Source organism: Streptomyces sp. ME19-01-6 (assembly GCF_033793745.1).
GTDB lineage: Bacteria > Actinomycetota > Actinomycetes > Streptomycetales > Streptomycetaceae > Streptomyces.
Genome location: NZ_JARAXF010000005.1, coordinates 1 through 112,203, shown reverse-complemented (window position 1 = coordinate 112,203; position 112,203 = coordinate 1). Strand labels below are relative to the sequence as shown.

At 69.5% G+C, this 112,203-nt stretch carries 106 protein-coding genes, 1 tRNA gene and 8 pseudogenes (1 of these 115 only partly in view); 63 read left to right on the top strand and 52 right to left on the bottom strand.

Annotation, left to right across the window (positions count from 1 at the left end; genetic code table 11):
• Window positions 1-5 carry the final stretch of a BlaI/MecI/CopY family transcriptional regulator gene (locus tag PV419_RS13860; protein WP_415925300.1) on the top strand. Its footprint begins 412 nt before the window's first position, so the window shows 5 of its 417 coding nt (coding positions 413-417); its start codon lies off the left edge, out of view; it ends in the stop codon at window positions 3-5.
• Between the two features lie 3 nt (window positions 6-8).
• Window positions 9-956, top strand: a complete 948-nt coding sequence (locus PV419_RS13855; protein WP_319688411.1) for a M56 family metallopeptidase — start codon at window positions 9-11, stop codon at window positions 954-956.
• A 41-nt stretch (window positions 957-997) separates the two neighbouring features.
• Here the strand turns inward: PV419_RS13855 and PV419_RS13850 are convergent, their stop codons facing one another.
• A complete protein-coding gene (locus tag PV419_RS13850) occupies window positions 998-1,453 on the bottom strand; it encodes a TerB family tellurite resistance protein (RefSeq protein WP_319688409.1) in 456 nt (151 codons plus the stop codon).
• 238 nt (window positions 1,454-1,691) lie between these two features.
• Here PV419_RS13850 and PV419_RS13845 point away from each other — a divergent pair, with 238 nt between their 5' ends.
• The 3 genes from PV419_RS13845 (at window position 1,692) to PV419_RS13835 (ending at window position 4,934) form a co-directional block, all read left to right on the top strand.
• Window positions 1,692-3,035, top strand: coding sequence for a hemolysin family protein (locus tag PV419_RS13845; RefSeq protein ID WP_319688407.1), 1,344 nt, complete (start codon window positions 1,692-1,694; stop codon window positions 3,033-3,035).
• Complete coding sequence (locus PV419_RS13840) at window positions 3,032-4,057, top strand: hemolysin family protein (RefSeq protein ID WP_319688405.1); 1,026 nt, start codon at window positions 3,032-3,034, stop codon at window positions 4,055-4,057. Before PV419_RS13845 ends, PV419_RS13840 begins: the two co-directional genes overlap by 4 nt.
• Window positions 4,058-4,154: 97 nt before the next feature.
• Window positions 4,155-4,934 carry a sulfite exporter TauE/SafE family protein gene (locus PV419_RS13835; RefSeq protein WP_319688403.1) on the top strand — a complete coding sequence of 260 codons (780 nt, stop codon included), beginning with the start codon at window positions 4,155-4,157 and terminating at the stop codon, window positions 4,932-4,934.
• Window positions 4,935-4,988: 54 nt separating this feature from the next.
• Here the strand turns inward: PV419_RS13835 and PV419_RS13830 are convergent, their stop codons facing one another.
• Together PV419_RS13830 and PV419_RS13825 are read right to left on the bottom strand one after the other, a co-directional pair.
• The gene (locus PV419_RS13830) at window positions 4,989-7,181 is read right to left on the bottom strand and encodes a serine/threonine-protein kinase (protein ID WP_319688401.1); all 2,193 of its coding nucleotides are present in this window, start codon (window positions 7,179-7,181) and stop codon (window positions 4,989-4,991) included.
• A gap of 203 nt (window positions 7,182-7,384) precedes the next feature.
• A complete protein-coding gene (locus PV419_RS13825) occupies window positions 7,385-8,245 on the bottom strand; it encodes a LysR family transcriptional regulator (protein ID WP_319688400.1) in 861 nt (286 codons plus the stop codon).
• Between the two features lie 145 nt (window positions 8,246-8,390).
• Here PV419_RS13825 and PV419_RS13820 point away from each other — a divergent pair, with 145 nt between their 5' ends.
• On the top strand, window positions 8,391-9,788 hold the full coding sequence (locus tag PV419_RS13820) for an MFS transporter (RefSeq protein ID WP_319688398.1): 1,398 nt from the start codon (window positions 8,391-8,393) through the stop codon (window positions 9,786-9,788).
• Here PV419_RS13820 and PV419_RS13815 read toward each other — a convergent pair.
• Window positions 9,763-10,194, bottom strand: a complete 432-nt coding sequence (locus tag PV419_RS13815) for a DUF2000 domain-containing protein (RefSeq protein ID WP_319688395.1) — start codon at window positions 10,192-10,194, stop codon at window positions 9,763-9,765. The two genes, PV419_RS13820 and PV419_RS13815, sit on opposite strands and share 26 nt — an antisense overlap.
• A 49-nt stretch (window positions 10,195-10,243) precedes the next feature.
• Between PV419_RS13815 and PV419_RS13810 the strand changes: the two genes are divergently transcribed.
• The 3 genes from PV419_RS13810 (at window position 10,244) to PV419_RS13800 (ending at window position 12,387) form a co-directional block, all read left to right on the top strand.
• Window positions 10,244-11,044 carry an AraC family transcriptional regulator gene (locus PV419_RS13810; protein WP_319688393.1) on the top strand — a complete coding sequence of 267 codons (801 nt, stop codon included), beginning with the start codon at window positions 10,244-10,246 and terminating at the stop codon, window positions 11,042-11,044.
• A gap of 135 nt (window positions 11,045-11,179) precedes the next feature.
• A complete protein-coding gene (locus PV419_RS13805) occupies window positions 11,180-11,851 on the top strand; it encodes an enoyl-CoA hydratase-related protein (protein WP_319688391.1) in 672 nt (223 codons plus the stop codon).
• Window positions 11,852-11,925: 74 nt separating this feature from the next.
• Window positions 11,926-12,387 (top strand): PaaI family thioesterase, encoded by a 462-nt coding sequence (locus tag PV419_RS13800; RefSeq protein ID WP_319688389.1) that lies wholly within the window; start codon window positions 11,926-11,928, stop codon window positions 12,385-12,387.
• Window positions 12,388-12,408: 21 nt separating this feature from the next.
• Here the strand turns inward: PV419_RS13800 and PV419_RS13795 are convergent, their stop codons facing one another.
• From PV419_RS13795 to PV419_RS13780, 4 genes are all read right to left on the bottom strand, one after another.
• Entirely contained in the window at window positions 12,409-13,116 is a 708-nt protein-coding gene (locus tag PV419_RS13795) for an aminoglycoside 3'-phosphotransferase (protein WP_319688387.1), read from the bottom strand.
• Between the two features lie 94 nt (window positions 13,117-13,210).
• Window positions 13,211-13,900: a glycoside hydrolase family 11 protein gene (locus PV419_RS13790; RefSeq protein WP_319688385.1), complete on the bottom strand. Its 690-nt coding sequence runs from the start codon at window positions 13,898-13,900 to the stop codon at window positions 13,211-13,213.
• 652 nt (window positions 13,901-14,552) lie between these two features.
• Complete coding sequence (locus PV419_RS13785) at window positions 14,553-14,966, bottom strand: hypothetical protein (RefSeq protein ID WP_319688383.1); 414 nt, start codon at window positions 14,964-14,966, stop codon at window positions 14,553-14,555.
• A 155-nt stretch (window positions 14,967-15,121) separates the two neighbouring features.
• A complete protein-coding gene (locus tag PV419_RS13780) occupies window positions 15,122-16,333 on the bottom strand; it encodes an MFS transporter (protein ID WP_319688381.1) in 1,212 nt (403 codons plus the stop codon).
• Between the two features lie 101 nt (window positions 16,334-16,434).
• Here PV419_RS13780 and PV419_RS13775 point away from each other — a divergent pair, with 101 nt between their 5' ends.
• Window positions 16,435-17,454: an ArsR/SmtB family transcription factor gene (locus PV419_RS13775; protein ID WP_319688379.1), complete on the top strand. Its 1,020-nt coding sequence runs from the start codon at window positions 16,435-16,437 to the stop codon at window positions 17,452-17,454.
• 33 nt (window positions 17,455-17,487) lie between these two features.
• Here the strand turns inward: PV419_RS13775 and PV419_RS13770 are convergent, their stop codons facing one another.
• Window positions 17,488-19,938, bottom strand: coding sequence for a SpoIIE family protein phosphatase (locus PV419_RS13770; protein WP_319688377.1), 2,451 nt, complete (start codon window positions 19,936-19,938; stop codon window positions 17,488-17,490).
• Between the two features lie 222 nt (window positions 19,939-20,160).
• On the opposite strand from PV419_RS13770, the gene PV419_RS13765 reads away from it, so the two are divergent.
• Window positions 20,161-21,429 (top strand): hypothetical protein, encoded by a 1,269-nt coding sequence (locus PV419_RS13765; RefSeq protein ID WP_319688375.1) that lies wholly within the window; start codon window positions 20,161-20,163, stop codon window positions 21,427-21,429.
• A 7-nt stretch (window positions 21,430-21,436) separates the two neighbouring features.
• On the opposite strand, the gene PV419_RS13760 is transcribed toward PV419_RS13765, so the two are convergent.
• Window positions 21,437-23,224 carry a serine/threonine-protein kinase gene (locus PV419_RS13760; RefSeq protein WP_319688373.1) on the bottom strand — a complete coding sequence of 596 codons (1,788 nt, stop codon included), beginning with the start codon at window positions 23,222-23,224 and terminating at the stop codon, window positions 21,437-21,439.
• A 197-nt stretch (window positions 23,225-23,421) separates the two neighbouring features.
• On the opposite strand from PV419_RS13760, the gene PV419_RS13755 reads away from it, so the two are divergent.
• Window positions 23,422-24,483, top strand: coding sequence for a winged helix-turn-helix domain-containing protein (locus PV419_RS13755; protein WP_319688371.1), 1,062 nt, complete (start codon window positions 23,422-23,424; stop codon window positions 24,481-24,483).
• A gap of 44 nt (window positions 24,484-24,527) precedes the next feature.
• Window positions 24,528-25,994 (top strand): M23 family metallopeptidase, encoded by a 1,467-nt coding sequence (locus tag PV419_RS13750; protein ID WP_319688370.1) that lies wholly within the window; start codon window positions 24,528-24,530, stop codon window positions 25,992-25,994.
• Window positions 25,995-26,151: 157 nt separating this feature from the next.
• Here the strand turns inward: PV419_RS13750 and PV419_RS13745 are convergent, their stop codons facing one another.
• The 3 genes from PV419_RS13745 to PV419_RS13735 all read right to left on the bottom strand — a co-directional run bounded on the left by PV419_RS13745 (window position 26,152) and on the right by PV419_RS13735 (window position 29,063).
• A complete protein-coding gene (locus PV419_RS13745; protein ID WP_319688368.1) occupies window positions 26,152-26,898 on the bottom strand; it encodes a VCBS repeat-containing protein in 747 nt (248 codons plus the stop codon).
• 43 nt (window positions 26,899-26,941) lie between these two features.
• Entirely contained in the window at window positions 26,942-27,634 is a 693-nt protein-coding gene (locus tag PV419_RS13740; RefSeq protein ID WP_319688366.1) for a DUF4232 domain-containing protein, read from the bottom strand.
• Between the two features lie 214 nt (window positions 27,635-27,848).
• On the bottom strand, window positions 27,849-29,063 hold the full coding sequence (locus PV419_RS13735; RefSeq protein ID WP_319688364.1) for an ROK family transcriptional regulator: 1,215 nt from the start codon (window positions 29,061-29,063) through the stop codon (window positions 27,849-27,851).
• Window positions 29,064-29,273: 210 nt separating this feature from the next.
• Between PV419_RS13735 and PV419_RS13730 the strand changes: the two genes are divergently transcribed.
• Together PV419_RS13730 and PV419_RS13725 are read left to right on the top strand one after the other, a co-directional pair.
• Entirely contained in the window at window positions 29,274-30,803 is a 1,530-nt protein-coding gene (locus PV419_RS13730; protein ID WP_319688362.1) for a glycosyl hydrolase family 28 protein, read from the top strand.
• Between the two features lie 125 nt (window positions 30,804-30,928).
• Complete coding sequence (locus PV419_RS13725; RefSeq protein ID WP_319688360.1) at window positions 30,929-34,405, top strand: putative Ig domain-containing protein; 3,477 nt, start codon at window positions 30,929-30,931, stop codon at window positions 34,403-34,405.
• Between the two features lie 90 nt (window positions 34,406-34,495).
• Here the strand turns inward: PV419_RS13725 and PV419_RS13720 are convergent, their stop codons facing one another.
• Window positions 34,496-36,247: a serine/threonine-protein kinase gene (locus PV419_RS13720; protein WP_319688358.1), complete on the bottom strand. Its 1,752-nt coding sequence runs from the start codon at window positions 36,245-36,247 to the stop codon at window positions 34,496-34,498.
• Window positions 36,248-36,713: 466 nt separating this feature from the next.
• Window positions 36,714-37,511 carry an SDR family NAD(P)-dependent oxidoreductase gene (locus PV419_RS13715; RefSeq protein ID WP_319688356.1) on the bottom strand — a complete coding sequence of 266 codons (798 nt, stop codon included), beginning with the start codon at window positions 37,509-37,511 and terminating at the stop codon, window positions 36,714-36,716.
• 58 nt (window positions 37,512-37,569) lie between these two features.
• Here PV419_RS13715 and PV419_RS13710 point away from each other — a divergent pair, with 58 nt between their 5' ends.
• Both PV419_RS13710 and PV419_RS13705 read left to right on the top strand, forming a co-directional pair.
• Window positions 37,570-37,950, top strand: a complete 381-nt coding sequence (locus tag PV419_RS13710; RefSeq protein ID WP_319688355.1) for a MerR family transcriptional regulator — start codon at window positions 37,570-37,572, stop codon at window positions 37,948-37,950.
• 5 nt (window positions 37,951-37,955) lie between these two features.
• Window positions 37,956-38,139: pseudogene (locus PV419_RS13705) on the top strand (site-specific integrase); the annotation flags it as partial.
• A gap of 151 nt (window positions 38,140-38,290) precedes the next feature.
• On the opposite strand, the gene PV419_RS13700 reads toward PV419_RS13705, so the two are convergent.
• Window positions 38,291-38,551 carry a hypothetical protein gene (locus tag PV419_RS13700; RefSeq protein WP_319688353.1) on the bottom strand — a complete coding sequence of 87 codons (261 nt, stop codon included), beginning with the start codon at window positions 38,549-38,551 and terminating at the stop codon, window positions 38,291-38,293.
• Window positions 38,552-39,115: 564 nt separating this feature from the next.
• On the opposite strand from PV419_RS13700, the gene PV419_RS13695 reads away from it, so the two are divergent.
• Complete coding sequence (locus PV419_RS13695) at window positions 39,116-39,502, top strand: DUF5655 domain-containing protein (RefSeq protein WP_319688351.1); 387 nt, start codon at window positions 39,116-39,118, stop codon at window positions 39,500-39,502.
• 444 nt (window positions 39,503-39,946) lie between these two features.
• On the opposite strand, the gene PV419_RS13690 is transcribed toward PV419_RS13695, so the two are convergent.
• Both PV419_RS13690 and PV419_RS13685 read right to left on the bottom strand, forming a co-directional pair.
• The gene (locus PV419_RS13690; protein WP_319688349.1) at window positions 39,947-40,312 is read right to left on the bottom strand and encodes a hypothetical protein; all 366 of its coding nucleotides are present in this window, start codon (window positions 40,310-40,312) and stop codon (window positions 39,947-39,949) included.
• Window positions 40,313-40,326: 14 nt separating this feature from the next.
• On the bottom strand, window positions 40,327-41,199 hold the full coding sequence (locus tag PV419_RS13685; RefSeq protein WP_319689049.1) for a transcriptional regulator: 873 nt from the start codon (window positions 41,197-41,199) through the stop codon (window positions 40,327-40,329).
• Between PV419_RS13685 and PV419_RS13680 the strand changes: the two genes are divergently transcribed.
• Window positions 41,188-41,457, top strand: a complete 270-nt coding sequence (locus PV419_RS13680; protein WP_319689105.1) for a hypothetical protein — start codon at window positions 41,188-41,190, stop codon at window positions 41,455-41,457. The genes PV419_RS13685 and PV419_RS13680 overlap by 12 nt on opposite strands.
• A 6-nt stretch (window positions 41,458-41,463) precedes the next feature.
• Here the strand turns inward: PV419_RS13680 and PV419_RS13675 are convergent.
• Window positions 41,464-41,655 (bottom strand): annotated as a pseudogene (locus PV419_RS13675) (helix-turn-helix transcriptional regulator); the annotation flags it as partial.
• 157 nt (window positions 41,656-41,812) lie between these two features.
• Between PV419_RS13675 and PV419_RS13670 the strand changes: the two are divergent.
• The 4 genes from PV419_RS13670 to PV419_RS13655 all read left to right on the top strand — a co-directional run bounded on the left by PV419_RS13670 (window position 41,813) and on the right by PV419_RS13655 (window position 43,837).
• Window positions 41,813-42,220, top strand: coding sequence for an ATP-binding protein (locus PV419_RS13670; protein WP_319688347.1), 408 nt, complete (start codon window positions 41,813-41,815; stop codon window positions 42,218-42,220).
• A gap of 472 nt (window positions 42,221-42,692) precedes the next feature.
• Window positions 42,693-42,974, top strand: a complete 282-nt coding sequence (locus PV419_RS13665) for a hypothetical protein (RefSeq protein WP_319688345.1) — start codon at window positions 42,693-42,695, stop codon at window positions 42,972-42,974.
• Window positions 42,971-43,369, top strand: coding sequence for a PIN domain-containing protein (locus tag PV419_RS13660; RefSeq protein ID WP_319688343.1), 399 nt, complete (start codon window positions 42,971-42,973; stop codon window positions 43,367-43,369). Before PV419_RS13665 ends, PV419_RS13660 begins: the two co-directional genes overlap by 4 nt.
• Window positions 43,370-43,618: 249 nt before the next feature.
• Window positions 43,619-43,837, top strand: a complete 219-nt coding sequence (locus PV419_RS13655; RefSeq protein WP_319688341.1) for a hypothetical protein — start codon at window positions 43,619-43,621, stop codon at window positions 43,835-43,837.
• A 19-nt stretch (window positions 43,838-43,856) separates the two neighbouring features.
• Here the strand turns inward: PV419_RS13655 and PV419_RS13650 are convergent, their stop codons facing one another.
• The 7 genes and pseudogenes from PV419_RS13650 to PV419_RS13625 form a co-directional block, all read right to left on the bottom strand.
• Entirely contained in the window at window positions 43,857-44,672 is an 816-nt protein-coding gene (locus PV419_RS13650) for a DUF6805 domain-containing protein (RefSeq protein ID WP_415925309.1), read from the bottom strand.
• A gap of 51 nt (window positions 44,673-44,723) precedes the next feature.
• Window positions 44,724-44,846, bottom strand: a pseudogene (locus tag PV419_RS53265) (hypothetical protein); the annotation flags it as partial.
• A gap of 169 nt (window positions 44,847-45,015) precedes the next feature.
• Window positions 45,016-45,282 (bottom strand): annotated as a pseudogene (locus PV419_RS13645) (beta-L-arabinofuranosidase domain-containing protein); the annotation flags it as partial.
• A 15-nt stretch (window positions 45,283-45,297) separates the two neighbouring features.
• Entirely contained in the window at window positions 45,298-46,155 is an 858-nt protein-coding gene (locus tag PV419_RS13640; RefSeq protein WP_319688337.1) for a glycoside hydrolase family 43 protein, read from the bottom strand.
• Between the two features lie 171 nt (window positions 46,156-46,326).
• Window positions 46,327-47,232 carry a carbohydrate ABC transporter permease gene (locus PV419_RS13635; RefSeq protein ID WP_319688336.1) on the bottom strand — a complete coding sequence of 302 codons (906 nt, stop codon included), beginning with the start codon at window positions 47,230-47,232 and terminating at the stop codon, window positions 46,327-46,329.
• A 15-nt stretch (window positions 47,233-47,247) separates the two neighbouring features.
• Window positions 47,248-48,120 (bottom strand): sugar ABC transporter permease, encoded by an 873-nt coding sequence (locus PV419_RS13630; protein ID WP_319688334.1) that lies wholly within the window; start codon window positions 48,118-48,120, stop codon window positions 47,248-47,250.
• A 90-nt stretch (window positions 48,121-48,210) separates the two neighbouring features.
• Window positions 48,211-49,470 carry an ABC transporter substrate-binding protein gene (locus tag PV419_RS13625; protein ID WP_319688332.1) on the bottom strand — a complete coding sequence of 420 codons (1,260 nt, stop codon included), beginning with the start codon at window positions 49,468-49,470 and terminating at the stop codon, window positions 48,211-48,213.
• Window positions 49,471-49,964: 494 nt separating this feature from the next.
• Here PV419_RS13625 and PV419_RS13620 point away from each other — a divergent pair, with 494 nt between their 5' ends.
• The 3 genes and pseudogenes from PV419_RS13620 to PV419_RS13605 all read left to right on the top strand — a co-directional run bounded on the left by PV419_RS13620 (window position 49,965) and on the right by PV419_RS13605 (window position 52,435).
• Window positions 49,965-50,987, top strand: a complete 1,023-nt coding sequence (locus tag PV419_RS13620; protein ID WP_319688330.1) for a LacI family DNA-binding transcriptional regulator — start codon at window positions 49,965-49,967, stop codon at window positions 50,985-50,987.
• A 458-nt stretch (window positions 50,988-51,445) separates the two neighbouring features.
• Window positions 51,446-52,284, top strand: a pseudogene (locus tag PV419_RS13610) (beta-galactosidase trimerization domain-containing protein); the annotation flags it as partial.
• Window positions 52,184-52,435: a Beta-galactosidase C-terminal domain gene (locus tag PV419_RS13605; RefSeq protein WP_319688329.1), complete on the top strand. Its 252-nt coding sequence runs from the start codon at window positions 52,184-52,186 to the stop codon at window positions 52,433-52,435. The pseudogene PV419_RS13610 and the gene PV419_RS13605, both read left to right, overlap by 101 nt.
• 222 nt (window positions 52,436-52,657) lie before the next feature.
• Here PV419_RS13605 and PV419_RS13600 read toward each other — a convergent pair whose 3' ends face one another.
• Window positions 52,658-54,211, bottom strand: a complete 1,554-nt coding sequence (locus PV419_RS13600; protein WP_319688328.1) for a glycoside hydrolase family 31 protein — start codon at window positions 54,209-54,211, stop codon at window positions 52,658-52,660.
• A 242-nt stretch (window positions 54,212-54,453) separates the two neighbouring features.
• Here PV419_RS13600 and PV419_RS13595 point away from each other — a divergent pair, with 242 nt between their 5' ends.
• From PV419_RS13595 to PV419_RS13555, 9 genes and pseudogenes are all read left to right on the top strand, one after another.
• The gene (locus PV419_RS13595; protein WP_319688327.1) at window positions 54,454-55,518 is read left to right on the top strand and encodes a LacI family DNA-binding transcriptional regulator; all 1,065 of its coding nucleotides are present in this window, start codon (window positions 54,454-54,456) and stop codon (window positions 55,516-55,518) included.
• A gap of 721 nt (window positions 55,519-56,239) precedes the next feature.
• A pseudogene (locus tag PV419_RS53260) lies at window positions 56,240-56,776 on the top strand (galactosylceramidase); the annotation flags it as partial.
• A 101-nt stretch (window positions 56,777-56,877) separates the two neighbouring features.
• Window positions 56,878-57,423 (top strand): RICIN domain-containing protein, encoded by a 546-nt coding sequence (locus PV419_RS13585; RefSeq protein WP_319688321.1) that lies wholly within the window; start codon window positions 56,878-56,880, stop codon window positions 57,421-57,423.
• Window positions 57,424-57,832: 409 nt separating this feature from the next.
• A complete protein-coding gene (locus PV419_RS13580) occupies window positions 57,833-58,750 on the top strand; it encodes an ATP-binding cassette domain-containing protein (RefSeq protein WP_319688315.1) in 918 nt (305 codons plus the stop codon).
• 29 nt (window positions 58,751-58,779) lie between these two features.
• Window positions 58,780-59,472 carry an ABC transporter permease subunit gene (locus PV419_RS13575; protein WP_319688309.1) on the top strand — a complete coding sequence of 231 codons (693 nt, stop codon included), beginning with the start codon at window positions 58,780-58,782 and terminating at the stop codon, window positions 59,470-59,472.
• The gene (locus PV419_RS13570) at window positions 59,472-60,659 is read left to right on the top strand and encodes a sensor histidine kinase (RefSeq protein WP_319688303.1); all 1,188 of its coding nucleotides are present in this window, start codon (window positions 59,472-59,474) and stop codon (window positions 60,657-60,659) included. The genes PV419_RS13575 and PV419_RS13570 overlap by 1 nt, the downstream gene beginning before the upstream one ends.
• Window positions 60,656-61,303 carry a response regulator transcription factor gene (locus PV419_RS13565; protein ID WP_319688298.1) on the top strand — a complete coding sequence of 216 codons (648 nt, stop codon included), beginning with the start codon at window positions 60,656-60,658 and terminating at the stop codon, window positions 61,301-61,303. The genes PV419_RS13570 and PV419_RS13565 overlap by 4 nt, the downstream gene beginning before the upstream one ends.
• A 145-nt stretch (window positions 61,304-61,448) precedes the next feature.
• Window positions 61,449-62,465, top strand: a complete 1,017-nt coding sequence (locus PV419_RS13560; protein ID WP_319688293.1) for a YdcF family protein — start codon at window positions 61,449-61,451, stop codon at window positions 62,463-62,465.
• 210 nt (window positions 62,466-62,675) lie between these two features.
• Window positions 62,676-63,899, top strand: coding sequence for a sensor histidine kinase (locus tag PV419_RS13555; RefSeq protein ID WP_319688289.1), 1,224 nt, complete (start codon window positions 62,676-62,678; stop codon window positions 63,897-63,899).
• Between the two features lie 14 nt (window positions 63,900-63,913).
• On the opposite strand, the gene PV419_RS13550 is transcribed toward PV419_RS13555, so the two are convergent.
• The gene (locus PV419_RS13550) at window positions 63,914-64,156 is read right to left on the bottom strand and encodes a PLDc N-terminal domain-containing protein (protein ID WP_319688284.1); all 243 of its coding nucleotides are present in this window, start codon (window positions 64,154-64,156) and stop codon (window positions 63,914-63,916) included.
• Here PV419_RS13550 and PV419_RS13545 point away from each other — a divergent pair.
• Window positions 64,157-65,029: pseudogene (locus PV419_RS13545) on the top strand (aldehyde dehydrogenase family protein); the annotation flags it as partial. It lies immediately after the preceding gene.
• An 18-nt stretch (window positions 65,030-65,047) separates the two neighbouring features.
• Here PV419_RS13545 and PV419_RS13540 read toward each other — a convergent pair.
• Complete coding sequence (locus tag PV419_RS13540; protein ID WP_319689045.1) at window positions 65,048-65,185, bottom strand: SDR family NAD(P)-dependent oxidoreductase; 138 nt, start codon at window positions 65,183-65,185, stop codon at window positions 65,048-65,050.
• Window positions 65,186-65,497: 312 nt separating this feature from the next.
• Window positions 65,498-66,079 (bottom strand): TetR/AcrR family transcriptional regulator, encoded by a 582-nt coding sequence (locus tag PV419_RS13535; RefSeq protein WP_319688279.1) that lies wholly within the window; start codon window positions 66,077-66,079, stop codon window positions 65,498-65,500.
• 88 nt (window positions 66,080-66,167) lie between these two features.
• On the opposite strand from PV419_RS13535, the gene PV419_RS13530 reads away from it, so the two are divergent.
• Together PV419_RS13530 and PV419_RS13525 are read left to right on the top strand one after the other, a co-directional pair.
• On the top strand, window positions 66,168-67,091 hold the full coding sequence (locus PV419_RS13530) for an SDR family oxidoreductase (protein ID WP_319688273.1): 924 nt from the start codon (window positions 66,168-66,170) through the stop codon (window positions 67,089-67,091).
• Between the two features lie 201 nt (window positions 67,092-67,292).
• On the top strand, window positions 67,293-68,234 hold the full coding sequence (locus PV419_RS13525; RefSeq protein ID WP_319688268.1) for a TIGR03564 family F420-dependent LLM class oxidoreductase: 942 nt from the start codon (window positions 67,293-67,295) through the stop codon (window positions 68,232-68,234).
• A gap of 421 nt (window positions 68,235-68,655) precedes the next feature.
• Here the strand turns inward: PV419_RS13525 and PV419_RS13520 are convergent.
• The 6 genes and pseudogenes from PV419_RS13520 to PV419_RS13495 all read right to left on the bottom strand — a co-directional run.
• Window positions 68,656-69,094 (bottom strand): annotated as a pseudogene (locus PV419_RS13520) (serine hydrolase domain-containing protein); the annotation flags it as partial.
• Between the two features lie 530 nt (window positions 69,095-69,624).
• On the bottom strand, window positions 69,625-70,266 hold the full coding sequence (locus tag PV419_RS13515) for a nucleotidyl transferase AbiEii/AbiGii toxin family protein (RefSeq protein WP_319688263.1): 642 nt from the start codon (window positions 70,264-70,266) through the stop codon (window positions 69,625-69,627).
• A complete protein-coding gene (locus PV419_RS13510) occupies window positions 70,266-70,595 on the bottom strand; it encodes a hypothetical protein (protein WP_319688258.1) in 330 nt (109 codons plus the stop codon). Before PV419_RS13510 ends, PV419_RS13515 begins: the two co-directional genes overlap by 1 nt.
• 417 nt (window positions 70,596-71,012) lie before the next feature.
• The gene (locus PV419_RS13505; RefSeq protein ID WP_319688253.1) at window positions 71,013-71,303 is read right to left on the bottom strand and encodes a hypothetical protein; all 291 of its coding nucleotides are present in this window, start codon (window positions 71,301-71,303) and stop codon (window positions 71,013-71,015) included.
• Window positions 71,300-71,701 carry a DUF6247 family protein gene (locus tag PV419_RS13500; protein WP_319688246.1) on the bottom strand — a complete coding sequence of 134 codons (402 nt, stop codon included), beginning with the start codon at window positions 71,699-71,701 and terminating at the stop codon, window positions 71,300-71,302. The genes PV419_RS13505 and PV419_RS13500 overlap by 4 nt, the downstream gene beginning before the upstream one ends.
• A 200-nt stretch (window positions 71,702-71,901) precedes the next feature.
• The gene (locus PV419_RS13495) at window positions 71,902-72,210 is read right to left on the bottom strand and encodes a hypothetical protein (protein WP_319688243.1); all 309 of its coding nucleotides are present in this window, start codon (window positions 72,208-72,210) and stop codon (window positions 71,902-71,904) included.
• 295 nt (window positions 72,211-72,505) lie between these two features.
• On the opposite strand from PV419_RS13495, the gene PV419_RS13490 reads away from it, so the two are divergent.
• Window positions 72,506-73,069, top strand: a complete 564-nt coding sequence (locus PV419_RS13490; RefSeq protein ID WP_319688239.1) for a hypothetical protein — start codon at window positions 72,506-72,508, stop codon at window positions 73,067-73,069.
• A gap of 93 nt (window positions 73,070-73,162) precedes the next feature.
• Here PV419_RS13490 and PV419_RS13485 read toward each other — a convergent pair whose 3' ends face one another.
• From PV419_RS13485 to PV419_RS13475, 3 genes are all read right to left on the bottom strand, one after another.
• The gene (locus PV419_RS13485) at window positions 73,163-73,366 is read right to left on the bottom strand and encodes a hypothetical protein (RefSeq protein WP_319688234.1); all 204 of its coding nucleotides are present in this window, start codon (window positions 73,364-73,366) and stop codon (window positions 73,163-73,165) included.
• 536 nt (window positions 73,367-73,902) lie between these two features.
• The gene (locus tag PV419_RS13480) at window positions 73,903-74,166 is read right to left on the bottom strand and encodes a hypothetical protein (protein WP_046088645.1); all 264 of its coding nucleotides are present in this window, start codon (window positions 74,164-74,166) and stop codon (window positions 73,903-73,905) included.
• Window positions 74,163-74,516, bottom strand: a complete 354-nt coding sequence (locus tag PV419_RS13475; RefSeq protein ID WP_319688223.1) for a DUF6247 family protein — start codon at window positions 74,514-74,516, stop codon at window positions 74,163-74,165. The genes PV419_RS13480 and PV419_RS13475 overlap by 4 nt, the downstream gene beginning before the upstream one ends.
• 1,686 nt (window positions 74,517-76,202) lie before the next feature.
• Between PV419_RS13475 and PV419_RS13470 the strand changes: the two genes are divergently transcribed.
• Window positions 76,203-77,021, top strand: coding sequence for a hypothetical protein (locus tag PV419_RS13470; RefSeq protein WP_319688222.1), 819 nt, complete (start codon window positions 76,203-76,205; stop codon window positions 77,019-77,021).
• Between the two features lie 348 nt (window positions 77,022-77,369).
• On the opposite strand, the gene PV419_RS13465 is transcribed toward PV419_RS13470, so the two are convergent.
• From PV419_RS13465 to PV419_RS13455, 3 genes are read right to left on the bottom strand one after another with little or no spacing between them, the layout of a single operon-like run.
• Window positions 77,370-77,663 (bottom strand): hypothetical protein, encoded by a 294-nt coding sequence (locus PV419_RS13465; protein ID WP_319688221.1) that lies wholly within the window; start codon window positions 77,661-77,663, stop codon window positions 77,370-77,372.
• Window positions 77,660-78,094: an ATP-binding protein gene (locus tag PV419_RS13460; protein WP_319688220.1), complete on the bottom strand. Its 435-nt coding sequence runs from the start codon at window positions 78,092-78,094 to the stop codon at window positions 77,660-77,662. Before PV419_RS13460 ends, PV419_RS13465 begins: the two co-directional genes overlap by 4 nt.
• A gap of 46 nt (window positions 78,095-78,140) precedes the next feature.
• Window positions 78,141-78,548, bottom strand: a complete 408-nt coding sequence (locus PV419_RS13455; RefSeq protein ID WP_319689043.1) for an NUDIX hydrolase — start codon at window positions 78,546-78,548, stop codon at window positions 78,141-78,143.
• A 112-nt stretch (window positions 78,549-78,660) separates the two neighbouring features.
• Here PV419_RS13455 and PV419_RS13450 point away from each other — a divergent pair, with 112 nt between their 5' ends.
• The 10 genes from PV419_RS13450 (at window position 78,661) to PV419_RS13405 (ending at window position 85,604) form a co-directional block, all read left to right on the top strand.
• Window positions 78,661-79,446, top strand: coding sequence for a GntR family transcriptional regulator (locus PV419_RS13450; RefSeq protein ID WP_319688219.1), 786 nt, complete (start codon window positions 78,661-78,663; stop codon window positions 79,444-79,446).
• A gap of 194 nt (window positions 79,447-79,640) precedes the next feature.
• Window positions 79,641-79,991 (top strand): hypothetical protein, encoded by a 351-nt coding sequence (locus PV419_RS13445; RefSeq protein WP_319688218.1) that lies wholly within the window; start codon window positions 79,641-79,643, stop codon window positions 79,989-79,991.
• A 5-nt stretch (window positions 79,992-79,996) separates the two neighbouring features.
• Window positions 79,997-81,373 (top strand): FtsK/SpoIIIE domain-containing protein, encoded by a 1,377-nt coding sequence (locus PV419_RS13440; protein WP_319688217.1) that lies wholly within the window; start codon window positions 79,997-79,999, stop codon window positions 81,371-81,373.
• A gap of 80 nt (window positions 81,374-81,453) precedes the next feature.
• Window positions 81,454-82,050: a DUF2637 domain-containing protein gene (locus tag PV419_RS13435; RefSeq protein ID WP_319688216.1), complete on the top strand. Its 597-nt coding sequence runs from the start codon at window positions 81,454-81,456 to the stop codon at window positions 82,048-82,050.
• Between the two features lie 16 nt (window positions 82,051-82,066).
• A complete protein-coding gene (locus PV419_RS13430) occupies window positions 82,067-82,252 on the top strand; it encodes a mobile element transfer protein (protein WP_065962461.1) in 186 nt (61 codons plus the stop codon).
• Window positions 82,253-82,265: 13 nt separating this feature from the next.
• A complete protein-coding gene (locus PV419_RS13425; RefSeq protein WP_065962463.1) occupies window positions 82,266-82,451 on the top strand; it encodes a hypothetical protein in 186 nt (61 codons plus the stop codon).
• 39 nt (window positions 82,452-82,490) lie between these two features.
• A complete protein-coding gene (locus PV419_RS13420) occupies window positions 82,491-82,787 on the top strand; it encodes a hypothetical protein (RefSeq protein WP_319688215.1) in 297 nt (98 codons plus the stop codon).
• 162 nt (window positions 82,788-82,949) lie between these two features.
• The gene (locus tag PV419_RS13415) at window positions 82,950-84,242 is read left to right on the top strand and encodes a replication initiator (protein WP_319688214.1); all 1,293 of its coding nucleotides are present in this window, start codon (window positions 82,950-82,952) and stop codon (window positions 84,240-84,242) included.
• On the top strand, window positions 84,235-84,447 hold the full coding sequence (locus tag PV419_RS13410; protein ID WP_065962465.1) for an excisionase family DNA-binding protein: 213 nt from the start codon (window positions 84,235-84,237) through the stop codon (window positions 84,445-84,447). The genes PV419_RS13415 and PV419_RS13410 overlap by 8 nt, the downstream gene beginning before the upstream one ends.
• Window positions 84,447-85,604 carry a tyrosine-type recombinase/integrase gene (locus PV419_RS13405; RefSeq protein ID WP_319688213.1) on the top strand — a complete coding sequence of 386 codons (1,158 nt, stop codon included), beginning with the start codon at window positions 84,447-84,449 and terminating at the stop codon, window positions 85,602-85,604. The genes PV419_RS13410 and PV419_RS13405 overlap by 1 nt, the downstream gene beginning before the upstream one ends.
• A 51-nt stretch (window positions 85,605-85,655) precedes the next feature.
• Here the strand turns inward: PV419_RS13405 and PV419_RS13400 are convergent.
• Window positions 85,656-85,729 (bottom strand) — tRNA-Gly (locus PV419_RS13400).
• 509 nt (window positions 85,730-86,238) lie between these two features.
• On the opposite strand from PV419_RS13400, the gene dcd reads away from it, so the two are divergent.
• Complete coding sequence (dcd, locus tag PV419_RS13395) at window positions 86,239-86,814, top strand: dCTP deaminase (protein ID WP_319688212.1); 576 nt, start codon at window positions 86,239-86,241, stop codon at window positions 86,812-86,814.
• 6 nt (window positions 86,815-86,820) lie between these two features.
• On the top strand, window positions 86,821-87,333 hold the full coding sequence (locus PV419_RS13390; RefSeq protein WP_319688211.1) for a phosphoribosyltransferase: 513 nt from the start codon (window positions 86,821-86,823) through the stop codon (window positions 87,331-87,333).
• Between the two features lie 289 nt (window positions 87,334-87,622).
• On the opposite strand, the gene PV419_RS13385 is transcribed toward PV419_RS13390, so the two are convergent.
• The 3 genes from PV419_RS13385 to PV419_RS53255 form a co-directional block, all read right to left on the bottom strand.
• Entirely contained in the window at window positions 87,623-87,751 is a 129-nt protein-coding gene (locus PV419_RS13385) for a hypothetical protein (protein ID WP_319688210.1), read from the bottom strand.
• 62 nt (window positions 87,752-87,813) lie between these two features.
• The gene (locus PV419_RS13380; protein WP_319688209.1) at window positions 87,814-89,028 is read right to left on the bottom strand and encodes a helix-turn-helix transcriptional regulator; all 1,215 of its coding nucleotides are present in this window, start codon (window positions 89,026-89,028) and stop codon (window positions 87,814-87,816) included.
• 371 nt (window positions 89,029-89,399) lie between these two features.
• On the bottom strand, window positions 89,400-89,660 hold the full coding sequence (locus PV419_RS53255) for a hypothetical protein (RefSeq protein ID WP_415925299.1): 261 nt from the start codon (window positions 89,658-89,660) through the stop codon (window positions 89,400-89,402).
• Window positions 89,661-89,696: 36 nt separating this feature from the next.
• On the opposite strand from PV419_RS53255, the gene PV419_RS13375 reads away from it, so the two are divergent.
• On the top strand, window positions 89,697-90,089 hold the full coding sequence (locus tag PV419_RS13375; protein ID WP_415925298.1) for a transposase: 393 nt from the start codon (window positions 89,697-89,699) through the stop codon (window positions 90,087-90,089).
• A gap of 116 nt (window positions 90,090-90,205) precedes the next feature.
• Here the strand turns inward: PV419_RS13375 and PV419_RS13370 are convergent, their stop codons facing one another.
• From PV419_RS13370 to PV419_RS13360, 3 genes are all read right to left on the bottom strand, one after another.
• The gene (locus PV419_RS13370; RefSeq protein ID WP_319689041.1) at window positions 90,206-91,150 is read right to left on the bottom strand and encodes a Yip1 family protein; all 945 of its coding nucleotides are present in this window, start codon (window positions 91,148-91,150) and stop codon (window positions 90,206-90,208) included.
• Window positions 91,151-91,280: 130 nt separating this feature from the next.
• Window positions 91,281-92,693, bottom strand: a complete 1,413-nt coding sequence (locus PV419_RS13365; RefSeq protein WP_319688208.1) for an FG-GAP repeat protein — start codon at window positions 92,691-92,693, stop codon at window positions 91,281-91,283.
• A gap of 224 nt (window positions 92,694-92,917) precedes the next feature.
• The gene (locus PV419_RS13360) at window positions 92,918-94,474 is read right to left on the bottom strand and encodes an FG-GAP repeat protein (protein WP_319688207.1); all 1,557 of its coding nucleotides are present in this window, start codon (window positions 94,472-94,474) and stop codon (window positions 92,918-92,920) included.
• A 577-nt stretch (window positions 94,475-95,051) separates the two neighbouring features.
• Here PV419_RS13360 and PV419_RS13355 point away from each other — a divergent pair.
• Window positions 95,052-98,369: a SpoIIE family protein phosphatase gene (locus tag PV419_RS13355; protein WP_319688206.1), complete on the top strand. Its 3,318-nt coding sequence runs from the start codon at window positions 95,052-95,054 to the stop codon at window positions 98,367-98,369.
• A gap of 121 nt (window positions 98,370-98,490) precedes the next feature.
• Here PV419_RS13355 and PV419_RS13350 read toward each other — a convergent pair whose 3' ends face one another.
• Window positions 98,491-100,755 carry a (Fe-S)-binding protein gene (locus tag PV419_RS13350; RefSeq protein ID WP_319688205.1) on the bottom strand — a complete coding sequence of 755 codons (2,265 nt, stop codon included), beginning with the start codon at window positions 100,753-100,755 and terminating at the stop codon, window positions 98,491-98,493.
• Between the two features lie 291 nt (window positions 100,756-101,046).
• On the opposite strand from PV419_RS13350, the gene dnaK reads away from it, so the two are divergent.
• From dnaK to PV419_RS13315, 7 genes are all read left to right on the top strand, one after another.
• Window positions 101,047-102,912, top strand: a complete 1,866-nt coding sequence (dnaK, locus tag PV419_RS13345; protein ID WP_319688204.1) for a molecular chaperone DnaK — start codon at window positions 101,047-101,049, stop codon at window positions 102,910-102,912.
• Complete coding sequence (grpE, locus tag PV419_RS13340; protein WP_319688203.1) at window positions 102,909-103,556, top strand: nucleotide exchange factor GrpE; 648 nt, start codon at window positions 102,909-102,911, stop codon at window positions 103,554-103,556. Before dnaK ends, grpE begins: the two co-directional genes overlap by 4 nt.
• 36 nt (window positions 103,557-103,592) lie before the next feature.
• Complete coding sequence (gene dnaJ, locus PV419_RS13335) at window positions 103,593-104,768, top strand: molecular chaperone DnaJ (RefSeq protein ID WP_319688202.1); 1,176 nt, start codon at window positions 103,593-103,595, stop codon at window positions 104,766-104,768.
• A 10-nt stretch (window positions 104,769-104,778) separates the two neighbouring features.
• Window positions 104,779-105,282 carry a heat shock protein transcriptional repressor HspR gene (locus PV419_RS13330; protein WP_319689039.1) on the top strand — a complete coding sequence of 168 codons (504 nt, stop codon included), beginning with the start codon at window positions 104,779-104,781 and terminating at the stop codon, window positions 105,280-105,282.
• A 143-nt stretch (window positions 105,283-105,425) separates the two neighbouring features.
• Entirely contained in the window at window positions 105,426-106,073 is a 648-nt protein-coding gene (locus PV419_RS13325; protein ID WP_319688201.1) for a Uma2 family endonuclease, read from the top strand.
• A gap of 73 nt (window positions 106,074-106,146) precedes the next feature.
• Entirely contained in the window at window positions 106,147-109,014 is a 2,868-nt protein-coding gene (locus PV419_RS13320) for a BTAD domain-containing putative transcriptional regulator (RefSeq protein ID WP_319688200.1), read from the top strand.
• A gap of 35 nt (window positions 109,015-109,049) precedes the next feature.
• Window positions 109,050-110,264, top strand: coding sequence for an FAD-dependent monooxygenase (locus tag PV419_RS13315; RefSeq protein ID WP_319688199.1), 1,215 nt, complete (start codon window positions 109,050-109,052; stop codon window positions 110,262-110,264).
• A 14-nt stretch (window positions 110,265-110,278) separates the two neighbouring features.
• On the opposite strand, the gene PV419_RS13310 is transcribed toward PV419_RS13315, so the two are convergent.
• Window positions 110,279-111,034 carry an alpha/beta fold hydrolase gene (locus PV419_RS13310; RefSeq protein WP_319688198.1) on the bottom strand — a complete coding sequence of 252 codons (756 nt, stop codon included), beginning with the start codon at window positions 111,032-111,034 and terminating at the stop codon, window positions 110,279-110,281.
• A gap of 85 nt (window positions 111,035-111,119) precedes the next feature.
• Here PV419_RS13310 and PV419_RS13305 point away from each other — a divergent pair, with 85 nt between their 5' ends.
• Together PV419_RS13305 and PV419_RS13300 are read left to right on the top strand one after the other, a co-directional pair.
• Window positions 111,120-111,551, top strand: a complete 432-nt coding sequence (locus tag PV419_RS13305; protein WP_319688197.1) for a helix-turn-helix domain-containing protein — start codon at window positions 111,120-111,122, stop codon at window positions 111,549-111,551.
• A 66-nt stretch (window positions 111,552-111,617) separates the two neighbouring features.
• The gene (locus PV419_RS13300) at window positions 111,618-111,893 is read left to right on the top strand and encodes a hypothetical protein (RefSeq protein ID WP_319688196.1); all 276 of its coding nucleotides are present in this window, start codon (window positions 111,618-111,620) and stop codon (window positions 111,891-111,893) included.
• Window positions 111,894-111,899: 6 nt separating this feature from the next.
• On the opposite strand, the gene PV419_RS13295 is transcribed toward PV419_RS13300, so the two are convergent.
• Window positions 111,900-112,100 carry a hypothetical protein gene (locus PV419_RS13295; RefSeq protein WP_319688195.1) on the bottom strand — a complete coding sequence of 67 codons (201 nt, stop codon included), beginning with the start codon at window positions 112,098-112,100 and terminating at the stop codon, window positions 111,900-111,902.
• Window positions 112,101-112,203: the final 103 nt, after the last annotated feature.

Genomic DNA, 112,203 nt, shown 5'->3' with positions numbered 1-112,203 from the left:
ACTGACCCATGGGCATGTTCGTCTTCCTCCCTCTGGTGCTGCCGCTGACGGCGCTGCCGATCGCGCGCCTGGCCGAGCAGCATCTGCATCCGCGCGCCGCCACCCGCCTGCTGTCGCTCGTCGGGGGCGTGCTCGCACTGTGCTCGACGCTGTGCCTGGTCCTGCTGGTCGTCGTCGGCACGGCCCAACTGCCGGGCAATCCGCTCCCGGACGGCTGGTCCGACCCCGAGGTGCGGGCGGCGGTGCCGTACGACGAGGTGGCCGGGAAGGCCGCGATCGGCGCGCTGGCCGTGGTGGCCACCGGCTGTACGGCCACCCTGGTGCGGCATGTGACGGTGCGGCGGCGGGCCCAGGCGGCGCTGGTCGGCATGCCGGAGTCGCCGGTCGCGGTGCTGCCCGACGGCAAGGCGTACGCCTACGCCCTGCCCGGCGGGCCCGGTGCGTGCCGCAGGCGGGGGCGGATCGTCGTCTCCACCGCGATGCTGGACTGTCTGACCGCGCGCGAACGGCAGGCGCTGATCGCCCATGAGAGGGCCCACCTGGCCGGACGGCATCATCGCTACCTTCTGGTGGCCCAGTTGGCGGCGCGGGCGAACCCGCTGCTGTACGCGCTCCGGGGCGCGGTGGCCTACTGCGCCGAGCGGTGGGCGGACGAGGAGGCGGCCGGGGTGGTGGGGGACCGCAGGGTGACGGCGCGTGCGGTCGGCAAGGCGGCGCTGGTCTCGCGGGGCACACCCGCCCCCACGCTGGCCGGATTCGCCACCCCCGGGCCCGTGCCGCGGCGGGTGGCCGCGCTGCTGGGACCGGTGCCGCCCACGCGCTGGTGGCCGCCCGCGGCCACGGCGGCCGGCCTCGCCGCCTGGATAGCGGCCGCCGGCACCGCCGCGTCCGCGCTGTCCTCGGCGAACGCGGCGGTGGCGCTGTTTCTCGTCCTGCAGGCGGCCACCCCGCTGTGACGGGCGGGCCGTCCTGGGGCGCGCCCTTGCAGGTCGCGTCCTTACAGGTCGAACTCGGCCGGCGGCAGCTCCAGGGCGAAGCACGCCTCGCGCACGATGCCCTGCTCGGTCTTGTCGAAGTTGCCGTCGGCGCCGCCGATGACGATGCCGATCTGGATGACGGCCCGCGCCTCGGCGGGCTTCTTCTTCGCCTTGGCGACCTCCTGCAACAGGCTGACCTTGCCGAACTCGAAGTCGGCGGTGATCTTGTTGAGGTAGTCGTTGAAACGGCGCTGCAGGTCGTCCGCGGCGAAGTTCTGCAGCACCTCGTTGGTGGCGATGAGCTGGGCGACGCGCTGCCGCTCGGCCGGGTCGACGCTGCCGTCCGCCGCCGCGACCAGGGCGCACATCGCCATGCTCGCGTCGCGGAACGCACCGCTCTTCAGGTCGTTCTTCTTCGCGACGAGCTGGGTCTGCATCGTCTGGGCGGAATCCTTGATGCGATCCCACAGGGCCATGAGAACTCCGTATGTGTGTTGTTTCTACAGTGGTGTAAAAATTAGCAGGGTGCGGTCGGGCTGAGTCTGCGTGATGGCCACCGTAGTCCCGGGAGGGAATGCTTTACTATCTTTTTACGTTGAATGAGCGATGAACCCGAGTGAAGAAAAGGAGCGGCGGACCCGCCATGGGTGAACCTCCCAGTACCAGCCGTGCCATCCCCCGTCGGCAGCCGAGCGGTGAATGGGGGGTGGCGCGGTGACCGAGGTCCTGCTGCTCCTGCTGGCGCTGCTCCTCACCCTGGCCTGCGCGGTCTTCGTGGCCGCCGAGTTCTCGCTCACCACGGTCGAGCGCGGTGAGCTGGAGCGCGCGGTCGAGGCGGGCGAGCGCGGCGCCGAGGGCGCCCTGGCGGCCGTGCGCCGGCTGACCTTCCAGCTGTCCGGCGCCCAACTGGGCATCACCGTCACCTCTCTGGTGATCGGCATGCTCGCCGAGCCCTCCCTGGCCGTGCTGTTGCGAGGCCCCCTGCGGGCCGTCGGCCTGGGCTCGGCCGCCTCCTCGGTGGCCACCGTGCTGGGCGTGGCCCTGTCCACCGTGGTGCTGATGGTGGTCGGCGAGCTGGTGCCCAAGAACTGGGCCATCTCCCGTCCACTGGCCGTGGCCAAGGTCGTGGCGGGCCCGCAGCGCGGCTTCACCGCCGCCTTCTCGCCCTTCATCCGCCACCTCAACAACACCGCCAACCGCTTCGTACGCCGCCTCGGCCTGGAGCCCGCCGAGGAGCTGGCCGGCGCCCGCACCCCCGAGGAGCTGGTGGCCCTCGCCCGCCACTCCGCCGCCCAGGGGGCCATCGAGCCGGACTCGGCCGAGCTGTTCGTCCGCACCCTCCAGCTGGGCGAGCTGACCGCCGAGAACGTGATGACCCCGCGCGTGGACGTCCAGGCCCTGGAGGCGCACGCCACGGCCACCGACGCCGCCAACCTCACCTTCGCCACCGGCCTGTCCCGCTTCCCCGTCTACCGCGACAGCCTGGACGAGGTCATCGGCACCGTCCACATCCGCGACATCCTCGCCCTGGACGCCGCCAAGCGCGCCGCCACCCCCGTCACCGACCTGATCACACCGCCCCTGCTGGTGCCCGACACCCTGCCCGTCGGCACCCTGCTGCAGCGGCTGCGCGCCGAGCGCGTCATGGCCGTGGTCATCGACGAGTACGGCGGCACCGCCGGAGTCGCCACCGTCGAGGACATCGTCGAGGAGGTCATCGGCGAGGTCCGCGACGAACACGACCCCCTCGACCCCCCCGACCTGCTGCCCGCGCCCGCCGCCGACGACGGCCGCGCCGTCTGGGAGGCCGACGGCGGCGTCCGCCTCGACCACCTCGCCGGCATCGGCCTCGCCGCGCCCGACGGCCCGTACGAGACCCTGGCCGGGCTGCTCGCCACCCGCCTGGGGCGCATCCCCGCCGAAGGCGACACCGTCCACCTCGACGGCTGGGAGCTGACCGTCCTCGACATCGACCACCACCGCGCCGACCGCGTCACCATCACCGCCCCGGCGCAGCCCGCGACCGAGCCCGCCACCTCACAGGAAGATGCCCGATGACCGTCCTGCAGCTGGCCATCGGCGCCTTCACCCTGCTCACCAACGCCTTCTTCGTCGGCGCCGAATTCGCCCTGATCTCGGTGCGCCGCAGCCAGATCGAACCCGCCGCCCAGGCCGGCGGGCGGCGCGCCCGCACCGTGCTGTGGGCGCTGGAGCACCTGTCCGCCCTGCTGGCCACCGCCCAGCTGGGCATCACCATCTCCTCGCTGGTCCTGGGCGCGGTCGCCGAACCGGCCATCGCGCACCTGCTGGAGCCCGGCTTCGACGCGGTGCACGTCCCGCACGCCCTGGTGCACCCGATCGCCTTCGTCCTGGCCCTCACCGCGGCCACGTATCTGCACATGCTCATCGGCGAAATGGTCCCCAAGAACATCGCCCTCGCCGCCCCCGAGCGCACCGCGCTGCTCCTCGGCCCGCCCCTGGTGGCCGTCACCCGCGCGCTGCGCCCCGTCGTCTTCGGCATCAACGCCTTCGCCAACGCGCTCCTGCGGCTGCTGAAGGTCGAGCCCAAGGACGAGGTCGAGTCGGTCTTCACCGACGACGAGCTCATCCGGCTGGTCCGGGACTCCAGCGCCGCGGGGCTGCTGGACCCCACGGGCAGCGAGCGGCTGCGCGACGCCCTGGAGCTGGGCACCCGGCGGGTCGGCGACATCCTGGTGCCGCTGGAGGAGATGGTCACCGTCGGCCCCGAGGTCACCCCCGACCAGCTGGAGCGCGCCGCGGCCGCCTCCGGCTACTCCCGTCTGCCGGTGATCGGCCCGGCCGGGGCGGTGCTCGGCTATCTGCACATCAAGGACACGCTCGGGGCGACCGACCGGGACAAGCCCTTCCCACGCACCGCCCTGCACGCCGTCACCCGCGTACGCGCCGACACCCCGCTCGACGACACCCTCACCGCGATGCGCGGCGCGGGCACCCACCTGGCGGCGGTGACCGGCGACGACGTCGGCACGGTGCTCGGCTTCGTCACCATGACGGATGTCCTGGACGAACTCGTGGGTCCTGAGCGCATGGCCGTCTAAGTATGTGGACACTGTCTTGCATACGAGACAGGAAATCTGGAGGATGAATCGACGGCGGACACAGGCACACGCACGGCAAAGCGGCAGGAGTGGGGCATTGGGTATCGGCTCCTCGGCACTGCTGGTGTCGGCCGGCGTGGCCTCGGGGCTCGCCGGCTCGATCGCCGGTCTGGCCTCGCTGTTCAGCTATCCGGCCCTGCTCGCGGCCGGGCTGCCGCCCGTGGCCGCCAATGTGACCAACACGGTGGCGCTGTTCTCCAACACGGTGGGCACCGCGGCCGGATCCCGGACCGAACTGCGCGGTCAGCGCGACCGCCTGCTGCGTCTTGGCGTCCTCGCCGCGCTCGGCGGCGCGGCCGGGGCCGCGCTGCTGCTCGGCACCCCCTCATCGGCCTTCGAGGCGGTCGTCCCGTGGCTCATCGCGCTCGGCTCGGTGCTGATCCTCGTCCGTGACCCGCTGCGCCGCCTGGTGGAGTCCAAGGCGCGCCCGATCGACCATGCCGCCGCCGCCCGACCCACGCTCCCCATGGCCTGCGCGGTCCTGCTGGTCGGCCTGTACGGCGGCTACTTCGGCGCGGCCTCCGGCGTGCTGATGCTGGCGGTGCTCTCGCTCTCCGCCGCCGCCGGCGAACCGCTTCCGGTCACCAACGCCGTCAAGAACATCGCCACCGGCGCGGCGAACGTGACCGCCGCGGTCGCCTATGTCTTCGTCGCGCCGGTGCACTGGGGCGCCGCCGTGGCGCTGGGCCTCGGCGCCTTCGCCGGCAGCTGGCTGGGGCCCGTGATCGTACGGCGGCTGCCCGAGACACCCCTGCGGATCGCCATCGCCCTGGCCGGTCTCGGCCTCGCCGTCAGCCTGTGGCACCAGGGGACGTGACCTGCCCGGTCGGCGCCGCTCCCAGCCAGGTACCGCCGGTGCCTGGGCGGCGGCTCACCCCGCGCCGGACGCGGACGGCCGGGCCGAGGACCAGGCCGAGGGCCGGTCCGGGCGCAAGGAGAACGCCGTGTACCCGGCCGTGGCCACGATCGCGTCCTTGACGAGCGTCACGCTCGGCGGGACGGTCACCGCCCCGACCCCCACGTCGTTCAGCGCGGTGATGCGCCACGCCTCCGCCCCGGTCCTGGAGTTCAGCGCCAGCATCCGGCCGAAGCGGTTGCAGAAGTACAGCCGTCCGTACTTCTTTGACCCCACCGGCGCGGACAGGCTCTCCATGTCCGTCGCCCTCCGCCACAGCCGCCGGCCGGTGTCCGCGGACACGGCGCTGACCGTCCCGTTGGTCCGGACGAAGTAGACGACGTCGTTCAGCAGGGTGGCCGTGCCGTACATGGTGTGGGACAACGCGGTCCGCTCGGTCTCGCCGGTGCGCGGGTCCACCCGGATCAGGGCGTTGTACGGCCGCTCGTACCCCCCGTCGTACACCTCCTTCGCGGTCTGCGGCACGACGAACAGGGGCTGCCCGCCGAAGGCGCCGAGGAGCAGCGACTTCTTGGGAAGGGTGGCGAGTTCGCGCTGGGTGCCGTTGTCGGGGTCGAGACGCAGCAGGGTGTACGGGCCCTCGGTGGCCAGGTTGTTCTTGTCGAGGGGCGCGCACAGGACGTACGGGACGCCACCCAGTGCGGACGGTTCGCAGTACTTCCCCGCGAGCGCCGGCGACCGCCACAGCAGCTGGCCCGACGCTCCGTAGGCGATGAGTTCCTGGGCGTCGGCCGACTGCGTCAGCACCCCGCCGGAGAACAGGTCCGCCGTCGCGGACCCGCTGATCTGCTGCTCCCACCGCTGTTCCTTGGTGTCGGTGTCCAGCGCCACCACCCGTCGGCCCGCCGCCGCCGAGTCCTGGTAGACATACACGACCCCGTCGCGCACCCCGATCGGCCGCGACTGCTGGGGGGAGTCGCCCCACCGCCACCGGACGCGACCGGTGGCGGCGTCCACCGCGGCGACGGTGAATCCCGTTCCGCCGCAGTACAGGGTGGTGGCGGCGGCCACACACCCGGACTGCTGGTAGACCACCGGGGGGCCCGGCGTGGTGACGCGCAGCGACGTATGCCAGGGGCGCCAGCCCTCGGGCAGCCCCGCGGCCGGCACGGACGCGGTGGCCTGGGGCGAGGGCGAGTCCGTCGCGAACATCACCGCCGCGACGGTCAGCCCGGTGAGGGCCAGGGCCGCGCCGACGGCGGTGAGGATCAGCCGCCTGCGGCGCCGCCGCCCGGCGGCGGGCTCGCCGGAGGGCTGGGGCGGCAGGGCTTCGGGGGCTCCTTCGGCGTTCGGCCCTTCGGTGGTCGGTCGTTCGGCGGTCGAGGCGGCCGCCGCGGCGAAGTCCGGCAGCGCGTCGAGCATGCGATGCAGCTCGGCCAGGTCGGGCCGCTTGGCGGGCTCCTTGTCCAGGCAGCGTTCGACGATCGCCGCGAGCGGCTCCGGGACATCGTCCAGCGTCGGCTGCTCGTACATCACCTGATAGCCCGATACATACGGGCTGTCGGACTCGAACGGCGCCGTGCCCGTCGTCGCGTACACCAGCAGCGATCCCAGCGAGAACACGTCCGAGGCCGCGGTGACCCCCCGGGGGCTGCGCAGTTGCTCCGGCGACATGAAGGGCGGGGTGCCCAGCACCCGCCCGACGGTCACGGTGAGCGTCTGGTTGCCGGCGGCGCGCGAGATGCCGAAGTCGATGACGCGCGGCCCGTCCTCGGCCATCAGGATGTTGGAGGGTTTCAGATCCCGGTGCACCACCCCGACCTGGTGGATGTCGCGCAGCGCCTCGACGAGACCGAGCCCCAGCGTCCGCAAGCCCCGCCCGTCCAGCGGGCCTTGCTTGCGTACGACCTCGCTCAGGGTGGGCCCGGGCACGTACAGCGTGGCCATCCAGGGCCGTTCGGCATCCGGATCGGCGTCCACCACGGGAGCGGTGAACGCCCCGCTCACCTTGCGCGCCGCCGCGACCTCCTGCCGGAAGCGGGCCCGGAACTCCTCGTCCTGCGCGTACTGCTGGTGCACGAGCTTGACCGCGACATACCGTCCCGAGGCCGAGCGCCCGCGATAGACCACGCCCATGCCGCCCGCGCCGAGCCGGTCGACCAGGGCGTAGCCGCCTATGGATTCAGGATCCCCGGTGCCTAGGGGCATTGCCCATCCTCTTTCGCATCACTCGAACGCCCGTGCCCGCACTAGAGTAGGTTCGACGGCTGGGTGAGTGGCCCACCACGCGCGGGCGGCACTCGCACATGCACCGACCCTCCACACTTCTATGGTCCTGACCCGCCGCCGCCGAATGGCACGGTACGGGGCGCCCGGGCCGGCCCGTACCGTGGGCAGGCGCCGGCGGGACGCTAAGGGGTCGCGCGGGGCAGCGCGCTCGCCGCGTACAGCAGCTCACGCACCTCGGGCACCTCTTCGGCCGAGGCGCTCCACACCAGCCGCAGCCGCAGGTCGCGGGTGGGCAGGCCGAGCCGGACGAGACGGCCGGCCCGCACCCCGTCCGCCACGGCGAACCGGGGGAGCAGCGCGATCCCCAGCCCCTGTTCCGCCCAGGCCCGCATCACCGCGACACCGCCGGCGTCGAGCCGCTCGACGTCGGGTCCGAGGAGTTGGTCGGCGGCCATCCGGAAGGAGCACTGGGCCACGTTGACCAGGAGCTTCTCCCCGGCGAGGTCGGCCGGGCGCAGGGCCTGGCCGGCCAGCCGGTGGCCCGGGGCGGCGACCAGGTCCAGGGGGACGGTGTCGACGTCCAGGCTGGTCAGCGGGGCCTGGGGCACGGGGAAGCCCAGGCCGCCGAGCGTGCTGCCGTGGTCGAGCAGCAGGGCGGCGGTCAGCTTCCCGGCCAGGACTTCTTCGAGGAGCAGATCGCGGCTGGTGGCGACCCGTACGTCCACCGCGAGACCGGGGTGGCGCCGGGCGAGCCGCTGGAGCACGGCCGGTACGCAGGCGGCGGCGATGGTCTCCAGCGCGCCGAGCCGCAGCCCGGGGCCGGCCCCGCTGACCTCCCTGACCGCCTGCTCGGCCTGGTCCAGCAGGCGCCGCGCCCAGGTGACCATGCGCTCCCCGGACGCCGTGGGGCGCATCCCGCTCGCCGTGCGGTGGAACAGGGCGACGCCCACCGCGCGCTCCAGCTCCCGGATCTGCGCGGAGACCGACGACGGCGCGAGGTCGAGGGCGTTGGCGGCCTCGGTGACCGTGCCGTGCTTCACCACGGCCTCAAATGTCCGGAGTTGTTTCAACTCCACGGCTGTTCTGCTCTCTTCTGGCGTCCGCCCGGCCAACCATGCGGGATTTCCGAACGGAGTGTACGGCCGGGCCGGTGGAGCGGGTCGGCCGCCCGGACGCACAGTGCCGGGCATGACGCTCGACAAAGCCACCCGGCCCGCCCCTGCCCCCCACGCAGGCAACGCGGCACCGCGCCGCCACCCCGCCCCCCTGGCCCTCCTGGGCATCTCGCTCGGCTATTTCATGGTGCTCCTCGATACCACCGTGCTGTCCGTCGCCGAGCCGGATCTCGCCGCCTCGCTGCACACCTCGGTGGCCGGCCTCCAGTGGGCGACCACCGGCTACACGGTCGTCTTCGCCGCGCTCCTGCTGTCCGCGGGAGCGGTGTCCGACCGGCTGGGCGCCCACCGCGTCTTCCGCGCCGGCATCGGGCTGTTCGCGGCGGGGTCCGCGCTGTGCGCCCTCGCCCCGACCGTGGGCGCCCTGGTCGCCGTACGGGCGGTCCTCGGGGCGGCGGCCGCCGCCTGCGTACCGTCGTCGCTGGCGCTGATCGGCCGCCTGTACCCGGACCCGGCCGGGCGCGCCCGGGCCGTCGCCACCTGGGCGGCGATCAGCGGCGCCGCCGTCGCCGCGGGCCCTCTGGCGGGCGGGGCGCTGGTGGGCGTCGCGGGCTGGCGTGCGGTCTTCCTCATCAACGTCCCCCTCGGCGCCGTGGTCCTCGCCCTGACCGCGACCCGGCGGCTGCGCTGCCCGCGCGGCGACCGCGACATCGACTGGCCGGCCCAGCTCGCCGCCTGCGCATGCCTGGCGCTGGCCACGGACGGCCTCATCGCGGCGGGCGCACAGGCGTGGGGCCACACCGCCGCCGCGCTGACCGGCGCCGCCGCGGCGGCCGTCGTCTTCGCCCGGCTCGAACGCCGCAGCCTCGCCCCCGTGCTCACCCCGGCACTGCTGCGCTCAGGCGCGGTCCGCGCCGGCCTCGCCGCCGGTGCTGCGGTCAACTTCACGCTCACCGGCACCCTCTTCGTCCTCCCGCTGCTCCTCCAGGCACGCGGCCTGGGGCCCGTGGCCACCGGGCTCGCCTTTCTTCCCCTCACCGTGCCGTTCGCCCTGAACCCGCCGCTGACGGGGCGAATCGTCGCGAAGTCCGGCCCGCGGCCCCCCGTACTCGCCGGGCTGGCGCTCCTCGCCTCCGGCACCGCCACCCTCGCCCTCACGACCGGCACCGACGCCCCGTACGCCTGGCTGGCCGCGGGCCTGTTCCTGACCGGCCTCGGCGTCTCCTTCGCGCTCCCCGCCCTGGTCACCGCCGTGGTCGGCGCCGCCCCCCAGAGCGCGGCCGGATCAGCCGGCGGCCTCCTCAACGCCGCCCGCCAGGCGGGCGCGAGCCTCGGCGTCGCCATCATGGGCGCGCCCCTCATGGCAGGGGGGACGACCGGGGCGTTCTGGGGCTTTCTGATGGCGGCCGTCGCCTGCGCCGCCACGGGCTTGTGGTTCGTGGCGTTCAGGGGTGCATACAAGCGCCCTTGACCACCTTGTCGACCGCGTTGCGCGGCCCGTACACGGCGAGCCCCACCAGGTCCAGCTGGTCCTTCGGCACGGCTCGTACGGCCGCGCGGTTGTCCCGGTCGTTGCCGGTGGCGAAGAGGTCGGAGGTGAACACCGCCCGGGGCAGCGAGCGGGACAGGGCACGGGTGTGCGCCGCGGTCAGCGTCTCCTTCGTCCCCTCGAAGACCAGGACGGGCTGGCGGAACATCGGCAGGTACGGGGTGCCGTCGGCGTCGGCGTACGGTTCGCCGATCACTTCCGGCAGCTCCGAGCCGAGGCCGCTGACCAGGAACGCGGTCACATTCAGCCGCTGCCAGGGCTGGAGGTCCTCCCGCAGCACCACGGCGATCTTCGTATCGAAACGTACGGGGAAGGTCTCAGTCGTCATGCTCCGAGGCTGCCGACCGCCCCGCCGTACCGTCTTGTACGTTTCTTGCATGGTGTCCCGGCAGCACGACGTACGCGCGTGGCGCCCGCGGGTCCCGGGCGTCGCCGAGGTCTTCCACGCCCATTTCACCGAGCACGCGTACCCGATGCACGTCCACGACGAGTGGACCCTGCTGATCGTCGACAACGGCGCGGTCCGCTACGACCTCAACCGCCGCGAGTGCGGCACCCCCCACGACACGGTGTCCCTCCTCCCTCCACAGGTGCCGCACAACGGCTCACCCGCCACCCCGCACGGTTTCCGCAAGCGCGTGCTCTACCTGGACCTGTCCCAGCTGGACGAGGACCTCATCGGCCCGGCGGTGGACCACCCCGACATGGTCGATCCCCTCCTGCGCCGGCGCATCGCACAGCTGCACGCGGTGCTGGAGCGGCGCGGCGACGAGCTGGAAGCCGAGAGCCGTCTCGCCCTGATCGGCGAGCGGCTGCGCGGACACCTGCGGCCCCGGCTCGCCGTCTCCCCGCCCGCGCCGGGCCCCGGAGTGGCCCACAGCCTGCGGGAACTCCTCGACGAGCGGCTGCTCCACGGCGTGACCCTGGACGATGCCGCCAAACAGGTGCACGCCCACCCCACCCACCTGGTGCGGGCGTTCAGCGCGGCCTTCGGCATCGCCCCGCACCGGTACCTGATGTCCCGACGGGTCGACCGCGCCCGCCGGCTGCTCCTCGACGGCCGGCCGCCCGCGGATGTGGCGACCGAGGTCGGCTTCTACGACCAGTCGCATCTGACCCGGCACTTCAAACGGTTCGTGGGCGTCACCCCGGGGCGCTACGCCCGGCCTGTTCGCTGATGTGCGTTGGCTTCACCCTGAAGGCGCTCCTGGCGAGGCCGACACCCCTCTCCTGAGCTGCGTGCGCCCTTGCACGTCCTGTGCCGCACGGCATAAGTTACCGCCAGGTAGTAAGTGCTGCGTGAAGGAGTGCCCATGCCCACGCTGGACCGCCAGGACGATGTCTTCGTACTCGACCTCGGGGACGGCGAGAACCGCTTCCACCCCGACTGGCTCGCCTCCGTCAGCGCTGCGCTGGACGAGGTCCAGGAGGCGGACGGGCCCCGCGCGCTGGTGACCGCGGCCACGGGCAAGTTCTACTCCAACGGCCTGGACCTGGACTGGCTGTTCGCCCACGGCGACCAGCACCACGCCTATGTCGTCTCCGTACACGACCTCCTGGCCCGGATGCTGTCCTTGCCGCTCGTGACCGTGGCCGCGCTGCAGGGGCACACCTTCGCGGCGGGCGCGATGTTCTCCCTGGCCCATGACGTCCGTGTGATGCGCGCCGACCGCGGCTACTGGTGCCTGCCCGAGGCGGACATCAACATCACCTTCACCCCGGGCATGTCCGCTCTCATCCAGGGACGGCTGACCCCGCAGACCGCCCATGAGGCCATGGTCACCGCCCGCCGCTACGGCGGCCACGACGCGCTCGCCGCGGGCATCGTCGACCGTGCGGTGGCCGAGGCCGCCGTCCGGTCGACCGCCATCGAGTTCGCCGCGACGCAGGTGGGCAAGGCCGGAGAGACCCTCGGCACCATCAAGGCCCGTATGTACGCCCCCGCCCTGGCCGCTCTGCGCGACAAGGACATCCCCCTCGGCTGACGCCGACGAGGAGAATCCGACGACGGCCGAGGCCACCAGGCCCGACCGCCAGCACCCCGAAGGAAACCCGCTCCATGCCGACCACAGACCTCACCGCCCTGTCCGGCCTCGACCTCATGCGCTGGATACAGTCCGAGCGCCCCACCGACATCCCCTCCATCGGCCGCCTGCTCGGCATGCGCTTCGAGGAAGTCGAACACGGGCGCATGGTCGTCTCCCTCGACACCCGCCCCGACTTCGCCAACCCCCTCGGCATCGTCCACGGCGGCATCGCCGCCACCCTCCTCGACTCGGCCATGGCCTGCGCCGTCCACACCACCCTCCCCGCCGGGGTCGGCTACACCACCCTGGAACTGAAGGTGAACTACATCCGCGCCGCCCGCACCGAAGGACAGACCCTCACCGCCGAAGGCACCGTCATCCACGCCGGCCGCCGGACGGCGACGGCCGAAGGCAAGGTGCTGGACGAGCAGGGGAAGCTGATCGCCCACGCCACGACCACCTGTCTGATCATCGGAGCCGGGCAGGAAGCGTAAAGCCGAGAGTCCCTGAACGGCTCAGGTCGCGTTCCACAGACGTCGGTAGAAGTCGATCCGTTCCGGGTCGGGAGCGACGCCGTAGGCGTCGAGCAGGGCATCCTCCCAGCCGGGCCCGTAGTTCCATTCGGTGCTCCACGTGGCGACGGCCAGGTCCGCCCACCGGTCGGCGAGGCCGAGGGTGCCCATGTCCACATGGGCGGACCAGGATCCGTCCGCGTGTAGGAGCGTGTTGGGGGCGCAGGGGTCGCCATGGCACACGACCAGGCGGTCGATCGGCGGCGGCGCGGGCAGGTCCGCCGGCGCCTCGACGCCCGCGCGCCGGGCCACTTCCAGCCGGTGGTCGACCGACCAACTGAACGGGCAGTCGGCCACCGGCAGCCGCTCATGCAGCGCCCGGAGCGCCGTCCCCAGCGCCCGGACGGCCGTACCCGGGTCCGCCTTCCACCGTGGGCTGACGGCACTCTCGCCCGGCAGCCCCCGGGTGATCATCCAGGACCCGTCCCCGTCGGCTCCGAGGTCCAGAACATGAGGCACGGGCGTGAAGCGGCCGGCCCAGCGAAGGCGGGTGGACTCAGCGGCCAGATCCGCCCCTGAGTCCTTCGGATCCCACTTGGCGAACAGCCGGTCGTCCCCGCTGCCGAGTTGGAAGGTCAAGCCGCCCAATTCGTTCTGCCATACGGGGAGCACCGGCCGGTCTCCGGCCAGAGCGGTGATCGGAGCAGGCACTCGCACATCGCGAGACGGCGGTCCGGAGATACGCATGTGCGTATGCTCCCCCTCGCGCGGCGCTGGAAGCGAGTGTTTTTCGCGGAAGGGACGTTCAGCCGCTCACGGTGAGACTGGAGTTCCCACTGCTCCGGTACCCCTCCGTCGCGAGGATCATGTAGTACTTGAAACTGCCGAGATTCATGCCGGAACGGGCCCAGGCATCAAAGTGGTTGCCCGTGGTGATGGTTCCGCCCGTCTTCTTCGACTGCCGGACACTCCAGTACTGATTGAACGTGCGCGTGCCTTCGACGGAGGGGGCGTTGTAGCGCGTCGTCTGGTAGATGTCGTACGTACCGCCGTCGCTGGTGACCGCGCCCTTGTACGTTCCGGTGGGCCGGTAGGTGCCCCAGTTGTCGACGATGTAGTACTCCACGAGCGGGTTCGAGGTCCACCCGTAGAGAGCCAGATATCCATTCCCGGACGGGTTGAAGCTGCCCGAGTACTTCACACTCCTGCGTCCGCCGTTGCTCCAGCCCTTACCGCAGACGAAATTGCCGCAGTTGGTCCACGACGTCCGGTAACTGCCGCCTGCGGCCAGGGTCATGGAGACCGACCCGCCACCATCGGTCCAGAACGAGTAGTAGAAGCCGTTGTTGGTGCCGGTTTGGTTCGTGGTGATGGTCGTGTCGGCGTAGGCGGTGCCGGGCAGCATCAGCCCGGACGTGACCAGCGCCAGGGCGCCGGCGCGGCCGATGAAGTCTCTGCGGTTGACCGGGCGGGCGGGGGCGTTGTCCTCGTGCATGCTTTCCTCCTCATGGAGACCGGCGGGAGGCCAGGCAGCGTGATTCGACCTGTCGGGCTCTGGCGTGGGCTCTGACAGGCCTGTTGTCGGCCAGGGTGACGCCGACCGCGCGTCGGCGTCGTGCAACGCGGCGGGGCTGGGTCGGTCGATGCCGACAGTGTTGGACCGGCTCCGTTGAGTGTCAACAGTTTCCGCAAGGATTACGGAAGCCCTGCCCTGGCCTGAGATCTCAAGAGAAAGCATCGTACCTGGTCAATGGCCATGCTCAGCCGGTGGCGTTCTGGCTGGTTGATGAATCTCCGGCCCAGAGATCAGAATCTTGGGTGTCGTTCGCCGAAAAGTTCCGGAAGTTTTTCGGCTCCGCCGCGACGTGGCGGCCTGCCCCGGCGGGCGGGTGGCCGCCGGGACAGGCCGACGCGCGCTCCAGGCCCTGGTCATCGTCACCGTCGCGCCTTCGGCCGTGGTAACTGTGTTATCGCCGAGGCCGAAGTAGCCTCGCACCGTGATCGCCACCTGGCACGGGAATTCTCCCCTCCGGGGCATGTCACGTGCCAATGGGTCGGTGACTCCACTGACGCCCCGTAGCCATCGTGCTCGGCGAAAAGGCAGCAGGCCAGAGCTGCCGGCCCCGACGGCGTAATCGTTCCTCGGATCACCTGGGGGTCGTGCTCGTGCACCCGACGTTGAGGGTGGAGCCGGGCTTGTTCTTCTTCGTCTCCTCGTCCATGAGCTTTCCGTCGACGAATATCTGGCAGCCGATTTCCGTCTTCGGATCCACGGAACCCGCTTGCAGCGTCAGCGATCTTCCCGGCTTCACCTTGAACTTCTTCGACCACGGCGTCTTGACCTTGTCGAGATCCAGATCCGTGTCGCCGCCGCTGTTCTTGGTGTCGGTATAGAGGTTCGAATTGATGCCGGGGATGTATACGCTCGCCGGTGAATCCCCCGTCACCTTGAATTCGACGGTCGCCATGCCGTCGTCGGCGCCCTTGTCGCCGTCGTCGGAGCAGCCTGCCAGCAGGGCTCCCGTGATGACCAGACAGGCCGCAGCCTTATGTGTACGCATTGTTCCCCAACGGTCTTTTCGCGCAGCCGGTTATCGATTCTGTGCAACCGGCCGCGAGTAATCCTCACATGCGTTCTGCCGGGGAACCAGCGTTTCCTGCCGGGTTCCTGGATCAGTTCCGCTGCACCGGAGATAAGTTGGCGCGCTCACCGGGATCAGGCGGCCAGGTCGTGTTCCATGCGCTGACTGACCCGGGAACGGAGCGCCAGGGTCAGGGCCGAGGTCAGGAGGCCGGCGAGGAGAGCGCTCCACCACAGGACGGCGGGGCCCAGGGACGTGTAGGCGGTGACGCCCAGGGTGAGGGCGCCGAACCGGGCCACTCCCCAGGTCCATTGGAAGGCGCCCTGGTAGCGGCCGCGGGCATGCGCCGGAGCGAGGCCGGCGACCATCGACGCGGCGATCCCCGCGACCATCACCTCGCCCAGCGACCAGACGGCCACGGACACGGTGTACATGGCGATGCTGTCGGCCACGCCGGTCAGTGCCACGCCCGCGGCGATCAGTACGCTGCCCGCCGCCTGTACCGGCAGCTGCGGAAGCCGGGCCAGACCGGCCGTGGCGACCGGCTGGAGTACGACCACAAGGACCGCGTTGACCGCGGCCATCGTGCCGTAGACGGCAGGTGAGAGCCCGCTGTCACGGATGGCCAGGGGCAGGGCCACCTCGGTCAGCGAGTAGACGAAGAGCTGGACTCCGAACAGCGGGAGCAGGGCGAGCAGCAGACGGTCGCGCAGGACGACGCCGTATCCCATGCCGTCCGCAGCCGCGTCCGCGTCCGCACCCGAGTCCTTGTCCTGCCGGGCGGGGCGGGTCTCCCGCAGACGGGTGGCGACGATCACCGCGTAGATCAGCATGGTGGCCACGTCGATCGCGAACAGGAGCCAGAAGCCGTGCGCGGCGAGGAAACCGCCGAGAACGCCGGCCGCGGCGGTGCCGATGTTGACACCCCAGCCGAAGAGCGCGTACGCGCGCTGCCGGCGGCCCGCGTCCACGGAGTCGGCCATCAGCGCGTACGCGGCCGGGCTGATCATCGCGCCCGTGGCGCTGATCAGCAAGGCCGCGGCCGCCATCGTCAGCACTCCCGGCGCCGCGAACAGGGCACCCTGCGCGGCGGATGCGCCCAGGAGGCCGATCAGCATCGTGGAGCGGCGGCCGATCCGGTCGGCGAGCAGGCCGCCGAGCGCCGGGCCGAGCAGGTTGCCCGCGCCCAGGGCGCCCAGGACATAGGTGGACTCGGCCCCGGTGACGCCGCGCGCCGCCAGAAAGAAGACCAGGAACGGGGTGACGAGGTAGCCGAGCCGGTTGACGATCGTGCCGGCGAAGACGGTCCAGACGACGGGTGGCAGGCCGCGGAAAGTGGAGATCATGCCTGGAGGGTGCGTGGCGCCCCGGCCCTCTTGCCATTGATTAAGGTGAGACCGAATCCATGGATGGCGGCGGGCGCCGTCGGCAGGGGACGGGGGATGGCATGGAAGCCGGGCTCAGCTTCTCCGCCGCGGACTTGGCGCAGACGCGCTTCGCGGTCTCTCCGATGTGGGAGGTCGTCACCAGCTTCCGGCTGCTGCGCGGCACCGAGGGCGAGCCGCCACCGCACCGGCGGTGGTCGTCGCAGGTCCGGCCGCGGCTGAGGGAAGCGGGGCTCGACCGTGGCTGGCTGGCCACGCTGATCCCTGCGGGCCGTTATCTCGCGGACTTCCTCAACCCGACCCCGGCCGCCCCCTTCCCCACGCTCGCCGCCGAACTCGACGCGATCCGGCGAACCCCGGCGGACCGCGTACGCACAGAGCTGGACATGCTCTGCGCCGAGCGGGACGTGGGCCGTTCGCCACGGGTGAGGCTGCTCAGGGAGGCCCCTGAAGCGGCGCTGCGCAAGGTTACTGCCGAGATCGAGGCCTACTGGGAGCTGGCGCTCGCTCCCTATTGGGGCCGCGTCCGGCAGCTGCTCGAGGCAGATGTGTTCCACCGGGCCCGGCAGGTGGCCGAGCACGGCGCCGGCCAGGTCCTCAGCGAGCTGCACGAAACGGTGCGTTGGGACGACGGCACGCTGCGCCTGGTGCGCCGACACTGCGGGCTGAGCCGCGCGGAGGCCGGGGCGGGGCTGCTGCTGGTGCCGTCCGCCTTCGCCTGGCCACGGGTGCTCACCCGGTCCGTGGCGCCGGATCCTCCGCAACTCGCCTATCCCGCACGGGGCATCGGCACGCTGTGGGAGCGGCGGAACACGGGGGCGGTCGACGCGGTCGCGGCGGTACTGGGCCGGTCTCGCACACTGCTGCTCGCGGAGCTGGACACACCCGCGTCGACGACGCAGCTCGCGGCGTCCTTCGGGATGTCGGCGGCGGGGGTGTCGCAGCATCTCACCGCGCTGCGCGGGGCGGGTCTGGTGTCGGCGCACCGGGCGGGACGTTCCGTGCTGTACGCGCGTACGGCGGTGGCCGACGCGCTCTTGACGCCCGCCGAGGCCGAAGGGCACCCGTCCGCGCGGCGCTGACCTGGTCCTTCGTCGTGGGGTGCATGTGCATGCTCAGGGGATCTCAAGAAGCTCGGAGGCCAGCGGCTGTTCGGCCCAGATGGTCTTGCCGGTCGGAGTCTGACGGCTGCCCCAGCGCTCGGAGACCTGGGCGACGAGCAGCAGCCCGCGCCCGCCCTCGTCGAAGACGCGAGCCCGGCGCATATGGGGGGCGGTGGCGCTGCCGTCGGAGACCTCGCAGATCAGCGCGGTGTCGCGGATGAGCCGCAGCTGGATGGGCGCGTCGCCGTAACGGATGGCGTTGGTGACCAGCTCGCTGACGATGAGCTCGGTGGCGAATGCCGTCGCTCCCAGACCCCAGGCAGCCACCTGTTCGCCCGCCACCTTGCGTGCGCGGGCGACGGCCGCGGGGTCCTGCGGCAGCTGCCAGGTGCGTACCTCTCCGGCGTCGAGTGCGGATGTACGGGCCAGGATCAGGACGATGTCGTCGTCGGGGCGGCCGGTCAGCACGGTGTCCAGCACCTGGTCGCAGGTCTCCTCCAGCGTGTCGGCCAGGCTGCTCAGCGCCTCGCGCAGCAGACCGAGCCCGATCTCGATGTCCCGGTCGGCGGTCTCGATCAGGCCGTCGGTGTAGAGGGCGAGCACGCTGCCCTCGGGCAGTTCGATCTCGGTGGCCTCGAACGGCAGGCCGCCGAGGCCGAGCGGCGGCCCGGCGGGCAGTTCCAGGAACCGTACGGTGCCGTCGGGGGTGACCAGGGCGGGCGGTGGGTGTCCGGCGCGGGCCAGGGTGCACCGGCGGGAGACCGGGTCGTACACGGCGTACAGGCAGGTGGCCCCGACCTCCCCCGACGCCTCCTCCACCCGCCCGCGCACCTCCGGGCCCTCCTCGCGGTCGAGCCTGATGACAAGGTCGTCCAGCTGGGTGAGCAGTTCGTCGGGGGCGAGGTCGACGTCCGCGAGGGTCCGTACGGCGGTCCGCAGGCGGCCCATCGTGGCCGACGCGTGAATGCCGTGCCCCACCACGTCGCCCACGACCAGGGCGGTCCGCGCGCCGGACAGCGGGATCGCGTCGAACCAGTCCCCGCCGACGTCCACTCCGGCACCGGCCGGGAGGTAGCGGTAGGCGACCTCCATCGCCGTGAGCCCCGGCGGCCGCTCGGGCAGGAGGCTGCGCTGGAGCGCCAGTGCGGTCCGGCGTTCACGGGTGTAACGGCGGGCGTTGTCCACGCTCACCGCCGCCCTGGCGACGATCTCCTCCGCGAGCAGCAGGTCGTCCTCGCTGAAGGACTCCGCCGTCCGGTGCCGCAGGAGGTGCACCAGGCCCAGGGTCACCCCCCGGGCGCGCAGCGGTACCAACATCACCGAGTGGATCATGTGCCGCTCCACGGTCTCGGCGCGGGCCGGAGAGGACTCGACCCACTCCCGCAGCCCCGGATCGCCCGGTCGGGTCCGGGCGCCCCGGCCGGTGGCCAGCGCGCGCACGGGCAGCGAACCCGCCGGGTAACGGCTCGTCCCGCCCGAGGCGACCACCGACTCCGGGCAGCCCTCCAGCACCGAGCGCTGCGCGGTGCGGCGGACGGTGACCGGCTCGCCGGGCGGTAGCGGTTCCGGCTCGTCGCCCTGGGCGACGGTCTCCAACAGGTCCACGGTGACGAAGTCCGCGAACCCGGTCACGGCCACCTCGGCCAGTTCGTCGGCCGTCCGGGTCACGTCCAAGGTGGTGCCGATGCGAAGGCTCGCGTCGTTGAGCACCGCCAGGCGGCGGCGGGCCCAGTACTGCTCGGTGGTGTCGAACACGGCCGCCGACATCCCGTGCACCGTGCCGTTCTCGTCCTTCAGCGGCGAGAAGAAGATCGCCCAGGCATGCTCCCGGGTCTCGCCGGGAGCATGGGCGTGCGCCTCGTGGAACACCGTCTTGCCGGTGCGCAGGACCTGCCGCTGGATGCGGTCGAATTCCTCGTACGGCCGATTGGGCTCGATCTGCCGCAGGGTCAGGCCCCGCATTTCCTCCTCCGGCTTGCCCATCACCCGGGTCATGCTCTCGTTGGCGGCCACGAACCGCGCCTCGCGGTCGTAGACCGCCACGGGCAGCGGGAGCTGGGCGAGCGTACGGTCCCACAACGCCGCCGCCGCCGGGTCGGACGGCCCGGCGGGGTTCGTCAGCGCAGCGGCGCCGGTCACCAGCCAGAGCCACCTGCCGCCCGCGTCCGCCAGCGGCGTTCCCCGCAGCCGCACCACGACACGGCCTCCCTCCCGGTGCCGAAGGGCCACCTCACTGGCCCACTGACGCCCCTCGGCCATGTGGCGCCGCGCGGATACGGGCAGGTCGGCGGCGAGCAGATCGGTCGCGGGCCGGCCCACGATCTCCTCGGGTTCGTATCCGAGCAGCTCCCGGGCACCGGCGCTCCACACCATGATCGCGCCACCGGCGCCGATGACGACCGCCAAGTCCTCCGGAACACGTCCTGGCGTCGTTCCGCCGGACCCGCCGTACTCGCTGTCCATGGGTCTCTTGCCCTCGTTCCCACCTCGACCAGAGCCCGGCAGAGCGCCTGAGGGAACCTCGGCGAACACCGCGGGCACCCTCTCCAGCGTCCCGCCGCACCGCTCCCCGTTCAACCCAGGACGCGACGATCTCCAGGATGGCGCCGCTGCCCCCAGACCCTGGTGGACCATCCGAGAGGTTGCCCTGTTTGTTCGCATTTAGGGTGTGTTGTTGTGATGCGCATGCACAAGATCATCCCGTTACTGACGGTCGTCGTCTTCGTGCTGCTGCACGTCTTCGCCTATCCAGGCACGCGCTTCTCCAATGACTCCTACCGCTACGCGCGCTCAGCGTATGAGTTCTTGGGCGACCCCTACCGGAAAGCCCAGGACAAAGCGCTACGGGCCTACTGCGCGGACACGGCGGCCATGCTTCAGCGAAACCGCATGCTCCATCAGATCGAGTTCCGGGCCCCGGTGCGCCCCCATGAGTTCCAGGACTGCCTGGCTCAGCATGCGGATGGCCTCAACCCCGGCAATCCGCGGTACGAGGCGCTCTTTCACGCTCGCCCCGCCTATCCACTGATGGCCGCGCCGTTCGTCCGGCTCCTGGGGGCCAAGGCGGGGCTGACGGCCGTTGCCCTGGGTTTCACCGCGCTCGGAGGGCTGTTGGTCCTGGTGCTCCTGCGCGCGCTGCGTGCACCGCCTCCGGTGGCATGGCTCGGTCAGTGCCTGTACTACGTCACACCCATAGGGCTGTGGGGCAGTCGGCCCATGACCGAAGGTCCGATGCTCGCCCTCATGGTGGCCATGCTGCTCGGTGCGGTGTGGCTGTGCCAGGGGCGCCGGGTGGCGGGGGCACTGCTGTCCACGGGCGCCTTCGCGCTGGGTTTCGCGGTCAAGTACTCAAGCTTCGCCCTGGTGGGGCCGTGCCTGGTGGCGGCGAGTGCCATGGCGCTGATGTTCGTCCCCCAGGCCCGGCACAAGGGCACGCGCTGCCTGCTCATCGTCTCGCTCTTCCAGTCCCTGGTCGCCTTTGCGGTGAGCAGGGCGCTCCGGTTGCCCGGATTGGAGACGTCGCTCCAGGACACCTTCTCCCTCCATTGGACGTATGCCGAAGTCGCCGACCCATGGCGCCGGCTGGTCCGGCTTGATGCCAACTACTGGTGGCAGTGGCTACAGGGAGAGGCATTGGCCCCCTCGCTGCTCTTCCTCCTGGTGCTGGGCGCCTGGGGCGCGATGAGCCGCTCGGTGCCCATCGCGCTCTGCCTGCTCGCCGTGGGCGGCACGGGCCTGCTGACGTCCGCGGCCCACCCGGTGGCGTTGGAGGGCGACAGGCTCTACGTGCAGGTGTGGTTGGTCGTCGTCGTCGGGCTGCCCCTCCTGGTCGAGCGGCTGCGCATGCGCGGCGCGGCCTCCGACGCGGCGGTGGTCGCATCGTCCCAGCTCAGGGAGGCAGTTCCGGGTTTTCGCCGGGGCGGCCGCCGTACCCGGACGAAACAGCGAGGCTAGGGCAAGGCTAGGGAAGCTTCAGAGTCCAGATCGCGACGGCGTAGCTCTTGTGCTCCACGTCGAGGACCCCGGAGCCCGCGGGCACGCTGTATGCGAAATCGCCGGTCAGGGAGTCGCCCGGCCGCAGAGTGCGATGGAGGCTCGCCCGGAACTTGATGCCGGACAACGAGCTGGCCTTGACGCCGTTCCTGCCGGCCGTGACGTCGGGGCTGAACGAGGCGTTGACGCTGTCCTTGCCCAGGTTCTTCACGGTGACCGTGAATCGGTACGCCGCAGTGCCGGGTTCGAGGCTGCGCGGCGCCTCACTGCTGGGGAGCACCGCGGCCGGCGACACCGTGACCTGCAGGCCGCTCGTGTACTTGGCGGTCTCGCCGCCGCTGAAGGTACGGGTGTTGTCCGCCCCGTTCGGGGCCGACTGCTGGTCGTCGAGCAGCCCGTTGGCGTTGTTCTTCGGCGAGCCGCTGCTGGAGCCGTCGTTGACGTCCCCGGCGCTGGGATCCTTCCCGCCCCCGTCGTCGGAGCCGCCCTGATTGCTGATGACGATCACGAGCAGCAGGACCAGCGCGGCGCTGCACGCGGCGATGATCCAGGCCCGGGGCGAGCGCCGGCCGGCCGGATGCGGGGCGGGCGTCGGCGGGAGGGAACCGTAGCCTGCGCCGGGGCGGGAGCCGGGGCCTCCAGGCCGCGGGGGCGGCCCCCCGAACGCGGTCGGCGCGTACGGCGAGACCCCGTCGGCGGTCGGCGGCGCCCCGAAGCCGGCAGCCGGGGCGGTCGGCGGTGCGCCGAAGGACGGCGGGGCCGCCCCGAAGGACGACGGGGCACCCGGGGCCACGGCGGTCGGCGTCGGGGCGGCCGCGGGCTCCTCGGAGTCCAGCAGGCCCACGACCCGGCGGCCGAGTCCGGCGATGAGCCCCGCGGGCAGCCATGGCTCGGCACCCTCCTTCGCGAACGGGCTGCCGCTTTGGCCGTGATGCCAGAGATCGCCGTCGGCGGTGAGCCTCAGCAGCTCCTCCAGACCGGGCCGGTCCGCCGGGGCGGGGGCGAGGCAGGCGGCGATCAGGCCCCGCAGCCGGTCGGGGAGGCCGCTGAGATCCTTCTCGTCCTGAATGATGCGCAGCATGAGGACGGGCATCGCGCTGTACGGATCACCGAACGGGCTGCGTCTCGTCGCCGCGAAGGCCAGCACCGAGCCGAGACAGAAGATGTCGGAGGCGGCGGTCAGCTGCTCTCCCCGGCACTGCTCGGGCGACATGAACCCCGGCGAGCCCACCAGCGCCCCGGTACGGGTGAGCGCGGTCCCACTGTCCACCACCGCACGGGCGATGCCGAAGTCGATGACGCGCGGGCCGTCGATGGTGACCAGGACGTTCGACGGCTTGAGGTCACGGTGGATGAGGCCGCTGCCGTGGATGTCGCGCAGGGCGTGGGTCAGGCCGTTGGCGAGGGCGACCACCGACCGCTCCGGCAACGCTCCGTGGTCGCCTGCGACGACCTCGTGGAGGGAGGGCCCGGCGACGTAGCCGGTGGCTACCCAGGGCGTCGCCGCGTCGAGATCGGCGTCGAGCACAGGGGCGGTCCACTCGCCACCGATCCGGCGGGCGGCCTCCACCTCGTTCCGGAAACGCTGCCGGAACTCGGGCTGCCGGGCGAGCTCCGGCAGCACCAGCTTGAGGGCGACGGTCCTGCCACGAGCGGACCGCGCCATATACACCTGGCCCATGCCGCCCACGCCGAGCTTCCCCACCAGCCGATACCCGCCTATCGACGGTGGGTCCTGCGGACCGAGCGCCTTCATCCCCCTGGATCCCCCCTACCACGCCGCTACATCGTGTGAGCATAGGAGAGAACGCCAACTGGCCTGCCCCCGACGCCGTACGAGACGGTACCCGACTGTATTCGGTTCCTGACCGCGATCGTCCGCATCCATCGGTCGTTTATCGGCGCCACTTACGGTGACAGCCCTCACTCACGTAACCATGGTCGGGGGACGGCATGGCGCTGCGTATTCATTTCACGGCGGAGGACTTGGCGCGTACGACGGTCGCGGCGCGCCCGGACATCATGTGGGAGCTGACGCTCAGCCTCCACCGGCTCCAGGTGCCGCGGCCCGCCGCCCGCTGCAGACCCTGGCTCGGACACGTACGTGACCGGATGCGCGTGCGCGATCTGCGGGGCGTACTGCACCAGCTGACGACACTCGTGCCGCCGCGCGGCGACTTTCCCGACTTCCTCACGCCACCGGGTCAGTTGGACTTCGCCGAGGCGCTCGGCCTGATCGGCGGTGGTGGGCGGCGGCTGTTCGCCAACGATCTCGCGACGGTGCTCCGGGCGCGCGAACGCCCTTTGTGGATACGTCAGTTGGCGGACGGTGACCGTGAGCGGCGGCGGGAGCTGGTGGACGCACTCGCCGTGTACCACCGCGAACTGCTGCGCCCTTGCCTGCCCGAGCTGGACGAGACGGTGTTCGCGGAGCGCGCCGCGTGCGGGCGGCGCGTCCTGGACGGCGGGGTCGGAAAGCTGCTCGGCGCCCTGTCGCCGTCGGTCCGGTGGGCGTGGCCCGTGCTCACCGCCGAGTATCCGGTCGACCGGGACCTGCGTCTCGGAGGTCGTGGCATCACGCTCATCCCGTCCTTCTTCTGCGCGACGCCGGTGACGCTCATCGACCCCGAGCTGCCGCCGGTGCTTGTCTATCCGGTCCCCGACAGGGATCCGGGTCCGCGCGCCGCCGCGTCCACCGGAGCGGGCGCGGACGGCCTCGCCACGGTCCTCGGGCGCACACGCGCTTTGGCGATGCGGGCGCTGGCCCACCCCTGCTCCACCAGTGAACTGGCGCTGCGTATCGGGGTGTCCGTGGCGAGCGCCAGCAGGCATGCGGCGGCGCTGCGGCAGGCGGGTCTGGCCACCAGCACCCGGCAGGGCAGCGAGGTGCTGCATGTCGCGACGCGGCTGGGCGGGGAACTGGCCCGGGGCGGACGGGTTCATTCGGAGGTAAAGATTCCGTTTGCGTCAGAACGCAATCCCCTGGTCAATGCGGTGCCGCCAGCCCTCCAATAGTCATGGCCACACCAAGTGGCGCATTGCAACGGGGAGGAAATGCAGTGAAGAGACGCCTAGCCGTGGTCCTGGGAGGGGCCTTGGTGGCCTGTGCGCTGAGCATGCCGACCGCGTCGGCGGCGGAGCCGCCCATCGACTTCCAACTTCCGTTCACCTGCGGGCAGAAGTGGCAGATCAACTCCTACGACACAGACCACGCTCCTGCCCTTGACTTGGTGCGTGAGCCCGACCAGGTGGGGACCGAGGGGGCGCTGCTCACCGCGCCGGCGGACGGGGTCGTCAACCAGTCCTTCGAGCACGAGAACGCCGGCAACATGATCCAGATCGACCACGGCGATGACTACTTCACCACCTACATCCACCTGCAGTCGCGCTCGGTGAAGGTGGGCGACACGGTCAAGCAGGGGCAGGAGATCGGACGCGTCGGAAAGACGGGAGAGACCTCGAACGGCCATCCCCACCTGCACTTCGAGATGGCCATCGATGCCGACCACGACGGCCGGGCCACCTGGGGCCAAGCCGGTTCCGAGCGGGTCAACGCCTGGTTCGACGGAGTCGAGTACGGCGGCGTCGGCGAAACCTGGCGCAACGTCGCCAGCAAGAACTGCGACGGCGATCCGGGCCCCGGCCCGGACCCCGAGCCGGAGCCGGAGCCGGCGGCCACCACCCTCGCCTACACCGGCGACAAAAGCATCTCCAACGGCTCGGACGCCAAGCTCTCGGCCGTGCTGAAGACGAAGGATCCCGACGAGCCGGTCGAGGGCCGCGAGGTGACCTTCGCACTCGGTTCCGGTGACACGGCCCAGACCTGCGACGGGAAGACGGACGCCAAGGGCACGGCGACCTGCACCGTCGAGGTGGCGGACCAGGCCCTCACGGACGACGCCACCGTGCCGCTCGCCGCGGCCTTCGCGGGCGACGACGAGTACAAGGAATCCGAGGACACCGAGAAGCTGAAGCTCCAGCACGTGGAAGGCCGGTCCTACGGCCTCACCGCCAAGGTGCCGCTCCCGCTCCTTCCGGTGGGCATCGACCCGACCCCGGACACCGGGACCGTACGGACGGCGGAGGCGGAGACGAAGTCTCCCGCGTGCGCGCAGGACGTCAGCGCGGTCATCCTGACCGCCGACGCGCTCTGCGCCGAGGTCGTCACCTCGGTCGGCCCGAGCGGCGCCAAGGCGACCGCCACCGTGGCCGACGTGTCCATCGGACTCCCCGGACTGCCGGTCATCGGGGTCTCCGGGGTCACGTCGGAGTCGTCGAGCAGCTGCTCATCGGCGAAGGGCAGCGTCAGCCTGGAACTGACCGTCGCCGGCCAGCCGGTCAGCATCCCGGACACGCCGGGATACGAGGTCGACCTCGGGGTGGCGGGCAAGCTCGTGGTCAACGAACAGATCCCGGTGGCCGACGCGGACCACGGCCTGACGGTCAACGCCGTCCACCTGACCACGCCGACCGGCGCGGATGTGGTGATCGGCTCCAGCACCAGCAGCGCGCACGACTGCGCGTAGCGGACGACATCGGCTCCCAAGACCTGGTTGTGGTCTTGGGAGCCGACGTTGTGCGCAGGCCGTTGGGTGCGAACACAGTCCGGCGCGACGCTCAAGGACACCATGGTCCGCGGCGGGCGCCGCCGGTGTCCCGAGGATCGGCGGCGCCCAGTCGTGGTCAGGAGCAGGGCTTGTAGAACTGCTGCCAGCCGTCGCCGGGCATGGCCGGCGGCTCGGCCGTGGTACCGAACTCGCCGTACTTCACCTTCAGCGCGTAGTCGAAGTTCCCCGGGCCGCTGCCCGGCGTCGACAGGCGCACGTCCCGATCCAGCGCCCCGTCACCGGAGTTGTTGAGGATCGCGAGGTCCGGGTACGCGTCGTCGCCGTAGTTGGCGATCCGAAGCTGCTGGACCTCGCCGTGGTCGCCGATGTCGGAGTGCCGGGAGTCGCCGGAGCTCAGGTTCGACCGCGTGAGCGGGCCGGGGCGGTATTCCGCGACGCGCGCCGTCGAGGGGTCGTCTCCGCCGGACGGCTCAACGATGTTGACGACCATGTCCAGGGTGCCGTCGTTCCGGAAGTCGGCGACCGCGGCGGACGCGACCTCCCCCGTCTTCGCGCCGAGGAGTTCGCTGACGGAGTGCTTTTCGCCGAACGAGCCGTCCGCGGTCCCCCACTGGATCGTCATCTCGGTTCCGGTGTGCCCAGGATTCGTGATCTTGTCCGGGTGGCCGTCGCCGTCGAGATCGCCGACCAGCGTCGTGGCGTCGGCCAGGCACGGGCCCGTCGCCTCGGTGACCTTGCCGGACCCTCCCGCGCCGCCCAAGGGCGACGACCCGGCCGCACTGGCCTGGTAACCGGCCACAGTCAGGGCCAGGGCGACAGCCGCGATCGGCGCGGCGATCAGACGTGAGCGTTTGCGAAGCATCTACGAACTCCTGACGTCGTTGCTGTGAGTGCGGCCCGGCGCGTTACTGGTCCGTTCCGTCGAAGGGGACGGCATCCGCCGCGGAGGTGTGCCAGTTGGTGACGATGGGCTTGTCGACGGTGATGGTGTCGACCTGCAGGGAGACCGGGTTGGGGTCGTCACCACCGATGCCGACGATGATGCTGTTCAGTTCCTTGCCACCGTCTTCCTTGGTGGTCTTCGGGTTCACCCCGGCATAGGCGGTGGTTCCCTTGCTCAGCGTGATCGCCTCTCCTACGGCCTGCTCCGCAGGACCCGCCTCGGTGCCGTCCGACCCGAAGGCCACCGTGGGAAGCGCGGCGGGCAGGACACAGGTGATCCCCGACTTGGCCTTCGCGATGATCAGGATGTATCCGCCGGCCTGTGACTCGGCCCTGGTGCTCCAGGAAATGTCGTTGGCCCCGCACACCTGCCCGACCTTGCCGCGCCCGCCGCTGCCGGTCTCGGCGCCGGAGCCGGCACCATCCTGGGTCCCCTTGCCCTTCGCATCGGAGGACTCGGCCGATGAGCCAGAGGCGGTGTCCTTGTCGGCCGTGGCCGTGGCCGTGGCCGTGGCCTCGGCCTTGGCGGAGGTGGACGAGTTACCGGACGGAGTACTCGTGTCGTCCGAGGACTGGCAAGCGGTGGCGAACATCGCGGCAGTCACCAACAGACCGGCACCGGCGAACATACGGGCTCGGGGGCGGGTGGTAAGCATGGAAAGGCCCTCTTCGTCATCAGTGGAGTAGTGCGCCCGGCGGCGTTTCGCTCGGTGTGGTACTCACCTTGCCGGTGGCGGCTACCGTTTCGTTAACGCCCCACTAACGAAGCCCTGGCGCGATCACAACCGGCCTACCCGCATGGGCCGTCTCGATGCCGACGCCGCTGCGGCAGCCGGTCACCACCGCGACCTCCCCCGAAACGCGTCCGCGTCAGGTGGCCGTTCCCGCGGTCATACGGTTGAGCGCGGCGGCCAGGTCGGGGGCCTCGCCGAGCACGAGTGCCGCGCCGCCGAGTGCGCCCACCCGTGCCCCGAGCCCGAGTTCGGCCGGGATCACCTCCACGTCGCGGACGAGCGACAGTGCGTACCGGCGGATCGCCGCCCGCATGGGTTCGAGCAGCACATCACCGGCCAGCGCCAACTCGCCGCCGACCACGATGCGTTCGGGGTTGAGCAGGTTGCACAGGTTGGCCAGCACCTGGCCGACCACGGCACCGACGTCGGAGAAGACGCCCTCCCCTGCCCGGTCGCCGGCCGCGGTGCGGACGACTATCTCGTCCAGCCCGGTGCCGTGCCCGAAGGCGGGCCGCAGCGCGGCGAGCACGGCCGGGATGCCGGCGTGCAGGACCAGGCAGCCGCGGTTGCCACAGCGGCACGTCGGCCCGTCCAGGCTCACCGACACGTGTCCCAGTTCCCCCGCCGCCCCGATTGCGCCGCGGTGGAGGCGCCCGTCGAGGATCAGGCTGGCGGCGATGCCGTTGGACAGCCCGACGTACAGCAGGTTCCGCACTCCCTCTCCCGCCCCCCAGCGCGCCTCGGCGACGGCCTCGAGCCGGGTGTTGTTCTCCACGACGACGGGCACGCCGAGTGCCCGCTGGAACTCCCGGACCACGTGGACGTGCGACCAGGGCTGCCCCGGCAGCGTGACGCCGACCATCCCGGTGGTCTGGTCGATCGGACCCGGCACGCCGATGCCGGCCCCGATGATCTGCTCGGACCGCAACGTGTGTTCTTCCAGGAGGCCGCGCAGGATGCCGACGCCGGCGGCGATGCGTTCCGCGGGACCGCACGCGGCGTCCAGGATGACGCCCCGGCTCGCGATCTCTTGTGAGGACAGATCGCTGAGATGGACCCAGACGCCGTCGAAGGTGTGGTTCATGCCGACCACGGCGGCCGCCCGCGGGTGGACCGAGAGGAGATCACGGGCCCGCCCGTCGTGGCCTTCGCCGGGCTCTTCGTCGGACTGGACGACCAGGCCGCGGGCCATCAGGTCGTTGACGATCGTCGAGACCGTGGTCCGGGAGATGCCTGCCAGGCGGGCGAGAGCGGCACGGTGCAGGGATCCGCGGGCCAGCAGGAGGGCGAGCAGCCGCTCCTCGTTGGTGCGGCGCAGACTGCGCAGTGATCCGCCGGACTTTTGACGCATCGCTCAAGCGTACCGAGTTATTTCGAAAGTGCGTCAACACTCTTGACACACATTTCCGCAGGCCACAAGCTCACTTCGCCTCACCTCACCCCATCCGCCGCATCTGTACCAAAGGTGGGGGCTCTGCCTGCACGCTCCGTCGGTCGGCCGCCCACGCACCACCTCCGGCCACAGTCGGCCACCGTCTCGTGTTTTGTGAAGGAGTCCCACATGAGCTCGTCCCCGTCCCGCCGGTCCACCCTGCAGGCCGCCGGCGCCATCGCCATGGTCGGTTTGGCCGGCAGCATGGCGGGCACCGCGCAGGCCGCTGCTGCCACGACGGAGGAGACCTCCGGCACCGGCGACAGAGTGGTCGTCCACCCGACTCTTCCGCTGGTGCCCCTCAACACCTCTTTCACCGTAAAGGTCCGTCCTGCGGGCGGCACCTGGCAGAGGATCGACGTCTACCTGGCCAAGCTCGCGCTGATCGATCCCGTCACCGGCAGCAACAAGGCGCAGAACTCCTCCGTGGCCGCCTTCGACTTCTCCGGCACCGTCGAGGTCGAGGTCATCTACAACCCGGGCGGCGCCGAGAAGTTCCGGGTACGCCCGGATTCGTACGGCATCACCCCGAAGGTGCTGGGCAGCACCGCGCGCTTCACCCTGGACGGGCCCCGCAACGTCGTCATCCAGGTCGACGACAAGATCTTCGACTGCCTGCACCTGCTCGCGAACCCGCTCGAGCAGGAGAAGCCCGCCGAGGACGACAAGAAGGTCATGTACTTCGGGCCCGGTCTGCACACCACCTCCGACGGGACGCTGAAGGTGCCCAGCAGCACCACCGTCTACCTGGCCCCCGGCGCCGTCCTCACCTCCCAGGTGATCTTCGAGAACGTGGAGAACTCCCGGCTGATCGGCCGCGGCGTGCTCTACAACTCCGCCGGCGGCGCGCTCTTCATCCACAAGGCCGAGAACGTCACGATCGACGGCATCACGATCCTCAACCCCCGTTATGAGAACGTGCGGGTCGCCGAGTGCCAGAACCTCAAGATCAAGAACCTGCGCGCCTTCAGCCATCAGGGCTGGGGTGACGGCATCCAGCTGTACTGCTCCGAGAACGTCACGATCGACGGGTGCTTCCTGCGCACGTCCGACGACTCCGTCGCCCTGTACACCCACCGCTGGGACTTCTACGGCGACACCCGCAACATCACCGTCAAAAACTGCTCCCTGTGGGCCGACGTCGCCCACCCCATCAACATCGGTGTCCACGGCAACTCCGACAACCCGGAGATGCTGGAGAACCTGAACTTCAAGAACATCGACATCCTCGACCACCGCGAGCCGCAGGTGACCTACCAGGGCGCCATCGCGTTCATGGTCGGCGACAGCAACCTCGTCCGGGACGTGAAGTTCGACGACATCCGCGTGGAGGACTTCCGCTGGGGCCAGCTCATCCACATGCGGCTCGAGTACAACAAGACGTACAACACCTCGGCCGGTCGCGGCATCGAGTCCGTCTACATCAAGGACCTCAGCTACAACGGCAAGAACGCCGACCTCTCGGTGATGCTGGGTCTGAGCGAGGAGCGCCTCGTCAAGGACGTCACCTTCGAGAACCTCCGCGTCAACGGCAGGCTGATCGCCGACAGCACGGGCAAGCCGAGGTGGTACCTGGCCTCCGACGGCGTGCCCATGCTGGTCAACGAGTACGTGCAGAACCTCCGCTTCCTCACCACCGAGGAGGCCGCGGCCCTGTGACCGCCGACGGTCGGCCCCGGCGTCTTCCGGAGTGAACGCCGGGGCCGTCCCCGCGATCCGGCGACGGGCGCTCGGATCGGCATGCACCACACCCCATGGAGAGTTGTATGTGGCAAGAATCAGGGATGAGGCTCAGACAGACGCGGTGGTGGGCGATAGCCGCCATGGTGTGTGCTCTGCTCGCGGCCTTTGTTCCGGCGTCTCCCGCGGCGGGGGCTACGGCCTCCGATCCGGCGGCCGGCGCTTTCCCCACCGTCACGCTGAAGGAGGTCACGAGCAGCGACGGGTTCGTCCACCCCGGTATCGCGGTGAGCGCGCCGAACCTGCGGCTGGCGCGTCAGCAGGTGCTCGACGGTGTGGAGCCGTGGACCTCCTACTACGCGGCCATGCACGGCACCAAGTACGCGTCGCGCACCCTCACCGCCGTCAACGGCGGGTCGGGGGTCGACACCCCGAAGTCGGACGCGTTCAACTCGCAGGGCATCGAGTCCAGGTTCATCCAGGATGCCTTCGGTGCCTACACCCAGGCGATCGAGTACTTCATCACGGGTGACCCGGTCTACCGCGCGAACGGTATGCACATCATCCGGACGTGGTCCCACATGGACCCCGCGAAGTTCGCGCCGTATCCGGACGACCACATCCACGCCGGCGTCCCGCTGATGCGTATGCTCGCCGCGGCCGAGATCTTCCGCTACTCCAGCGTGAATCCCGGCTCCGACGGCTACGACACCGCCTGGACCGACGCGGACACCACGAACCTGACCAAGAACCTCATCACGCCGGCCATCAAGACCCTGCTCGACGGCAACACGTTCTTCATGAACCAGCAGTTGTACCCGATCGTCGGTGAGCTGGCCGGCTACATCTTCACCGACAACCGGGCCGGCTACGAGCAGGCCGTCGAGTGGTTCTCGGTCAACAAGACCAACCCGAACAAGCACACCAACGGAGCCCTGAACTCCCTGCTCCGCGTGATCAGCGCCGACGACCCGCTGAACCCCTACGGCCACGCGTTCGTGCAGCATCAGGAGATGGGCCGCGACCAGGCCCACGCGTGGGACGGCATCGCCATCGCGACCGAGATCTCCCGCATGCTCACGGTGCAGGACACCCGGCTGGACCCGGTCGCCGGAACCGTGTCCACCAAGCCGGACGCCGTGTCCCCGTTCCGGTTCGGCAACGACCGGCTGCTCGCGGGAGCGGACGCCTGGTACGCGTACATGATGGGCAAGACCGTCCCGTGGATCGACACCACCGGCGGTCCCGGCAAGGTCTCCGAGGCCTACCGGGGACGTCTGTTCTCGCCGATCGACGAGCTCTACAACATCTATCGGTACGGCTTCGGGGTCGACGTCAAGGACGAGGCCCCCAACGTCGCGAAGGCGAAGCAACAGGCCGACGGCCCCGAGTTCTTCTGGGGGACGGGGGCGTACAACTTCTGGAACAGCAATCCCGACTACAACCCGGACTACTGGCTCTCGCTGCCCGAGAAGGTGGCCGGGCAGACCCGGACCAAGCAGACCGACCCCCTGGTGCGGGTGGCGCAGCGCAGCATCCCCCTCGACGGCCGCTCCGAGGTCCGCGAGGGCGACGGACAGGACATCGTCCGGATGCGGGCGTCGAAGAAGGGCGCCACCATCGCGGTCCGCACCCTGATGTACGACAGCCGTGACGGATACAGCCCTGTGGGAGTGCTGATCCGCACCAACGGCCCGGCGACCCTGGAGATCCGCAAGGACATGTCGCTGAAGCCGTACCACACCGTGAGCCTGCCCGACACCCACGGCACATGGCGTTACGTCACCTACGACATGGACAGCGGCATCCTTCATGGCAGCACCGCGGGCGACAACCTGGCGTACTACACGGTCGTCGGCGCCTCGGACGTGAACGTCGACATCGACAGCGTCAACCTCCAGGCCAAGACGCAGCTCACCCCGCCGTCCTTCCCGCAAGGGCAGCGGACCACCCTGATCGGGGTGGCCGGCGCGCCGCTCAAGCAGTCGCTCGCCGCGACCGACTCGGGCGGCGAGACCCTCACGTACGAGGCGTCCGGTCTTCCCGAGGGCGCCACCATCGACAGCTCCACCGGAGCGTTCAGCTGGACACCCACGAACTCCCAGACGGGTGAGGTCCACGCTTCCATCGTCGCCTCCGACGGCAAGACCGACACCGTCCTGAACCTCGACCTGGTGATCGCCCCGGACCGGGCGGGCGCGCTCACCGCGGCCCAGGACGGGTTCGATCCCAAGGCGACGTACGTCCACGAGACCCTCCAGGAGTTCAAGGACGCGGTGTCCTCCGTCAAGGCCACGATCGACACGGCCGACGACAGCACCTTCCTGGACGGACTGGTCACCGTGCAGGACGCGGTGAAGGCGCTGCAACCGCTCAACCCGAAGCTCGCCGACGGCACCCTGAGCTATGCCTCGCTGGTGACCTCGTCCCTGTCCGCGACGAACGTGTGGAACATGGTCGACGGTGATATCAACACCTTCTCCGGCGATCTGCGGGCTCCGTTCACGCTGGACTTCGGGGCCGGGTTCCGGGTGCGGGCCGACGCGTTCGGGCTCCAGGCCCGGTACAACTTCGGCAACCGCTCCGAGGGCGCCAACGTCTACGGGTCGAACGACGGCTCCACCTGGACCCTGCTGACCTCACGGGAGACCACCAACACCACCCCGGACTTCAAGATGGAGACCATCCCGGTTCTGTCCAAGGTCCAGGACAAGTCGTTCCGGTTCCTCAAGGTCCAGGTCGACGACCCGGGCGTGCCCACCGACCCGAGCTACCCCGGGATCTCCTCCTTCAGCGAGTTCCGGATCCACGGTTCCCGGGCCGAAACGGCCCAGGCCATCAAGTCGGCGACCCTGTCGTCCAGCAACTCCGACCCCAAGCAGGCCGTCAACGGTGACAAGGTGACCCTCGACCTGGTGGCCACCCAGCCGCTGGCCAAGGTGAACGTGCGCATCGAGGACGTCGACGCGGAGGTCACCAGCACCGACAGTGAGCACTGGCGCGCCACGGCGGTGTTGCCGGAAGACGTGGACTTCGCCCGCGCACTGCGCTTCACGGCCGACTACACGACGGCCGACGGCGAACCCGGCTCGACGGTCTTCCAAACCACCGACGGGTCGTCGCTCCAGCTGTGGAACACCCACATGGTGCCCGACCGGATCGACCAGGCCTGGGTCGACGCGTCCACCCCGCCGTGGCCGGGGACCGGCACCACGGCAGCCAACGGGTGGCGGATGTTCGACGGCGACATCGCCACGTACACCGACACCACCACCTCGAACGGCTGGGTGACCGTCAAGCCGACCGACGGCTCCTCGCTGGCGGTCGACGCCGTGACGGTCCGCCCCCGCGCGAAGTACGCGAGCCGGGCCAACGGGACGGTGCTGCAGGGCTCCACCGACGGCGGGAAAACCTGGACGACCTTCCTGACCATCACGGGCGTGACCAGTGACCAGCAGTGGTACACGTTCAAGCTGCCTCAGCACACGGTGATCCCGATGCTGCGGGTCTACGACGGGCACGGTGGCAACACCAACATCGCCGAGGTCCAGCTGCTGCGGTTCGACTCGTCGTCGCAGTAACGCCCAACCGGGAACGGGCGGCGACCTCGTCGCCAGACGCGGGCAGCCGCCCGTTCCCGGCCACGGTCGCCACGACCGGGCAGACAGCCACTAAGACAGCTTCAGCGTCCAGACCGTGCTGTCGTAGAGGTCATGTTTCACGTTGAGGACCTTCGAGTCCCTTGGCGCGACGTACGCGAACTTGCCGGTCAGCATCTGGCCCGGCGGTATGGTGCCATCGAGGCTTGTGCCATAGCCATCACCGGATATGTTGTCCGCCTTGGCGCCGCCGTCCAGCGTCACCTCGGGGCTGAAATACGTTTCGATGCTCTCGGCACCCGTGTTTCTGATGGTGACCGTGAACGTGTACGCCTTGTAGCCGGGATCGGGAGTCTGCGCAGCGGGGTCGGCACTGTCGGGGACGTAGGCCTCGACCGGCGATACCGTGATCGTCCGCTTGCTCCTGTACCGGGCGGTTTCGCCGGCGCTGAAAGTGTAGGTCTGGTACTTCCCGTTCGGGGTCCCCAGGTCGTCGATGTTCTTTCTCGAGCTGTTGCTCGAGCCGGCGTCGGAAGTCGTGCCGCCTCCGTCGTCCGAGTCGCCCATATTGCTGATGGTGATCACGAGTAGCACGACCAGCGCGGCGCTGCACGCGGCGATGATCCAGGACCGGTAGGAGCGTTGGCCGGGTGGACGGGGGGCGGGCGTCGCAGGAGGCGTACCGTAGCCGGCGGGTTGCGGGGGTGGTCCTCCGAACGCGGTTGGCGCGTACGGTGAGACCCCGCCGGGCGGCATGGGGGGTGTGCCGTAGCCGGTCGCGTGGGCGGTCGGTGTCGGGGCCGCCCCGAAGGATGGTGGGGTTGCCCCGAAGGGCGATGGCGTTTCGGGGGTTACGGCGGTTGGTGTCGGGCCGGCCTGAGGCTCCTCCGAGTCCAGCAGGCCCACGGCTCGGCGGCCGAGTCCGGCGATGAGGGTTCCGGGTAGCCATGGCTCGGGGCTCTGTTTCAGGAACTGGTTGCTGTTGTTGTCTTGGTTGTGGTGCCAGAGGTTGCCGTCGGCGGTGAGTCTTAGCAGCTCCTCCAGGCCGGGGCGGGCTGCCGGAGTGGGAGCGAGGCAGGCGGTGATCAGTTCCCGCAGCCGGTCGGGGATGCCGTCGAGGTTCTTCTCGTCCTGGATGATGCGCAGCATGAGGACGTGCATCGCGCTGTACGGGTCGCCGAACGGGCTGCGTCCGGTTGCCGCGAAGGCGAGGACCGAGCCGAGGCAGAAGATGTCGGAGGCGGCGGTCAGCTGTTCTCCCCGGCACTGCTCGGGTGACATGAATCCGGGGGAGCCCACCGTGGCTCCGGTCTGGGTGAGTGCGCTGGTGCTGTCTCCGACCGCGCGGGCGATGCCGAAGTCGATGACGCGCGGGCCGTCGATGGTGATCAGGACGTTGGAGGGTTTGAGGTCGCGGTGGACGAGGCCGGTGTTGTGGATGTCTCGCAGGGCGTGGGTCAGGCCGTTGGCGAGGGCGATCACTGATCGTTCGGGCAGTGGTCCGTGTTCGTCTGCGACGACTTCGTGGAGGGAGGGTCCGGCGACGTAGCCGGTGGCTACCCAGGGTGTCGCCGCGTCGAGGTCGGCGTCGAGTACGGGGGCGGTCCAGTGGCCGCCGATCCGGCGGGCGGCTTCCACTTCGTTTCGGAAGCGTTGCCGGAACTGGGGCTGTCGGGCGAGTTCGGGCAGTACCAGCTTGAGGGCGACGGTCCGGCCCCGGCCGGACCGCGCCATGTAGACCTGGCCCATGCCGCCCACGCCGAGTCTGCCCATCAGTCGGTATTCGCCGATCGACTGTGGGTCCTGCGGACCGAGCGCCTTCATCCCCCTGGATCCCTCCTGCCACGCCTGTGCATCGTGTGTGCTCAGGAGAGAACGCCAACCGGCCTGACCCCTGACGCGGTTCATGACGGTACCCGACCGTATTCGGTTCCTGACCGCGGCAGCCACGGCCCCAACAAGCAGCGGAATACTGCACTGCCGCTCGCCGAGTTCGACCACGTGGCCACGCGTGAACTCGGCCCCGGGGCCACGATGAGCGCCTCGGCGCTCTGTCCCAAGGGCCAAGATGGGCCCGCTGACCTGTGCAAACGGCGCGGTTCCCCGACCGTTTCGGCACACGTCTGGCACGGCCAGTGGTGGGCTCTCGCTGTGTCTGGTCCACTCATGAAAGCTCATGTCCTCCAGCGACCGGCTGAGCCGCTCGCTGGAGGACATGTTGGGGCCTTGGCGTACGTTCGCGGCGACTGATGCGGGGGCTTGCCCAGGGCCGCCTACGGCGCGCGGTCCGTCATCCCCCGAGGCCCTGGCCGAACCCGCCGTCCACGGGCAATTCCAAGCCGGTGGTGAAGGTGGCCTCGACGGCCAGGTACAGCGCGGCCGCGGCGACTTCTTCCACGGTGCCTCCCCGGCCCATGGGCGTGGTGGCGTTGCCCTGTTCGACGAACTCGGAACGCTGCTCGTCGGTCAGTTCGGCGACCCCCATCGTGGGTGTGAGGATGAAACCGGGCGCGATCGCGTTGACACGGATGCTGCGGGGAAGCAGCTCTGCGGCGAGCACCTTGGCGAAGGCGGCGACGGCCTCCTTGGCCCCGGAGTAGGCGCTCAGGCCCGGGAAGATCTGGTCATTGGAGACGGTGGTGAACACGATAGAGCCGCCCTCGGACACCAGAGGCGCCAGCCGCTGCACGGTGAAGAAGGAGCCCTTGGCGTTGACGTCGAAGATGCGGTCCCATGATTCCTCCGTGACCTCTTCGAGGGTCTGGAACTCGGCGATGCCCTGGTTGACGAACAGGTAGTCGATGCCGCCGAGGATGTCGGCGACCTGGTCGCCGAGGGCGGCGATGGCGGCCATGTCGGTGGCGTCGGACCGCACCGGGTGGGCCAGCGGGGTGTCGAGCGCCGCTTGGGCCTCGGTCAGTCGCTGTTCGCTACGCCCGGTGTAGACGACTTCGGCGCCACGGTCGGTCAGGGCCCGGACAATGGCCTGACCCATACCAATGGTGCCGCCGGTGACGACGGCCTTCTTGCCCTCCAAGGCCTTGGGGTCGATGGGCGGGGGTTGCTGGGTGCCGTGGTTCGTTGCCATGGCGGCTACGCTAAACACTGACGTTGACGTCAGAGTCAACTTCTGTGGCGGGGGTCATATGTTCATCGGAGAGCTGTCGCGCCGCACCGGCGTCAGCCCCAGAGGGCTGAGGTACTACGAGGAGCAGGGCCTGCTGCGGCCACAGCGGCGGGCGAGCGGCTATCGCGAGTTCGCCGATTCCGATGTGGCGACGGTGCGCCGGATTCGGGTCATGCTGGCGGCGGGGCTGAACACCGACCTGATCCGGGAGATGCTGCCCTGCATGGCCGACGAGGGCACCATCCTGGCCCCGACCTGCGAGGAAATGGCCCAGGACCTGCGGCGCGAACGCGAGCGCCTGAGCCGCTCCATCGATGAGCTCCAGGCCGCCCATGCCATGCTCGACTCGATCATCCACGCGGGTGAATCGGTCGCAGTCCGGGCCGACTGCGACGGATAGGTGCGCGAACTCCGGGGCACACGCTCTCGACGCGGAGCGGCGCCACGCTGAAGGACACGATGGTGCGAGCGGGCCAGTCCTCGGAGAACGCGGCGTTGATCTGTCAGCACTCAAGCCGCGCGTCAGCGCGAAGTGGCTGCGTGCATCGACGCCCACGTTGGCGTTGAGCTAATCGAACCCGCGCTCTGAGCTTGGGAATCACCGGTTGATTGCGGCCGATCAACGCATTGACCTGCGTAAACGGTGCCAGATGCGATCTTGAATGCGAGCTCCTTGTGGACCCTGTTGACCTTGGTTTACCGCTCGTTCTGGCACGCATCTGGCACGGCGGTAGCTACGGTCACTCATACACGACTGCGGCGCTCAGCGCACGAGCGAAGAACGTCCAGTCGCCGTCCGCCGACATCTCCTGGCCGAAGTATCGATACCAGCCGGGTGACCCCTTGATCCACGCCGCCAGTGCCTCTAGGTAGCGTTCAAGTGTGGGGTTCTCCCACTCATCGCCTCGTTCAAGGAGATCGTCACGCAGGCTGAGTATGTGGCTCACCAGGGCTTCCCGGCTATCGACTCCATTGGCGGGGTGGTCCGGAAGCTGCTCCATGGCGGCACCCTAGCGTGGTCTGCCGACTCTCCTCGGTCTGCACGTCGGCCTAGGCTGCCCGTCCGGTTGTGCTGGATTCTTCGGTGATCACGCGGCTGGCTGACTCGGCTCCCTGACTGCCCCGGCAAGGAGGAGCCTGACCTCTTCGTCTCGAACTACGGACGGGACGGTTGCTGAACTCTGCTCGGCTGGTCGGGCGGTCGGCTGGGACTGGGTGGCGGTGGGCGGGGGTCTCGGGGTTGTCGTACTTCGCTGCTGTACAGGACTTACCGACCACCGCCTTAGGAGTTCGATCCGATCCCGCTCCAGCTGCTGCCAGCGACTGGTGCGACGGCCGGACAGAGATGCTGGTGTGCGTCCCCGTCCGGCGTCGTTGATGTCAGCCGTGAATGTCAGACAAGCCTTCTGATCCGTAGCTCTATGTGGAGCGGTCGGTGGCGGTCACACCGGTTGCGCTACGGCCCTGGGAGGACGCCACCGGACGGGATCGGTTGCTGTGGTTGCTGTACTCCGCTGATGTACGACGCCTGATGCTGCGCTCTCCGGGCTGGTTAGCATCACCGCATGGACAACAATGAGTGGACCGTCGAACGGCATCTGGACGGTAAACCCGCAGAGATCATCACGCTCTACCACCGGTTCATCGAACTCGCCGAGGCCTGCGGACCGTTCACTTATGCGGTGGCGAAATCCGCGATCACGCTCAAGGGAACCCGGCGCGGCTTCGCTGGCGCAAGCCTGGGCACCAAGGCCCTCGGCGGATACCTCGACCTCCAGCGCAGCGTCACGGATCCGCCGATCCAGCGGTCCTCGCCCTACACCAAACGACTGTTCGTGCACCACTTCAAGGTGGTCTCGATGGATCAGCTCGACGACAAGTTCGCTGGCTGGCTGCAGGAGGCATACCAGGTCGGTCAGGGCGCACACCTGGCCCGCCCCGTCGTCGAGTAGACCCGCTCGTTCTGTGATGTGGCGCAGACGCGGCATCGCGCGGTCGGCGGAGCGACTTTGGGCGAGAGCTGCCATGGGGCGAGTGATCATGGCCCCGTAAGCTTCCGGCGAGTCGGGCAGTCTGTGGACCCTGCCCGTTAAAGCACGACGTTGGGGCCATGATCTTCGAGGCTCCCCCATGGTGGCTGCCTAAAGTCGTGGAGCCGACCGCCCCAGCCACAGAGGGTTTCACCTCCGCCCGCCGCACGTAGCGCGCCGCCGGGCGCGGCCAGCCGGGGCGAAGACAGGAGGCAGGCCGCGCTGCAGAGGCGGCGCGCGCCCGCGCCGTGCGCGGGCCTTGAACCCGTAGAGAAGGTTGTAACTCACTGCTTGCGCTTGGCGCTGTCCGGACCCGGGAGATGCAGAAGGGGGCCGCCGAGGAGTTAGCGGCCGGCAGCCTTCTGGTCAGTCGGTAGCGTCCTCAATCGCCTGGAAGATGTCCGCGTCCGTCTCCCTCTGCCAGTCCGGCAGGTCCGGCCAGTCCGCGACGTACCCCGGCTTCGGGTTTTCGAAGTGCTTGTACATCTGCGCGGTCCAGCAGGTGGCCACGAAGCGGCCTTTCTGCTCGCGGTTGAGCCGGGTGGCGTGGCCGGCGCTGACGTCCAGGAGCTGACGTACCTGGTCGTAAACGGCGCCCGCTGCTTGGCGCTCCCACTCCGGGGTCTCCTCCCAGGGGGTGACGTAGCCGGGCTTGGGCTCGCCGGGGAAGTGCTTGCGTACGCCGGAGATCCAGGCTTCTCGGAACAGACGGGCGCCGTCGGGGTGGGGCATGGGGTTGCCTTTCCTCATGAGGTGGTCAGTGCGGTGATCTCGGCCGCTAGAGCGGCGACGCGGCCGTCGCGGGTGAGGGGGCTGACAGTGGCTCGCAGGCCGAGGAGCTTTCGGGCGACGTACCCAGAGCCGGATTCGCGGGCCAGTCGCAGGGCTTCGTGGCCGTACGTGATGACTTGGTCGGCGTCGCGGCGCCTGGCGCCGATGGCGGCCATGTCCGTCAGGACAGCTGCTCGTCGGCGGTAGGACTGTCCCTGCGCCAGAGCTGCTTGGTGCAGAGCCTCCAGGAGTGTTTCTTCGGCCAGGTCGAGTCGGCCCAGTTGGACGTAGCGGGCACCGCGTTCCTCCGCGAGGCGGGAGCCGTCGAAGCGGAGCCAGCCGCCGTTGTGGCTGGGGGAGGACAGGTGCCGGACCTCTTCGGCGGTATCGAGGGCCCGCTCGCAGGCTTGGAGGTTGCCGAGCCCCGCGTATGCCTCGGCCTGCACGGCGGCTACCCAGTGGCGGGTGGACAGCGAGTGGTCACCGCGTCTGGCCACCTTCCCAGCGGCTGTCAGTGTGTTCGCTGCTTCCTGGTATCGGCGCTCGCACACATCGATGTAGGCGTGTCGTACGAGGGCACAGGCCCAGAGGTCGTACGAGCCCGCATCCCTGCTCGCGGCTGCGGCCAGCGTGTGGGAAGCCGCGGCTTCGGTGTACCGATTGCTATCGAAGGACAGCTCTCCGGCCAGCTGTAAGAGGTCACCCGCAGCCACGCACATGGACCGGAACTCCGGCCGGGAGCGGCCGGCGAAGGCGTCATTGAGGTGGGCCACTTGGTCACGTACGACCGGATACACCGCCCCTTTTGGGCGCGCTAGTTGGTAGACCTGCCACAGGTGGCCGTTCATACGAAGGAAATCCTGGGAGGACGCACGGCGCAGGCCTTCGACGAGTTCTTCGGCCTCATCGGCGGGGTCGGCGGTGAGTGCTCCGGTCACGGCTATTGCACGAAGAAACTCACGTCGGATCATGTCGTCGGCGCTCCCCGGGTCGTACTGTGCGTTGGGCGGCGCGCTTGCCGGCTCCTCGGCGGTTCGTGGCTGAGCCAGCATGGCGTCGAGTTCAGCGAGGTCGAGCTGGAGTACCGCAGCGAGTTCCGGTCGTAACGGTGGCTGGGGCACGGTCTTACCACTCTCCCAGCGGCCGACCGTCGTGCGATCGACGCCAAGGGCGTGGGAGAGTCCTTCCTGACTGCAGCCGAGAGTTTTTCGACGCTCAGCAAGTCCCACTCCCGCTCCCCCTTCGCGCCACCGGTCCCGAACCGCTGCTTCATCCGTGCACGGAGTGCGTCCAGAGTGCCGCATGGGTGCCGTGGAGTCGGGCAAGCCGGGACGGTTCACTCGAACTTGTCACTTACCCCCTCGCCTTCAGGGCAAGCCGGAGAGGCCACTGGCGCACATGGCTGTCGACACAGACCCGGGTCTCACTTCCCACCAGCGGTACACCTGCCACCTTCCCGGCGTGACTGAGAGGACACCCGCCGAGGTCCGCCGCCTACTCCGTGTTCTCCTCAACGCTCCGGCTTTCGTGCCGATAGTGGAAGAGGTGTTGTTCGTGACCACCGAGCTGCTGACCAACGTCTGGAAGCACACCGATGGGCGGTGCCGTCTGACCGTCCTGATCGCCCCCCACGGTGTCCATGTGCTCGTGCGCGACTACTCGACGGATCTGCCCGTCCAAGTCATCGCCGAAGACGACGAGGAGTGCGGCCGGGGTGTCGTCGCCGTCGACCGGTGCGCCACCCGTTTTCAGGTGACGAAGATTCCGGACGGGAAGATCGTGACGGCATTCCTCGCCGTCGGCGTGGTACGGGTGGCGGTGGACGGCGGCCGGGAGGGGAGCGACCGGGGACCGGGGGCTGGGGCATGACTTCTGGTGCGGATCTGGTGCGTATCTGGCACGCAACGGGCACGGAGGCATAGAGAGGTCTAGACAACAAACAAGGCCCGGGTCGCTGACCTGGGCCTTCGTCGTGGAGCGGGTGACGGGAATCGAACCCGCGCTCTGAGCTTGGGAAGCGACGGCGCTCGCACGGGCTCCATAGCTCTGACCAGCACGGATATCTGGACCTTGGGGTGGTTCTGTGCGTCGGATCGCACCGCTGTTGACCGTGGTTTTCCGCCCTTGCGGGCACGCGGAGGGCACGGCATCTCGGAAGGAGGGAGGCCGGCGTCACTGAGGGGACCGCTGCGCACGGGCCGCACCGCGCGGAGATCACCTGTTGGAGCGGCGTTGCGGCTGCGTAGACGCACCAGCCTCTGACGCTGGATCCCTTCGTCATCTGGTCAGAATCCCGTGCGCTTGCCACCCGCTATGCTATTTTCAATGGCATACTCGAACCGTGACTGATGACGACGTGGACTTCCCGCCCGGCGACGGCCCCACCAGCGGTATCTCCGTCACACTGACTGCCGGAACTCTGCAGGCGATCCGTGAGCGGGTCGGCAAGCGGGGCGTCTCGGCGTATCTGGAGAAGGCGGCCCAGCGGCAGATCGAGCGGGACAACCTGGACGAGCTGATCGCGGACTTCGACAGCGTGCACGGCCCGGCTGATCCCGAGGCCGTGGCGGCCAAGCGTGCCCGGCTGACGGGCGGCGCTTCAAATGCTGGGGCGGCCGCGTGAGCGGTGCCCTGGTCCTCGACAGCGAGGGCCTGGCGAAGGCCGTTCAGCGTGATCGGGAAATCCACGAGTGGCTGACGGCGGCTCGTGACGCGGACCTGCCAGTGATCACCTCGGCCGCCGTGCTGGTGGAGGTGATCCACCCGAAGATCAACGACGCCGCACTGAAGTGGACCCTGTCCCGCCTGAGCGTCGAGCCGGTGACCCAGACCGTCGCGCAATCCGCTGCCGCTCTGCTGCGGGCAGCAGGGCTGCACGGCCACAAGTACGCCATCGACGCCATGCTGTGCGCGACCACCCTGCAGCATCCCGGCCGGGTGACGATCCTCACTTCCGACGTAGAAGACATCGGACTGCTCACTGCCCAGCATCCACGCGTGAGCGCGGAGAAGGTCTGAGCTGAGGTGCCTTGTAGTGCCGGACGACGGCTCAGCCCTCGTCGAGGGGCAGCCCTTCCGCCTGGGCCCGGCTGCGGGCTCCGGAGCGGTGCAACATGGTGCCGTCGCGGGTACGTCGGCCGAGACCTCGGCAAAATCCTTCTCGTCGATGTAGCCGACGGGTTTCGCGCCCTGTCCATGCCCACGGCCGCGACACCCAGGTCGTCGACCCCACTCCGACCCCGGTGATCAACGGCACCGAGCATCGCTTTGACCGGGACGAGCTCGATCCGGCCGTACACCGGCGCGTGTGCCCTGCTCGCCCCCGCCGACGACCTCGGTGCCCGCCTCCGCGACTCCGGCCAGACCTCGAGCGGCCTGACTCGCACCATCCACTACGCCGACCAGAGCTCCACCCGCCGCAGCCGTGCGCTGCCCGAAGCAACGCAACGCACCGTGCTCCTGGCCCGCGCGGCATACACGGTCTGACCCCACGGAGTGGGTCGCGTCAGCGCGCCAGGCGTACTTCGCGCAGCCGGACGGTGGTTCCAGGGTGGGCCGCTTCGAACCGAACTTCGACCGATCCGGCGGGATGGTCCTTGGCGAGTGGGAGCACCTGGGTGGTTTCCTTGCCCTCAGGATCCGGCGAGGGTGTCAAGGTGCCCAGTAGGTGTCCGCTGACCAGCACGCGGGTGGGTCCGGCGTCGCTGCCGAGGAGGTGGGTCACCATGAGGGCGGTGGCGGCGCGGTCGGGGTCTGTCAGGCGGTAGGACCACCATCCGGTGGCGGCCCGCCACCTCAGCCCGTCGGTGAGGCCCGACCAGGTGTCCTGGCCCTCGAACCCGTGGTCGCTTTCGGGCTGTTGCTCGCCGGCGGCGACGGTGTCAATGGTTCGGTCGTGGAGCGTGAGTGCCGCTTCGTCAGCCGCGCGCAGTTGCGCTCGCCGCTGAGGGAGGCGCTGCGGTTCGGCCAGGGGGACGTAGAGGGTGTAGCGGGTTTCGTGGATGCCGGCGAACGGGACGAGGACGACGGGCTCACCGGCCGGCGCGTCCACATGGTCCACAGCGAAGGCCAGCCGGTCCGGGTCGGGCCGGCGTACGCCGGCCGCAGGATCGGAGGAGCTTTCGGCGAGCACGATGGGCAGGTGTTCCAGGGGGCGCAGCGGGCCGCGGGCGACGTGCCCCATTCGGGAGTCGTCGGCGAAGTGCCCTACGAGGTCGGTGCGGTCGCCTTCGGTCGCGAGGACGGTGGGTCCGTAGCGGAAGGACACCCATGGTGAGCCGTCGGGGAGCAGTTCGGCGCTGATGCGCGGGTGCAGGCGCATGGTGACTGTGTCCCCGTCGTGCCACTGCCGCTCAAAGCGCAGGTATGTCAGGGGTTGTCCGCCTGCCGCGGGGCGTGTGGTGAGCGGGGCCGGGCCGCCCTCGGGCGGTGCGCTGTTGATGCGGACCTGGGGCGTTCCCTCGTTCCAGTCGGGGACGCGCAGGTGGAGGGCCACAGGCGTGGTGGGGGCCTGGCAGACGACGAGGGTGACTTCGTCGTCGTGGGGGGGTTGTCGTGGTCTGCTCCAGTACCAGGTTCTGTTCGGGCAGGCTGAGCCGGGAGGCGATGAAGAGGTTGACGAACAGGTCGCCGCCTTCGGTGGTGTACACCAGCTCGCCGTACTTCGCGTGGTTCTCCAGCCCGGTGCCGACGCAGCACCAGAAACAGTTCTGGGGCGTCGAGGCCACGCGGTAGTGGCCCGGTCTGACCGGTGTGAAGTAGACCAGCCCGCCCTTCGGATGCAGGGAGGAGAGGATGTGGTTGACCGTCGCGCGTTCGTAGTGGTCGAGTACCTCGGCGTCCGGCTGCTCCAGGAACAGCGCGCGGCTCAGCTTGAGCATGTTGTAGGTGTTGCAGGTCTGTCTGCTCGCGCCGGTACGAACGGCGCGCAGAGCCGGGCGGTCGGCCTACCGCGGGGAGAGCGCTGTGGAGCGGGACGTCTCCAGGACCGAGGCGTGCCGCATACCGGGGGGCAGGACCAGGGAGGCGGGCTCCCAGTCCAGGCCGTTGTCGCTGCGGACCGCTCCGTACCGCCCTTCGAGGAAATGGTCGAAGATCATGATCCATTCGTCTCCGCGGCGGAAGAGCGACGGTCCTTCCACCACGGAGGGAGTCACCGGTCCCTTGGGAGAGGTGTACGGACCTCCGGGAGTGTCGAACGTGGTGACGTGGATGTCCTTGTGCGCGGTCGCGACGTCGTTGGTGCCCCGTTCGTCCTTGAAGGCCATGAGGAAGCCGCCGCCTTCCACTTCGCGCACGGTGGCGTCGATGACCGAGTGACCGGGGTCGAAGAAGACGTCGGGGGCCGAGAACGTGCGGAAGTCCTCGGTGACGCAGTGCCAGATGCGGTGGTCCTGGCCGACGTGCTCGAAGTCGCGGCCCTCGGCCGTGCACCCGGACTCGACGACCGACGACCAGATGAGGTGGTACAGCCCGGTCCCGCGGTCCAGGAAGAACTCCGGGGCCCAGGCGTTGAGGGCTCCTTCCACACCGGCCATGACCGGGAGGAGTTCCTGGGGGGACCAGGTGACCAGGTCCACGGAGGTGGCGTGGGCGATGTACGGGCTCGTCCAGCCGTCGGTGGCCAGCAGGTGGAACAGCCCGTCGGGGCCCACCCCGATGAAGGGATCCCGCAGCCTGCCGGTGCCGACCGTGCCCCGCAGGACGGGACGTCCGCCGTTCGCCGTCACGAATTCCTCGCCGTCATGGCTGTACGCCAGATGCAGTGCCTCGGCGGCGGTGGTGAAGTATGAGACCACGTACATCGGTGGGCGGTCCTTCCGGAACGTCGGGGCAGGAGCCCCTGGACGGTGAGGTCGTCTGTGTTGCGGGTGGTGTGGAACAGGCGGCGTCGGGGAGCCGCTGGTCATCGAGCCCGTCCCGGTCGCGCCGGGAGACGGGCGGGGAAGTCTCCGGGCTCCCGGGGCTCTCCCGGTTCAGGACTTGACCGCGCCGGCGGACAAGCCCGCGACCACGTGCCGCTGCAGCAGGACGAAGATCAGGAACAGGGGCAGTACGCCGAGCAGGGCGGCCGGGAACAGGGTCGTCGGCTGCACCGCGTGCGGGTCGATGAACGAGTAGGCGTTCACCATGACCGTCCGCTTGTCGGGGTTCTGGAGGAAGACCAGAGGAACGATCAGGTCGTTCCAGACCTGGAGCGAGACGAAGGTCAGCAGCGTACTGGTGATGGGGCGCAGCAGCGGCAGGATGATGGTGAAGAAGGTGCGGAAGGCTCCGCATCCGTCCAGTGCCGCGGCTTCCTCGATGTCCATGGGGATCGAGCGGATGAAACTGGTGTAGAAGAACACGGCGACCGGCAGGAACATGGCCGTGTAGACGAAGACCACGCCCGCGTAGTTGTCCAGCAGGTTCAGATCCCGCATCAGCAGGTACAGCGGAGCCACCACGACGAAGACCGGTACCGATGTGCCCAGGATGAACAGCCGGTACACCCAGGTCGACCAGCCCTGCGTGATGCGGGCCAGCGGGTAGCTGGCCAGGGAGCCGAGCACGGTGATGCTCAGACAGCTCAGGCCCGTGATGAGCAGCGTGTTGAGGGCGCTGCGTCCGTAGTGGATCTGGCCGAAGGCGTCGGAGAAGTTCTTCAGGGTGAACGAGTGCGGGATGCCGAGCGGGTCGCCCGCCACGTCCGCCGCGGTGCGCAGCGACGTGACGACGGTGAAGAGGAACGGCAGGACGAACACCAGCACGCCGAGGCAGAGCAGCACGGTGCGGAGGGCACCGGCCGCGCGGCGCAGGGCGGGACCGGAGGACGGGGCGGACGTGACGAGGGGGGCGGCGGGCCGCCGGGGCGTCCTGGGGGGAAGGGTGTTGGAGGTCATGTGGGAAGCCGTCCGTCAGATTCGTCGCTCACGGAGCCGGAGCAGGGAGGAGGTGGCGCTGGACAGGACGACCACGGTCACGAGGAGCAGTACGGAGACGGCGATGCCAAAGGCGAACTTGCCGCCGCCGAAGACGTTCCGGTAGACGAGCATGGTCAGGGTGTCGGTGGCTCCGGCCGGGCCGCCGTTGGTGAGGACGAGGGGGAACTCGAAGACCTTGAGGGAGCCGATGAGGCTGAGCGTCACGTTCACGGTCAGCGAGGGGGCGAGCATCGGCCACTCCACACTGCGGAAGCGTCGCCAGCCGCGCGCGCCGTCGACCGCGGCGGCGTCGAGGAGCTCGGTGGGCACGCTCATGTAGCCGGCGAGGAAGATGGCGCAGGAGTAGCCCGCGAACATCCAGATGTTGACGGCGGCCACGGCGTACAGGGCCGTGGAGGTGTCCCCGAGCCAGACGTGCCGCAGCGAGTCGAGGCCGAACAGGCCCAGCAGCCCGTTGATGCCCCCGTCCGGAGCGAACAGGTACGACCAGATGAAGGCCGCCATCACCGGTGAGATGAGCGTCGGCGTCAGCAGTACCACGCTGAGCGTCTTGCGGACCCTGGGCCGGCGGAAGAGCATGCTCGCGAAGAGCATGCCGAGGCCGTTCTGCACGACCACGACCACTGCCGCGTACAGCACGGTGTGCCACAGAGCGGCGGTGACGTTCGGGTCGTCGGCCATGGCACGGTACTGGTCCGTGCCGACAAAGTGGGCGATCGGACCGCCGAGGCTGTCGGTCATGCTCAGGTAGACGCCGCGGACCAGCGGATACAGCATGAACACGCCGTATACGACGATCGCCGGAAGCAGGAAGGCGGCCATCGTGGCGCGCCGTCGGTGGAACACGGGGATCCTCCTCTTGCCCGCGTGAGCCGTGGCGGGGGCGGCCAGAAGCCGCCGACTGCGCCCCCACCACGGCTGATCGGGGTGGCCGGGTTACTTCGCGGACGCCGCAGTCTGGATGTCCTTCAGCGTCTGCGCGGCCGATGCCTTGCCCAGCAGGTACGCCTGGATCTTGGAGCCGGTCGCGGTCTCGGCGGCCCCGCTGTACCAGGTGTTGGACGGCATGATCCGGTAACGGCCATCCTTGAAGGCCGTCGTGAAGGCCGTCGTCTCGGGGCTCTCCGGCGTCGTGCCGCCCGTGAAGGGCGATTCCGCGTGCTCGGCCGCCAGGTACTTGGCGAGGTTCTCGCTCTGCGACCAGAACTTCACGTACTCGCGTGCGGCGTCACCCTGCTGGGACTGGGAGTTGACGGCCCACATCGTGCCGGAGAAGAGCATCCCGTTGGGCTTGGTGCCCGCGGCACCGCCCGGCCAGGGCGCGAAGGAGACCGGGAACCCGGCCTTCGCGACGTTGGAGACCTGCCACGCGCCCTGGTACCAGAAGGCGCTCTTGCCCGCACTGAAGTCCTGCGGCCCCTGCGCCCACTCGTCGACGCCGAGTTCCTTCTTCCAGCTGACGTACCCCTTGTCCTCAAGGGTCTTCAACTGCTCCAGCGACGTCTTCCAGTCCGGATCGAAGGAGGCTTTGCCGCCCAGGAAGTCGGAGTCCCACTGCTTGTTCTTCTGGTAGACGAGGGTCGATCCGGCGGCCTGGAAGACGGACTCGCCCGTCCAGCCGGACTTGTCGGGCAGCGCGATGGGGTCGATGCCGGCCTTCTTGACCTTGGCAAGGTCGTTCAGGAACGTCGGCCAGTCGGCGGGGACTTCGCTGATGCCTGCCTTCTTCAGCAGGTCCGTGTTGGCGTACAGGCCGATGCCGATGAGCTCCATCGGCATGGCGAGCGTCTTGCCGTCGGCCGTCGCGAAGGGCTTGGCGTCGGGGGCAATCCTGCTCGCCCACGACTCCCCGGACAGGTCGGCCAGGTAGCCGGAGGCACCCCACTTCTTCATCTTGTCCGTGTCGACCATGATCACGTCGCCGGCCTTGCCGCCCAGCAGCTCGGGCTGGAGCTTCTGGGTGTAGGTGTCGTTGGCGGTGATGTACTCGAAGTCGACCTTGATGTTGGGGTGGGCCTTCTCGAACGCCTTGTTGATCTCCGCGACGTTCGCCGGCTCCGCGCCGCCGCCCTTCCACGCCTCGACGTGGAGGGTCACCTTGCCGTCGCTGGAGGCACCGGACGACCCGCCTGCGCCGCACGCGGCCAGCGACATCGCCATGGCGGCGACCGCCAGAAGTCTCCCAGAACGCTTCATTGCACACCTCACCCATCGTCGGTACGGGCCGACTTGTCATCTTTGAAGGGTTGTTAAACCGGTCGGATGGCCTCCATGCAGGTACGCCTGGTGCGTCAGGTAAGAGACCGGTTGATCCATGTTGCGGCGAAGTTTCGCGCCGATGGCCGGGACTGTAACGCAAAACTTATGGCACAGCTATAGGTAACTTTCCGTGCCGATCGGATTGCTTCTTGTGGTCGGCTAGCGCAACCGACGGCTTCCGTGCCTTGATGTTTCGCCTGTTCAAGGGGCTGTGACGCGCTCGCGGAGAGGGCCGTTGACGCACTCTACGCCTTATCGTTACAGTTTCCAGCAGGTGTCGTGGAGGTTGGGGCAGTAGAGCCCCTAAGGTCTTCACCGTCGAACGGCGCGTAGTACGGCGCGGCTTCGCCGAGGCGGCACAGGGAGGCGGCATCTCGCCGGGACCCGATGAGCGTTCGGCTCGACCGAGTCGGCAGGCAGAAGGAGTTGGGGTGGCAGGCCGGGTGACCATCGCGCAGGTGGCCGAGGAGGCCGGCGTCTCCGCCATGACGGTGTCCAACGTCATGAACGGCAAGCCGGGAGCATCCGAGGAGACCCGACGCCGCGTCCTGGAGGTGGCTGGGCATCTCGGATACCGGCCCAATGTCGCGGCCCGCAACCTCAAGGCCGGCCGCAGCGGCCTCATCGGCCTCATAGCACTGGACCTGACCAGTCAGTACGGCCTGGAGATCCTGCGCGGCGTCGCCGACGAACTGGCCGAAGCCGAACAGGAGTTGCTCGTCAACGCGACCTACCACGACGCGGCACGAGAGAAGGACCGGGTCGAGTTCCTGACACGCGGCCTCGTCGACGGCGTGCTCATGATCGCGCCAGTCCTGGAGGACAAGACGGTCGAGTTGCTGCACCGTCAGAAGCTGCCCTGCGTCATCATCGACCCTCGGCGCCTGGACGTACCGCTGCCCCGGCTCAGCGTCGACAACTACCACGGAATGCGCCTCGGCACCCAGCACCTCATCGACCTCGGGCACACCCGGATCGCCTACCTCCGCGGCGAGGAGGACCTCGAAAGCACCTCCATCCGCTTCCAGGGCTTCGAGGACGCGATGCGGCTCGCCGGGCTGGCGGCCGACGAACGTCTCGTCGCCTCATGCGATTTCTCCTACGCCAGCGGCTTCCGCGCCGCCGCTCGCCTGATCGATGAACACCGCCCGACGGCCATCGTCTCCGGCGCCGACCTCATGGCGCTCGGCGCGATCGACGCCGCACGCTCGCGTGGACTCGACGTGCCCACCGACTTCTCGGTCGTCGGCTTCGACGACCTCCCGCAGGCCGCGCAGAGTTTCCCCGGCCTGACCACCGTGCGGCAGCCGCTCCACGACATGGGCCAGAAGGCAGCGCGCGCAATGCTGTCCCTCATCGAAGGACAGAAGCTCCTCATGGAGCACATGGAGGTGGGCACCCATCTCGTGGTACGCAACTCCACCGCCCCGCCACCTGCCGACGGGGCGGCGTGACCGCGCGAGGTCGCATTGGTTCGTCGCCGCTCACGTGAAACGGTCCCGGGCGAGGAATCCGAGGCCGAATGGAGCGTCTCCCCGGGGGGAATCCCAAGGTCAGCGCCGAACATCTCAGATCCGGTTCCATCACGGGCCGCAGGCCGTTGTGCCTGCGGCCCCGCTCAGGTGTGGGGGTCAGGACGGGGCGCCGTACCGGAGACCGCGTCCATCGGTGCCGACATGGACCCGGCCGTAGAGGTCGGGGGCGCGGGTGACGATGCCGAGGCCGGCGTAGTTGCCCCACTGACGGGCCTCGTCGTTGGCGCGGAGCTAGGTGGCGCCTCGGGGCCGCGACGCATGGGGGCTGCCGGCGGCCAAGCCGCACAGCGGCTCCGCCTTCGACCTCCTCGGCAGCACTCCTCGCCTGCCCGGAAAAGCGGCCACCCGCCGCAGTCCGCCGCCGCGCTGCTGGCGTCCACATGGAGCTGGACGCGGGTAAGGGCCCTGATGGCCTGGTCTTCCTCGGCGAGAAAGGCGCGCCCTTCCGCCGCAGCACGTTCGGCCGAAAGTGGCGCAAGGCCCGTACCGCCGTCGGCATGCCGGAGGGCTTCCGCTTCTACGACCTCCGCCACACCGGACACACGCTCTCGACCGCTCGGGCGCCACTCTCAAGGACACGATGGTCCGCGCAGGCCAGTCCTCCGAGAAGGCCGCGCTGATCGCCAACATCGCGGTCGACTTCGTCCACCCGCACAGCGATATGAGCACCTACCGCCTGGTGGTCGTACCCAACCTCTGCCTGGTCGACGACACCGGCGCCGACAACTTCACCGCGCACGTCCGCGCGGGCGGCCACCTGCTGATGTCGTACTTCTCGGGCATCGTCGACGCGTACGACCGGGTACGGCCCGGCGGCCACCCTTGCGCCTTCCGCGACCTGCTCGGTATCGAGATCGACGAGTTCGCGCCCCTGCGGCCCGGCGAGACGGTGGGCCTGCACCACGTCGGCCACACCGGCACGGCCACCGACTGGCAGGACGTCATCGACCTGGCCGGCGCCGAGTTGCTGGCCGCCTACACCGACGGCGAGCTGAAGGGCGGCCCGGCCGTCACCCGGCACCGTTTCGGCACCGGCACCGCGACGTATTCTCGGTACCTCACCCGACCGCGAGACCCTGCGCCGCCTGGTCCTGGCCTGCGTCACCGGCGCCGGAGTGACGCCCGCCCTGGACACCCCCGCGGGTGTCGAAGCGGTCCCCCGCCGAGCCGCCGACGGCACCGAACACCTCTTCCTGCTCAACCACACCCCCGATGAGGTGACCGTCGTCTCCGGCACCGGCACCCCGGTGGACCTGCTCGCCGGTGACGTCCCTGCACCCGTCAGCGGCCACCTGTGCCTGCCGCCGTTCGGCGCGGCGGTCCTGCGCGACGACCCCGCACAACCAACCCTGAGAGAGGAAGCATGAGACTCTCGGCGTGCGCGGACGTCATGTCCGCCGGCATGACGAACATGGCCTGTTGAAGTGCTGTCCCGGCTGAAGCCGGGAGATTCCCTCCTACCTTGCGATGACGGGCTCGGGCGACCCAACCGTGGACGCGGATGACCGCGAGCGCCCCGAGAACGGCCGGTCAACGGACGTCACCTGATGCTGGACATGGCTTCCGCCACTCCTTTCTCGAACGTTCCGTCATGCGTCGGCGAGACGCTCGAAGCGCGGGATGCGTGCGAGGTCGCACCGCACCGTCACGGCTGTGGGGCCCTCGACGACAGTGCCGTCGTCGCCGCGCCAGCGGCCTGCCGGGAGGGCGACTCTCCGCTCGGTGGCGCCCTGCGTGGTCACCGGTGCCACGATCAGGTCCGGGCCGAGGAAGAACTGATCGGTGACATTCTCCAGTCCGCTCGCGTGGTAGGCCATCGGGCGCACGATCGGCTCACCGGTCCGGGCGGCCTCGTCCACGAGGCCGAGGATGAGCGGCAGGAGGGACGCGCGGACCGCCAGCGCCGCGTGCACCGCGGCGAGATGGACGTCGTCGAGAACGCGAGAGGGCCTGACGGAGAACTGCATCATCGGACTCAGCGCCGCGATCTGGGCGTACCGGACGAAGAATTCCTGGTCCGTCGCCCCCTGCTCGCCCATCGCCACGATCTCACCCCCGCCGATCATGTCGGGGCAGGTGAAGGGGTAGCCGATCATGCCCTGGGCGAGCATCTCGGGGATGAGCGACTCGATCCCGGCCGTACCCCACCGGGGCGGCTTGTCCTGCAGCCGTTGCCCGAGCGGCTGACCGCCCATCCGCCAGCACGCCCGGTACTCGTTGAACGGGTATCGCAGTCCCACCCGTGCCCACGCCTCGCACAGGTCGACAGGTTCGGCCGGCGTGGCCGTGAGGTCGTCGGCGCGGTAGTCCCGTATGTCACCGGCGTCGAACTTGAAGCCGTCGACACCGGTCTCGGCCGTGAGGGTGTCGAGGTGGCCCGTCAGCCAGGCGGTGGCGGCGGGATTGGTGAGGTCAAGGAGGGCGCTGAACCCGTTCCACCACCGGCGGATCGCAGTGTCGCCCTTCCGGTCGCGGATCAGCAGCCCCTTGCCTTCAAGTTCCCGGAAGGCGGCGGAGTCCGGGCTGACGAACGGGACGACCCACACCATGACCGAGAAGCCCCAGTCGTGCAGCCGGCGGATCATCGCCGCCGGGTCGGGGAAGCGGGCACCGTCGAATCGCCAGGTGCCGTAGCCGGGCGACCAGCAGTCGTCGATCATCAGGACACCGGGCGGCATCCCGGCGGCCAGGAGATCGGCGGCGAACCGCAGGACCGCCTCCTGCGTGGGCGTGTAGGGGAACTCGATCCACGTGTTGTACTGCGGCCCGGTGAACAGCTCCCGCGCGGGCGCCCGCCCCGACGGGCTGAAGAAGCGGCGCGCGGCCCTCTGGTACGCCTCCCGCAGGGTGGCGCCGGCCTGGCAGACGCGGACCTTTCGACCCGTCACCCGCAGCAAGCCGCCCTGGCGGCCTTCGAACGCGAAGGCGAAGGGCCGGTCCGACCAGATCACGCGCCCGTGCGTCGATACCAGGAGCGGGCTGCTCTGATTCGACGGCGCGGAGTCACCGGACTCATGCCGTAGGGCTACACCGAGATCGCGTACGAACGGTTGCTCGCCAAAAGGCATCAGCAGGCCGTCCTCCGCGGCGCCGCCCCACCAGCGCTCGCCTGCCTCGAGGATCAGCTCCACTTCGTCGTCCACGGTCAGTTCCTCGAGACCGTCTACGGGCGGAGCAGGCACAGGGTGGGAGAACATCATCACGACCTTCAGCGGGAAGAGGGCAGGCGAATAACAGCAGGCAGCCACACGAAAGAGCGATACGTATCGCGCGATACGTATCGAACGTAGAGCAGGCATCGAGGCAACAGCAACATCCCTGCGGTGCCGGAGCCGCGACAAGGACCGTCACACACCGGGGCGAGGGTCGGCTAGCGTGTCGACACATGGCACGAGATGAGCGGTCGCCGGACAGGCGCAACGGTCGGTCCGCGCCCACGAGCAGGGACGTTGCCGCGCTGGCGGGTGTCGCACAGAGCACGGTGTCCGCGGTCATGAGCGGCAAGCGCGCCGTATCCGCCGAGACACGCGCTCGCGTGGAGCGGGCGATGCGCGAACTGCGCTACCAGCCCAACGCCGGCGCCCGGACGCTGCGTACGGCAAAGTCGAATGTGATCGCACTGATCGTGCACCTCGGCCCCAAGGCCGACGCGGCGGAATCGGTCCCCTACATCGACACGATCATCGAGGAGGCACGCCGGCACGACTACGAGGTGGTCCTGAGCACCGTGCGGGAAGGCCCGGACGGCGTTACCCGCCTGGCCGGCCGCTCGATCTGTGACGCCTTCGTCATCATGGACATCCAGCCGGACGACGACAGGGTTCCGGCGGCACACGAGCTGGACCTGCCCGTGGTTCTCGTCGGCCGCCCGAAGGATCCACAGGGCCTCGACGTGGTCGACTTCAACACCCGGCGCTCCGCCGAGCTGCTGGTGGACGAGCTCGCCATCACCGGACACCGGCACATCGCGGTGCTGGGAGAACCCGCGGATGAGCAGGAGCGTTTCCAGTTCGTGCTCGACTTCTACGACGCCGCCACAGATCGGGCCGCCCTCCACGGAATCGAGCTGACCGTCGTCCCGCGCCCGTTCGACGGCTGGGACGGCATCGCCGCCTGCGCGGATCAGTTCCTCACCCACCGTGACGACCGGCTGGGCTTGATCACGCGCACCCCGCGCGTCACCGAGTGGCTGGTCCGGCTGCTGCACGACCGGCAGCTCACCCCCGGCCAGGACGTCTCGCTCGCCAGCTTCTGCACGGACGACACCGCACTGTCGTACGCGCGCCCCATCACGAACGTCTCGCCCAGGCCGCGGGCCGTCTCGAGCCTGGCGATGAGGTTCCTCTTCGAGCGGCTCGGGGGCGCGGACGGTCCGCCACGCCTGGAGCTCGTCCAGCCCAAGGGACTGGAGCGTCGCGCCACGACGGCACTGTTCATCAAGGGGGGCTGACGCGGTCGCACCGGTGCACGGGTGCCCCGCCGGTTCTCGATACGGCGAAGAGCGCGGCTTCCTCTTGATGCGGGTCAACGGCGGTGTCACGGTCGCGGCACGCCAGCGATACGTATCGCTCGACGGCACCTCGGGATCCGACATGACGCATGCCTGAGGCCGAGGCGGGCCCTCGGGCTGTGATGCTCCCGCGTCCCTCCGCTGGGAGCTCGCTGGCATCTGGAGTCCTATGGCGAGCCGGGGCCTGATGGGCTGCTCTTCGTCGGCGAGAAGCGAGAAGGGGGCGGCCTTCCGCCGTACGTCCTTCGGGCGGAAATGGCGTCGTGCCCGTGTTGCAGCGGGTCTACCGGACGGCTTCCGCTTCTACGGCCTTCGTCACACCGGACACATGCTCTCGACGCGTTCCGGCGCGACGCTCAAGGACACCATGGTCCGGGCCGGGCAGTCCTCGGAGAAGCCGCACTGATCTATCAGCACTCGGACGACGAGCGACAGCGCGAGCTGGCGGCCGGGCTCGAACGAGATGGTGCGCGCCGAGCGTGCGAAGAGCCATGAGGAGAACTCCGCGCATCACAAGGCGGAGGCCACCGGAAGTAACGGAGGGCTCAGCGGGGCAGGCCGGCGGGGGCACCGCACGAGTTGGTGAGTTCTGCACAGCGATGGGCTGGCGTCCGCGCAGGCTCTGGCGGCCACGGCGCCTTCGCCATGCCCGACGCTCTGTATGTTGCCCCTTCGATCTCGGCGCCAGCCCGTCACGTTCAAGGTGGCGGGCGGGCTTCCCGGCGGCACCCTGCGGGTGTGGTCCACCGACCTGTCGCAGCCAGGGAAGGACACGCCGACATTGGTGCGCGGCTCCGACCTGACGGCGACCAACGGGACGTACACGCTCACCTTGCAGCCCGGTCGTGTCTACACGGTGACCACCACCAGCGGGCAGGCCCCCGGCACCGCCACCTCCCCCCAGCGCAGCCAGCTTGCGCTGCCGTACTCGGACAGCTTCGCCGGCTACAGCGCCGGACGCGAGGCCAGGTACTTCGCCACCATGAACGGCGCGTTCGAGTCGGCCTCCTGCGCCGGCGGCCGCAGCGGTCACTGCCTGCGCCAGATGGCACAGGCCCAGCCGATCAAGTGGACCCATGAGAACAGCACCCAGCCCTACACGATCATGGGCGAGCTGGGCTGGAGCAACTACACGGTCAGTTCCGACGTGCTGCTGGAGAAGAGCGGCAGCGCCGCCGAGATCCTCGGCCGGGTCGGCACCCAGGGCCGTAACAACGGCGGTCTGAACGCCTATCCCCTGCGTCTGTCCGACACCGGCGCCTGGTCGGTGCTGAAGATGAGCTGGACCACGAACAACACGTGGATCTGGACCACCCCTGGCCGGCGGCACCGTGTCCGCTCCCGGAACGAATACCTGGCACAAGCTGTCCCTGGGCTTCCAGGGCTCCACGATCACGGCAAGACCTCTCCGGCACCTACAAGATCATCAAGGTCAGGAGCGGCGAGGCCCTCGACGCCTCCGACGGCGGTACCGCCAACGGCACGCCGATCATCCAGTGGACCGACAACGGCGGTACCAACCAGCAGTGGAGGCTGGCCCGCAACAGCGCCGGCTACTACAGCATCACCGGTGTCGCCAGGGGCAAGGCACTGGACATCCCCTTCGCCACCACGACGCCGGACACCCAGTTCCCCCTCTGGACTCCCACCGGCCAACCAAACCAGCAGTGGCAGATCGCTCCGTCCGACAACGGCAACTACACCATCGAGTCACGCTCGAACGGCTACAAGGTCGCCATCTCCGCGAGCTCCACCGCCGACGGCGCGGTCATCATCCAGTGGCCCACCACCGGCGGCACCAACGCAGTGGAAGCTGGTGAAGATCGCCTGACCCTCATGCAGTGAGCCCCAGGGCGGGGCAGGCCGTGCCCTGCTGAGGCGGCCAGTCCAGCCGAGGACTGGTTGAGGGAGCACAGGCCGAGCAGCTCGTGCTTCGGATCCTCCCCGGGCATGTAGTCGCGACACCAGAGCCAAGGAGTTCGGGTCGTGGTAGCCGCCGACAGCCGATCCAGACCCGCATGCCGTGACGTGGCTGACGGTAGCTCTCCAATATCGCCGAGTGCCCCTCTGAAGCCACGTCCGTGAGCCACAGATCAACTTCGTGGCTGCCGTGCGGCGGCTGGCTGTTGGGGACTACATCCTTTGGTGTATGCGGCTTTGGCCGGATGGCGGACGGTTGACCGGCCCGCGTTGACGAGTCTGGTGCCCCGCCGGTGCCGAGGTGGTGCCGGGATTCGTGAGGGGACAGATCAGGATGATCGTCGCGCAGGGGTTGACCAGGCGGTACGGGCAGGTGACAGCCGTCGACGACGTGTCGTTCACAGTGGAACCGGGTGTGGTGACCGGGTTCCTGGGACCGAACGGCGCCGGCAAGTCCACCACGATGCGGCTCATGCTGGGCCTCGACCAGGGCGAAGGCCGCACCACCTTCAACGGCCGCACCTACGCGGAGCTGGAGCAGCCGACGCAGACGGTCGGAGTGCTGCTCGACGCGGGAGCCGTGCACCCCGACCGGACGGCGCGGGCGCATCTGCGGATGATCGCCGCGGGCGCGGGTCTGCCGCGTCGGCGGGTGGACGAGGTGCTGGAGATGGTCGGCCTGGGGTCGGCCGCGAACCGGCGGGCCGGAGGGTTCTCGCTCGGCATGCGGCAGCGGCTCGGGCTCGCCGCGGCCCTGCTCGGCGACCCCGCGACGATCATGCTCGACGAGCCCGCCAACGGGCTGGACCCCGAGGGCATCCGGTGGCTGCGCGACCTGCTGAAGGTGTTCGCCGCGGAAGGCCGGACCGTGCTGGTCTCCTCCCACCTGCTCAACGAAATGGCGGTGCTCGCCGACTCCCTGATCGTGCTGGGCGGGGGCAGGCTGATCGCCGCCGAGTCGGCCGACGACTTCATCGCCCGTCACTCCCGCAAGGAGGTGATCACCCGTGCCGACCAGCCCGAGGCGCTGCTGCGCGCGCTGTGGGGCGCCGGGTTCGAGGCGTCGCAGGAACAGGACGACCGGATCACCGTGGTCAACACCACCACCGACGACGTGGCCGCCGCGGCCCGAAGCGCCGGCGTGACCCTGCTCGAACTCTCCGCCGTACGGGCCGACTTGGAGGAGGCGTTCTTCAAGGCCACCTCCGACGTGGCCACGTACAAGGCGCACGCACCGCAGGGCCGGAACTGACCGTCACCGACTTCGAAGAGAGAACCGTCATGCTCAACGCGCTTCGCTACGAACTGATCCGCATCCGGACCCTCCGCTCCACCTGGATACTCCTGGCCGCCGGTGCGGCCCTGCAGTTCCTCGTGGCCTACCTGGCCGCCGGCCACCACGAGAGGCCCCCGATCGGGCGTCTCCTGACCTCGTTCGACACCGGGACGCTGCCCCTGGTCCTGCTGTTCCCGATGGCCATCGTGGTGGGTGCGTTCGGCCACGAGTACCGCTACCGGACCATCACGACCACGATCCTGACTCTGAGGTCCCGCCCGGTGGTGATGGCGTCGAAGGCGGTGATCTCGGCCCTCCTCGCCGCGGTCACCGGCGTCCTGCTGGTGCTGGTGACGCTGCTGGCCGAGATGCTGCGGGGTGGCGCGCCGGACGACTGGGCGCGCATCGGGCAGGTGCTGGCCGCGGTGGTCCTCTACGCGGTGCTGAGCTTCCTCGTCGGGCTCGGCCTCGCGGCGCTGACCCGCAACGCGACCGTGGCCATGATCGTGATGCTCGCCGTGCCGACCGTGGTGGAGGGCCTCCTGCCGAACGTGCTGAAAGAGTGGTGGATGCAGCCCTTCTACTCCGTCGTATCGCTGGTGGACGCCTTCAAGTGGCAGTCGCCACTGCCCCTGACGGCGCTGGCCGCGCTGGTCGTCGTCGGCGCGGGTACGGCGCTGGCACGACGGGACGTGTGATGCCGTCCGCCGGACAGCCCGAGGGCGCCGCGACCGCGGCGAGCCGCGGCGACGGGAGTCCCCGCCCTTGGTGGGGCGGGGACTCCCTGCTGCTGTGGCTCGGGGACGGGGCAGTGGGAGCGGTCGTGGGAGCCCTCGGCGTGGCGATGGCCCGCGGCTCCGCGTTCGGGCTGCTGGCCGGCGGACGGACCGTGGTGCCTCTCGCCGTGGCGTGTGTGATCGTCCTGCGTCGCCGCCTCCCCCTCACCGCGGCGTCGGCCGCGCTGCTGGGCTGGGTGCTCGTGGGCACACTCTGCGCGGTGCCCGTGGCCTGCTGGACGGTGGCGAGGCGGTACGGGCCCTCCGCCGTGACCTGGGTGACCGCCGCTGTCGGCGGCGTGGTGGTCGTCGCGCCGTGGAGCACCTGGCCCTTGGGACTCGGCCTGCCGGTCATGGCGGGCGCTGCGGTCACCACGGTCGGTGCCCCGGTCGTGCTCGGACTGTGGCTGCGGCAACGCTCGCAACTCCTCGCCGGACTGCGCGAGCGAGCCGACCAGGCCGAGCGCGAGCGGAGCCTGCTGGCCGCGCAGGCCGTCTGCGAGGAACGCACCCGCATCGCACGGGAACTCAACGACGTGGTGGCCCACCGGATCAGTCAGATGACCCTGCTGGCCGGCGCGCTGGAGATGACCTCCGGCGACGCCGCCGCAGTAGAGGCCGCGACCGCGATACGGACCGCCGGAGCGACGGCGCTGAAGGAGCTGCGCAAGTTCGTCGGCGTGCTCGGCAAGGGGGACGAGGACGTGCCGCTGCACCCTTTACCGACCGTTCAGGGGGTACGCCGACTGGTCGAGGAAGCGTCCCGCTCTGGCAGCCGGATACGCGTCGGCTTGCCCGGCGAACTGCCCGAGCTTCCCGGCACGACCGAGCGGGCCCTGTACCGGCTGGTGGAGGAGTCCCTGGCCAACGCGGAGAGGCACGCGCCCGGCGCCGAGGTGGACGTGACCCTCGGGGTGTCGGACGAGGAGGTCACCGTCTCGGTACGCAGCTCACCCGCGGCGTGCCCGTCGGCGGCTGCGGCGGAAACCGGTTTCGGACTGCTGGGGCTGCGTGAGCGGGTGGAGCTTGCGGGTGGCAGGATGACGGCCGGCCCCCGTCCCGGGGGAGGCTTCCTGGTCACCGCGAGCCTGCCGAGGTACCCGTCATGATCCGAGTCGTACTGCTGGACGACGAGCCGCTGGTGCGGGCCGGGCTGCGGATGATCCTGGAGAGCAGCGGGACCGCCGAGGTCGTGGCGGAGGACAGCGACGGCACCCGCGCCGTCGAGCTGGTGCAGGCGCACCGGCCCGACGTGCTGCTGACCGATATCCGTATGCCGGTCGTGGACGGTCTGGAAGTCACCTGCCGGGTGCGCGCGTTGGCCTCTCCGCCCGAGGTGTTGGTGCTGACCACCTTCGACCTCGAGGAGTACGTGTACCTGGCCCTCCAGGCCGGCGCCGTTGGGTTCCTGCTCAAGGACGCCCCGCCGCACGAGATCGCCCGTGCCGTCGAGATCGTGGCCAAGGGCGAGGCGATCCTCGCCCCAGCCGTCACCAAACGGCTGCTGACCCGGTTCGCCACCGGCGCGGGCAGCAAAGCCTCCGAGGCCAAGGGGAAGCTGTCCCGGCTCACCGGCCGGGAACGGGAGGTGGCCGCCGCCGTGGCCACCGGAGCCGCCAACGCGGAGATCGCCCGTACGCTCCACATGAGCGAGGCCACCGTGAAGGTCCACATCAGCCGGATCATCACCAAGCTGGACCTGGAGAACCGCACCCAGATCGCCATCCTCGTCCACCAGGCAGGCGAAGCCTGACCCACAACGGCCAGGCGCGGCCGCTGTCTCCCGGCTGCCACGGCACATCTCTCCTCCTCACCTCTTCCTTTCCCTCTCCCTTTCCTCCCTCCTTCGGCCGGAGACCTCCGGCACGATCAATGACGTACAAGGGGCCGGCACAGTGGTGCACCTGGTTCTGTTCACTCCCGCAGGCGTCTTCTTCCTGATCTTCGCCTGCAGCTTCGCGTACGACCGAAGACTCATACGCAACGGCGTCTACCTGTTCTTCGCGCTCCTCTTCCTGTTCGTAGGGCTGGCGGGGGAACTGCTGCAGGTGTCGGTGAGGGCGGCCGGGTTCCTGATCGGCGCTCCCTTCCTCCTCCTGCCTCCGATGATGCTCGTGCTCGCCGTCTTCCTGATCGTCAACGGGGTGACGATGCTGCGCCGTGAGGGCAGGAGCCCGGCGAACCTGCTGTCGCTGGCGGCAGGTGTCGGCATCATCCTGGTCTTCGCGCTGAGGCAACTGGCCCTCCACACCCGATGGAAGCCGCTGGAGTTGCTGATGGCACCGGTGACAGGCGTCCTCACTTATGTCTCATTCCTCTTCGTCTGCTTCCTGCTCTACTCCTTCGTCTACGGCAGGATCGGGCACCGGGGTCGCCACGCCGTCGACTTCGTCGTCGTCCTCGGTTCCGGGCTGGTCGGAGGCTCGCGTGTCCCGCCGCTGCTGGCCGGCCGGCTGGAGCGGGGACGCGCCGCCTTCGACGCCGAACGGGACAAGGGCCGGGATCCGCTGCTGCTGACGTCCGGCGGCCAGGGGCCGGACGAGGACCTCCCCGAAGCGCGGGCGATGGCCGACTACCTCATCGCGGCCGGCGTACCGGCCGACCGGATCCTGGTCGAGGACCGGTCCCGCACCACCCAGGAGAACCTGCGGTTCAGCAAGGCGCTCATGCAGGACCGCAAAGCGGACTACCGGGCCCTGGTGGTGACCAACAACTTCCATGTCATGCGCGCCGCACAGATCGCACGCAGGGAGAAGGTCATGGCACAGGTCGTCGGCTCACCGACGGCCCGCTACTTCTGGCCGAGCGCGACGATCCGCGAATTCGTGGCCGTCTTCCTGTCCCACCGGGTGCTGAATCTCGGCATCTGCGCGTTGCTGGTCGCCCTCGCCCTCGGCCTGGCGCTCGCCCTGTGAACCCGTCCCACGTGCGGCGGAGCCGCGGGCGAAAACCCCCGGACGCTGCTTGACCTGCATGGATACCCGTACCGTCGCCACATGGTGATCCAGGTCGTCACCCATCGGACACGGTCGGGCATAATGCGCGCCGTCTGGCCGACGGCCGGGTCCGGGGCCGGCCGCCACCGCTCCGGCGGACCTGCCCACCGTGCACCGAGGTGACGTGTGATGACGCAGCCCCCTGCCGATGACCTCGCCGCCCGCCCCATCCGCGGGCGCGGCATCCTGAGAGCCACCGTGGTCGCCATGCTGGTGTTCGCGGCCTACTGGGAGCAGGAGCAGCTCTGGCACTACCACGTCAGCCTGTGGTGGGACCTGCTCGTGCTGCCGGCCTGCCTGGTCGCCCTCGCGTGGCCGGTCGCCAAGCGGCCGGCCTGGTTCACCGCCGAACTGCGCACCGCCGTGCCCGCCGGCCTCGTCTTGATCATGGCGGTCCTGCGGATGACCGGTGTCGTGCAGGGAGACGAGATGTCCTTCGCGGTGTCCGGCGCCCTGTCGGGTCTGCAGCTGATCGCGGTCCGCGACTGCCGTCCCCGGTGGGTGGTCGGGTGCTCCCTCCTCGTCGGCGTCGCGCTCCTCGTCCAGTCCGGCCCCTTCGGCGTCTTCCAGGGCGCCGGCATGGCGGCACTCGGTGGCTATCTGCGCGCCCTGGCCAAACGCCGCCGTGCCGCCGTCGCCGCGACCCAGCGCGCCGAGCGTCTGGCGATGGCGGCGGACCTGCACGACTTCGTGGCCCACCACGTCACCGGCATCCTGATGCAGGCCCGCATGGCACAGATGGTCCGGACGACCGATCCGGCGCAGTTGGAGACGCTCCTGGAGGGTGTCGTGCACGGCGCCACGGAAGCGCTCGCCTCCATGCGCCGCACCGTCGGCTTCCTGCGCGACAGCCTTGAGGAGACGGCCGAGGGAAAGGCGGCCGCCGATCGCCGCGTGGGCACGCTGGCATCCCTTCCGGAACTCGTCGAAGACTTCGGCGGCCCGATAGGCCCGCAAGCGGTACTCCACCGCGACGAGTCGGTTCCCGACGACCTCCCCTACGACGTCCAGGTCGCCGCCTACCGCGTCGTGCAGGAGGCCCTTACCAACATCCGCCGCCACGCCGCCGACGCCACGGAAGTCGCCGTCCACCTTGCCCATGACGGCCAGGCCCTGGAGGTGACCGTGCTCGACAACGGCAAGGGCGGCACGGCTCTGCCGGCCGCGGCCCGAGGCGGCGGCTTCGGACTGGTCGGCCTCACCGAACGCGTCACCGCGCTCGGCGGCGAACTGCGCACCGGGCCACGCCCCGACCGAGGCTGGCAGGTCACCGCCGTACTCCCTGCCCCAGCGGGCGACCCAGCGCGTGAGGCCGACCCCGGCGCCGCCGGTGTCCGCATTGCTTACGGCTGATCCGAGCCCGTGGGTCAGACGACGCCCGGCCGGCGCCGGGCGTCCTTGCTGCCGATGACGAACCAGCACAGGGAGCCGATAAACGGGGCAATGAAGGCGAAGATTATCCAGATCAGCTTCATCCCCACGGTAAGGGGGGACCTGAGGATGCTGACCAGTGTGCTGATGAAGAACACCAGGCAGGCAAGGGCGATGAGAAGGAACACACCGGTTACCGCCGCGCTGATCACATCTCCGCCGGTGGCGGCGAGGGTCATGTGGTGTACAAGCACATCGACACCGCGGTGGACGCGGCACGTCGGACCTTCGACGCGCCCGGTGGCTGGGCGAGTTGGGAGCCTGGGCGCCGGGCCGACGTGATGGAACGCTTCGCCACCGAGATGGAGGCGCGGGCCGGCCGCATCGCGGAACTCGTCAGCCTGCAGAACGGCATGCTGATCAGCATCTCCCGGCAGCTGGAGGTCGGTTACCCGACCGAGGTACTGCGCTACTACGCGGGACTGGCCCGTGCCACCGACTTCTCCGAGGTCCGTGCCGGACTGATGGGGGGCTCGGTCGAGGTGCGCCGGGTTCCGGTGGGCGTCGTTGCGGCGATCGTGCCGTGGAATTATCCGCAGGTCCTGTCCATGTTCAAGATCGCACCCGCGATGGCCGCGGGCTGCACGGTCGTCCTCAAGCCGTCCCCGGAGGCCGTGCTCGACGCGTTCGTCGTCGCGGAGGCGGCCGAGGCCGCGGGCGTTCCCGCCGGGGTGCTCAACGTCGTGCCGGGCGGCCGGGAGGCGGGCGCCCATCTGGTGTCGCGCGCGGGCGTCAACAAGGTCGCCTTCACCGGATCCACCCCGGCCGGCCGGGCCATCGCCGAGACCTGCGGACGGCTGCTGCGCCCGGTCACCCTGGAACTCGGCGGAAAGTCCGCGGGCATCATCCGAGACGACGCCGACCTCAGCCCCGCAAAGATCGGTGAGAGCCTGGTCCGCGTGCCCCTGACCCACAGCGGCCGGACCTGCCACCTCAGCACCCGCGTCCTCGCCCCGCGCAGCCGCTACACCGAGGTCGTCGACCTGCTCACCGAACTCGCCCGCAGCCTGCCCATCGGGGACGCGATGGAATCGGCCACGGCACGGGTGACGGCCGTCCGGTCGGCGACGTCAGCCACCCTGGCCGCGGCCCTCCTTGGCCGCCGCCTCCAGGCGTTCCTTTCCCCGCGCTATCAGCGACACCTTCGCCCCGCGGCCCGCAAGCAGCTGGGCCGTGGCCAGCCCGATGCCGCTCGACCCGCCGGTCACGATCGCATGAGCCGAGCCGAGCTCCACAGAACCGCTGCTTGCTGTGGTCGTGTTCACGGGATGCACCTCTCCGCTGCGCGCCGTCACTGTTGGTCCGCCAAGTCCTGGTGTGCTCGCCCTACCAGCTCCACGAAGCCCTGGGGATACCGCAGCGGAAAAAGGTGACCGCCGCGGACGTGGGTGAGCCGTGCCAGTGCTCCTGCCCGGCGCAGGGCGTCGAGGAAGGCGCGCCCATTACCTTCGTCGTAGAGCCCGGTTCGGGTTCGTGGCCATCGGGGCCACGATCAGACGATTGCTGATCGCCTACGAGCACTACGGCTCTCTCATCCAGGCACGCCGCGCCGTCAGAGCCTTGAGCTCGTCGAGCGATTCCCGCATCACCTGGGACATCTCGCGTTCCTCGGAGGCCGAGAGCCAGAGCCGGAAGCCGACCTTGAAGACGGCGATCCCCGCCTCGGCGGTCAAAGTCGCGGACGGCTCGGCGACGCCGCGTCGGCGCAGGGCGTCGGCGATCGCGGCTGACATCGAGGCGTACTTGGTCAGTTCGCGCTCCTGGAGTTCCGCGTTCGCCGCGATGACGGCCTGGCGCTGGCGGTACTCGCGGGGGTCGGCGAACGCCTGGGCGACCGCCTCAAGTCCCGCCGCTACGGCGTCGATCGGCGCCATGGACTGCGGTGCCTCGGCTACTGCGGTCACGAACTGCTCCTGCAGCGCACCGGATTTGCCGAACATCACCTCGCACTTGTCGGCGTAGTGCCGGAAGTACGTCCGCTCGGTGAGGCCCGCCCGCTTGGCGATCTCCGCCACCGTGGTCTGTTCGTAGCCGCGCTCACCGAACAGCTCCAACGCCGCTTGCGCCAGGCGACCGCATGCGTTCGGCTCCCATCTGCCCATGCCCGGATCCTACGCGATGACAGTGACTGACATCAGATGTTAGGGTCCGACGACAGTGACTGACATCAAGAGTCAGGGGTCCTCTCCCATGCGCATCTTCGTGACCGGTGTGTCCGGCTGGATCGGCTCCGCCCTCGTACCCGAGCTCATCAACGCAGGGCACCAGGTCCTCGGGCTCGTCCGCTCCGACTCCACCGCCGACGACCTCGCAGCCGCCGGGGCGGAAGCAGTCCACGGCACCGTTGACGACCTCGACGTCCTGGGCAGCACCGCCGCCGCCTCGGACGGGGTGATCCATCTCGCCTTCAAGAACGACATGGCCTTCGCCGGCAACCTCCAAGGCGCTGCCGAGGCCGACCGCCGCGCCGTCGACACCTTCGGCGACGCGCTCGCCGGTACCGGCCGCCCCCTCGTCATCGCCTCCAACCTGCTCGGCCTCGCGCCCGGGCGTGTGGCGACCGAGCGGGACAGGGCCGCCATCGACGGCTCACCAGGCGCGATGCGGCAGGCCACGGCCCGGGCCGCGCTCGCACTCGCCTCGCGCGGCGTGCGCTCATCCGTGGTGCGACTGGCGCCCACCTGCCACGGCGAAGGGGACAACGGCTTCATCGCGATGCTGATCTCCATCGCCCGGTCCAGGCGTGTCTCCGGCCACATCGGTGACGGCGCCAACCGATGGCCGGCCGTCCACCGCCTGGACGCCGCACGGCTGTTCCGCCTGGCGGTCGAGAAGGCGCCTGCGGGATCAGTACTGCACGGCATCGCCGAGGAGGGCGTCCCGATCCGGGACATCGCCGAGGTGATCAGCCGGCACCTCGACGTCCCGGTGGCTTCCGTGGCACCCGAGGCCGCAGCCGAGCACTTCGACTCCCTCGGGGCCCTCCTCAGCTTCGACGCCCCGACGTCGAACACCCTGACCCGCGAACTGCTGGACTGGCACCCGACCCACCCTGGCCTCCTCGAAGACCTCGACACGGGCCATTACTTCCGCACCCTTGCCACCACGGCCTGACAGCCGCGAAGACGCCACCTGCGCGGCTGTGCCTCCACCTCGGACCCCCAGCACCCCGGAACACACCGAGGAAGCGCACGGCCGTCAGCCGCACCGAGAAGCCCGGTTGCGGGCCCGCCGCTTCATCACTTCACCAGCACATTCCCACCGATTGAGGCCAGTAATGACGAGCACGTCGCTCACCAAGACGAGGGAGAACACATGCGCGTCGGAGTAGCCATGCCCCAGTTCGCCCCGACAGAGAACCTCAAGAACGTCGCTGACCGCGCCGCCGAACTGGGCTGGGAAGCCGAACAACTGGGGATCGACTCGGTCTGGTTCAACCAGCCGGCCACCCATGACGCCATCGTGCTCGCGGCCGTCGTGGGCCGGGAGGTCCCCCGCATCACCGTGGGCACCGCCGTCGTACCCATGCATCCACGACACCCGCAGATCCTCGCATCCGCGGCCAAGACAGCCCAGGCGGCCACCCACGGCCGCTTCCAACTCGGCATCGGCCTCGGCGCGCCGGACCTGCTCACACACGCCTACGGCCTGCCCTACCCGCCGCCGATCGCTCACCTGCGCGAGTACCTCAGCGCCCTGCGGCCACTGCTCGCAGGTGAAGTCACCCCCTACGAGGGCAGCACCCTGACATCGCGCCCGGTCGGACCCACCAAGGTGCTCGGCGCCGAACCGGAGATCCCGCTGATCGTGGGCGCCATGGGCCGCCAGGCACTGCGCGTGGCCGGCGAGTTGGCAGACGGAACGATGCCCTTCCTGGCCGGACCCCGGACCCTCGAGGAACACATCGTTCCCCGGATAACCGAAGCAGCCGCGCGTGCCGGCCGCCCCACTCCACGGGTGAACGCCTCCGTCCCCGCCATCGTGACCGACGACATCGACCAGGCCAGGGCCGCAGCCACCGCCCATCTGGCCTTCTACGACTCGATCCCGTCCTACCGCCGCGTCCGCGACATGGAGGGTGCACACCGCGCCGTCGACCTCGCACTGATCGGCGACGAGGCGACGGTCGCAGCCGGACTGCGCCGCTACATGGAGGCCGGCGCCACCGAGATCACCGTCGCCTACACCGACATCGCCCGCGAAGAAGACCGCCGGCGCACCTGGCAGCTCGCCGGCGAGCTGACGCGCTCAGCCTGACCTCGGCAGCGGCAGGCGACCCGTCCCGCTCTTCGTGGCCCGGGTCGCATACGGACGGCAGGTGTCCAAGCGGTGGCCGGCCGACAGCCTGGCCCAGCTGCGGGAGGCCGAGCGCCTGTACGCCTCCGACCCACGGCTCGGCGGCACCGGCGACCCGGCGCTCCAGCGCACGCACAACCTTGGCAAGATGCAGCTCGATATCACCCTCTACGACAGCGGATACCTCAGGCTGATGCCCCGCACTGTGAGAGAACGGCTGATGTCAGATCGGTGCTCGTGCGGTGGTGGGCGTCGCCCTCCTCGTCACAGGCCCATGTCTGCCAGCCACTGAGTCGTGGTCCGGGGCGACGTCCAGCAGCTTATGGGCGGAGTGGCAGGTCAGCTCGAACTGTTCTGGGGTCGGATTCTGCCCCTAGGAGGGTCAGATCCTGATCCCTTCGGCGGCCTGTTCAGCGAGAAACCGGGCAGTGGCCGGCAGGTGGTAATACAGCTCTCCCCGTGGCCCCTTCCGTCCAGGGAGCGGGACCAGCTCCCCGCCGGCGATCAGCTTGGCCAGTGCTTCGGGCACCGCGGTGCGGGAGGCGTTCGCGGACGCAGCGGGCAGCGGTCCAAAGCGAGTGGAGGCCATGCTCAGCGGCTGCCAGACCCGTTCCAAGGCGAGCTGGTCGAGGGGCTGGCCGGAGAGGTGCTCGGCGAGGTAGCCGAGGATGAGGGCGGCCCGGTCGGTGTACTCGACCGCCTTGCCGGAAGGACGGTGCAGGGCCTCGTGGAGGACGCCGTCGCGCCCGTCCTGTGGGTCAAGTGCCGTAGAGGTTCTCCAGCTGGGCCCGCAAGGGGACGCTGGCTGTATGACAAACAAGGCGCCCGACTCTGTTGGGGCGCCTTGTGTTGCCAAGCCCCCTCGGGTGCTCTGCGTATCTGGGTGAGAGCGTGACACGTGATGCCTCATCAGCCAAGACGCTTATCCACCACCCCCTGTGGATAACCTAGTGAAAGCTGTTAAGACTTTACTTTGATCTGTGCACGGAGGCTTGGGTGCGGCTGTGCACAGGAGTGGGGATTCTACTCTTCTAGAGCCCTGACCAGCCGATTCTCTGCCTGTAGCCTGTGCGTGCGAGATGCTTCTGTAGATCGCGACAATTGGTGATGCAAAGTTTCACCGTGGAGCCGATCCCCAGCCACGACGGCGCTCTTTTCCTCAGCCAAGGTGCTTGCTGCTGTCGCGCGGTCGGGCCGGAGCGGGGCGGAGCCGGGCCGCGCGCCGCGCTTGCTAGGCGCTTGAACTCGTAGGCTCTCTTGGGCTGCGTGAGCATGGTCTTGGTGCTGCTGGTGACGGCCTGGGTGTGTAACAAGGGGTGGCCGATTGGCCATCGTGGTGGCGGAGCACCGTTCAGAGGAGTTGCTGCTGCCAGTCGGCGAAGGCGTCGCGAACCGCCGCGGCCTCCTCAGGAGTGAGGTTGTAGGCGGCGAACTGCTTGTCGGTGTACCGCTGGATACGACCGAGGGAATCGGCGAACATGCGGCGATCAAAGCCGGCGTCGTTCTGGGCGGCGAGTTCCATGAGCTGTTCGCGGGTGTAGCCGGCCTTCAACAGCCCTGCGACGTCGATGGCGTCGCGGACCTCGGCTCGGGTGAACAGTGCGCTGGTCTTGCCTGCGGCGACGTCATCGCGGTGGAGTACCGGGCCGAGGTCGGATTCGACTGGTGTGTGGCGCAGAAATTCGGCGACGAGCTCCACCTTGCTCTGCGTGCCTGAAGTTGGGTCGGTGACGTTCAACCTGGTGTAGGTGGGGGTCAGATGGGCCTGCTCAACGGTGTAGCCGGCAGCTTCGTAGGCAGCGGTGATCCGCTCCGCGGCCTGGCTCATCTCGTGACTCGCCCTCTCGAAGGGTGCGAAGAGGTCGACGTCGTCGCTGACTCGGTTGACGATGTGATGAGCCTGGACGGCGTAGCCGCCCGCGAGTGCGTATCCGTAGTCCTTAGCGAGCGCGTCCAGCCCAATGCGGATCAGCTCGCGGTGCAGCTCATCCACTAGGCAGCCGCTGTCGTCGTGCCGGACTCGCGGAGTTCTGGGAAGCGGGCTTCCCAAGCGGCCCTGACCGGGAGGGGAAGAAACAGGTTCTGCCATACCTGCCGCAGAGACGTCGCGTGCAGGTACGCACTGAGGTCGTCGCGTGTCTGGGCCTCGCGGATGACGCGCTCGTACATCAGCCGGAAGTCTGCCTCGTCGGCCAGGTCGTAGACGTAGCGCGGTCCCCAGTCGATGTGGCGTGGCAGTGTGACGCCACCGGTGGTGGGCCCGTCCAGCTCGGCGAGCGACTCCGGCAGCACGTACGGCTTCGCCGTTGCATACCTGCTCATGGCTCCAGCATGCCTGATGGGGCCTGCCAGCGGTGCTGGTATCGCAGCCGAGTGCACTACGGAGTGAACGTCGGCTGAGAGGCGACTGGTCGGTATGCCCGGCACCTGATCTGGCACGGGAGGCATAAAGAGGTCTAGACAGCAAACAAGGCCCGGGTCGCTGACCTGGGCCTTCGTCGTGGAGCGGGTGACGGGAATCGAACCCGCGCTCTGAGCTTGGGAATCACGTGGCGATCGACGCTGAGCATGCCGCTGACCTGCGTAAACAAGTGCTGACAGTGGGCTGGTGTACCTGCCGCAGTACCCGTCATTGACCGCTGTTCACCGCTCTATCTGGTGCGCTTCTGGTGCGGAACCCGGCGCACTGCCGACCAGCCCGCGCCGGTGTCCAGTCCCGCGAAGCGAGATCTCTCACCGCTACAGATCGGAGAATGGGGGGATCACTCGGGTGATCGCGATGAGGCGCAGTCGGGGGAGGGGCAGCGCGTAGAACCAACCGTCGACGAGCAGGGGGATGCGCCGTACTCCGCCCGGCACGCCCCGTCGCGGTCCTTGACCGAGATCCGTGACGTCAACGCCGACCTCGGCCAGTGCAACCATCTCGCCCGCGAGGCGTTCAACCTCGGCGACCACCTGCGAGGGCAGGCCCGACACGACGTGCTCGGCGTCCGGGTCATACTCCCAGCGCCATGGGTCCCGGTCGCTCACGCGGCTCCCTGCTCCTGGTCGACGCCGGCCTCAGCGCATGCTGTGTCAAGGATGCGGCCGATCTCCGCCGCGAGCTCGCGAGCCTCGTGGATATCGTCGATCTCGGCCGCACGGGCTTCCAGTGCCCGCAGGCGGGCGGCCCGTTCCGGGTGGCGTTCGATGGCGACGTAGACGGCCCACTGCCCGACGAAGCGACGCATGGGTGCCGCGCTCACCTGCTCTCGGGACTGCCGGAGTGCTGCGGCGCGCTCGGCGTCGAATGTCGGCAGTGCGTCTGGGGCGATCAGCGCAAGGGCAGCACGCAGTTCCTCAGGTGTGCTCGCCGGCTGGGCGATGCGGTGAGCTTCCGGACCGCTGTCGGCGATGTCGTGCATCGGATGTTCGGGCTGCGTGGTCATCGCGGTCTCCAGTAACGATCGGCAGGTCCGCTGTGCGTCCTACGGTACGTGTCCGGCCTGCTCGGGCGCATGGAGATGTGCTGGTCTGCTTTGGTTCACTCGGCGGGCTGATGACCGCAGCAACATTGACGGCGGCCGTCCTCCGCGGGCGTCTGGATCTTCCCAGAGCTTGTTTTCGGCGCCGTCCAGACTGTGGCGGATCAGCCGATGCTGCAGTTCGTCCACGAGGCAGCGGCTGCCGTCGTGCCGGGTTCGCGGAGCTCAGGGAAGCGGGTTTCCCAAGAGGTCTTGACCGGGAGGGGGAGGAACAGGTCCCGCCACACCTGTCGCAGTGATGCCGTGTGCAGGTATGCGTTGAGGTCGTCGCGTGTCTGAGCTTCGCGGATGACGCGTTCGTACATCAGCCGGAAGTCTGCCTCGTCGGCCAGCTCGTAGACGTAGTGCGGTCCCCAGTCGATGTGGCGCGGCAGCGTGACGCCACCGGCCGTGCGCGTCGCCTGATCGGACACGCAAGGGCACGGGAGGCGTAGAGAGGTCTAGACAACAAACAAGGCCCGGGTCGCTGACCTGGGCCTTCGTCGTGGAGCGGGTGACGGGAATCGAACCCGCGCTCTGAGTTTGGGAATCACAGGTTGATTGCGGCCGATCAACACGCTGACCTGCGTAAACAGCTCCTGATGCGACCTTGGGCGTGGGCTCCTGGTGGCCCGCGTTGACCGTGGTTTATCGCTCGTTCTGGCACGCATCTGGCACGGTGGAGCTGGTCCTGACGTCCGAGCCCCAATGATGAGTGAGTAGACAGTGATGGTCGAGCTCGACGAGCGATCCTGGTGCGATGCGATCGACATGTACGAACCTCGGGCGACCATCGCCAAGGTGACGAGCAGAGAGCACGAGAACTGGGTGCTCGACCTGTCCACCCTGATACGCGGTGACACCTGCGACGCCCGCGGCTGGCGCACGGTGGACATATGGGAGGGCGAACTCGAAAGGCTCGACGAACCGTCCTACCCCTTCGTCATGCCTCCAGAGGCCGTCGCGACGGCGGACGCCTGGAAGCCCTACCTGCATGAGATCCCGCGTTCTCAGGCCGTACGGTTCCTCGTGGCCCTTTCTACACCCTGGATCGACGTCACAAAGGAACCGGATTTCGAGGAGCGCAGGGAGGGCCTTGAAGTAAAGGCCCGTGTCATCCTGTCGCGCTTCCCTCAAGGCTCGCACTTCTACGCGAACACCGGGCACGGCAGCGACACCCGCGACTACTACCAACGGGTTTCTCAGTGGTACCCCTTTTCCGTACGCACCTTCGACTTCGGTTTGGTACTCGTGTCGGAGACGGAAGTCGGGATGGTCTGGTCATTTCGCTGACGTGATGCGATCCGTTTCCCGCGTGCCGTGCCCACCGGGCCCCGATCGCCGGAAGTACTTCGGCCAGCCATCGAGACGGGTCTTCACCGCAGTTCAGCGGCCTTGCCCCAAGATCGCGCAGCTTGGCATGACCCCCTTCCCGCCGACCTCGCCTCCGGTGATCTTGGCCTTCGAGTGCGTGTTGAGGATGGTGCCGTCCGGCAGGAAACACAGGGCCCGGGGCGTGCTGCTGCCGGCGAAGTGGGCCCCGAGCGGCTGGTAGACGATCCCGAGGTGGCCGGGGGAGCAGTGGAGCACGATCCTGTGAACGGTGGACCCGCCTGCCCGCCCGTGGTTGTGAACCCATCGAGCTTTGTTTAGTTGGTGATCCCAGGCCACAAAAGAGTTGTCTCGCCATTCGAGACGTTCGGCGCTCGGATGTCTCAAGTGGCGAGTCGGCGCCCCTCTATGAAGACGCTTTCGGGTGAGACGGGGCACGCGGAGGGCACGCAGACCTCCAAGAGGTCTGGACAACAAACAAGGCCCGGGTCGTTGACCTGGGCCTTCGTCGTGGAGCGGGTGACGGGAATCGAACCCGCGCTCTGAGCTTGGGAATCACCGGGCGGTCAACGCTGATCACGCCGCTGACCAGCGTAATCGAGTACTGACGGTGGGCTGGTGTGCCTGCCTCAGTACCCGTCATTGACCGCTGCTTACCGCCCTATCTGGTGCGCATCTGGTGCGGGGGGACGCTATGCGGTCGCTCAGGCTGCGTCCTGGAGCGACCACCCTGACTCACCTTGCAGCAGCCAGCGGGCCGATCGCATGCATGCAGGCTGCCCGGTAGTCGTTGATCAGCCGAGCCATGTGACTCGGGTGATCACAACCAGTTCGAGGCGTTCCAGCGCCATGAACATGAAAAAGCCCCGCCCACCGAAAATGTCCTGTGTTCGCAGACCTCCGCCGTGCGGGTTCCCGCGGCCGACGTCGACCGCGTCGCGGCCAAGGACCGTCAGCTGTTCAGCCAAGCGCTCCACCTCGGCCACGACTTCGTGAGGCAGGCCGTCCACGACATGCTCGGCATCGGGGTCATAGTCCCAGGTCCAGTTATCGCTCACGCGGAGATCTCATGGTGTGCCAGGTCCGTGATCTGTCGCATCTCGGCGAGTGCGGAGCGCACGGCCTCGCGGTCGGTGGCCTGTTCCGCCTCGGCTTCCAGTTCGCGCAAGCGTGCGGCGCGGGCCGGGTAGCGCTGGATAGCGACAAATTCTCCCCACCACTGCAAGAAGGTACGCAGTGGAGCGATGGTGCTCTGGGCAGCGGCTTGTTCGACCGCGCGGTCGAGGTGTTCGACGAAGGACGGTAGCTGGACGGGGGCGATCTGGGCGACCGCTGCGCGGAGCGCTGCCGGAGTGAGAGCCGGCATTGGAATCAGGGGCCCGTCAGGGGCAGAGGGCTGCTCGGTCATAGGAACGTCTCCTGGGCGGCGGTCTGCGTGATCATCGTGAGCCTGGCCGTTGTTGCGGACGCTGGACTGAGCCTACGCCTGGGCCTCCCCAGCCACACAACACCCGACGCATCCCGATCGCTTTGGTTCAGGTGTGATCGCATTCTGCTGGCTCTTGGTGCGTCGTCACGGGTTGACGGAGACGCCAGCGGCCCCGGGCAACGAAGAAGCCCCAGGACGCTGACCTGGGGGTTCTTACTGGAGCGGGTGACGGGAATCGAACCCGCGCTCTGAGCTTGGGAATCACCGGGCGATCAAGTATTGATGGATTTCTGACCTGCTGGAACGCTGCACATGTGGTGTCTGTTCCTGGCTCCGCGATGACCCTTGTTGACCGTGGATGACCGACCGTTCTGGCACGAATCTGGCACGGCGATACCTGCCTTGTAAGTTCGATTGCGGGTTGGCCTTGGCGGTGTCACCCATCGTCGTGACGATCAGGCGGGGGGTGCTCCAGTGTGCTCCTGTCCGGCGTCGTTGATGTCAGCCGTGGATGTCAGAGGACGCGTGCGGCACCACAGTCAGGACCAGGCTGCGCGGCGGGGCTCCCGGGGCAATGCGTCACAGCTACGCCTGTGCTGCCCTCCTGCGCTGGGCACAATCTCCCCATGACTCAGTGGTTGCTCCCGATATTGACGGCAGCATTGGGCTATGTCGTGCACTGGGCCCAACAGGCGCTCGCGTGGAGGCACGAGCACCGGGCGGAACAGCGGGCACACGTGTTCTCTATGAGGGAGAAACTGGTTACGCTCAGGGAGTTGACGGACATTGAGGACCACACCAGCACGCGGCCTGTAGCGCGCAGGCTTGCCAGCGACGCTGGCCTTCTCCGTGATGAAGCCCTCCGCGAGCGGGTCTCTCGAGACGTTCGCCTTATTGGACGCGCTTGGACTCGTCAGCGCCGAAAGCGGGCTTCGGATGAGTCCCTTTGGGTCAACACTTTCGTGGATGATGCGTATGAATGCCTCTCGGCAATGCTACGGGACGATGGGCTACCCGAAGAATCTGAGCAGACTCTCCTCTTCCTCTTTGAAGAAAGTTCGGCAGGTCGAGAGGCCATGGTGAAGTGGATGATGGGACCTGAACGAGCCAGCGATAGTGAGTGGCAGGCGGCCTTCGAACGCTGGAGGGCTGAGTACCAAAAAGGCAGGCGTCGCAGCTCCGGGATGCGAGGATCATGAACGCCTTCGAGCGCCTAAGGTGAGCGTCTGAAACATCAATCGAGGGTGAACGACCTCTGTTCAGTTCATGCGGTCAAGGTCGTTCTTCGGAGTGGTGACGGCTTGGCATCGCGACGCGGATTCTCCGCATGTTCGGGCATTAATGGATCATGCCCCTCTGCGTCCCGAAGCAGCTTGGGTGGATGGTTGGCCCTTTGGGGATTTCGAACGCTGGTTATCTTCAGTGTCGTTGACCGCCCACTGAGACGCATCAAACGTGCGGAGCGCTGATCGATCTACTGAAGGCCCGCCGCGAACAGGTCACCATCGCCCAAACCGAGGACATTGACTCCCTCCTTTGGGGGAAGTACACGCGCGCGCTAATGGGTAGCGTGAGTGTATGGGAAAAAGAAGAATACGAAGGGTGTCTCGGAGAGCGCTTAACGTATTTCGGTCACTGGTGGTTCAGGCGACTCTGGCGGCCCTCGTGTTCTTTGCCTTGGGCTGGCACTTCACCAAGTCAGACGCCAGCAGCCCTCCTCGCCTGCCGGAGCAACCTGACATCAGGATATCGGGACATCCGGATGCGGTCAGCGCCGACATCGAAGGCACACCTAAGAAAAGTGCACTGAATCTCACAATCGACTACGGGTCTACACCAAGACCGCTTAACTGGTGGGTATCTGCGTCGACTCGGGGGCTCGGTAGCCCTTGCGCCAAACCTGATGGCGCTAAAGTGGCCTATGCCGGGCCACACGGGGTACCAACAGTGGAGCCATGGGCGACGGTTATAATCTCGGGCACGATTCCCGAGGATTATTCGTGGCCGATAAGTATCCGTTTCTGCTGGCAGAACAGCGGCTCAAATGAATGGAGGCAAGGTCCGATTGTGAAAAGTGGCCCCTATCTTGCGGTTGCGCTCCCGGGCATAAACACTGAGTCGAGAAAAGACCTGGAGGTGAATGAATCCCTGCGAATGAAAGATCTTCGTAAATACATGATCCAGGTAGGGCAATCACCTACGAGAATAACCTCAGTTGGCATTATGCGTGGTGGTGTTGGCGCGGAGGAGGTCGACAAGTGGATCTGGGAAGAAAGTGGTCGCAACCTTCCTCCCGTCAGCTTGGCTGTAAACCTCGCCGAGACCCAAAAAGAGGCGGCTAGTGAAGCGTTCTCGCTCACCTTTCTCTCAGCCTTCTTTGCTGCGCTAGTCACTTTCTTGGTCGAGTTCTGTGCCATCTTCGTCAAGGATGCAGAGAACAGTGACGCCATAACGGCGGAGGGCCATGACGGCCGATCGGGCTAGCGCCTGAGGGCGGCGGAGCGGCTTTGGGCTGGAGCTGCTTTGGGGCGAGAGATCATGGCCCCGTAAGCTTCCGGCGCGTCGGGCAGTCTGTGGACCTGCCCGCTAAAGCACGACGTTGGGGCCATGATCTTAGAGGCTCGCCCCAAAGTGGCTGCGTAAAGCCGTGGAGCCGACCGCCCCAGCCACGACGTACCCCTTCTCTGACGCCAGGCGGCTGCTTGCTGTGCGCGCGGCATGGGCGGCGGCCGGGCTGGAGCGGGGCGGAGACAGGAGCGCAGGCCCGGCCGGGGGACGGGCCGCGCGCGCCGCGCTTGCGCGGCGCCTTGAACCCGTAGAGAAGGTTGTAACTCACTGCTTGCGCTTGGCGCGTTCGTGCTCGATGTACTTCATGACGAACTGGGCGCCCTCAATGATCCGTTGAAGCTTGTCGAGCACGTCTTCGCGGGCCGTCTGCATGAGTTGTTCCGGTGATGGGGTGCCCTCGCTGGTGTCGGCTGGGGTCCAGAAGGTCTTGTGACTGCGGTCGTGGACGATCTGCTGACACGTGCGGATGACCCAGTTCATCGCCACGGTGATCTCGTCACGGTGGAGCTGGTCCATCTCCCAGCCGTCGTTGCGGCCCGAGGTCGGTGGGGTGGTCATCCGGCCCCTCCTTGTAGGGCGAGTGCGGTTGGGGTGAGGAGTTCGGCTGTGACTGTGCGGCCGTGTTCGTCGCCCGTGATGCCGAGGTGGTTGGCGAGGGCCATGACGATGCTCAGGCCCCGGCCGTGGGTGGCGTCCTGGTCCGGCTCGATCGGGTGAGGCTTCCCCGGCTGGCCTCCGGCGTCGGTCACGGAGATCGCGACGACCTGAGTGGACAGGGCCAGAGCGACATGGAAGGTCCCTGTGGGGCTGCCGCTGTCGGTGTGGGTCACGGCGTTGGTGCTCAGCTCGCTGACGATGAGCGTGGCGATCTCGGCGCATGGGTGGCCGTGGAGGATGTCGCGGGTCCCGCGGCGGGCGCGGCCGATCTCTTCTGGAAATCCTGGGCAAGTCAGTCCCCAGGCACGAACGCTACTCATATACTCGTGCATACAAGTTCCTCTGTGCTGGTAGGCGGCCATGGGCTATGGGTTCGTGCTAGATGAGTCGAACGCCGTCGTGGGCGCGGACGGCCGGCGGGGTCGTGTGGTCGAGCGCGTCCAGGACGCGGATCGCGTACGCCTCGTCGGCCAGCTCGATGACCTCCTCGCGGGTGGCCCAGCGAAGTGCGCGGGTCTCCGCTCCGGTGGTCGGGGTGCCGTCGATCGCCTCGCAGCGGAAGACCATGGAGACGATCAGGCGGGTCATGTTCTTGTAGACGCCGGTGAGAGTCGCGGGAAGCGCGATCTTGATTCCGGTCTCTTCGAGGACTTCGCGCTGAAGTGCGTCGGGGATGGTTTCTCCGGGTTCCAGCACGCCGCCGGGCGGTTCCCACTTACCGTTGTCCCGCCGCTTGATCAGCAACGCGCGACCGGCGTCGTCGACGATGACCCCGGCGACGCTCACGGAGTGCGGGCGCTCAGTGCTCACGTTCCTCTGCCCTCCCGGCTGGCTAGGCTCTCCACCGTAGCAACCAGGGTCAGCCGCTCGTCTAGACACCTAAAGGAGTACAAACACAATGCCTTCCCTGACTTCCATCCTGGGCGCGCTGGACCCCACCAGCGATCGGGCCGTGTTCCGGCAGATCGCCGACCGGCTCCGCGAAGTGATCGACAAGGGCCGCTTCAAGGAGGGCGACAAGCTGCCCTCGGAAACTGAGCTGGTCGAGCACTTCGGCGTCTCACGGATGACCGTCCGCAACGCCCTGGCCCTGCTCCAGCAAGAAGGGCTCGCAGTCTCCGAACACGGCAAGGGCGTCTTCGTCCGGCCCCGACCGCCCGTGCGGCGCCTGGCCTCCGACCGCTTCGCGCGGCGTCATCGTGATCAGGGGAAGTCGGCGTTCACCGTGGAGGCGGAAGCTGCGGGAAGCCGCCCCGAGGTGGACAGTCTGGAGGTCAAGGAGGAGCGGCCCTCGCAGGACATCGCCGCTCGGCTCGGCTCTCCCCGGAAGGTGCTGGCCCGGCGGCGCCGGTATCTGCTTGACGGGCGGCCGGTGGAGTTCGCCACCTCGTACCTGCCGCTCGACCTGGCCCGTGACACTCCAATTGCCCAGCCGAATCCGGGGCCTGGTGGTATCTACGCCCGGCTGGAGGAGATGGGGCACCGCCTGGACCACTTCGACGAGGAGATCCGCGCCAGGATGCCCTCGCCTGCCGAGGTACGGACGCTGCATCTGGCCTCGGGTGTGCCGGTGATCCATCTGGTCCGTACGGCCTTCGATGGTGAGGGGCGGGCGGTGGAGGTCTGCGACACCGTGATGGCCGCTGACGCGTACGTCCTCTCCTACCAACTGCCCGCCACCTGACAGGCCCGCCGGATGGCGCACTGCGCGGCTGTGGTGGGCCGCTTCTCTCAACTCGTACACACGCAGACGCATACTCGTATAGACGAGTGGGCAAGTTGTGTGGCGTGGTGGTCCCCGTTCCCGCCCGTTCGGGTCGGAGGACGGCAACTCATCTAGACGACTAGATGGTTGAAGTGTGAGAGAAGGAGAAGCAGTTGCGTTCCATCCGTGTTGACGTGTCTGCCGCGACGATCCTGCTGACCGAGGCGCCTGAGCCGAAGGTGAAGGACAGGCAGACCCGCGAGATCGCCAAGGATGCCCAGACCGGTGAGGTGCTGATGCGACTGGGGGTCGTCTTCATCGATGGCGGGGAGTCCTCCCTGCTTCAGGTGACCGTGCCGGAGAGCGGGGTGACCGACGGGCTTGCTCTTGGATCGCCGGTCACGCTGATCGGTCTGGTCGCTCGCCCTTGGGAGAGCGTGTTCAACGGGCAGCAGCGGCACGGCATCGCCTACCGGGCCGACGCCATCGCCCCGGCCGTCATACCCGTGGGTGCGGGAGCCTGAGCCCGATGACCGATGTGACGACGCTGATGGAGGTGGGTGGCCCGGTTGCCGCGACGGTCGGCGGGGCCGCCTACCTCCGGGCCCGGCATCCGGCCGCGTACTGGTCCACCATCGGCCTGCCGGTCTCCACGGTGAAGCTACTCGGCTCGTACGGGGCGGTCATGGACGCCTGCGGGCTGACCGTGCCACCGTCCCGGTTGCGGGCCTGGGCGATACACGCGCTCACTCGTCGGGAGGTCCGGCCGGTCCCGCCTCGCCGGGGGATCATCCGGCCGACGTCGACCGGGCTGCGGGTCCGGCTGCGGCTGGCCCCGGGACAGGAACCCGCCGACGTGGCGGCCTCGGCCGAACGGCTCCGGCACGCCTGGGGCGTCCACGGCGCGTATGTCGAGGAGATCAAGCCCGGTGTGGTCGAGCTGCGGCTGATCGGCTTCGACGTCCTGCGGAAGGTCCGGATGCCCCGCAAGACGGCGGGCGGGTTCCTCAAGGTGCCGGTGGCGCTGCGGGAAGACGCCACGCCGTTCATGCGGGACTACCGGGCCATCCCACACCAACTCACCCTCGGTGCGACGCTGTCCGGGAAGTCGATGTTCCTGCGGCACCTGATCAGCGGCCTGACGCGGCAACCGGTCGCACTGGTCGGGATCGACTGCAAGCGGGGGGTGGAGCTGGCGCCCTTCGCACCGCGCCTGTCGGCCCTGGCTACTGACCCTGTGCAGGCGGCCGAGCTGCTGCCGGTGCTCGTTGAGTTGATGGAGGACCGATACGACCTGATCAAGGCCCGGCAGGGCATCGCCCTGAGCACTCCGGACGAGGAGATCACTTCTGACATCTGGGGCTTGCCGGAGGATGAGCGGCCGGTGCCGGTGGTGCTGCTCGTGGACGAGGTGGCCGAGCTGTTCCTGATCGCCACGCGGAAGGACGAGGAGAGGCGGGACGAGATGGTCACCCAGCTCATCCGGCTCGCCCAACTCGGCCGCGCGGCGGGCATCTACCTGGAGGTGTGCGGACAGCGCTTCGGCGCGGAGCTGGGCAAGGGAGCCACCATGCTCCGTGCTCAGCTCACCGGCCGTGTCTGCCACCGCGTGAACGATGAAGCCTCCGCCAAGATGGCGCTCGGCGACATCGCCCCGGAAGCGGTCGGCGCGGCCTGCGCCATCGCACCCGAGCGGCCCGGCCTCGCGGTCGCCGGGGACACCTCCGGCGGCTGGTCTCGCATCCGCACCCCCTATCTGTCTCTCGCCGACGCTGCGGCTACCTGTCGCGACAACGCGCACCTGGTGCCGGATCTGCCCGCGCTCAAGCCGTTCAGGCCCGCCGTGCCGGCCGTCCCGGTGAGCGCTCCCGTTTCGCTGGTCAAGCCCGTTCCGGCTGCCGAGTAATCCAGCATCGCCCGGTCGGCGTGACCGTTTCGCGCCATGTGCGTACCCCTGCCATGCCTGATTCCGGAAGGAGACTTCCCGTGCGCGCTCATCTGGCGCGTGTTGACGCGGTGCTCGTGCAAGCGGTCATCGCTGCCGCGTTGTCCTTCGCTCACCTGCATGACCTGGCCTCGGCGGCCGGGCAAGCCGGGTGGAAGGCGTGGGCCTATCCGGTGTCCGTTGACCTGCTGCTCGTGGCGGCTTGGCGGCGGTTGCGGTCCGGATCATCCAAGGCGGCTGGGTGGTGCTGGTTCGTCGTTGCCCTGGCTGCGTCCCTCGGGGCGAACGTCGCCACCGCCGGGCTGCTCGAGTTGGACGACGTACCGGCCTGGCTGCGCATCCTCGTCGCCGGATGGCCCGCCGTGGCCTTCCTCGGCGGAACCCTGCTCGCCCACACCGCGCCCGCCGTCGAACCGGTGCCGGAGGCTGTCGAGCCGGGAACCGCGGGGCCAGTCGCCGAGCCGGAGCCTGAGCCGCAGTTGCCCGCGCCGCATGTCCCGGCCGCCCTGGTCACCTACGCCCGCAAGCTCGCCGACGAACATCACGTCCGCACCGGTTCGCCCATCGACCGTGACACCCTGCGCGCCCGCCTCGGCGTCCCTGCGCCGCTCGCTGATGCCATCGCTGCCCGTCTCTGAGAGGAGTACCACCCTCATGCTTCGCCGCTTCCGCAACATCGCCCGTATCGGCCCGGTCCGTGTCGGCACCGCCTACGACCAGCGGGGCCGTGAGAAGCACACCGCCGTATGCACCGCGCCGCGCTGCGACTTCTCCGCCGACTACACCACCCGGGCCGCTGCCGAGTTGGCTGCCCGTACCCACCGCTGCCCCGTCCGCTGAAAGGGGATCCCCCGTGACTGTCAGCCTGCCGCTGGTCTTCGTCCTGGGCGCCGTCACCTGGTTCGCGATCAAGTTCCTCGGCGTCCGTGTGTGGGTGGTCGTCGTGATCGCCCTGTTCGGCTTCTGGCTCTCCCACACCGTGCTCGCCCCGGTCATCGAATCCGGTACGCGCTCCGGCGTGGACGTCGTCAACCGCTAGCGCCAATCACCTAGACGAGTAGCTGAGAGGAGATTCATCGTGTTCCGACCCAAGTTTCCCGAGGCCCCTGCCCTGCCCTCCGCTCACGTGATCAGCTCGACCGTCCCGGCCGTCCAACACGGGCACGCCCCGGCCTGCTCCTGCCAGCACACCGCCCCCGCGCCTGCACCCGCTCATCGGATGGTGCCCGGGCTCAGCGCTGGGACCGTCGCCGCCGTGGTCACCGTCGGCATCGTCCTGACGGCTCTGCTCGCCGCTGTCGCCGTCACGGCCATCTCCGTCGCGGTCGCCGCCGTCGTCATGCGCTCACTGCTCAGCAATCAGCGGCGCCGCTGAACCACCACACGACTGCCGGGGAGGCCTCGATACCGCCAAGCATCCGCCGCCCCGGCAGCCCAACCCCTCACGACTCAAGAGCCGAAAGAGGAGATAGCCATCATCACCCGCACCACCCCGCCACCGCTGCCCGAACTGGGCACCCTGGCAGCACTCGGCACCATGCCCGCCCTGCTCCGTCAACTCTCCGGCCTCGGCGGCTGCACCAACCCCATCCGCCTCGACGGCCACCGCACCGAACACGAGGTGAACAAGGACACCGGCGAGATCGGGCGTGTACTCCGTCACCTGGACTCCGCCGAGCTGCCCGCCGGGCATCTGCTGGTCCGCTGCAACAACCGCCGCGTCACCCGCTGCCCGGCCTGCGCCGAGACCTACCGCCGCGACACCTTCCACCTGATCACCGCCGGACTACGCGGCGGCAAAGGCACCCCCGAGGAGGTAGCCACGCACCCGCGCGTCTTCGCCACCTTCACCGCTCCCAGCTTCGGCCCAGTCCACAACCGGCCCACCGGGCCCGGCGGCACGGTCCGGCGCTGCCGCTGCGGCGTCCGTCACGACCAGGACGACACGGCGATCGGGTCTCCGCTCGACCCGGACACCTACGACTACGAAGCCGCGGTGCTCTGGAACGCTCATGCGGGGCTGCTGTGGCGGCGCTTCTCGATCTACCTGCGGCGGGAGGTCGCCAAGCGGGCCGGGCTGACTCAACGGGCCTTCCGCGACTACGCCCGGCTGTCCTTCGCCAAAGTCGCGGAGTACCAGAAGCGCGGCGCCGTCCACTTCCATGCCGTGATCCGGCTCGACGGTCCGGAGGGAGGTGACACCCCGCCGCCGGCCTGGGCCACCACCGAGCTGTTGAGCGACGCCATCCGTGCCGCAAGGGCAAAGGCAGAGGTGAAGGGGCCCCTGATCAATGGGCGGTCTCACCGCTTCGCCTTCGGCCGCCAGCTCGACGTACGGCCCATCCGCGGGCCCGAGCTGGACGGCGGAACGGCTCTCACTGACCGGGCGGTGGCCGCGTACATCGCCAAGTACGCCACCAAAGGCGCCGAGACAGCGACCGGCGCCCTCGACCGGCCGATACGGCTCATCGCCGAACTCGCGCAGATCGACGTCCCCGAGCACACCCGCCGCCTCATCCGCACGGCCTGGGCCCTCGGCGCCCGCAAGGACCTGGAAGGCCTCCGGCTCCGCGCCTGGGCTCACATGCTCGGCTTTCGAGGCCACTTCTCTACCAAGTCGCGTCGGTACTCAACGACTCTCGGGGCTCTTCGTGAGGCTCGCGCTACGTGGCGTCGGGTCCAGGTCGCCACCGGGCTGGAGCAGGAAGAAACCACGCTCGTCCTCGCCCACTGGGCCTACGCCGGAACGGGCCTCACCCCCGCTGAGGAATGGCTCGCCGCCACCATCGCCCCCGCCCCTGGAACGGAAGGAGAACCAACCCATGCGTGACCGGTACCTCAGCGTCAGAGAGGTCGCCGAGCTGCTGGGCACCACCGATCGTTTCCCTCGGCGGCTGGTCGCCGAGCGGCGGATCACCTACGTCAAGGTCGGTCGCCACGTGCGCATCCCGGAAAGCGTCATCCGCGAGTACATCGATGCCCACACCGTCCGGCCGGTACAGCCTCGGCGGCCGCGCCTCGGGAGGGCTGCCTGATGGGGAACAAGAAGGGCAACCGGCGCCGCTTCGGCTCGGTCCGTCAGTACCGGTCCGGGCGTTGGACCGCGAGCTACCTGGCGCCGGACGGGCAAGAGCAGCGTTCCCCTGGGACGTTCGACACCAAGAGGGACGCTGAGGTCTGGCTGTCTCAGGTTGAGGCGGACCTGACGCGCGGGGACTGGCAGGACCCCAAGGCGGGCGCCGTCAACTTCGAGGAGTACGCCTTGCGGTGGGTGAAGGAGCGTGGGCTTTCGCCCACCACCGAGGAGTTGTACCGGCGCCTCCTGCGGCTGCACATCCTTCCCACCTTCCGGGCCTGGGACCTGGACGAGATCACGCCTCCGCGCGTCCGCACGTGGCGCGCTGAGCGTTTGGAGTCGACCGGGACAACGACCGTCGCGAAGTCGTACCGGCTGCTGAAGGCCATTCTGGAAACGGCCGTTGAGGATGAGCTGATCCGCCGCAACCCGTGCCGGATACGCGGTGCGGGCAAGGAGTCCGCCCGTGAGCGGCCAATAGCCACCGTTGAGCAGGTGGATGCCCTGGCCGACGCGATCGGGCCCCGGTGGCGGCTGATGGTCTACATCGCCGCGTACGGCCCTGCTCGCCCCGAGGAGCAGGCCGAGCTGCGGCGGCCGGACGTGGACCTCGATGCGGTCGGCGTGTGGGTGCGCCGGGCCGCGCCGGAGCTGACGACTGGGCGGCGCGTCGTCGGCGAGACCAAATCGGAAGCGGGGAAGCGCTTCATCGTGCTTCCGGCCTTCATGCGCAAAGACCTGGAGCGGCATCTGAAGTGGTTCGCCGAGAAGGAGCCGAACGGGCTGCTCTTCGTCGGGGAGAAAGGGGCGCCGTTCCGGCGGTCCTCCTTCGGGCGCAAGTGGCGGCGGGCGCGGGCGAAAGTAGGGCTCCCCGACAACTTCCGTTTTTACGATCTTCGTCACACCGGGCACACCCTCTCGACCCAGTCCGGCGCGACGCTCAAGGACACCATGGTCCGCGCTGGGCAATCCTCCGAGCGGGCCGCGCTGATCTACCAGCACTCGACCACAGAGCGGCAGAAGGAGGTGGCCGCCGGGATCGACGCCCGGGTGCGAGCCGACCGGCAGAGAGCCGCTGACGTGGCATCTGGTGCGGATCTGGTGCGGGACGCCTAAAGAGGTCTAGACAACAAACAAGGCCCGGGTCGCTGACCTGGGCCTTCGTCGTGGAGCGGGTGACGGGAATCGAACCCGCGCTCTGAGCTTGGGAAGCTCATGTTCTACCATTAAACTACACCCGCGAGAGACACCATCCGTCGGTGTCGCATCGTCGCACACTGTACCCCAAGCCTGACCCCCGGCGCATTCGCCGTGGGGTTTTCGTGCTTTTCGGGCGGATTCGTCAGGGGCTCGGGGTAGGGCGGGGTGGAAGGGAAGCGGCTATAAGGGTGGGGCAGTTGGGGCGTACGGTGGGGGGCGGAGTGCCGTGTGGAGTGGTGGGTGGTTGATCCCCTAATGTGGCTTTTGTTGTCCACGTTTATGGGGAAGGGACTTATGGAGCGCACCGTCGTCCGTTGTGCCGAAGGGCACGTGTTCAGCACCGCTTCGTTCCCGATGCAGCACCTCACCGTCGACCGGATCGGCCCCGGTCGGCTGCTGCGCTGTCCGCGTTGTGCGCGGTTGCGGCAGGCGGTGCCAGTGGCGGGTGGGAAGCGGTAGCGGTCGCTGCCGGCTTCTGGATCATTGCGACGGGGCCCGGTCCGACTGGGCCGGGCCCAGGTCATGGGTTGTGTTTGCGTATCCTCGTTGCGTGCTTCTCTCAGACAAGGACATCCGGACCGAGATCGACGCCGGACGAGTACGGATCGATCCGTTCGATCCGGTGATGGTGCAGCCGTCGAGCATCGATGTGCGGTTGGACCGCTTCTTTCGGGTGTTCGAGAACCACCGTTATCCGCATATCGACCCGGCGGTGGAGCAGCCGGATCTGACGCGGCTGGTGGAGCCGGAGGGGGATGACGCGTTCATCCTGCACCCCGGGGAGTTCGTGCTCGCCTCGACGTACGAGGTGATCTCGCTGCCGGATGACATCGCCTCGCGGCTGGAGGGGAAGTCGAGCCTGGGGCGGCTGGGGCTGCTGACGCACTCCACCGCCGGGTTCATCGACCCAGGTTTCTCGGGGCATGTGACTCTGGAGCTGTCGAATGTGGCCACGTTGCCGATCAAGCTGTGGCCGGGGATGAAGATCGGGCAGCTGTGCATGTTCCGGCTGACCTCGCCGGCCGAGCATCCGTACGGGTCGGAGCGTTACGGCTCCCGCTACCAGGGGCAGCGCGGGCCGACGCCGTCGCGGTCGTACCAGAACTTCCACCGGTCGAAGGTGTGAGCCGGGGTGGGTGAGCAGCGGGAGAACCTCACGTACGAGCGCTTCGGCACGGCGGTGCGGGAGCTGGCGCAGACGATCGCGGACGACGGGTACGAGCCGGACATCGTGCTGTCCATAGCGCGCGGCGGGGTGTTTGTCGCGGGTGGGCTGGCGTATGCGCTGGATTGCAAGAACATCCATCTGGTGAACGTCGAGTTCTATACCGGCGTGGGGACCACCCTCGACATGCCGGTGATGCTGGCGCCCGTGCCCAACGCGATCGACTTCTCCGAGAAGAAGGTCCTGATCGCGGACGATGTCGCCGACACCGGCAAGACGCTGAAGCTCGTCCGTGACTTCTGCGTCGGCTCGGTCGCCGAGGTGCGCAGCGCGGTGATCTACGAGAAGTCGCAGTCGCTCGTGAAGTGCGAGTACGTCTGGAAGCGCACCGAGGCTTGGATCAACTTCCCCTGGTCGGTTTTGCCTCCATGCCGTAAGTCTGGCACCCCCATTACGCCCTCAAAAGACGCACTTGAGTGACCTCGGTCACTGCGTCTGAGACATGGAGATGCCCCGCCCGGCTGCCTCGGAACGGCAGGTGGACGGGGCGGCTCCGGGGCTCAGACGCGGCCCAGCCTCCGGGCGGCTATGGCCCGCTCGGCCTGCCGTGCGGGGGCACAGCGCGGGCACTCGCAGGGTGGGAAGGTGCCCGGGTTATTGAGGATCGTCACCGGGTCACCTGCGCGGATCATGCGAGTCGGCCCGAATGTCCGGCCGCCGTCGCGGCTCACTCGGATCGTCATTAACGAGCGTGGCTCGCCGTTGGCGCTCACCGGATGTGCTCCCTGATCCACTCGGCGAGCTGGGGCGCGTCGTCGGTGGGGCTCCGGGGTATGAAGCCTGCCGCCTCGGTCGCATTGGTCGGGTAGTCCGTTGTCGTCCGCTCGCTGGTCGCCATGCCGCCAGCGTGGCGGGCTGGTGGCCTACGCCACAGGGACGCAACGTCCTAATCTCAACACGCTATGTAGTGATCCCCAGGAACTCGGCGAGCTTGCGCAGGCCCGGCGGGTGGGAGGGAGATCCCCACAGGTCGCTCACTATCGCGACGGCGAGAGTGTGGTGTCGCGTCCATGCCGGGGCGACGCGCCGTAGCGACTCAAGGGCCCTGACAGCCCCTGGGGCGTCCCCCAGATCGGTGTGGGCGCGTGCCACGTCGAGCAGTAGCCACGTACGCCATGAGGGTGGCGTGTCCTTGCTGAGTCGCATCCCGCGCGCCAGCGTCAGGGCTTCTTCCGGTCGGGCGTGCTGGACGGCGAGACGGACGCGTTCGATGCGTACGGATGACCGGCTGAACACCGACACCAGCTTGCCGTTCTCCGGGGGTGGGAGGGTGGCCAGTCGACCGGCCGCGCGTTCTGCCGTGGTCATCATGTCGTTGGCCGTGTCGTAGTCACCGCTGCGGGCCGCGCTCGTCGCTGCCGACATGAGTAGTCCGCCCCACACGCGGACCCCTTCGGCAGTGTGGCCGTGGTCGCGCTCCACGCCGTCGGCGGCGTAGACGGCCAGGTGCTCGGCGTCGTCCAGTCGATTCTGCCGCTGGTAGGCCCATGCGACGGAGTTGGACACCATCGGAGTCAGCAGCGGATCGGACGACTGCCCGGCCGCCGTGATGGCCCGCTCAAGGCTGGACAGCGCCAGATCGGACTTTCCCAGCCGGATGGCAAGGTGGCCGCCCAGTTGCAGCGCCTTGCCCAATGCTGCATGCCCGGCCGCTCGCTGGTCCGCTGTTCCGACGGTGGCGGCGAGACGGGCGTCGGTGATGATGCCCGGGAGTAATTCCATGAGGCGGCCGAATTCAGCCGCGTGGTAGAGGGTCCATGCCTCCGCCAACTCAGCACGCAGAAGGGGCAGGGACAGCGGCTCGGCTCCTGAAGGTTCCGGGGGCGGCGCGAACAGCGGGGGCATGATCGCGCGTCGTACCGCGACCAGTGCGGGAGGGTCCGCCTCGCCGTTCGACGGCACGCCGGGCGGGTCTCCCAAGAGGCTTGTCAGCTCGACGCCCAGCCCGTCGGCGAGCGCGTGAAGGGTGGGCAGGCGTGCGCTGTGCTTGCGCTTCTGCTCCAACTTGCGGATCACGTCCACGGAGATGCCGGAACGCTCCGCCAAGCCTTCCTGGGTCAGGTCGGCGAGGCGGCGCAGACGACTCACGCGGTCGCCCAGGTGCTCGGAAGCCATGGCTCTACGGTACGGCCGACGCCGCGTCATGGGCGGGCCGTAGGGGGAGTGGTGCGCTCTGGGCACGCCGCCGGCCGTAGAGGCTTTGGGCGGGAGCTGCCACGGGGCGAGAGAGCAGGGGGCCTTACGCTGGCCCGGCGAATCGGGCGGGCTGTTGCCCTGCCCGCGTTTGCGACCGATTGGCCCCCTGTTCTTAGAGGCTCGCCCCGTGGTGGCTGCGTAAAGCCTCGGAGGCCGTCGGCCCCGGCCACAACGCCCCAGCCCCCGACCGGCGGGGTGCTGGTGTCTCCGGTGGCTCATGGCGGGTTGGGAGTGCGGGCGGTGGGCGCCCGACGGGACCGGCCGCCAGGCCGCAGCCCGGCGGGGCGGCCTTACCGCCCGGCGCGCCGCAGGCGCGCCTTCCGCGCGAGCATCCGCCCGGGGGCGCTGCGCTTGCGTTCGGCCACCACCGCGCAGACCGCTTCCCACTCGATGCGAAAGCAGCCACCATTCAGGCCGCCCTGCGTGAGCGGCAGCTCGGCCTGCCCGAGCAGGTCACCTCCGCCTACGCGGCCACCGCCACCGCCCACGCCCGGCTGGTCATCGCACTCAACGAACAGATCACCGAGCTGGAAGAGCAGGTGAAGACCCATTTTCTGACGCACCCGGACGCTAAGATCTACCTCTCGATGCCTGGCATCGCGGAGATCACCGGCGCCCGGGTGCTCGCCGAGTTCGGAGACGACCCCACTCGGTACGCCTCCGCGAAGGCACGCAAGAACTATGCCGGCACCAGCCCCATCACCCGGGCCTCCGGCAAGAGCCACACCGTCCAGGCCCGCTACGTCCGCAACAACCGCCTGGCCGACGCGCTCCAGACCCAGGCCTTCTCCGCTCTGCGCGCCTCACCCGGCGCCCGCCGCTACTACAACAGACAACGAGCCCGTGAGGTCGGCTACAACCCCGCTCTCCGCCAGCTCGGCAACCGCCTCGTCGGCATCCTCCACGGCTGCCTCAAAACCCGCACCACCTACGACGAAGCAACCGCGTGGTCACACCACGCCTACCCCCAGCCCGCTTGACACCCCAACGACATGGGGTGTCTGACCTGTGCTGCCCAAGGCGAACGCGGGGCGAATACAGGTGAGGGGCCCTGGTGGGCCCCTCTTCGTGTTCCTTACAGCGTCCTACGGCTTTCTTACAGCGTGCCCAGCTTCAGCAGCGACAGCAGCGCGATCAGCTGGATCGCCGACGCCCCCAGTGCCTTCTGCCACGGTAGGTCGTGCGACTTGCTCACCATGGACGTGAACAGCGCGCCCGCCGCCAGCCAGGTCACCCACCCCAGCACCTGCACCGTCGGGCTGTCCCCGCCCAGGAAGAGCGCGAACAGCAGCCGTGGCGCGTCCGTGATGGACATGATCAGCATCGACAGGCCGATGGTCGGGGCGTACGAGCCGTCGCCGCCCAGCTGGCGGGCCAGGGTGTGGGTGACCGCGCCCAGGATCAGGCCGCTGATCACGACGGTGACGCCGGTGACGAGGATCCACGGGATGCTGTTGCCCATCGAGGCGTTCAGCACGTCCTCGCGGGCCTGGTCGAAGCCGAAGACCACGAGCAGGCCGTAGACGAACGTCACGATGAGGGCCGGGCCCCACACCGCGTAGTCGCGCATCTGCCAGAAGGTGGCCGACGGGCGCAGCACGATGCCGCTCAGCAGCTGCTTCCAGGGCAGGCGGGGGCCGGCGGGCGGGGCGGTGGAGGAGCCGGCGCGGTAGGTGTTGCCGTAGCCGTCGTCGTACGAGCCGGGGCCCGGGCCGGGGCCGTAGCCGGGGTCCTGGGCGTACGGGTCGTAGGCGTCGGGCGCCTCGCCGATGCTGAACTGCTGGGTATGGCCCGGATTGTTGTTGCTGTACGAGCCGCCCTGGCCATGGCCCGGGGCATGGCCCTGCGGGGGGCCGTGGTACGGGTCCTGGCCGCCGAAGTACTCCGGCTCTCCCTGCGACGCGGGCTGCTGCCACTGCGGCGGCTGCTGGCCGTACGGCGGCGCCTGCCGACCGTACGGCTGCTGCTGCGGTGGTTGCTGCTGCCCCTGTTGCGCGGACCGGGAGTCCCGTCCGCGTCCGATCCTGAATCCAGCCACGATTCGAACGTACCCGGTCGTAGGGACTGGGGTGCCGGACCTCTCGGAACAGGTCCGGCATTGCGGCCGAGCTGTGACATCCCCTAGGGGGACCCTGAGGGGTTTTCCCCCGGTGGGGGGTGGGGCCTGCCGGTCAATCGCCGTCGGCGGCGAAGGGTTTGCCGCTGAACGCGATCTTGTCGGCGGTGCCATCGGTGATCCACCACCACTCGGGCCGGTCCCCGTACAGGGCGAAGACGGGGTCGCGGCCCCAGGCCAGGACGGCCTCGTCCTTGCCGTCGTGGTCGAAGTCCCCGGCGCCGTGGAGCCGGGCGGCGCGCCGGGCCTTGCGGATCTTCTCGCCGTCCACGCGGGCGGGGGCGGTACGGGTCAGGGTGTGGCGGCTTGCGATGGCGCCCGGGGAGTCGGGCTGGATGGTGATGATCTCGATGCCGCCCGCCTCGAGCGCCACGGCCAGCTCGTCGGTGCCGTCGCCGTCGGTGTCGGCGGCGGCCAGGCCGCCCGACATGTTCACGATCTTGATGGGCTGGGGTGCGGCGTCCCGGGTGGCCGGCGCGTCCTTGGCCGCGTCATGCAGTGCCTTCTTGGTGTAGACGCTCAGCGTGTGGTCCACGTCCGGCGCCTCCGTCTCGTAGCCCGGCTCGTCGTTGCGGGTGCCGCTGTTGCCGACCGCCACGTCCCGCAGGCCGTCCCCGTCGAAGTCGCCGAAGGCGATCGCGTTGCCCTTGCGCAGCGTGTGGCCGGTGCGGTCGAGGCCGTCCGGGCCCGCCGTCAGCAGGACGGAGGCGGACTGGTCGTCGTCGTTCATGGCGTGCACCACAAGGTCGGTGGGCCGGTCGCCGTCGATGGCGTCCGCGAACAGCTCGCTGATGTCGCCGTCGTTGTCGTCGCTGTCGAGCGGTGTCTGGTACGGCACCGTCCTGACGGCCCTGCCGTCCCGGCCGAACGGCCCGTGGAGCAGGAGGAAGGACGTGCGGTCCGCGCGCACCACCGCCAGGTCGTGGTGGCCGTCCCCGTCGAAGTCGCCGACCGTCGGCCGTCGCAGGTCCACGCTGTCGTCGGGGCCGGTCAGCGGGGCGCGGGTGGCGGCGGCGCCGCGCCGTGGGCCGTCGGCGGCGCCCCAGGTGATGTACGGGACGGTCCGTACGGTGGTGTGGGCGCGGTCGGACTCGGCCTCGCTGAGCCGCTCGCTGACCGGGGTCACCAGGTCGGCGTAGCCGTCGCCGTCGAGGTCGGCCGTGGCTGTCCCGGTCGTGTCCACGGACGGTACATCCGGGCCGCGGGCGGGCAGGCCGAGGTCCTCGCGGGTGAGTACGGTACGGGTGGCGGGGTCGAGGCCGCGGGACGAGCCGTGGACGAAGGCGAGCAGGGTGGGCCGGGCCTCCTCCTTGTTCCCGACGAGCGGGAGCGCGAGCTCGGGATAACCGTCGCCGTTGAGGTCATCGGGCAGTTCGCTGCCCTTGCCCCGGGGGACGGGCGCGGTCGCGGTGGGGGGTGATGACCGGGGCGCCGGAGCGGGCGTCACCGGGCGCCGTGGCCCGCTCACCCCCCTTCTGGCCCTTTGCGTCCTTCGGGCCGTCGTCGCCGGAGCCGCACGCGGTGATCAGCGCCGCCAGGGTCACCGCGGCGCAGGCCAGGGCCGCGGGGCGGCGGGCGGTCGGGGTCGTTCGGCTGCGGCGGGGCATGTGGGGGGCTCCTGGGCGTGCTTGTTCAGTCTGTTTGTTCAGTCTGTTTGGTTCGGCGCTTGTTTCGGTGTTCGGGAACGTGGGGTCAGTTGGCCAGCACCGAGCCGAACTCGCTGTCCGTGTACGTGAAGCCGAACTTCGGCGCGCTGAAGGACGTGGCCCCCGTCGTCGTGATCCCGCCGCGCGCGCCGCGCAGCGCCCACACCGCGCCGTCCGCCGTGGCCCCGGGGGTGACGTCCTCGCCCCTCGCGCTGATGGCCACGTCCGCCCGGCCGTCGCCGTTGAGGTCGGTGGCGCGGAGGGCCGAGCCGAAGTGGTCGTCCTTCTCCCCGGCGCCGGGGACGCCGGTGGTGTCCTGGTGCAGCGCCTGGGCGCCAGTCCCGGTCAGGCCGCTCGCGCCGCCCTTGAGCAGGACCACGGACCCGACCCCGGCCACCCCGTCGACCTCCTCGCCGGGCACGCCGACCGCCAGGTCCGCGTATCCGTCGTCGGTCACGTCGCCGGCCGCGAGGGCGGCGCCGAAGTGGTCCACCCACTCGTCCGCCCCGGGCACCCCCGCCGTGCCCTGGTGGATGAGGACGGGGCGGCGGCCGGTGCCGAGGCCGTTCTGCGCGCCGTAGTAGACGGTGATCTGGCCGGCGGAGGCGGACGGGTCGTCCACCGAGTCGGGGCAGCAGTTGGTGCCCGAGCCGGTGACCAGGTCGGCGCGGCCGTCCTTGTCGAAGTCGCCGACGGCGGCCGACTCGGGGACGGCTGAGGCGCCGTTGGTCAGTTCGCGCTGGAACTCGACGCCGGCCGGGCCGCCGCTGTAGACGGCGGTCCAGGCGCCGCTGGTCTCGTCCGCGTCCTGCGAGCCGTAGACGACGATGTCGCTGCTGCCCGATCCGGTGAAGTCGCCGGTGGCCAGGGCGTGGGGGTTCTCCCGGACGGAGTCGGTGACGGGCATGGCGGCGGAGGGTGCGGTACGGGTGAAGCCGTCGGCGTACGGCACCAGGCTGGTGCCGGTGAGCACGATGAGGTTCTGGCCCTGGTCGCCGTCGATGTCGGCGACAGCGACGTCGATGCCGAAGGGGTCGCCGACCGGAACGCCCGCCCGGTCGTCGGGGACCGCGGTGCCGCCGTTGGTCAGGCCCTGAGAGCCGCCCCAGAGGACGGTGACCGAGCCGGTCCCGGCGCTGCCGTCGGCGGCCTTCTCGCCGCTGGAGGCGACCACGAGGTCGTCGTAGCCGTCGCCGTCCAGGTCGCCGCTCGCGACGTCGGAGCCGAAGCCGTCGCCCGCCTCGGGGCTGCCGGGGACACCGGTCGTGGCCTGGGTGAGGGTGGCGGAGCGGGACGGAGCGACGCCGTTCGCCGAGCCGTAGAGCACCACGACGCTGCCGGCGCCGACTTGGCCGTTCACGGGGGCTTTGGGGGTGGCGGTGACGAGGTCGGCGTAGCCGTCGCCGTTGAAGTCGTGGTCGAAGTCGTCCCGGAGGGAGGCGCCGGCGCTGGTGGTGCGCTGGTCGGTCGCTTGGGTGGTGTGGCTCGCCGCGGGCCGGGCGTCGGTGAGCGCCGTGTGGACGGCCGGGGTGCCGAGGGTGCCGACGGCGATGGCCGCGATGGCGATGGCGATGGCCAGGTTCCGTAGCCGCGAGGTGGACAAGATAGCTCCCAGTTGTCGGGAAGAGGCGGAGAGTCGGAGAAGCGGAGCGAGGAACTCCTGGCGGGTGTGACTCACGGGGCGTCCGAAGGGTTGCGCGTCCGTGGTGCGAGGGTGTTGTGAAGGTGAACTGATGGGGAGCGCGGGGCAGTTGCCGTTGTCCCGGGTTGAGGGGCGTGAGGGCGAAGGGCCCTCTGCGCCCACGGGGCAGGGGGCCTATTTCGGTATCCTCCAGGCGATTTCAGGTTCGGAACATCTGGTTGGCTGTAGAGATGACTTTTGGTGCGGAAGGGCCGTTCAGGACATTCCTGTGCGGAGGTTTGGGGCATGATCCTGTAGAGATCCGCAACCTTGTTGTGAGAAGGGTCATTTCGCGGTCAGGATCGAGTCATGTTCGGAGCGGTTGAGGCGGGGGCGGCCATGGTCGTACTGCACGGCATGCGGGTGGTTGTTGATCGGGTGAAACGTACGCGGGGGAGGGGGGTGGGTGGAGCGTAGTCAGATGTCGGATACAACTGGCCGGCCGGCCGCGGCGGATGCCGCTCGCCCGCCGGAGGACGAGAGCGACAGAAGCGGCGACATGGCCGGATCCTTCGGTCTGTCCCAGGTGCCGCTGGCCCGCGCGCTGACCGACCGGCTGCAGGGCGGGCGCCGGGCGCGCCCGCGCCCGGGGAAGGACGGCCGGCGGGCGGAGAACGATGCCCCGTGTCCGGAGAGCGATGCCCCGGGCCCAGAGGCGGATGGCTCACGCGCGGAGGTCGATGGCTTGCGCGCGGAGGCCGATGGCTTGCGCGCGGAGGCCGATGTCGGCGCGCACCACAGCGGAGCGGTCCCGCAGCCGTTAACACCGCCCGACGGCGGCCCCGAGCGGCCCCCGGAGCCCGAGGGCCGCGGCCCGGAGAGCCATGGCCCGGAAGGCCGCGACCTGGAAGGCCGCGACCCCGAAGGCTCTGAGCTCGGCCCGGAAGGCCGTGAGCTCGGCCCCGAAGGGCGCGCCCCAGCAAGCCGTGAGCCCGGCCCGGAAAGCCGCGCCCCCGAAGGCCCCGCCCCGGAGAGCAGCGAGCCCGGCGGACGCGCCGCCCGGCTCGCCCCCGCCCTCCAGCCGACCCAGCCAGCCCGGCCGGGCGGGCCACCCCGGCCGGCCCGGCCACCCCGGCCGGCCCGCCGCCCCGAAGTAACCCGCCCGGCCCGGCCCGCCCGGTCCGCGCGACGCGCGTTGCTGCGCGGCGTGCTCCGCCTCACGCGTACGGTCGCGAGCCAGGTGTTCTTCCTGCAGGTGGCGGTCGTGCTGCTGCTCGCCCTCGCCGCCGGGGCTGCCCTCGTACTGCAGTCCCGGCACGACACCGACCAGGAGGCCCGCCGCCGCTCGCTGGCCGTGGCCGAGGCCTTCGCGAACGCTCCGGGCATCGTCGAGGCGCTGCGCTCCCCCGACCCGACCGCGATCCTCCAGCCGCGCACCGAGCGCGCCCGCAACAGGGCCGGCGTCGACTTCATCGTCGTCCTGACGACGGACGGGATCCGCTACACCCACCCCACAGCGACGGAGATCGGCCGGCACTTCCGCGGGAGCTACCGCGCCGCCGCCGAGGGCGGCACCGTCATGGAGACGTCCACGGGCACGCTCGGCCCCTCCGTACGGGCCGTGGTGCCCGTCACCGACAGCCGGGGCAAGGTCGTCGGCCTGGTCGCGGCCGGGATCACCGTGAAGAAGGTGAGCGGCGCGGTCGACCGGCAGCTGCCGATCCTCCTCGGCGGTGTCGCCGCCGCCCTCACGCTGGCCACGGGCGGCACGGCGCTGGTGAGCAGGCGGCTGCGGCGGCAGACCCACGGTCTGGACCCGGGTGAGATGACCCGGATGTACGAGCACCATGACGCGGTGCTGCACGCCGTACGGGAGGGCGTGCTGATCGTCGACGGGGACCGGCGGCTGATGCTGGCCAACGACGAGGCGCGCCGGCTGTTCGACCTGCCGCCGGACGCCGAGGGGCGCCCCGTCGCCGACCTCGGCCTCGACGCGAGCACGGCCGAGCTGCTGGTGTCGGGCCGCACCGCCACCGACGAGGTGCACAAGGCGGGGGAGCGGCTGCTGACCGTCAGCCACCGGCCGACCGACAGCAACGGCGGTCCGCCCGGCAGCGTCGCGACGCTCCGGGACACCACCGAGCTGCGCGCGCTGTCCGGCAAGGTCGATCTGGCGCGCAAGCGGCTGAAGCTGCTGTACGACGCGGGCCTGCGGATCGGCACCACGCTGGATGTGGTGCGCACGGCCCAGGAGCTGACCGAGTACGCGGTGGAACGGTTCGCCGACTACGTGGCGGTGGACCTGGTGGACCCGGTGCTGCGCGGCGAGGAGCCGACGGGCGCGGCGACGGGCAGCGGCGCCACGGCGCGCACCTCGCTGCGCCGCACCGCACTCAGCGGCATCCGCGAGGACGTACCGCTGTATCCGCTGGGCGGGCTGATCCGCTACGGCCCGGCCACGCCCCAGGCCAAGGGCTACGCCAGCGGGGAGGCGACGGTGGAGGCCGTGCTCGGTGACTTCACCGGGTGGCAGGCGCACGACCCGGAGCGGGCGCGGCGGATCGTCGACGGCGGCATCCACTCCATGATCGCGGTCCCGCTGCGCGCCCGGGGCGTCGTCCTGGGCATGGCCACGTTCATGCGCTCGGAAAAGCCCGAGCCCTTCGAGGAGGACGATGTCTCTCTCGCGGAGGAGCTGGTCGCCCGGGCCGCGGTGTCCATCGACAATGCCCGGCGGTATACGCGGGAGCACACGATGGCGGTGACGTTGCAGCGCAGTCTGTTGCCGCAGGTGCTGCCGGAGCAGAGTGCGCTGGATGTGGCGTACCGGTATCTGCCGGCGGAGTCGGGGGTGGGGGGTGACTGGTTCGATGTGATTCCGCTGCCGGGGGCTCGGGTGGCGCTGGTGGTGGGTGATGTGGTCGGGCACGGGCTGCACGCGGCGGCCACGATGGGGCGGCTGCGTACGGCCGTGCACAACTTCTCCACCCTCGACCTGCCGCCCGACGAGATCCTCTCCCACCTGGACGATCTGATCGCCCGGATCGACCAGGACGAGACCTCGGAGAGCCTGGAGGGCGGCGGTGTGATCATCGGCGCCACCTGTCTGTACGCGATCTACGACCCGGTGTCCCGGCGCTGCACGATGGCCCGGGCCGGACATCCGCCGCCCGCGGTGGTCGCCCCGGACGGCTCGGTGGAGTTCCCCGAGGTGCCCGCCGGGCCGCCGCTGGGCCTGGGCGGCCTGCCGTTCGAGACGGTGGAGCTGCAGCTGCCCGAGGGCAGCCACCTCGCCCTCTACACCGACGGGCTGGTCGAGAAGCGCGACCGGGACATCGAGGAGGGCCTGGAGCTGCTGCGCGCCTCCCTCTCCCACGCCGGGCGGACGCCGGAGGAGACCTGTACGGCGGTGCTCGCCGAGATGCTGCCGGACACCCCCAGCGACGACATCGCGCTGATCGTCGCGTGTACGCGGGTGCTGGAGCCGGAGCGGATCGCGGACTGGGAGGTCCCGTCGGAACCGGCCCTGGTCTCCGCGGTGCGCGCCGCCGTGGCGGCGCGGCTGGTCGAGTGGGACCTCGGCGACGTCGCGTTCACCACCGAGCTCATCCTCAGCGAGCTGATCACGAACGCCATCCGGTACGCGACCGGGCCGATCCGGGTGCGGCTGCTGTGCGACCGCAGCCTGATCTGCGAGGTGTCCGACACCAGCAGCACCTCGCCGCATCTGCGGTACGCGGCGACGGAGGACGAGGGCGGGCGCGGGCTGTTCCTCGTCTCGCGGTTCGCCGACCGGTGGGGGACGAGGTACACGGCGGAGGGCAAGGTCATCTGGACGGAGCAGACGCTGCCGGAGCGCGGCAAGCGGCGGGGATAGGGCGGGGATAGGGGGCAGGGCGGTCTGCCCGGCTCCGTGGCCCTCCGTGGCCCCAACGCACGACGGGCTTGATCCGGTCAGTCGGATCAAGCCCGTCGAAGCCCGTAGAGGTGTATCGGCGCTACTTCACCGGCGTAGGCTCCGGCTCCTGTGCCGTCTCGCCGTCGTCCTCCGGCTCGGCGGGGGTCTTGACGGAGTCGAGCAGCAGCTGGGCGACGTCCACGACCTGCAGCGACTCCTTCGCGGTCCCATCGTTCTTCTTGCCGTTGACGGAGTCGGTCAGCATGACGAGGCAGAACGGGCAGGCGGTGGAGACGATGTCCGGGTTGAGGGACAGCGCCTCGTCCACGCGCTCGTTGTTGATGCGCTTGCCGATGCGCTCTTCCATCCACATCCGGGCGCCGCCCGCGCCGCAGCAGAAGCCGCGCTCCTTGTGGCGGTGCATCTCCTCGTTCCGCAGCCCCGGCACCTTGGCGATGATCTCGCGCGGCGGAGTGTAGACCTTGTTGTGGCGGCCCAGGTAACACGGGTCGTGGTAGGTGATGAGCCCCTCGACCGGGGTGACCGGGATCAGCTTGCCCTCGTCGACGAGGTGCTGGAGCAGCTGGGTGTGGTGGATCACCTCGTAGTGGCCGCCGAGCTGCGGGTACTCGTTCGCGATGGTGTTGAAGCAGTGCGGGCAGGTCGCGACGATCTTCTTCTTGGCCTTCTCGACGACGACGCCTTCCTCAGCGTCCTCGCCGAAGGCCATGTTCAGCATCTCGACGTTCTGCTGGCCGAGCTGCTGGAAGAGGAATTCATTGCCGAGGCGGCGGGCGGAGTCGCCGGTGCACGCCTCGTCGCCGCCCATGATCGCGAACTTGACGCCCGCGATGTGCAGCAGCTCCGCGAAGGCCTTGGTGGTCTTCTTCGCGCGGTCCTCCAGCGCGCCCGCGCAGCCGACCCAGTACAGGTAGTCGACCTCGGAAAGGTCCTCGATGTCCTTGCCGACGACCGGGACCTCGAACTCGACTTCCTTGGTCCATGCCAGCCGCTGCTTCTTGGCCAGGCCCCAGGGGTTGCCCTTCTTCTCCAGGTTCTTGAGCATCGTGCCCGCCTCGGACGGGAACGAGGACTCGATCATCACCTGGTAGCGGCGCATGTCCACGATGTGGTCGACGTGCTCGATGTCGACGGGGCACTGCTCGACGCACGCGCCGCAGGTGGTGCAGGACCACAGCACATCCGGGTCGATGACGCCGTTCTCTTCGAGCGTGCCGATCAGCGGGCGCTCGGCCTCGGCCAGGGCCGCCTTCGGGACGTCCCTGAGCTGTTCCTCGGACGCCTTCTCCTCGCCCTCGGCACTCTTCCCGCCGCCCGCGAGCAGATACGGCGCCTTGGCGTGCGAGTGGTCGCGCAGCGACATGATCAGCAGCTTCGGCGAGAGCGGCTTGCCGGTGTTCCAGGCGGGGCACTGCGACTGGCAGCGGCCGCACTCGGTGCAGGTGGAGAAGTCGAGCAGGCCCTTCCAGGAGAAGTGCTCGATCTGCGAGACGCCGAACTGGTCGTCCTCGCCCGGGTCCTCGAAGTCGATCGGCTTGCCGTCCGAGACCATCGGCTGCAGCGCGCCGAGCGCCACCTCTCCGCTCGACTCGCGCTTGAACCAGATGTTGGGGAAGGCCAGGAAGCGGTGCCAGGCGATGCTCATGTCGATGTTCGTGGAGACAGTGATCATCCAGACCATCGTCGTGCCGAGCTTGATCATCGCGAACAGGTAGGTGAGGTTCTGCACCGTGCCGATGCTGAGGCTCTTGAAGAGCAGCACCAGCGGATACGAGGCGAAGTACTCCGGTTCGTAGGAGTCGACGTGGTGCAGCACGCCTTCCGTGCCGCGCAGCGCCATGATCGCCAGGCCGATGATGAGGATGACGTACTCGACGAAGTACGCCTGCCAGGCCGTGGAGCCGGCGAACCGCGACTTGCGGCCGGCCCGGCCGGGCAGGTTCAGCAGCCGGATCACGATCAGGGTCGCGATGCCGAGCGTGGTCATCGTGCCGATGAACTCGATGTACAGCTCGTAGGGGAGGAAGCCGCCGAGGACCGGCAGGGTCCAGTCCGCCTGGAAGAGCTGGCCGTAGGCGTTGATGATGGTCGGCGGCAGGGTCAGGAAGCCGACCGCGACGAACCAGTGGGCGACGCCGACGATGCCCCACTTGTTCATGCGGGTGTGCGCCAGGAACTCCTTCACCAGCGTCACGCTGCGCTGATAGGGGTTGTCGGTCCGGGTGCCCGCCGGCGCCGGCGCGCCGAGCTTGAAGAAGCGCACGAACTGCGCGATGGCGCGGCCGAGCAGGGCAACGCCGACCGCGGTGAGGACCAGCGACACGATGATCGCGGCGAGTTGCATGGGGGCTCCTCGAACCTGCGAGAGCGGAATTACTAAGCAGTAACTTATCGGGTCTTGACCGAGATTACCCGGGGAAGCGGTGGCCCATGTAGTCGACCGGCCGGTGATCTGTGTCGCTTGCCTGCGTCGATAGGGGTTGCGCCCTCCCTTCCTCCTCCTCTTGTCCGTGTCCTGTCTATAAGCGCCACATAAAAGTTGAGTCGGCGAGACTCAGGTCTGTTGACACGGTGAAGTCGATCATGCACTCTTGAGTCTGTTCCACTCAATGCTGTGTAGTTGGAGGATTGCGAAATGGCTCGTGCGGTCGGCATCGACCTGGGTACGACGAACTCCGTCGTCAGTGTGCTCGAAGGCGGTGAGCCCACCGTCATCACCAACGCCGAGGGCGCCAGGACCACGCCGTCCGTCGTCGCCTTCGCCAAGAACGGCGAGGTCCTGGTCGGTGAGGTCGCCAAGCGCCAGGCGGTGACCAACGTGGACCGGACCATCCGGTCGGTCAAGCGCCACATGGGCACCGACTGGCAGATCAACCTCGACGGCAAGAACTTCAACCCGCAGCAGATGAGCGCCTTCATTCTGCAGAAGCTCAAGCGGGACGCCGAGTCGTACCTGGGTGAGAAGGTCGCGGACGCGGTCATCACCGTCCCGGCGTACTTCAACGACGCCGAGCGCCAGGCCACCAAGGAGGCCGGTGAGATCGCGGGCCTCAACGTCCTGCGTATCGTCAACGAGCCTACCGCCGCCGCCCTCGCCTACGGGCTCGAGAAGGACGACCAGACCATCCTGGTCTTCGACCTCGGCGGCGGCACCTTCGACGTCTCGCTGCTGGAGATCGGCGACGGCGTGGTGGAGGTCAAGGCCACCAACGGTGACAACCACCTCGGTGGTGACGACTGGGACCAGCGCGTCGTCGACTACCTGGTCAAGCAGTTCAACAACGGCCACGGCGTCGACCTGGCCAAGGACAAGATGGCCCTGCAGCGCCTCCGCGAGGCCGCTGAGAAGGCGAAGATCGAGCTCTCCAGCTCGACCGAGACCACCATCAACCTGCCCTACATCACGGCGTCCGCCGAGGGCCCGCTGCACCTGGACGAGAAGCTCACCCGCGCCCAGTTCCAGCAGCTGACCAGCGACCTGCTCGAGCGCTGCAAGGTCCCCTTCCACAACGTGATCAAGGACGCGGGCATCGCCCTCTCCGAGATCGACCACGTGGTCCTGGTCGGCGGCTCGACCCGCATGCCCGCCGTCGCCGAGCTCGTCAAGGAGCTGACCGGCGGCAAGGAGGCCAACAAGGGCGTCAACCCGGACGAGGTCGTCGCCATCGGCGCCTCGCTCCAGGCCGGTGTCCTCAAGGGTGAGGTCAAGGACGTCCTGCTGCTGGACGTCACCCCGCTGTCCCTCGGCATCGAGACCAAGGGCGGCATCATGACCAAGCTGATCGAGCGCAACACGACCATTCCGACCAAGCGCTCGGAGATCTTCACCACGGCCGAGGACAACCAGCCCTCCGTGCAGATCCAGGTCTACCAGGGCGAGCGCGAGATCGCGGCGTACAACAAGAAGCTCGGCATGTTCGAGCTGACCGGCCTGCCGCCGGCCCCGCGCGGCGTGCCGCAGATCGAGGTCACCTTCGACATCGACGCCAACGGCATCATGCACGTCGGAGCCAAGGACCTCGGCACCGGCAAGGAGCAGAAGATGACCGTCACCGGCGGCTCCGCGCTGCCGAAGGACGACATCGACCGCATGATGCGCGAGGCCGAGCAGTACGCGGAGGAGGACCACAAGCGCCGCGAGGCCGCCGAGACCCGCAACCAGGCCGAGCAGCTGGTCTATCAGACCGAGAAGTTCCTCAAGGACAACGAGGACAAGGTCCCCGGCGACGTCAAGACCGAGGTCGAGGAAGCGCTCGGCGAGCTGAAGGAGAAGCTCAAGGGCGACGACACCGCCGAGATCCGCACCGCCACCGAGAAGGTCGCGGCCGTCAGCCAGAAGCTGGGCCAGGCGCTCTACGCCAACGCCCAGGCGGACGGCGCGGGCGCGGCGGGTGCGGCGGGTGCGGCCGGCGACGGCCAGGCCAAGGCCGACGACGACGTCGTGGACGCCGAGATCGTGGACGACGAGAAGGCTGACAAGGGTCGGGGTGGTGCCGCGTGACGGAGGAGACCCCGGGCTTCGAGGAGCAGCCCGACGTCCCCTCCGAGGCCGCACAGACCCCTGACGATGCGGCCAAAGGTGGTGCCGGGTCCGCCGACAAGGCGGGCCCGGCAGCCCCCGCAGGGGACCTCGAGCAGGTGGCCATGCAGGCCCAGCTGGACCAGGTCCGTACCGCGCTCAACGAGCGGACGGCCGACCTCCAGCGGCTCCAGGCGGAGTACCAGAACTACCGGCGCCGGGTCGAGCGGGACCGGGTCACGGTCAAGGAGATCGCCGTGGCGAACCTCCTGACCGAGCTGCTGCCCGTGCTCGACGACATCGGCCGCGCCCGTGACCACGGCGAGCTCGTCGGCGGCTTCAAGTCCGTCGCCGAATCGCTGGAGGCGGTCGCGGGGAAGATGGGCCTCCAGCAGTTCGGCACGGAGGGCGAGCCCTTCGACCCGCTGGTGCACGAGGCCCTGATGCACTCGTACGCGCCGGACGTCACCGAAACCACGTGCGTGCAGATTCTGCAGCCGGGGTATCGAATCGGCGAGCGTACGATCCGCCCGGCGCGGGTCGCGGTCGCCGAGCCCCAGCCGGGTGCCCAGCCCAAGGGGGACGAGACGCCGGACGAGGAGAGCGGTGGCCCGGACGAGGGCTGACGTGACAGCGATGGCAGGAGAGGAGGGACGTCGAGGATGAGCACCAAGGACTTCGTGGAGAAGGACTACTACAAAGTCCTCGGCGTCCCCAAGGACGCCACCGAGGCGGAGATCAAGAAGGCGTACCGGAAGCTCGCCCGCGAGTTCCACCCGGACGCCAACAAGGGCGACGCCAAGGCCGAGGAGCGCTTCAAGGAGATCTCCGAGGCGAACGACGTCCTGGGCGACCCCAAGCGGCGCAAGGAGTACGACGAGGCGCGCGCCCTGTTCGGCACCGGCGGATTCCGCCCGGGGCCGGGCGCGGGCGGCACCGGCAGCTTCAACTTCGACCTGGGCGACCTCTTCGGCGGCGCCCAGCCCGGAGGCGGCGGCGCGGGCGGCTTCGGCGGCGGCCTCGGGGACGTCTTCGGCGGCCTCTTCAACCGCGGCACCTCCACCCGGGCCCAGCCGCGCCGCGGCCAGGACATCGAGAACGAGGTGACGCTGAGCTTCACCGAGGCGGTGGAGGGGGCCACGGTCCCGCTGCGGATCCCCAGCCCCGCGCCGTGCAAGGCCTGCTCGGGCACCGGCGACAAGAACGGCACCCCGCGTGTGTGCCCGACCTGCGTCGGCACCGGCCAGGTCAGCCGCGGCGGCGGGGGCGGCTTCTCGCTCACCGACCCGTGCGTGGACTGCCGCGGCCGCGGCCTGATCGCACAGAACCCCTGCGAGGTGTGCAAGGGCAGCGGCCGGGCCAGCAGCGCCCGCTCCATGCAGGTCCGGATCCCCGCGGGCGTCAGCGACGGCCAGCGGATCCGGCTGCGCGGCAAGGGCGCCCCGGGCGAGACCGGCGGGCCGGCCGGCGACCTGTATGTGGTGGTCCATGTGGCCCCCCACCCGGTCTTCGGCCGCAAGGGCGACAACCTCACCATCACCGTGCCCGTCACCCTCCCGGAGGCGGCACTCGGCGGCGAGATCAAGGTCCCCACGCTCGGCGGTCCCCCGGTCACCCTGAAGCTGCCGGCCGGCACGCCCAACGGCCGCACGATGCGCGCCCGCGGCAAGGGCGCCGTGCGCAAGGACGGCACCCGCGGCGACCTCCTGGTCACCGTCGAGGTCACCGTCCCCAAGGACCTCAGCGACAAGGCGCGCGAGGCGCTGGAGTCGTACCGGGAGGCGACCGCGGGGGAGGACCCGCGGGCGGAGCTGTTCCAGTCCGCGAAGGGAGCGTGACCCGATGGAGATGTATGGCCGAGGGCCCGGAGGCCCAGGAGGGCCCGGAGGCAGGGGCGGTACGGGCGGGGCCAGGAGCCGCAACCCGTACGAGCTGACCGACGAGTCCCCGGTGTACGTCATCTCGGTCGCCGCCCAGCTCTCCGGGCTGCACCCCCAGACCCTGCGCCAGTACGACCGGCTGGGCCTGGTCTCCCCCGACCGCACGGCCGGCCGCGGGCGCCGCTACTCCGCCCGCGACATCCAGCTGCTCCGCCAGGTGCAGCAGCTTTCCCAGGACGAGGGCATCAACCTCGCCGGCATCAAGCGCATCATCGAACTGGAGAACCAGGTCGCGGCCCTGCAGGAGCGCGTCGCCGAACTCCAGTCCGCGGTCGAGGGCGCGGCCGCGGCGATGCAACAGCGCGAAGCCGCGGTCCACGCCTCCTACCGCCGCGACCTGGTCCCCTACGACCAGGTCCGGCAGACCAGCGCGCTGGTGGTGTGGCGGCCGAAGCCCAAGCGGCCGGAGTAGCCTCCGGCCCCGCCCCGGCCTCACCCCATCGAGTGGCCCGGTGACCGATCCGTCGGTCGTCGGGCCTCTTTTCTGCCAGCGTGAGGGGTTGTCCGTGCCGCACGGACGCTCCTGGCCCACACTTGAGGAGGAGGTGCTGCGCCATGACCGCTCTCGCCCACGAGGCGCCTACGACGATGGAGGTGCCTGAGGACATGCTTCCCACCGAACTTGGTCTCGATGAGGCCCTGTGGCAGGCGTGGAAGTCTCTGGAACTCCCTGAGGGCTTTCGCGCGGAGATTGTCGAGGGGTTCATCGAGGTGTCGCCGACCGGACGTTTTAGCCATGGTCTGACCATCAATCGACTGCGCCGTGCCGTCGAGAGACACCTGGACGAGACTGATTTCGCCGCGTACCACGACATGAATGTCATCCACGGCATGAAGGTGTTGATCCCTGATGTGTTCGTAGCGCCCAGAGACGCCGAAGAGGGCCGGACCGAAGACGGCCTGGGCTTCACCGCCTCCACCGTGAAGCTCGTCGTCGAAGTCGTCTCCCCCGGCCACGAGAACCAGCAGCGCGACCGGGTCCGCAAGCGCCGCGCCTACGCACGCGCGGGCATCCCCGTCTACGTTCTGATCGACGACTACGACAACCACGGCACGGTGACCGTGCTGACCTCCCCCTCCCCGGGGGAGGAGACGTACGCCGCCTCCATCCGTGTTCCGTACGGCACCGAGGTGCAGATCCCGGAGGGCCCGGTGAAGGGCTTCGCGATCACGGAGGACATCACCGGCCCGCGTCTGACGTGACGGCGCACGGGTCCTGACTCCCGTCGCCGGGTCGGTGGCGGGAGTGCGCTGAGCCGTCGTCATAATCACCGGCATGCGGTTCGGAATCCTGGGCGAGATCCGGGCGTGGCGCGACGACGGGGCCGAGGCCGCGCTGGGCGGGCCGGCCCGACGGGCGTTGCTGGCGCTGCTGCTGGTCCGTCCCGGAGAGGTCGTGTCGATCGACCGGCTGGCCGACGAACTCGACCCGGGCGGAGCGCTGTCGGCGCACGCGCTGCAGTCGCAGGTGTCCAGGCTGCGCACTGCCCTGGGCCCGGCGGCGGCGATCGAGCGGGCCGGAGCGGGCTACCGGATCGTGGTGGCGCCCGATGACGTGGACGCCTGCCGGTTCGAGCGGCTGGCCCGGGAGGGCCGGGCCGCGCTGGGCGACGGTGACCCCGGGCGGGCGGTCGCGCTGCTGCGCGAGGCGCTGGAGCTGTGGCGGGGGCCCGCGTTGGCCGAGGTCGACGGGGGCGAGACGGCCCGGTCCGCCGCCGTGCGGCTGGAGGAGCTCCGGCTCGGGGCGCTCGAGGACCGGGTCGAGGGCGAGCTGCGGCTCGGCGAGCATCGCGCGGCCGTACCGGAGTTGCGTGAGCTGGTCGGCCGCCATCCGCTCAGGGAGCGGCCGGCGGGGCTGCTGATGCGCGCGCTGTTCGCGGAGGGCGGGCAGGCCGAGGCGCTGGTGGTGTTCGAGGAGACCAGGAGGCGCCTGGCCGAGGAACTGGGCGCCGATCCCTCGGCCGAACTCGCCGCGCTGCACCGGGAGCTGCTGAGCGCCGACCCGTCGCCCTCGCCCGTCGCGCCGCCCGCCCAGCTGACGTCCTTCGTGGGCCGGGCCGAGGAGCTGACCGAAATCGCCGAGCTGTTGCGGGTGGCCCGGCTGGTCACGCTGGTCGGGCCGGGCGGGGTCGGCAAGACCCGGCTGTCGGTGGAGGTCGCGGGGGTCGCGGAGGGCGAGGTGTGCTTCGTGGAGCTGGCTCCGCTGCGCGACGGCGCGGGCCTGCCCCAGGCGCTGCTGGCCGCGCTCGGCCTGCGCGGGAACGGGCTCCAGCCGGGAGGCGGCCCCCACACGCCGGTAGACCGTCTGATCGCCGCGCTGTCGGGCCGGATGCTGCTGCTCGTCCTCGACAACTGCGAGCACGTCGTCGAGGAGGCCGCCGCGCTGGCGGCGCGGCTGCTCGCGACCTGCCCGCGGCTGCGCGTCCTGGCGACGGGCCGGGAGCCGCTCGGCGTCATCGGCGAGAACGTCCGGCAGGTGCGGCCGCTCGACGACGAGGCGGCGGTACGTCTGTTCACCGACCGGGCCGGCGCGGTGCGGCGCGGCTTCACCGCCGACCCCCGGCTCGTCCGGCGCGTCTGCGCCGCCCTCGACGATCTGCCGCTGGCCATCGAACTCGCGGCGGCTCGGCTGCGCACGCTGGACCTCGACGACCTCGCGGGTCGGCTGGACGACCGGCTCGGGGTCGCGGCCCGTGGCAGCCGTACTGCCGACGGGCGGCACCGGACGCTGCGTTCGGTGGTCGCCTGGAGCTGGGACCTGCTCTCGGAGCCCGAGCAACGCGCCGCGCGCCGTTTCACGGTCTTCGCCGGCGGCGCGACGGCCGAGGCCGCGCTGCGGGTGTGCGGCACGGAGGGCGAGACACTGGAGTCGCTGGCCGACAAGTCGCTGTTGGAGGCCGCGGGCGGCGGGCGCTACCGCATGCTGGAGACGATCCGCGCGTACGGCGCCGAGCGGTTGGACGAGGCGGGCGAACGCCAGTCGGCACGGCACGCCCACGCCCGGTATTTCCTGGACCTGGCCCGGACCGCCGACCCGCACCTGCGCCGGGCCGAGCAGCTGGAGTGGCTGCGGGTCCTCGCGGCCGAGCACGACAACCTGCTGGCGGCCCTGCGCTGGGCGGTTGAGACTACGGACCTCGCGACGGCCCTGGAACTGCTCGCCTCGGCCTCGACCTACCTGTGGATCCGCGGCGCCTCCGCCTCGGTCGCCCCGTACGCGATCACGCTGCTCGACATGGTCGGCGACACGGCCCCGGAGGGGCTCGGCGAGGAGTACGCGATCTGCGTGCTGCTCGCGGCGTCCGGCACCGCCGGACGACCCGTCTGGCGGCGGCATCGCGCGGCGGCCGAGAAGGCGCTGGCCGCCGCCTGGCCGGGCACCCGCGCGGGCCGCTACCCGGCCGCTCTGCTCCTGTGGCTGATGCGGAACGCGTCCGGGACCGACCCGCGGAGCGCCTTCGCGCTCGTGTCGTCCCAACGCGACTGCCCCGAACCGTGGGCACGGGCGGTCGCCCGGTACGTGTCGGGATTCGGGTCGCTCGGCGAGGGAGACGCCGAGGCGGGCGAGCGCGCCCTCGTCACGGCCGCCGAGGGGTTCCGCTCGCTCGGTGACCGCTGGGGCACCGCGCTGGCCCTGGACGTGCTGGCCGGCCTCGCGGGCGGGCGGGGCGACCGTGCGCGGGCCATCGCGCTGACCGACGAGGCCCTCGCCCTCACCGGAGAGCTGGGGGCCCTGGAGGACAGCGCCGACCTGCTGGTCAACCGCGGCGACCACCTCGACGACCCGGCGGCGGCCCACGCCGACTACGCGAGCGCCGCCGACCTGGCCCGCCGCGCCGGCAGCCCGACCTGCCTGGGGGCGGCCCTGCGCGGGCTCGGGGACATCGCGCTGCGGGAGGGAGAGCTGGCCGAGGCGGAACGGCTCTACGGGGAGGCCCTGCAACGCATCGATCCGCACTGGGTCAAGAGCCTCGGCAACCGGGTGCGGACACTCGCCGGACTCGGCCTCGTCGCCGAGGCGCGCGGCGACCGGCCGACGGCCCGGAAGCGCTACCGGGAGGCGGCCGAGGCCGCGGGAGACCCGGACAGGCTCCGCCTGATGGGCCTCCCCCAGCCCGTCGTCGAGGCGGTGAGCGAGCGGTGAGCCCCCGGTGAGCCCTCCCGGACAAGCTCTCCGCCATGAAGAACAACAACGCACCGAAGAACCTTGACGTCCTGATCTCAGGCGCCTCCATCGCCGGCCCCGCGCTCGCCTACTGGCTCCACCGGCACGGCTTCAACCCCACCCTCGTGGAACGCGCCCCCGCCCTGCGCGACGGCGGCTACGCCGTCGACTTCCGGGGCGAGGCGCACCTGTCGATCCTCCGCCGCATGGGCGTCCTGGACGACCTGGAGCGGGCCCGCACCGGCATGGGCTCCATGTCGTACGTCAACGGCGCGGGAAAGCCGGTGGCCGAGATGCCCGCCGACCTGTTCGCCGGGGACCTCGAGATCCTCCGCGGCGACCTGTCCCGCATCCTCTACGACGCCACCAAGGAACACACCGAATACCTCTTCGGAGACTCCATCGCCTCGCTCACCGAGGACCCCCACGGTGTGACCGTCACCTTCGAACGCGCCGCGCCGCGCAGGTTCGACCTGGTCATCGGCGCCGACGGGCTGCATTCCAACACCCGCCGCCTGGCCTTCGGCCCCGAGGAACAGTTCGTCAAGCACCTCGGCGTGCACTGCGCCATCTTCACCACCGCCAACCACCTCGGCCTCGACCACACCGGCCACGCCTACCGCACCGCGGGCAGGCTCGTCGCGATGTACAGCGCCCGCCACAACACCGAGGCCAAGGCGGTCTTCTACTTCGCCTCACCGCAGCAGGACCTCGACCGCCGCGACGTGGCACGCCAACAGGCGGCCCTCGCCGAGCACTTCACGGGCAACGGCTGGCAGAGCGACCGACTGCTGCACGACATGCGCCACGCGCCCGACTTCTACTTCGACTCCGTCGGCCAGGTCCACATGGACACCTGGACCCGCGGCCGGATCGCCCTGATCGGCGACGCCGCCTACTGCCCCTCCTCCCTCTCGGGCATGGGCTCAGGACTCGCCCTGGTCGGCGCGTACGTCCTCGCCGGCGAACTGGCCGCCGCGCACGGCGACCACCGCGCCGCGTTCGCCCGCTATGAGGAGGAGATGCGCGAGTACGCGAGGGGCTGCCAGAAGATGGGCGACGGCGTCGCCAAGCTCATGGTCCCCCGCACCCGTTTTCTCGCCGCGCTTCTCGACCGCTACTACAAGCTCATCCCCTACCTGCCGGGAAAGAACATGGCCGCCAAGATCGCTCGCAAGACCGCCGAGAACATCACCCTGCGCGACTACGACGTCCTCGCCAGGCGCTAGGTGACCGGAGACCGTCAGGAGCCGCCCAGGAACGGCCGTACATGCGGCAGCACATCACCGGCCCGCTTCCAGCCCGCGAGGTGGTCCGCCCCGGGCACGGAGAAGAACCCGGCGCCGAGGCGTTCCGCGACCTCCCGCAACGGCTCGTGCCAGGGATCTTCCGTACCGCTGTACATGAGCATGGGGAGGGTGGCGGACCCCAGCCGCGACGCCAGTTCGCCCTCCCGCGAGAACGCCTCGAAGTTCGCGCGGAAGGCCGCCGGGTCTCCGGCGTCGATGACGGCGGCCTGGGCCGGGTCGCCGGAGGCGGACTGGCTGAGCAGGGCGAACACATCGGTGTCGGCGGGGAGCCCAAAGTGGCGCAGCGCGTGGGCGACGCCGGAGGCGAAGCCCTCGACGGGGTCCCAGGCGCCGATGACCAGGCGGGTGCACCGCTCGGGGGCGTGGATGGCCATCCCGAGCGCGGTCAGGCCGCCCATCGAGTACCCCCAGAAGGCGGCCGATTCCGCCCCGACCTCGTCCAGCACGGAGGTCACCGACTCGACGCGCCGCTCCAGCGCGTACGCGGCGGCCTCGTGCGGGCCGTCGCTGGAACCGAGGCCGAGCGGGTCGATGGCGATCACCGTGTGGGTGGCCTCCAGGACCTCGGTGTAGCCGGCGGCGCGCCAGCTCGCGCCGGTCTGGAACATCCCCGGGTGCAGGACGAGCGGCGGCCCGTCACCGGATATTTCGTAGGAGATCTTGAACCCATGGCTGCGCGCGATCGGCACTTGTAACCCCTCCACCAGGAACGTTACGACTTGTAACGAGCGCCATCCTGAAGCAAGCTCAGACCGTCCGGAAGGAGGCACTTTTATGTCGCAACGGCACACCGGCGTAACGGACCAGCTCACACCCTCTCCCGGCGGGGAGCACACCCACCCGCTGGCCGACTGCCCCCTGCGCGAGGTCCTGGCCCTGATCGGCGACAAGTGGAGCACCCAAGTGCTGGTCCAACTGGGCTCCGGACCAAGCCGGTTCACCGAGCTGGAGCGGGCCATCGAAGGCATCAGTCGCCGCATGCTCACCCTGAGCCTCCGCAGCCTCGAACGCAACGGCCTGATCACCCGCACCGTCCACCCCGACGCGCCGCCCCGCGTGGAGTACGCCACCACCCCGCTGACCGAGGATATCCGCGAACCCCTGGAGGCCCTGGCGGCCTGGGCCGACCGCAACCGACCGGCCATCGCGGCCGCCCGCCGGGCGTACGACACCCATCACGGAGACGACCCTCACCCCGACCGATGAATTCTGCCCGGTCGCGACGTCTGACCTGCTGTCCGAACCATTCACAGTGAGCAGGGAGCACTTTCGATGCACGCAGCCCTCGTGACCCTGACCATCGACCCGGCCCAGGCCCCCGCTGCCGCAGCCGCGCTGATGGACGACATCCTGCCGAGGATCTGCTCGGTGCCCGGCTTCCTCACCGGGCACTGGCTGGAACCCGTCGACGGCCGTGGCTTCTCGATGACCGTCTTCGAGAGCGAGGAGCAGGCCCGTGCGGCCACCCCGCCCGCCGCCGACTGGACGGCACCTGGCGTCACCATCGAGTCCGTGGAGTTCCGCCGCGTGGCCGTCGCCGTCCCCTGACGGCCCTCACTCCCACGACACGGGCGGCGTCCGGCTGATCTCGCACCACACCACCTTGGACGCGGGGCCCCACAGCTCGCCGGTGAGCGGGAAGTGATTCCAGCTGTCGGCGAGCAGCTCCAGCAGATGAAGCCCCCGCCCGCCCTCGCTGTCCGCGCCGACGTCCCGGAGGCCGGGCGGCATCGGGCTGGTGTCCCAGACCGTCATGCGCAGCGTCTCTGATCAGCTAAGCGATCCCATGTGAACCGTAAGGTCCGGCGCGGGTTCTTCCCACCTGGGCGGGGAAGCGTGAGCGTGGAGGTGGAATCCC

What these genes read in the sequence shown, in the direction of transcription:
- PV419_RS13635 (WP_319688336.1), bottom strand. Translation starts at nt 47,232, where the DNA reads ATGACCTCCAACACCCTTCCCCCCAGGACGCCCCGGCGGCCCGCCGCC.
- PV419_RS13690 (WP_319688349.1), bottom strand. Translation starts at nt 40,312, where the DNA reads ATGCCCCACCCCGACGGCGCCCGTCTGTTCCGAGAAGCCTGGATCTCC.
- PV419_RS13735 (WP_319688364.1), bottom strand. Translation starts at nt 29,063, where the DNA reads ATGCGTCAAAAGTCCGGCGGATCACTGCGCAGTCTGCGCCGCACCAAC.
- PV419_RS13780 (WP_319688381.1), bottom strand. Translation starts at nt 16,333, where the DNA reads ATGATCTCCACTTTCCGCGGCCTGCCACCCGTCGTCTGGACCGTCTTC.
- PV419_RS13785 (WP_319688383.1), bottom strand. Translation starts at nt 14,966, where the DNA reads ATGCGTACACATAAGGCTGCGGCCTGTCTGGTCATCACGGGAGCCCTG.
- PV419_RS13775 (WP_319688379.1), top strand. Translation starts at nt 16,435, where the DNA reads ATGGAAGCCGGGCTCAGCTTCTCCGCCGCGGACTTGGCGCAGACGCGC.
- PV419_RS13840 (WP_319688405.1), top strand. Translation starts at nt 3,032, where the DNA reads ATGACCGTCCTGCAGCTGGCCATCGGCGCCTTCACCCTGCTCACCAAC.
- PV419_RS13440 (WP_319688217.1), top strand. Translation starts at nt 79,997, where the DNA reads ATGACCGATGTGACGACGCTGATGGAGGTGGGTGGCCCGGTTGCCGCG.
- PV419_RS13790 (WP_319688385.1), bottom strand. Translation starts at nt 13,900, where the DNA reads ATGCACGAGGACAACGCCCCCGCCCGCCCGGTCAACCGCAGAGACTTC.
- PV419_RS13330 (WP_319689039.1), top strand. Translation starts at nt 104,779, where the DNA reads ATGTATGGCCGAGGGCCCGGAGGCCCAGGAGGGCCCGGAGGCAGGGGC.
- PV419_RS13685 (WP_319689049.1), bottom strand. Translation starts at nt 41,199, where the DNA reads ATGAACGGCCACCTGTGGCAGGTCTACCAACTAGCGCGCCCAAAAGGG.
- dnaJ (WP_319688202.1), top strand. Translation starts at nt 103,593, where the DNA reads ATGAGCACCAAGGACTTCGTGGAGAAGGACTACTACAAAGTCCTCGGC.
- PV419_RS13325 (WP_319688201.1), top strand. Translation starts at nt 105,426, where the DNA reads ATGACCGCTCTCGCCCACGAGGCGCCTACGACGATGGAGGTGCCTGAG.
- PV419_RS13745 (WP_319688368.1), bottom strand. Translation starts at nt 26,898, where the DNA reads ATGCTTCGCAAACGCTCACGTCTGATCGCCGCGCCGATCGCGGCTGTC.
- PV419_RS13355 (WP_319688206.1), top strand. Translation starts at nt 95,052, where the DNA reads ATGGCCGGATCCTTCGGTCTGTCCCAGGTGCCGCTGGCCCGCGCGCTG.
- PV419_RS53255 (WP_415925299.1), bottom strand. Translation starts at nt 89,660, where the DNA reads ATGGGTCTTCACCTGCTCTTCCAGCTCGGTGATCTGTTCGTTGAGTGC.
- PV419_RS13595 (WP_319688327.1), top strand. Translation starts at nt 54,454, where the DNA reads ATGGCACGAGATGAGCGGTCGCCGGACAGGCGCAACGGTCGGTCCGCG.
- PV419_RS13725 (WP_319688360.1), top strand. Translation starts at nt 30,929, where the DNA reads ATGAGGCTCAGACAGACGCGGTGGTGGGCGATAGCCGCCATGGTGTGT.
- PV419_RS13300 (WP_319688196.1), top strand. Translation starts at nt 111,618, where the DNA reads ATGCACGCAGCCCTCGTGACCCTGACCATCGACCCGGCCCAGGCCCCC.
- PV419_RS13460 (WP_319688220.1), bottom strand. Translation starts at nt 78,094, where the DNA reads ATGCACGAGTATATGAGTAGCGTTCGTGCCTGGGGACTGACTTGCCCA.
- PV419_RS13805 (WP_319688391.1), top strand. Translation starts at nt 11,180, where the DNA reads ATGCCCACGCTGGACCGCCAGGACGATGTCTTCGTACTCGACCTCGGG.
- PV419_RS13405 (WP_319688213.1), top strand. Translation starts at nt 84,447, where the DNA reads ATGGGGAACAAGAAGGGCAACCGGCGCCGCTTCGGCTCGGTCCGTCAG.
- PV419_RS13430 (WP_065962461.1), top strand. Translation starts at nt 82,067, where the DNA reads ATGCTTCGCCGCTTCCGCAACATCGCCCGTATCGGCCCGGTCCGTGTC.
- PV419_RS13770 (WP_319688377.1), bottom strand. Translation starts at nt 19,938, where the DNA reads ATGGACAGCGAGTACGGCGGGTCCGGCGGAACGACGCCAGGACGTGTT.
- PV419_RS13315 (WP_319688199.1), top strand. Translation starts at nt 109,050, where the DNA reads ATGAAGAACAACAACGCACCGAAGAACCTTGACGTCCTGATCTCAGGC.
- PV419_RS13830 (WP_319688401.1), bottom strand. Translation starts at nt 7,181, where the DNA reads ATGCCCCTAGGCACCGGGGATCCTGAATCCATAGGCGGCTACGCCCTG.
- PV419_RS13760 (WP_319688373.1), bottom strand. Translation starts at nt 23,224, where the DNA reads ATGAAGGCGCTCGGTCCGCAGGACCCACCGTCGATAGGCGGGTATCGG.
- PV419_RS13650 (WP_415925309.1), bottom strand. Translation starts at nt 44,672, where the DNA reads ATGCGCCTGCACCCGCGCATCAGCGCCGAACTGCTCCCCGACGGCTCA.
- PV419_RS13695 (WP_319688351.1), top strand. Translation starts at nt 39,116, where the DNA reads ATGGACAACAATGAGTGGACCGTCGAACGGCATCTGGACGGTAAACCC.
- PV419_RS13465 (WP_319688221.1), bottom strand. Translation starts at nt 77,663, where the DNA reads ATGACCACCCCACCGACCTCGGGCCGCAACGACGGCTGGGAGATGGAC.
- PV419_RS13305 (WP_319688197.1), top strand. Translation starts at nt 111,120, where the DNA reads ATGTCGCAACGGCACACCGGCGTAACGGACCAGCTCACACCCTCTCCC.
- PV419_RS13530 (WP_319688273.1), top strand. Translation starts at nt 66,168, where the DNA reads ATGCGCATCTTCGTGACCGGTGTGTCCGGCTGGATCGGCTCCGCCCTC.
- PV419_RS13625 (WP_319688332.1), bottom strand. Translation starts at nt 49,470, where the DNA reads ATGAAGCGTTCTGGGAGACTTCTGGCGGTCGCCGCCATGGCGATGTCG.
- PV419_RS13710 (WP_319688355.1), top strand. Translation starts at nt 37,570, where the DNA reads ATGTTCATCGGAGAGCTGTCGCGCCGCACCGGCGTCAGCCCCAGAGGG.
- dnaK (WP_319688204.1), top strand. Translation starts at nt 101,047, where the DNA reads ATGGCTCGTGCGGTCGGCATCGACCTGGGTACGACGAACTCCGTCGTC.
- PV419_RS13550 (WP_319688284.1), bottom strand. Translation starts at nt 64,156, where the DNA reads ATGACCCTCGCCGCCACCGGCGGAGATGTGATCAGCGCGGCGGTAACC.
- PV419_RS13700 (WP_319688353.1), bottom strand. Translation starts at nt 38,551, where the DNA reads ATGGAGCAGCTTCCGGACCACCCCGCCAATGGAGTCGATAGCCGGGAA.
- PV419_RS13415 (WP_319688214.1), top strand. Translation starts at nt 82,950, where the DNA reads ATGCCCGCCCTGCTCCGTCAACTCTCCGGCCTCGGCGGCTGCACCAAC.
- PV419_RS13410 (WP_065962465.1), top strand. Translation starts at nt 84,235, where the DNA reads ATGCGTGACCGGTACCTCAGCGTCAGAGAGGTCGCCGAGCTGCTGGGC.
- PV419_RS13715 (WP_319688356.1), bottom strand. Translation starts at nt 37,511, where the DNA reads ATGGCAACGAACCACGGCACCCAGCAACCCCCGCCCATCGACCCCAAG.
- PV419_RS13565 (WP_319688298.1), top strand. Translation starts at nt 60,656, where the DNA reads ATGATCCGAGTCGTACTGCTGGACGACGAGCCGCTGGTGCGGGCCGGG.
- PV419_RS13820 (WP_319688398.1), top strand. Translation starts at nt 8,391, where the DNA reads ATGACGCTCGACAAAGCCACCCGGCCCGCCCCTGCCCCCCACGCAGGC.
- PV419_RS13800 (WP_319688389.1), top strand. Translation starts at nt 11,926, where the DNA reads ATGCCGACCACAGACCTCACCGCCCTGTCCGGCCTCGACCTCATGCGC.
- PV419_RS13640 (WP_319688337.1), bottom strand. Translation starts at nt 46,155, where the DNA reads ATGTACGTGGTCTCATACTTCACCACCGCCGCCGAGGCACTGCATCTG.
- PV419_RS13350 (WP_319688205.1), bottom strand. Translation starts at nt 100,755, where the DNA reads ATGCAACTCGCCGCGATCATCGTGTCGCTGGTCCTCACCGCGGTCGGC.
- PV419_RS13295 (WP_319688195.1), bottom strand. Translation starts at nt 112,100, where the DNA reads ATGACGGTCTGGGACACCAGCCCGATGCCGCCCGGCCTCCGGGACGTC.
- PV419_RS13740 (WP_319688366.1), bottom strand. Translation starts at nt 27,634, where the DNA reads ATGCTTACCACCCGCCCCCGAGCCCGTATGTTCGCCGGTGCCGGTCTG.
- PV419_RS13375 (WP_415925298.1), top strand. Translation starts at nt 89,697, where the DNA reads ATGCCTGGCATCGCGGAGATCACCGGCGCCCGGGTGCTCGCCGAGTTC.
- PV419_RS13320 (WP_319688200.1), top strand. Translation starts at nt 106,147, where the DNA reads ATGCGGTTCGGAATCCTGGGCGAGATCCGGGCGTGGCGCGACGACGGG.
- PV419_RS13850 (WP_319688409.1), bottom strand. Translation starts at nt 1,453, where the DNA reads ATGGCCCTGTGGGATCGCATCAAGGATTCCGCCCAGACGATGCAGACC.
- PV419_RS13475 (WP_319688223.1), bottom strand. Translation starts at nt 74,516, where the DNA reads ATGACCGAGCAGCCCTCTGCCCCTGACGGGCCCCTGATTCCAATGCCG.
- PV419_RS13555 (WP_319688289.1), top strand. Translation starts at nt 62,676, where the DNA reads ATGACGCAGCCCCCTGCCGATGACCTCGCCGCCCGCCCCATCCGCGGG.
- PV419_RS13510 (WP_319688258.1), bottom strand. Translation starts at nt 70,595, where the DNA reads ATGAGCAGGTATGCAACGGCGAAGCCGTACGTGCTGCCGGAGTCGCTC.
- PV419_RS13535 (WP_319688279.1), bottom strand. Translation starts at nt 66,079, where the DNA reads ATGGGCAGATGGGAGCCGAACGCATGCGGTCGCCTGGCGCAAGCGGCG.
- PV419_RS13450 (WP_319688219.1), top strand. Translation starts at nt 78,661, where the DNA reads ATGCCTTCCCTGACTTCCATCCTGGGCGCGCTGGACCCCACCAGCGAT.
- PV419_RS13815 (WP_319688395.1), bottom strand. Translation starts at nt 10,194, where the DNA reads ATGACGACTGAGACCTTCCCCGTACGTTTCGATACGAAGATCGCCGTG.
- PV419_RS13765 (WP_319688375.1), top strand. Translation starts at nt 20,161, where the DNA reads ATGCACAAGATCATCCCGTTACTGACGGTCGTCGTCTTCGTGCTGCTG.
- PV419_RS13730 (WP_319688362.1), top strand. Translation starts at nt 29,274, where the DNA reads ATGAGCTCGTCCCCGTCCCGCCGGTCCACCCTGCAGGCCGCCGGCGCC.
- PV419_RS13810 (WP_319688393.1), top strand. Translation starts at nt 10,244, where the DNA reads ATGGTGTCCCGGCAGCACGACGTACGCGCGTGGCGCCCGCGGGTCCCG.
- PV419_RS13385 (WP_319688210.1), bottom strand. Translation starts at nt 87,751, where the DNA reads ATGGCGACCAGCGAGCGGACGACAACGGACTACCCGACCAATGCGACC.
- PV419_RS13570 (WP_319688303.1), top strand. Translation starts at nt 59,472, where the DNA reads ATGCCGTCCGCCGGACAGCCCGAGGGCGCCGCGACCGCGGCGAGCCGC.
- PV419_RS13575 (WP_319688309.1), top strand. Translation starts at nt 58,780, where the DNA reads ATGCTCAACGCGCTTCGCTACGAACTGATCCGCATCCGGACCCTCCGC.
- PV419_RS13580 (WP_319688315.1), top strand. Translation starts at nt 57,833, where the DNA reads ATGATCGTCGCGCAGGGGTTGACCAGGCGGTACGGGCAGGTGACAGCC.
- PV419_RS13855 (WP_319688411.1), top strand. Translation starts at nt 9, where the DNA reads ATGGGCATGTTCGTCTTCCTCCCTCTGGTGCTGCCGCTGACGGCGCTG.
- PV419_RS13380 (WP_319688209.1), bottom strand. Translation starts at nt 89,028, where the DNA reads ATGGCTTCCGAGCACCTGGGCGACCGCGTGAGTCGTCTGCGCCGCCTC.
- PV419_RS13525 (WP_319688268.1), top strand. Translation starts at nt 67,293, where the DNA reads ATGCGCGTCGGAGTAGCCATGCCCCAGTTCGCCCCGACAGAGAACCTC.
- PV419_RS13500 (WP_319688246.1), bottom strand. Translation starts at nt 71,701, where the DNA reads ATGACCACGCAGCCCGAACATCCGATGCACGACATCGCCGACAGCGGT.
- PV419_RS13490 (WP_319688239.1), top strand. Translation starts at nt 72,506, where the DNA reads ATGGTCGAGCTCGACGAGCGATCCTGGTGCGATGCGATCGACATGTAC.
- PV419_RS13755 (WP_319688371.1), top strand. Translation starts at nt 23,422, where the DNA reads ATGGCGCTGCGTATTCATTTCACGGCGGAGGACTTGGCGCGTACGACG.
- PV419_RS13720 (WP_319688358.1), bottom strand. Translation starts at nt 36,247, where the DNA reads ATGAAGGCGCTCGGTCCGCAGGACCCACAGTCGATCGGCGAATACCGA.